Source organism: Methylobacterium sp. J-090 (assembly GCF_022829345.1).
In the GTDB taxonomy this organism is placed as follows: Bacteria; Pseudomonadota; Alphaproteobacteria; order Rhizobiales; family Beijerinckiaceae; genus Methylobacterium.
Window position 1 is genome coordinate 112,132 of the sequence record NZ_JAKSXV010000082.1, and the last position, 106,055, is coordinate 218,186.

The 106,055-nt window shown below is 68.3% G+C and carries 94 protein-coding genes and 3 tRNA genes (1 of these 97 running past the window's edge); 55 read left to right on the forward strand and 42 right to left on the reverse strand.

Annotated elements, in window-relative coordinates:
- The 4 genes from MKK49_RS13745 to MKK49_RS13760 all read right to left on the reverse strand — a co-directional run.
- On the reverse strand, positions 1–1,020 hold the 5' portion of the coding sequence (locus MKK49_RS13745; protein ID WP_244029282.1) for a heterodisulfide reductase-related iron-sulfur binding cluster. Its footprint begins 336 nt before the window's first position; only the first 1,020 of its 1,356 coding nucleotides appear in the window; the start codon lies at positions 1,018–1,020; its stop codon lies beyond the left edge, outside the window.
- Between the two features lie 193 nt (positions 1,021–1,213).
- Complete coding sequence (locus MKK49_RS13750; protein ID WP_244029284.1) at positions 1,214–2,410, reverse strand: FAD-binding protein; 1,197 nt, start codon at positions 2,408–2,410, stop codon at positions 1,214–1,216.
- A gap of 112 nt (positions 2,411–2,522) precedes the next feature.
- Positions 2,523–3,974: a lipopolysaccharide biosynthesis protein gene (locus tag MKK49_RS13755; protein WP_244029286.1), complete on the reverse strand. Its 1,452-nt coding sequence runs from the start codon at positions 3,972–3,974 to the stop codon at positions 2,523–2,525.
- 102 nt (positions 3,975–4,076) lie between these two features.
- Positions 4,077–5,087, reverse strand: a complete 1,011-nt coding sequence (locus MKK49_RS13760; protein WP_244029288.1) for a magnesium transporter CorA family protein — start codon at positions 5,085–5,087, stop codon at positions 4,077–4,079.
- Between the two features lie 228 nt (positions 5,088–5,315).
- Between MKK49_RS13760 and groES the strand changes: the two genes are divergently transcribed.
- Together groES and groL are read left to right on the forward strand one after the other, a co-directional pair.
- Positions 5,316–5,603 carry a co-chaperone GroES gene (gene groES, locus MKK49_RS13765; RefSeq protein WP_056094907.1) on the forward strand — a complete coding sequence of 96 codons (288 nt, stop codon included), beginning with the start codon at positions 5,316–5,318 and terminating at the stop codon, positions 5,601–5,603.
- Between the two features lie 95 nt (positions 5,604–5,698).
- Positions 5,699–7,342 carry a chaperonin GroEL gene (groL, locus tag MKK49_RS13770; protein WP_244029290.1) on the forward strand — a complete coding sequence of 548 codons (1,644 nt, stop codon included), beginning with the start codon at positions 5,699–5,701 and terminating at the stop codon, positions 7,340–7,342.
- Positions 7,343–7,604: 262 nt separating this feature from the next.
- On the opposite strand, the gene MKK49_RS13775 is transcribed toward groL, so the two are convergent.
- The 3 genes from MKK49_RS13775 to MKK49_RS13785 form a co-directional block, all read right to left on the reverse strand.
- The gene (locus MKK49_RS13775) at positions 7,605–8,087 is read right to left on the reverse strand and encodes a hypothetical protein (protein ID WP_244029292.1); all 483 of its coding nucleotides are present in this window, start codon (positions 8,085–8,087) and stop codon (positions 7,605–7,607) included.
- Positions 8,077–8,970 carry a ParA family protein gene (locus tag MKK49_RS13780; protein WP_244029294.1) on the reverse strand — a complete coding sequence of 298 codons (894 nt, stop codon included), beginning with the start codon at positions 8,968–8,970 and terminating at the stop codon, positions 8,077–8,079. Before MKK49_RS13780 ends, MKK49_RS13775 begins: the two co-directional genes overlap by 11 nt.
- 211 nt (positions 8,971–9,181) lie before the next feature.
- Positions 9,182–9,814, reverse strand: coding sequence for a 2OG-Fe(II) oxygenase (locus tag MKK49_RS13785; protein ID WP_244029296.1), 633 nt, complete (start codon positions 9,812–9,814; stop codon positions 9,182–9,184).
- Between the two features lie 173 nt (positions 9,815–9,987).
- Here MKK49_RS13785 and MKK49_RS13790 point away from each other — a divergent pair, with 173 nt between their 5' ends.
- Positions 9,988–10,275, forward strand: a complete 288-nt coding sequence (locus tag MKK49_RS13790; RefSeq protein WP_313899165.1) for a hypothetical protein — start codon at positions 9,988–9,990, stop codon at positions 10,273–10,275.
- A 135-nt stretch (positions 10,276–10,410) separates the two neighbouring features.
- Positions 10,411–12,513 (forward strand): ABC transporter ATP-binding protein/permease, encoded by a 2,103-nt coding sequence (locus tag MKK49_RS13795; protein WP_244029298.1) that lies wholly within the window; start codon positions 10,411–10,413, stop codon positions 12,511–12,513.
- Positions 12,514–12,520: 7 nt separating this feature from the next.
- Here the strand turns inward: MKK49_RS13795 and MKK49_RS13800 are convergent, their stop codons facing one another.
- From MKK49_RS13800 to MKK49_RS13810, 3 genes are read right to left on the reverse strand one after another with little or no spacing between them, the layout of a single operon-like run.
- Positions 12,521–13,237, reverse strand: coding sequence for an LrgB family protein (locus tag MKK49_RS13800; protein ID WP_244029300.1), 717 nt, complete (start codon positions 13,235–13,237; stop codon positions 12,521–12,523).
- Positions 13,234–13,629, reverse strand: a complete 396-nt coding sequence (locus MKK49_RS13805; protein ID WP_244029302.1) for a CidA/LrgA family protein — start codon at positions 13,627–13,629, stop codon at positions 13,234–13,236. Before MKK49_RS13805 ends, MKK49_RS13800 begins: the two co-directional genes overlap by 4 nt.
- Complete coding sequence (locus MKK49_RS13810; protein ID WP_244029304.1) at positions 13,626–14,108, reverse strand: TerB family tellurite resistance protein; 483 nt, start codon at positions 14,106–14,108, stop codon at positions 13,626–13,628. Before MKK49_RS13810 ends, MKK49_RS13805 begins: the two co-directional genes overlap by 4 nt.
- 217 nt (positions 14,109–14,325) lie before the next feature.
- Here MKK49_RS13810 and MKK49_RS13815 point away from each other — a divergent pair.
- Positions 14,326–14,401 (forward strand) — tRNA-Thr (locus MKK49_RS13815).
- Between the two features lie 484 nt (positions 14,402–14,885).
- A complete protein-coding gene (locus tag MKK49_RS13820) occupies positions 14,886–15,587 on the forward strand; it encodes a class I SAM-dependent methyltransferase (protein ID WP_244029306.1) in 702 nt (233 codons plus the stop codon).
- 170 nt (positions 15,588–15,757) lie between these two features.
- On the opposite strand, the gene MKK49_RS13825 is transcribed toward MKK49_RS13820, so the two are convergent.
- The 4 genes from MKK49_RS13825 to MKK49_RS13840 form a co-directional block, all read right to left on the reverse strand.
- On the reverse strand, positions 15,758–16,840 hold the full coding sequence (locus MKK49_RS13825; RefSeq protein ID WP_244029308.1) for a class I SAM-dependent methyltransferase: 1,083 nt from the start codon (positions 16,838–16,840) through the stop codon (positions 15,758–15,760).
- A 521-nt stretch (positions 16,841–17,361) separates the two neighbouring features.
- Complete coding sequence (locus tag MKK49_RS13830) at positions 17,362–19,548, reverse strand: glycosyltransferase family 61 protein (protein WP_244029310.1); 2,187 nt, start codon at positions 19,546–19,548, stop codon at positions 17,362–17,364.
- A 390-nt stretch (positions 19,549–19,938) separates the two neighbouring features.
- Entirely contained in the window at positions 19,939–21,948 is a 2,010-nt protein-coding gene (locus MKK49_RS13835) for a matrixin family metalloprotease (RefSeq protein WP_244029313.1), read from the reverse strand.
- A gap of 17 nt (positions 21,949–21,965) precedes the next feature.
- Complete coding sequence (locus MKK49_RS13840; RefSeq protein ID WP_244029315.1) at positions 21,966–24,833, reverse strand: EAL domain-containing protein; 2,868 nt, start codon at positions 24,831–24,833, stop codon at positions 21,966–21,968.
- Between the two features lie 312 nt (positions 24,834–25,145).
- Here MKK49_RS13840 and MKK49_RS13845 point away from each other — a divergent pair, with 312 nt between their 5' ends.
- Positions 25,146–25,493 carry a hypothetical protein gene (locus MKK49_RS13845; protein ID WP_244029317.1) on the forward strand — a complete coding sequence of 116 codons (348 nt, stop codon included), beginning with the start codon at positions 25,146–25,148 and terminating at the stop codon, positions 25,491–25,493.
- A 71-nt stretch (positions 25,494–25,564) separates the two neighbouring features.
- Here MKK49_RS13845 and MKK49_RS13850 read toward each other — a convergent pair whose 3' ends face one another.
- The gene (locus MKK49_RS13850; protein ID WP_244029319.1) at positions 25,565–26,602 is read right to left on the reverse strand and encodes a hypothetical protein; all 1,038 of its coding nucleotides are present in this window, start codon (positions 26,600–26,602) and stop codon (positions 25,565–25,567) included.
- 302 nt (positions 26,603–26,904) lie between these two features.
- Here MKK49_RS13850 and MKK49_RS13855 point away from each other — a divergent pair, with 302 nt between their 5' ends.
- Positions 26,905–27,066 (forward strand): hypothetical protein, encoded by a 162-nt coding sequence (locus tag MKK49_RS13855; RefSeq protein ID WP_244029321.1) that lies wholly within the window; start codon positions 26,905–26,907, stop codon positions 27,064–27,066.
- A 90-nt stretch (positions 27,067–27,156) separates the two neighbouring features.
- Here the strand turns inward: MKK49_RS13855 and MKK49_RS13860 are convergent, their stop codons facing one another.
- Both MKK49_RS13860 and argC read right to left on the reverse strand, forming a co-directional pair.
- Complete coding sequence (locus tag MKK49_RS13860; RefSeq protein ID WP_244029323.1) at positions 27,157–28,200, reverse strand: cytochrome-c peroxidase; 1,044 nt, start codon at positions 28,198–28,200, stop codon at positions 27,157–27,159.
- 131 nt (positions 28,201–28,331) lie between these two features.
- Complete coding sequence (gene argC, locus MKK49_RS13865) at positions 28,332–29,270, reverse strand: N-acetyl-gamma-glutamyl-phosphate reductase (protein ID WP_244029325.1); 939 nt, start codon at positions 29,268–29,270, stop codon at positions 28,332–28,334.
- Positions 29,271–29,459: 189 nt separating this feature from the next.
- Here argC and MKK49_RS13870 point away from each other — a divergent pair, with 189 nt between their 5' ends.
- From MKK49_RS13870 to MKK49_RS13910, 9 genes are all read left to right on the forward strand, one after another.
- Positions 29,460–29,960 carry a hypothetical protein gene (locus tag MKK49_RS13870; protein WP_244029327.1) on the forward strand — a complete coding sequence of 167 codons (501 nt, stop codon included), beginning with the start codon at positions 29,460–29,462 and terminating at the stop codon, positions 29,958–29,960.
- A gap of 74 nt (positions 29,961–30,034) precedes the next feature.
- A complete protein-coding gene (locus MKK49_RS13875; protein WP_244029329.1) occupies positions 30,035–32,260 on the forward strand; it encodes a glycosyltransferase family 2 protein in 2,226 nt (741 codons plus the stop codon).
- 125 nt (positions 32,261–32,385) lie between these two features.
- Positions 32,386–33,705, forward strand: a complete 1,320-nt coding sequence (locus MKK49_RS13880) for an SLC13 family permease (protein WP_244029331.1) — start codon at positions 32,386–32,388, stop codon at positions 33,703–33,705.
- Between the two features lie 167 nt (positions 33,706–33,872).
- Complete coding sequence (gene sdhC, locus MKK49_RS13885) at positions 33,873–34,274, forward strand: succinate dehydrogenase, cytochrome b556 subunit (RefSeq protein WP_244029333.1); 402 nt, start codon at positions 33,873–33,875, stop codon at positions 34,272–34,274.
- A gap of 11 nt (positions 34,275–34,285) precedes the next feature.
- Positions 34,286–34,690 carry a succinate dehydrogenase, hydrophobic membrane anchor protein gene (gene sdhD / locus MKK49_RS13890; protein ID WP_244029335.1) on the forward strand — a complete coding sequence of 135 codons (405 nt, stop codon included), beginning with the start codon at positions 34,286–34,288 and terminating at the stop codon, positions 34,688–34,690.
- Between the two features lie 29 nt (positions 34,691–34,719).
- Entirely contained in the window at positions 34,720–36,534 is a 1,815-nt protein-coding gene (sdhA, locus tag MKK49_RS13895; RefSeq protein ID WP_244029336.1) for a succinate dehydrogenase flavoprotein subunit, read from the forward strand.
- Positions 36,535–36,558: 24 nt separating this feature from the next.
- Positions 36,559–36,804 (forward strand): FitA-like ribbon-helix-helix domain-containing protein, encoded by a 246-nt coding sequence (locus tag MKK49_RS13900; RefSeq protein ID WP_244029339.1) that lies wholly within the window; start codon positions 36,559–36,561, stop codon positions 36,802–36,804.
- Positions 36,801–37,253, forward strand: coding sequence for a type II toxin-antitoxin system VapC family toxin (locus MKK49_RS13905; RefSeq protein WP_244029341.1), 453 nt, complete (start codon positions 36,801–36,803; stop codon positions 37,251–37,253). Before MKK49_RS13900 ends, MKK49_RS13905 begins: the two co-directional genes overlap by 4 nt.
- On the forward strand, positions 37,253–38,056 hold the full coding sequence (locus MKK49_RS13910) for a succinate dehydrogenase iron-sulfur subunit (RefSeq protein WP_244029343.1): 804 nt from the start codon (positions 37,253–37,255) through the stop codon (positions 38,054–38,056). The genes MKK49_RS13905 and MKK49_RS13910 overlap by 1 nt, the downstream gene beginning before the upstream one ends.
- Before the next feature lie 177 nt (positions 38,057–38,233).
- Here MKK49_RS13910 and MKK49_RS13915 read toward each other — a convergent pair whose 3' ends face one another.
- From MKK49_RS13915 to MKK49_RS13925, 3 genes are all read right to left on the reverse strand, one after another.
- Complete coding sequence (locus tag MKK49_RS13915; protein WP_244029345.1) at positions 38,234–41,395, reverse strand: multidrug efflux RND transporter permease subunit; 3,162 nt, start codon at positions 41,393–41,395, stop codon at positions 38,234–38,236.
- Between the two features lie 3 nt (positions 41,396–41,398).
- Positions 41,399–42,640, reverse strand: coding sequence for an efflux RND transporter periplasmic adaptor subunit (locus MKK49_RS13920; RefSeq protein WP_409565075.1), 1,242 nt, complete (start codon positions 42,638–42,640; stop codon positions 41,399–41,401).
- A gap of 339 nt (positions 42,641–42,979) precedes the next feature.
- Positions 42,980–43,294, reverse strand: a complete 315-nt coding sequence (locus tag MKK49_RS13925) for a hypothetical protein (protein ID WP_244029349.1) — start codon at positions 43,292–43,294, stop codon at positions 42,980–42,982.
- Positions 43,295–43,647: 353 nt separating this feature from the next.
- Here MKK49_RS13925 and MKK49_RS13930 point away from each other — a divergent pair, with 353 nt between their 5' ends.
- Complete coding sequence (locus tag MKK49_RS13930) at positions 43,648–44,223, forward strand: L,D-transpeptidase (protein ID WP_244029473.1); 576 nt, start codon at positions 43,648–43,650, stop codon at positions 44,221–44,223.
- Between the two features lie 87 nt (positions 44,224–44,310).
- Positions 44,311–45,114, forward strand: a complete 804-nt coding sequence (locus tag MKK49_RS13935) for a TSUP family transporter (protein WP_244029351.1) — start codon at positions 44,311–44,313, stop codon at positions 45,112–45,114.
- Positions 45,115–45,129: 15 nt separating this feature from the next.
- On the opposite strand, the gene MKK49_RS13940 is transcribed toward MKK49_RS13935, so the two are convergent.
- Together MKK49_RS13940 and MKK49_RS13945 are read right to left on the reverse strand one after the other, a co-directional pair.
- Positions 45,130–46,176 (reverse strand): MaoC family dehydratase, encoded by a 1,047-nt coding sequence (locus tag MKK49_RS13940; protein ID WP_244029353.1) that lies wholly within the window; start codon positions 46,174–46,176, stop codon positions 45,130–45,132.
- A gap of 36 nt (positions 46,177–46,212) precedes the next feature.
- Positions 46,213–46,515, reverse strand: coding sequence for a YggT family protein (locus tag MKK49_RS13945; RefSeq protein ID WP_244029354.1), 303 nt, complete (start codon positions 46,513–46,515; stop codon positions 46,213–46,215).
- A gap of 122 nt (positions 46,516–46,637) precedes the next feature.
- On the opposite strand from MKK49_RS13945, the gene MKK49_RS13950 reads away from it, so the two are divergent.
- The 3 genes from MKK49_RS13950 (at position 46,638) to garD (ending at position 49,996) form a co-directional block, all read left to right on the forward strand.
- A tRNA-Ala gene (locus tag MKK49_RS13950) sits at positions 46,638–46,713 on the forward strand.
- A gap of 361 nt (positions 46,714–47,074) precedes the next feature.
- Positions 47,075–48,403 carry an MFS transporter gene (locus MKK49_RS13955; protein WP_244029356.1) on the forward strand — a complete coding sequence of 443 codons (1,329 nt, stop codon included), beginning with the start codon at positions 47,075–47,077 and terminating at the stop codon, positions 48,401–48,403.
- Between the two features lie 48 nt (positions 48,404–48,451).
- Complete coding sequence (gene garD, locus MKK49_RS13960) at positions 48,452–49,996, forward strand: galactarate dehydratase (protein ID WP_244029475.1); 1,545 nt, start codon at positions 48,452–48,454, stop codon at positions 49,994–49,996.
- Between the two features lie 30 nt (positions 49,997–50,026).
- Here the strand turns inward: garD and MKK49_RS13965 are convergent, their stop codons facing one another.
- Positions 50,027–51,397 (reverse strand): RsmB/NOP family class I SAM-dependent RNA methyltransferase, encoded by a 1,371-nt coding sequence (locus tag MKK49_RS13965; protein ID WP_244029358.1) that lies wholly within the window; start codon positions 51,395–51,397, stop codon positions 50,027–50,029.
- 89 nt (positions 51,398–51,486) lie between these two features.
- Here MKK49_RS13965 and MKK49_RS13970 point away from each other — a divergent pair, with 89 nt between their 5' ends.
- Positions 51,487–51,705 (forward strand): DUF1674 domain-containing protein, encoded by a 219-nt coding sequence (locus MKK49_RS13970; RefSeq protein WP_409565074.1) that lies wholly within the window; start codon positions 51,487–51,489, stop codon positions 51,703–51,705.
- Positions 51,706–51,767: 62 nt separating this feature from the next.
- On the forward strand, positions 51,768–52,079 hold the full coding sequence (locus MKK49_RS13975; protein WP_244029360.1) for a cupin domain-containing protein: 312 nt from the start codon (positions 51,768–51,770) through the stop codon (positions 52,077–52,079).
- A gap of 41 nt (positions 52,080–52,120) precedes the next feature.
- Here the strand turns inward: MKK49_RS13975 and MKK49_RS13980 are convergent, their stop codons facing one another.
- Positions 52,121–52,636 carry a L,D-transpeptidase gene (locus MKK49_RS13980; RefSeq protein ID WP_409565076.1) on the reverse strand — a complete coding sequence of 172 codons (516 nt, stop codon included), beginning with the start codon at positions 52,634–52,636 and terminating at the stop codon, positions 52,121–52,123.
- A gap of 185 nt (positions 52,637–52,821) precedes the next feature.
- Positions 52,822–53,448, reverse strand: coding sequence for a 5,6-dimethylbenzimidazole synthase (gene bluB / locus MKK49_RS13985; RefSeq protein WP_244029363.1), 627 nt, complete (start codon positions 53,446–53,448; stop codon positions 52,822–52,824).
- Between the two features lie 393 nt (positions 53,449–53,841).
- On the opposite strand from bluB, the gene MKK49_RS13990 reads away from it, so the two are divergent.
- Positions 53,842–54,216 carry a DUF2794 domain-containing protein gene (locus MKK49_RS13990; RefSeq protein ID WP_244029366.1) on the forward strand — a complete coding sequence of 125 codons (375 nt, stop codon included), beginning with the start codon at positions 53,842–53,844 and terminating at the stop codon, positions 54,214–54,216.
- Positions 54,217–54,296: 80 nt separating this feature from the next.
- On the opposite strand, the gene MKK49_RS13995 is transcribed toward MKK49_RS13990, so the two are convergent.
- The 3 genes from MKK49_RS13995 to MKK49_RS14005 all read right to left on the reverse strand — a co-directional run bounded on the left by MKK49_RS13995 (position 54,297) and on the right by MKK49_RS14005 (position 58,579).
- Positions 54,297–55,064: a Bax inhibitor-1/YccA family protein gene (locus tag MKK49_RS13995; RefSeq protein WP_244029368.1), complete on the reverse strand. Its 768-nt coding sequence runs from the start codon at positions 55,062–55,064 to the stop codon at positions 54,297–54,299.
- Positions 55,065–55,280: 216 nt separating this feature from the next.
- The gene (locus MKK49_RS14000) at positions 55,281–57,869 is read right to left on the reverse strand and encodes an ABC transporter permease (protein ID WP_244029370.1); all 2,589 of its coding nucleotides are present in this window, start codon (positions 57,867–57,869) and stop codon (positions 55,281–55,283) included.
- Between the two features lie 2 nt (positions 57,870–57,871).
- Positions 57,872–58,579, reverse strand: coding sequence for an ABC transporter ATP-binding protein (locus MKK49_RS14005; RefSeq protein ID WP_244029372.1), 708 nt, complete (start codon positions 58,577–58,579; stop codon positions 57,872–57,874).
- A gap of 147 nt (positions 58,580–58,726) precedes the next feature.
- Between MKK49_RS14005 and MKK49_RS14010 the strand changes: the two genes are divergently transcribed.
- Both MKK49_RS14010 and thpR read left to right on the forward strand, forming a co-directional pair.
- Entirely contained in the window at positions 58,727–59,356 is a 630-nt protein-coding gene (locus tag MKK49_RS14010; protein ID WP_244029374.1) for an arylesterase, read from the forward strand.
- A complete protein-coding gene (gene thpR / locus MKK49_RS14015) occupies positions 59,356–59,898 on the forward strand; it encodes an RNA 2',3'-cyclic phosphodiesterase (RefSeq protein ID WP_244029376.1) in 543 nt (180 codons plus the stop codon). The genes MKK49_RS14010 and thpR overlap by 1 nt, the downstream gene beginning before the upstream one ends.
- A 145-nt stretch (positions 59,899–60,043) precedes the next feature.
- Here the strand turns inward: thpR and MKK49_RS14020 are convergent, their stop codons facing one another.
- From MKK49_RS14020 to MKK49_RS14040, 5 genes are all read right to left on the reverse strand, one after another.
- Positions 60,044–60,937 carry an amino acid ABC transporter substrate-binding protein gene (locus tag MKK49_RS14020; protein WP_244029378.1) on the reverse strand — a complete coding sequence of 298 codons (894 nt, stop codon included), beginning with the start codon at positions 60,935–60,937 and terminating at the stop codon, positions 60,044–60,046.
- Positions 60,938–60,971: 34 nt separating this feature from the next.
- Complete coding sequence (locus MKK49_RS14025) at positions 60,972–62,243, reverse strand: dicarboxylate/amino acid:cation symporter (protein WP_244029381.1); 1,272 nt, start codon at positions 62,241–62,243, stop codon at positions 60,972–60,974.
- A gap of 262 nt (positions 62,244–62,505) precedes the next feature.
- On the reverse strand, positions 62,506–63,123 hold the full coding sequence (gene eda / locus MKK49_RS14030; RefSeq protein ID WP_244029383.1) for a bifunctional 4-hydroxy-2-oxoglutarate aldolase/2-dehydro-3-deoxy-phosphogluconate aldolase: 618 nt from the start codon (positions 63,121–63,123) through the stop codon (positions 62,506–62,508).
- 28 nt (positions 63,124–63,151) lie between these two features.
- Positions 63,152–64,975, reverse strand: coding sequence for a phosphogluconate dehydratase (edd, locus tag MKK49_RS14035; protein ID WP_244029385.1), 1,824 nt, complete (start codon positions 64,973–64,975; stop codon positions 63,152–63,154).
- Between the two features lie 115 nt (positions 64,976–65,090).
- Positions 65,091–66,566, reverse strand: a complete 1,476-nt coding sequence (locus MKK49_RS14040; protein WP_244029387.1) for a SulP family inorganic anion transporter — start codon at positions 66,564–66,566, stop codon at positions 65,091–65,093.
- Between the two features lie 319 nt (positions 66,567–66,885).
- On the opposite strand from MKK49_RS14040, the gene MKK49_RS14045 reads away from it, so the two are divergent.
- Complete coding sequence (locus MKK49_RS14045; RefSeq protein WP_244029389.1) at positions 66,886–68,109, forward strand: GGDEF domain-containing protein; 1,224 nt, start codon at positions 66,886–66,888, stop codon at positions 68,107–68,109.
- On the opposite strand, the gene MKK49_RS14050 is transcribed toward MKK49_RS14045, so the two are convergent.
- Positions 68,088–69,959 carry an ABC transporter ATP-binding protein gene (locus tag MKK49_RS14050; RefSeq protein WP_244029391.1) on the reverse strand — a complete coding sequence of 624 codons (1,872 nt, stop codon included), beginning with the start codon at positions 69,957–69,959 and terminating at the stop codon, positions 68,088–68,090. The genes MKK49_RS14045 and MKK49_RS14050 overlap by 22 nt on opposite strands.
- 93 nt (positions 69,960–70,052) lie before the next feature.
- On the opposite strand from MKK49_RS14050, the gene MKK49_RS14055 reads away from it, so the two are divergent.
- The 6 genes from MKK49_RS14055 to MKK49_RS14080 all read left to right on the forward strand — a co-directional run bounded on the left by MKK49_RS14055 (position 70,053) and on the right by MKK49_RS14080 (position 74,324).
- On the forward strand, positions 70,053–70,520 hold the full coding sequence (locus MKK49_RS14055) for a tRNA (cytidine(34)-2'-O)-methyltransferase (RefSeq protein ID WP_244029393.1): 468 nt from the start codon (positions 70,053–70,055) through the stop codon (positions 70,518–70,520).
- Positions 70,521–70,608: 88 nt separating this feature from the next.
- Positions 70,609–71,286: a PspA/IM30 family protein gene (locus MKK49_RS14060; RefSeq protein ID WP_244029394.1), complete on the forward strand. Its 678-nt coding sequence runs from the start codon at positions 70,609–70,611 to the stop codon at positions 71,284–71,286.
- A 27-nt stretch (positions 71,287–71,313) separates the two neighbouring features.
- Positions 71,314–71,586: a YiaA/YiaB family inner membrane protein gene (locus MKK49_RS14065; protein ID WP_244029396.1), complete on the forward strand. Its 273-nt coding sequence runs from the start codon at positions 71,314–71,316 to the stop codon at positions 71,584–71,586.
- Positions 71,587–71,686: 100 nt separating this feature from the next.
- Complete coding sequence (gene hemF / locus MKK49_RS14070) at positions 71,687–72,613, forward strand: oxygen-dependent coproporphyrinogen oxidase (RefSeq protein WP_244029398.1); 927 nt, start codon at positions 71,687–71,689, stop codon at positions 72,611–72,613.
- Positions 72,610–73,194, forward strand: coding sequence for a suppressor of fused domain protein (locus MKK49_RS14075; protein ID WP_244029400.1), 585 nt, complete (start codon positions 72,610–72,612; stop codon positions 73,192–73,194). Before hemF ends, MKK49_RS14075 begins: the two co-directional genes overlap by 4 nt.
- An 8-nt stretch (positions 73,195–73,202) precedes the next feature.
- Positions 73,203–74,324 (forward strand): ATP-dependent RecD-like DNA helicase, encoded by a 1,122-nt coding sequence (locus tag MKK49_RS14080; protein ID WP_244029402.1) that lies wholly within the window; start codon positions 73,203–73,205, stop codon positions 74,322–74,324.
- Between the two features lie 12 nt (positions 74,325–74,336).
- On the opposite strand, the gene MKK49_RS14085 is transcribed toward MKK49_RS14080, so the two are convergent.
- From MKK49_RS14085 to MKK49_RS14095, 3 genes are all read right to left on the reverse strand, one after another.
- Positions 74,337–74,921, reverse strand: a complete 585-nt coding sequence (locus MKK49_RS14085) for a hypothetical protein (RefSeq protein WP_244029404.1) — start codon at positions 74,919–74,921, stop codon at positions 74,337–74,339.
- Between the two features lie 168 nt (positions 74,922–75,089).
- Positions 75,090–77,825: an ATP-binding protein gene (locus MKK49_RS14090; protein WP_244029406.1), complete on the reverse strand. Its 2,736-nt coding sequence runs from the start codon at positions 77,823–77,825 to the stop codon at positions 75,090–75,092.
- A complete protein-coding gene (locus MKK49_RS14095; protein ID WP_244029407.1) occupies positions 77,822–79,183 on the reverse strand; it encodes a pilus assembly protein TadG-related protein in 1,362 nt (453 codons plus the stop codon). The genes MKK49_RS14090 and MKK49_RS14095 overlap by 4 nt, the downstream gene beginning before the upstream one ends.
- A 340-nt stretch (positions 79,184–79,523) precedes the next feature.
- Here MKK49_RS14095 and MKK49_RS14100 point away from each other — a divergent pair, with 340 nt between their 5' ends.
- From MKK49_RS14100 to hslU, 7 genes are all read left to right on the forward strand, one after another.
- A complete protein-coding gene (locus tag MKK49_RS14100; RefSeq protein ID WP_244029410.1) occupies positions 79,524–80,069 on the forward strand; it encodes a TadE/TadG family type IV pilus assembly protein in 546 nt (181 codons plus the stop codon).
- A 47-nt stretch (positions 80,070–80,116) separates the two neighbouring features.
- Positions 80,117–80,674 (forward strand): TadE/TadG family type IV pilus assembly protein, encoded by a 558-nt coding sequence (locus MKK49_RS14105; protein ID WP_244029412.1) that lies wholly within the window; start codon positions 80,117–80,119, stop codon positions 80,672–80,674.
- Between the two features lie 328 nt (positions 80,675–81,002).
- Entirely contained in the window at positions 81,003–82,025 is a 1,023-nt protein-coding gene (locus MKK49_RS14110) for an HD-GYP domain-containing protein (RefSeq protein WP_244029414.1), read from the forward strand.
- 123 nt (positions 82,026–82,148) lie between these two features.
- Positions 82,149–82,688, forward strand: a complete 540-nt coding sequence (gene hslV / locus MKK49_RS14115) for an ATP-dependent protease subunit HslV (RefSeq protein ID WP_244029416.1) — start codon at positions 82,149–82,151, stop codon at positions 82,686–82,688.
- 79 nt (positions 82,689–82,767) lie between these two features.
- Complete coding sequence (locus MKK49_RS14120) at positions 82,768–84,438, forward strand: methyl-accepting chemotaxis protein (protein ID WP_244029418.1); 1,671 nt, start codon at positions 82,768–82,770, stop codon at positions 84,436–84,438.
- Between the two features lie 49 nt (positions 84,439–84,487).
- A complete protein-coding gene (locus MKK49_RS14125; RefSeq protein ID WP_244029420.1) occupies positions 84,488–85,603 on the forward strand; it encodes a hypothetical protein in 1,116 nt (371 codons plus the stop codon).
- Entirely contained in the window at positions 85,603–86,916 is a 1,314-nt protein-coding gene (hslU, locus tag MKK49_RS14130; protein ID WP_244029422.1) for an ATP-dependent protease ATPase subunit HslU, read from the forward strand. The genes MKK49_RS14125 and hslU overlap by 1 nt, the downstream gene beginning before the upstream one ends.
- Before the next feature lie 27 nt (positions 86,917–86,943).
- On the opposite strand, the gene MKK49_RS14135 is transcribed toward hslU, so the two are convergent.
- From MKK49_RS14135 to MKK49_RS14145, 3 genes are all read right to left on the reverse strand, one after another.
- Positions 86,944–88,017, reverse strand: coding sequence for an MBL fold metallo-hydrolase (locus MKK49_RS14135; RefSeq protein WP_244029424.1), 1,074 nt, complete (start codon positions 88,015–88,017; stop codon positions 86,944–86,946).
- 50 nt (positions 88,018–88,067) lie between these two features.
- The gene (locus MKK49_RS14140) at positions 88,068–89,174 is read right to left on the reverse strand and encodes an aromatic ring-hydroxylating oxygenase subunit alpha (RefSeq protein ID WP_244029426.1); all 1,107 of its coding nucleotides are present in this window, start codon (positions 89,172–89,174) and stop codon (positions 88,068–88,070) included.
- Positions 89,175–89,522: 348 nt separating this feature from the next.
- Positions 89,523–90,122: a hypothetical protein gene (locus tag MKK49_RS14145; protein ID WP_244029428.1), complete on the reverse strand. Its 600-nt coding sequence runs from the start codon at positions 90,120–90,122 to the stop codon at positions 89,523–89,525.
- Positions 90,123–90,271: 149 nt separating this feature from the next.
- On the opposite strand from MKK49_RS14145, the gene pgeF reads away from it, so the two are divergent.
- Positions 90,272–91,033 (forward strand): peptidoglycan editing factor PgeF, encoded by a 762-nt coding sequence (gene pgeF / locus MKK49_RS14150; RefSeq protein WP_244029430.1) that lies wholly within the window; start codon positions 90,272–90,274, stop codon positions 91,031–91,033.
- 275 nt (positions 91,034–91,308) lie between these two features.
- Complete coding sequence (locus tag MKK49_RS14155) at positions 91,309–92,181, forward strand: outer membrane protein (protein ID WP_244029432.1); 873 nt, start codon at positions 91,309–91,311, stop codon at positions 92,179–92,181.
- 372 nt (positions 92,182–92,553) lie between these two features.
- On the opposite strand, the gene purD is transcribed toward MKK49_RS14155, so the two are convergent.
- Entirely contained in the window at positions 92,554–93,837 is a 1,284-nt protein-coding gene (purD, locus tag MKK49_RS14160) for a phosphoribosylamine--glycine ligase (protein WP_244029434.1), read from the reverse strand.
- Positions 93,838–94,292: 455 nt separating this feature from the next.
- Here purD and xseA point away from each other — a divergent pair, with 455 nt between their 5' ends.
- The 12 genes from xseA (at position 94,293) to MKK49_RS14220 (ending at position 105,518) form a co-directional block, all read left to right on the forward strand.
- A complete protein-coding gene (gene xseA / locus MKK49_RS14165) occupies positions 94,293–95,939 on the forward strand; it encodes an exodeoxyribonuclease VII large subunit (protein ID WP_244029436.1) in 1,647 nt (548 codons plus the stop codon).
- A gap of 149 nt (positions 95,940–96,088) precedes the next feature.
- On the forward strand, positions 96,089–96,316 hold the full coding sequence (locus tag MKK49_RS14170) for a DUF4170 domain-containing protein (RefSeq protein WP_244029438.1): 228 nt from the start codon (positions 96,089–96,091) through the stop codon (positions 96,314–96,316).
- Between the two features lie 162 nt (positions 96,317–96,478).
- Positions 96,479–97,423: a ribose-phosphate pyrophosphokinase gene (locus tag MKK49_RS14175; protein WP_056097113.1), complete on the forward strand. Its 945-nt coding sequence runs from the start codon at positions 96,479–96,481 to the stop codon at positions 97,421–97,423.
- 189 nt (positions 97,424–97,612) lie between these two features.
- Entirely contained in the window at positions 97,613–98,326 is a 714-nt protein-coding gene (locus MKK49_RS14180; protein ID WP_244029440.1) for a DUF1013 domain-containing protein, read from the forward strand.
- Between the two features lie 265 nt (positions 98,327–98,591).
- Positions 98,592–99,083: a hypothetical protein gene (locus tag MKK49_RS14185; protein WP_244029443.1), complete on the forward strand. Its 492-nt coding sequence runs from the start codon at positions 98,592–98,594 to the stop codon at positions 99,081–99,083.
- Between the two features lie 282 nt (positions 99,084–99,365).
- Complete coding sequence (gene rpsA / locus MKK49_RS14190) at positions 99,366–101,096, forward strand: 30S ribosomal protein S1 (protein ID WP_244029445.1); 1,731 nt, start codon at positions 99,366–99,368, stop codon at positions 101,094–101,096.
- Positions 101,097–101,473: 377 nt separating this feature from the next.
- A complete protein-coding gene (gene sppA, locus MKK49_RS14195; RefSeq protein ID WP_244029447.1) occupies positions 101,474–102,460 on the forward strand; it encodes a signal peptide peptidase SppA in 987 nt (328 codons plus the stop codon).
- A 31-nt stretch (positions 102,461–102,491) separates the two neighbouring features.
- The gene (ihfB, locus tag MKK49_RS14200; protein WP_244029448.1) at positions 102,492–102,812 is read left to right on the forward strand and encodes an integration host factor subunit beta; all 321 of its coding nucleotides are present in this window, start codon (positions 102,492–102,494) and stop codon (positions 102,810–102,812) included.
- Positions 102,813–102,846: 34 nt separating this feature from the next.
- Positions 102,847–103,221, forward strand: a complete 375-nt coding sequence (locus MKK49_RS14205) for a lipopolysaccharide assembly protein LapA domain-containing protein (RefSeq protein ID WP_244029450.1) — start codon at positions 102,847–102,849, stop codon at positions 103,219–103,221.
- Between the two features lie 7 nt (positions 103,222–103,228).
- The gene (locus MKK49_RS14210) at positions 103,229–103,891 is read left to right on the forward strand and encodes a phosphoribosylanthranilate isomerase (protein ID WP_244029452.1); all 663 of its coding nucleotides are present in this window, start codon (positions 103,229–103,231) and stop codon (positions 103,889–103,891) included.
- 198 nt (positions 103,892–104,089) lie between these two features.
- Complete coding sequence (gene trpB / locus MKK49_RS14215; protein ID WP_244029454.1) at positions 104,090–105,331, forward strand: tryptophan synthase subunit beta; 1,242 nt, start codon at positions 104,090–104,092, stop codon at positions 105,329–105,331.
- A gap of 110 nt (positions 105,332–105,441) precedes the next feature.
- Positions 105,442–105,518: transfer RNA gene (locus MKK49_RS14220), tRNA-Met, on the forward strand.
- Positions 105,519–105,824: 306 nt separating this feature from the next.
- Here the strand turns inward: MKK49_RS14220 and MKK49_RS14225 are convergent.
- A partial coding sequence (locus tag MKK49_RS14225; RefSeq protein ID WP_244029456.1) for a transposase occupies positions 105,825–106,055 on the reverse strand: 231 nt, incomplete at its 5' end.

Genomic DNA, 106,055 nt, shown 5'->3' on the forward strand with positions numbered 1-106,055 from the left:
GTAGGCGACCACGAGGTCGCTCGCGATGAGCGTCGGCATCAGTCCAAGACCGGCCATGTACTCGGTCACGTCCTTGGCGATGGCCGAGACCCGTGCGGCCTTCTCCGCGTAGGCCGGGTCGTCGCGGAACATGAAGCCGTAATCCTTGATGGTGGTGCCGCAGCCGGACGCCGTGACCACGATGGCGTCGAGGCCGGCGCCGTCCATCTCGGCGATCCAGGCGTCGATGGTGCGCCTGGCCTGGGTGTGGGAGCTTTCGGCCTTGCCCATGTGGTGGGTGAGCGCGCCGCAGCACCCCTCGCCCTTGGCCTGCACCACCTCGACGCCGTGGCGGGTCAGCAGCCGGATCGCCGCCTCGTTGAAGTCCGGCCGCAGGACGCTCTGGGCGCAGCCGCGCAGCAGCGCGACGCGGCCCGTGCGGGCCGGGGCCGCGGTGCCCTGGAGGGCGGCGCTGGCTTCCAGCGCCCGCGTCTCGGCCGGGAACGTCCCGGGCCGGTCGGTGCGATTGCGGTTGGGCAGTTCGGCCGGGGCGAGGTCGAGCATGGCCGCCAGCCGATTGCCGAGGCCCGGCACCCGCGCCACCAGGGGCCGGAACGGAGCGCCCATCTTCGCGCCCAGCAGCGCCAGCCGGAAGCGGTTCGGGTAGGGCAGCACGAAGGCGAGGATCGCACGCAGGGCCCGGTCGCCGAAGGGGCGCGTATAGGTGTCCTCGATATGCGCGCGCGCGTGATCGACGAGGTGCATGTAGTGCACCCCCGAGGGACACGTCGTCATGCAGGACAGGCACGACAGGCAGCGGTCGACGTGCTTGACCACCTCGGGCACGGCGGGCTTGTTGCCCTCCAGCATGTCCTTGATGAGGTAGATGCGGCCGCGCGGGCTGTCGAGTTCGTCGCCGAGAAGCAGGTAGGTCGGGCAGGTGGCGGTGCAGAAGCCGCAATGGACGCAGGTCCGCAGGATTTTTTCCGACGCCGCCATGGCGGGATCGGCGAGCTGCGTCAGGCTGAAATTGGTCTGCACGGCGTCTTCCTGAATCCACCCTTCGCGGGGCCGCTCCACGCCATCGGCGTGCGGGCACCGTCAGTTCGACCGGACTTTAGAGCGGAACGGTCGCCAAGCCGAGCCTTTGGAATCGCTCCAAACGCAATCCCGCCCGATTTTGATAGCCGGAACCGAATGCCGATGCCTGCGGGTAAGAGTGTCGCGGCCCGGATCAGAGGCCCGCGTACATCCGCCCCGGGTTGAACACGCCGACGGGGTCGTGCGCTGCCTTCAGCCCTGCGGTGATCCGCATCAGCGGCTCGGACAGGGGCTCGAACACCGGAACGGCGGCGCGCACGGCGTCGGGCGCCCGCACCAGGGTGGCGTGGCCGCCCTGCGCCTTCACCGCCGCCCGCACGGTCGCGGCCCCGGCATCGCCCTCGGCGGACGTCGCGACCCAGATCAGGCCGCCGCCCCAATCGTAGAACCACCGGGCCTCGCGTTCGGCCGCGATGGACGCCGTCAGGGCGGGGCCGTGGGTCGGGGCGGTGGAGATGCGCCAGATGGCGGCGTCGGCCGGCTCGGCCAGGGGGACGGCATCGCGGATGGCGGTCCAGAGGTCTGTGCCGTCCTCGACGATCTCGGGCGCGCCGAAGCGCTTGAGCAGTTTCGTCAGTTCGCCGAGCCGATAGGCCACGGAATCCGAAAATCCCTCGACGCGCAGGGCCGTGCGCGCCTCTGAGCCGCCGATCCCGGCCGGCAGGTGGGCGGCGCCGGTGAGTTCGAACGGCGAACCGAGGGCGGCCGCGAGGGCGGCGACGGCGCGGGCATCGTCGAGGCCGGAGAACACCAGGGTCGAGACCCGCTCCTGCACGGGCAGCACCTTGAAGGTCACCTCCGTCAGCAGTCCGAGGGTGCCCCAGGCGCCGGCCATGAGCTTCACGAGGTCGAGGCCGGTGACGTTCTTCATCACCCGTCCGCCGGATTTGATGATCTCGCCCCGGCCGTTGACGAAGCGCACGCCGATGAGGCTGTCGCGGGCCGCCCCGGCATTGATCCGGCGCGGACCGGAGTTGTTGGTGGAGGCCACCGCGCCGAAGGTCGGCGTGCCGCGCGATCCCATCAGGCGGCAATGGTCCATGGGCTCGAACGGCAGCATCTGGCCGCGTCCGGCGAGCAGGGCCTGCACCTCGGCGAGCGGCGTGCCGGCGAGTGCCGAGACCACCATCTCGGCCGGTTCGTAGAGGGTGATGCCCGAGAGCCCGGCGCTGGAGAGCGTCGCTTCGTTCTCGGATGCGGGATTTGGGGCCGGGCGGCCGATCCCGGCCTTGGTGCCGCCGCCGACGAGGCGCAGGCGCTCCGTCCGGGCGGCGGACGCGCGGACGATGTCCGCCGCCGCGTCCGCGTCGTGAGGCTCGTATGACCGCATCGCTTCCCGCCCTGGCCGGGCGGCGCGCGCCCGGTCCGTCTTCGTGTTTTGTGCCCCGATCCTAATGAGAATCGTTCGCGATTGCATCCGGTCCCGTACCACCGAGCGTGGGCTATTCCGCCGCTTTCGGTGCCGTGCCGCGCCACTCGGCGAGCCGCGCCGCGACGAGGCTACGCAGGCCGGCGATGTCGAAGGCCCAGGTGAGGAGGCCGTAGACGAGGACGGCAAGCGGCAGGCTGAGCGCCAGCGCCCGTGCCGGTTCGAGGTGGCGCAGGGGCGCGAGGCACAGGCCCATGGCGGCGCAGGCGATCCCGGCCAGCAGGATATCCCGCCACGGCAGGCGTAGGCGCTTTGGTCCCGTCAGCGCGCGGACCGCCAGGAGCGCGGTCGCGGCGGCGAGGCCCGCCGTCTGTGCCACGGCGATGCCCGCCGGCCCCATGAGCGGCGGCAGGAGCCACAGGCCGAGGGCGTCGACGGCGAGTCCGAGCACGGCGGCGGCGATGACCGGCAGGGTCCTGCGGCGGATCTGGAAGATCGGGTTGAGGGCGAAGTTCATCATCGCGAGGCAGAAGAACCCCGGAATCATCAGTCCGGCATAGGCCGCGAACGGGCCGCGATAGGCTTCCGGCACCACGAGGGCCTGGAGGGCGGGCAGGATCGCCCAGAACCCGACGGCGCAGGGCAGCAGCAGGGCCACCACGGTGCCGACGTTGCGCCCGACCTGGGCCTCGGCGGCCGCGCGGCCCTCCTCCTCCTCGACCCGCACGGCGAGCTGGAACAGCAGGAGGTCGAGGGCGGTGCCGAGCGTCCCGATGCTGCGGGTGGTGACGTCGGCGGCGAGCGCGAAGTAGCCGGCTTCCGCCAATCCCGCCTGCGCTGCGATGGTGCCCCGATTCAGGAACGGCAGCAGCTGGTAGATGGCGTTGGCGGCGATCAGCGGCAGGCCGTAGGCGAGGAACAGGCGCCAGGTCTCGGCGAGACGCACGCGCAGGCGCGGGCTCACCGGATCGCGCATGGGCCGCCACAGGATCGCGGTTGCGAGGAACTGGCTCAGGCCCGCAGCGGCCAGCACCCAGGCGGGTTGGGGCAGCAGCCACGCCGTCCCGGCCATGAGCACGAAGGCCAGGATATTCTTGATCGCCACGAGCTTGAAGTAGAGGCCGCCATCGAAGCGGGCGCGGGCGAGCGCCGCGTGGTAGTCGAACACGCCGATGCCGAGGGCGGCGAGGGCCGCGCCGGCCGCGATCGCCGCGCGGCTCTCGGGGCCCGCCTCCAGCCCGAGACCGGCGCAGACCAGGGCGGCGGCGAGCAGCACGGCGCCGAGCCCCGCGTAGGCCCGGTCGAGGCCCTGGCGGATCCATGGCTCCTGTTCGCGGACCCTGCTGGAGTAGAACCGCGTCGCCGACAGGCGCAGCCACTCGAACAGCACGGTGTTGGCCACGATGGCGCCGGCGGTGGCGAGGGCGAACAGGCCGAAATCCGCCGGGCCCAGCAGCTTCGCGATGAGCAGGCCGAGGACGAAGTTGAGCCCGGCGTTGAGGATGAAGGCGCAGATCACGGCCATGGCGGGAACGGACAGCCTTGCGCCGAGCGGGATCTCGCGCCTCTGGGAGGAGGCTAAGCGGACGTGCGCGAAGAATCCGTCAACCGCATGGCGGTGCGACGCTCAGAACCAGCCGCGCAGACGGAAGAAGACCATCGGCACGAGGGCGCTCAGGACGACGAGGGCGAGGCCGTAGGGATAGCCGTAGGCCCAGTCGAGTTCCGGCATGTGCTTGAAGTTCATGCCGTAGAGGGACGTGACGAGGGTCGGCGGAATGCCGACGACGGAGACCACGGTCAGCACCCGGAAGGTGTTGTTCTGCTCCATGTTGATGAGGCCGAGCGTCGCGTCGAGGAGGAACTGGACGTTCTCCGACTGGCGGATCTCGAACTCGTCCAGGGAGGTGATGTCGCGCCGCAGGGACTCGAAGCGCGGCCCCTGCTCGGCGCCGATGAGATGCTCGCACTCGTTGGCGACGAAGGGGACGATGCGCTCCAGACCCAGCAGGCTCGAGCGGATCTTGCCGAGCGCCTTGCCGCGCCGACCGATGCCGCGGAGAATCCGGCGCAGAGCCAGGTCGCGGCGGCGCGGCGTCTGGGTCTTCAGCTTGTCGTCGCTGGCGGGCGCACCGCCACGCACGTCGAAATCGAAGATCCGGGTCGAGAGGGCGTCGAGGTCGGCGCCCATGTCCTCCAAGGCATCGGCCAGGCTGTCCACCAGCTCTTCCACGAGCAGGAGGAAGATCTCCGTGCTGGTGGTGGCCGGGCCGTCGCCCTCCGCGATCCGCTTCTTCACCTCGCCGAAGGCGCGCAGGTCGTGGAACCGCACGGTGACGAGGTGGTCCTTCGTCAGGACGAAGCCAAGCGGCATGAGCAGCGAATCGACCTTGTCGAAGGTGATCATCGGCGTCGAGAGCGAGAACCCGTTCTTGAGCCGCCGCAGCCGGCTCGAATTCTCCACCTCGCTCAGGGCTTTTCGCGAGGGGACGCGGATGCCCGTGGCGTCCTCGACGCGCTGGGCTTCCTCGGCACTCGGATCGTTCAGATCGATCCAGACCGTGGCGGAGGGCATCGCTGCGGTGCCGTCGGTCGCCGGAGGCCCGACCGCACCCTGTGGTCCATGGAGGCTGATCATCGGGGAAGGATCATTGGTGGAAGGATGGTCCGTGGCGGGGCGGGGAAGGCGAGGAAAGCCGTCGCGCGACCGTCGCGCAGACCTGCGACAGTCTTGACTCACGGAGGGCATGCGCCTACCTCCCCGCCATCGTTGGCACTCACCGATTGAGAGTGCTAACGGCCTGGGTTGAGCGCGCTGCCGCGCCGCATCAACGCCATCCACGAATTTAGAGCAAGAGGGCAGCTCATGAAGTTCCGTCCGCTGCACGACCGTGTCGTCGTTCGCCGTATCGAAGGCGAAGAGAAGACCAAGGGGGGCATCATCATCCCCGACACCGCCAAGGAGAAGCCGCAAGAGGGCGAGATCGTCGCCGTCGGCCCGGGTGCCCGTGACGAGGCCGGCCGCATCAACCCGCTCGACGTCAAGGCCGGCGATCGCGTGCTGTTCGGCAAGTGGTCCGGCACCGAGGTCAAGATCGACGGTCAGGATCTCCTGATCATGAAGGAATCCGACATCATGGGCGTCGTCGCGTAAAGCGAGGCCTGCCCTCTTCCTTCGTCCCCTACCCGAGCCCTTCGAGCGCGCTTCTCTGAGCGCCTCGGGGCTTCCCACCGCATGAGGATTTGAACATGGCAGCGAAAGAAGTCCGTTTCGGCTCCGACGCCCGCGAGAAGATGCTGCGCGGCGTCGACATCCTGGCCGACGCAGTGAAGGTGACGCTCGGCCCCAAGGGTCGTAACGTCGTCATCGAGAAGAGCTTCGGCGCCCCCCGCATCACCAAGGACGGCGTCACCGTCGCCAAGGAGATCGAGCTCGCCGACAAGTTCGAGAACATGGGCGCCCAGATGGTGCGCGAAGTGGCCTCGAAGACCAACGACATCGCGGGCGACGGCACCACCACCGCCACCGTCCTGGCCCAGGCCATCGTCCGTGAAGGCGCCAAGTACGTCGCCGCCGGCATGAACCCGATGGACCTCAAGCGCGGCATCGATCTGGCCACCACCGCCGCCGTGAAGGACATCACGAGCCGCGCCAAGAAGGTCGCCTCGTCCGAGGAAGTCGCCCAGGTCGGCACCATCTCGGCCAACGGCGACAAGGAAATCGGCGAGATGATCGCCCACGCCATGCAGAAGGTCGGCAACGAGGGTGTCATCACCGTCGAGGAGGCCAAGACCGCCGAGACCGAGCTCGACGTCGTCGAGGGCATGCAGTTCGACCGCGGCTACCTCTCCCCGTACTTCATCACGAACGCGGAGAAGATGGTCGCCGAGCTCGAGGACCCCTACATCCTCATCCACGAGAAGAAGCTGTCGTCGCTGCAGGCGATGCTGCCGGTGCTCGAGGCTGTGGTGCAGACGGGCAAGCCCCTCGTCATCATCGCCGAGGACATCGAGGGCGAGGCGCTCGCCACCCTCGTGGTGAACAAGCTGCGCGGCGGCCTCAAGGTCGCGGCCGTCAAGGCGCCCGGCTTCGGCGATCGCCGCAAGGCCATGCTCGAGGACATCGCGATCCTGACCCAGGGTCAGATGATCGCCGAGGACCTCGGCATCAAGCTCGAGAACGTCACCCTGCCGATGCTCGGCCGCGCCAAGCGGATCCGCATCGAGAAGGAGACCACCACGATCATCGACGGTCTCGGCGAGAAGGCCGACATTGAGGCCCGCGTCGCTCAGATCAAGGCGCAGATCGAGGAGACCACCTCGGACTACGACCGTGAGAAGCTCCAGGAGCGTCTGGCCAAGCTCGCCGGCGGCGTCGCGGTCATCCGCGTCGGCGGCGCGACCGAGGTCGAGGTCAAGGAGAAGAAAGACCGCGTCGACGACGCGCTCAATGCCACCCGCGCTGCGGTGGAAGAGGGCATCGTCCCCGGCGGCGGCACCGCCCTCCTCCGCGCTCGTGAGGCCGTCCGCGCCCTCCAGAGCGACAACCCGGACGTCCAGGCCGGCATCAAGATCGTGCTGAAGGCCCTCGAGGCCCCGATCCGTCAGATTGCCGCCAACTCGGGCGTCGAGGGCTCGATCGTCGTCGGCAAGATCACCGACAACACCTCTTCGATCACCTACGGCTTCAACGCCCAGACCGAAGAGTACGTCGACATGATCCAGGCCGGCATCGTCGATCCCGCCAAGGTCGTGCGCACCGCCCTGCAGGACGCGTCCTCCATCGCCGGCCTGCTAGTGACCACGGAAGCCATGATCGCCGATGCTCCGAAGAAGGACAGCGGCGCCCCGCAGATGCCGGGCGGCGGCGGCATGGGCGGCATGGACTTCTAAGAAGTCCAAGCGCTCAGGACCGTCCTCGGAAAGTCCTTTCTGGAAGTCCGGGCTCGCTCAGGCGGGCCCGGACGGCAGCGGGGTTCTCGAGGAATGTCCGTCTCATCACGACGGGGAAGGGGTCGCCGAATGGCGGCCCCTTTTTCGTGGAATGCCGATTCCATCGAGTCCGAAGCATCGGTTCGACGGGGCGCGGCGGAGCCGGGGGTCGGAACGTCGTCCGGATCGACCGGGGCCGCCTCCGGGCGGTCGCGGTAGCCGATCAGTCCCCGATCTTGCGCTTGACCTTGCGGGGGCGCGGATCGTGATTCTTTCCGTCCCAACGCGCGGTGAAGGCGGGACTCCCGATGGCACGGACCGCCGGAGCGGCGGCCGAGGGTGACGGACGGGCTGTCTTGGGGATCTCTCCACCGGTGGACGGTCCGGCACCCCCCGCCAGCGCCACGACCTGGCGCCGCAGCCAATGGGCCGGAGCCGTCCTCCCGTCGGGATGACGCGGATCGAAGCGGGCCACGAGACTCCGCGCCTCGGCCTCGGCGAGGTCATCGACCACGAGGGTGAACACCTCGTGTCCGAGAACCTCATACACCCGCCGCAAACCGGCCAGGGGGAGCGTCTTCGTCTTCAACTGCCGGACCACGAGGGTGCGAGCGGCCCTGGCGGCCTCTCCTCCGATGTCGGGAAACGCGTCCGGCGCCGATAGGATCGCCTTGAGGATCGCGAGGCCATCCAGATCAAGCGGCACGGAAGATGTCCTTCACTTCCTCGATCAGCGGGACGAGGATGGTGGAGACGTGTGCCCCGTACTTGGCCGAGAAGGTCGGCGGTACGGCGCGCGGCATCAGCGCTTCCGCCAGGGAGGCGGCCTGCGGAATCCGTGTGGCGAGGAGGCGGAACCCGGCATCGCCCGATACCGCCTCGGCCTCCAGCCGCGCGAGGACGTGCTGGTGCTGCCGAACCTGCTGCTGAAAGCGCGTCACCAGGACGTGCGGCGGACGCCGGGGTGCGACGCCATCCTCGTCCCGCCCCTGCCCCCAGACGATCTGGACGAAGGCATCCAGGCCATAGGTGGAGAGATAGTCCGGGATCGAGGCGACGAGCACGAGGTCGGCGCCGCGGATGGCGACTTCGGTCATCGGCGAGAGACCGGGCGCGCAATCGAACAGCACAAAATCGTAGTCCTGCGCCAGGGGGCGGAACTCGTTCGTGAAGATCCTGCGCAGCTTGGCGTCGATCCCCTGCATCGACAGGTTCCGGGCGGTCAGCGCGTAGAGGACCTCCCGTTCGACCAGGCGCAGATGTGGCCCCGCGGGCAGCAGGGAAAGGGCGAGGGGCTCACCCCGATGTGTCGTCACGCTCACGCCGGCACGGATGCGGGGCTGGAGCAGGGGTTTCTCGCGGGCGATCAGCTTGAGGGCGAGGTAGGCTTCCAGGGTTCGCCCATGCGCGATCAAACCGGCCAGCAAGGCCTCGCCCGCGAGGCAGACCGATACGCTCGCCTGCGGATCGAGGTCGACGACGAGCACGCGGGCACCGTCGGCGGCCAGGGCCTCGGCCAGCATGATGAACGTCGTGGTCAAGCCCACGCCGCCCTTCATGTTGGCCACCGCGATCAGCTTTCCGGTCATGTCCCGCGACCCATCCCGCGCTCGTCCCCTCGGACCCGGTCTGCTCTTCTGACGTTCGAGCTTTATCCGGTTTCGAAGCGACTACGTAGGCTAACGCGTGGGACGAGTCTTAGCTGATCAGTCCAGGCGGGAGATAATCCTTGTGTACATCAAATCCCGATCGCGTCGCCCGCGGACCCGCGTCCGAACCGACGGGACGGTCTGGCCCCCGTCAGCGCCCGAAGATGCCCTTGAGGAACTGGGCCGTCCGGTTGCGCTTCTTCTTGCGCTCCAGCTCGGCCGCGTCCTTGACCCAGGCGACCTGTACCACCCGGCGTTCGCCCTCGAACGGCTCGTGGCCGTGCCAGGACTTATCGGACCGCAGGAAGGCGAACATCGTGCCCATCGTGGGCGGCACCTCGACGGCGAAGGGCTCGTAGTTCTTGCCGTCGTAGAGCACGCGCAGGCGACCGGCGGCGGGCGCGTCCCAGGCGTCGTTCATGTAGACCAGCAGGGTCATCACCTTCGACGGGCCATCCGTATGGATCGAGCCATATTTCGGCTGGCTCTTCTTCATGATGGTGGTCAGGCGCGGGCACGAGACGAGGTCGAGGCCGAACTTCTCGCCGAGGATGCGCGAAAACTCGTCGCTCTCCAGTTCGTCGATGAGCGCCTTGAACCGACCTTTGAGCGCGACCTCGTCGACGGTGAGGTAGCCGGGCTTGGCGATGGCGGGGAAGTCTCGGGCGATCTCGTCGATGGCCGAACGGTCGAGGACATCGGTGCCGAGGAAGAACGTGTAGGGTTCGCGCGACAGGGGAGCGGCGCGCACGGCCTCGAGGTTGAGGATCGAAAGTCCAGACATGGCTCCCCCTGTACCGTTCCGTACACTCATCGGCGCCGGTTGGCGCAACAGCCGGTGGATAGAGCGCCGGATTGCGGCAAGTGAACGGCAAGGGAGGGTGCGGCCCTTTTCGCGCCCCGTGGAAACTGCCATGCTTGGTCGATCGGAACCATTCTGAACGGCGCCCCGCCATCGTGACGAGATGTTTCGCCCTCGCCCTCTGCGTCGTCCTGGCGACGCCCGCGAGCGCCCAGACCACCAGCCGCATGACCTGCGCCGACGCCATGGCGCTGGTGAAACGCCAGGGGGCGATCCTCCTCGATACCGGCAACCAGACCTTCCAGCGCTTCGTGCGCGACCGCAGCTTCTGCGAACTCACCGAAATCGCGGACCTGCGCTTCGTGCCGACCCGCGACAACCCCGAATGCCCCATCGGTTACCGCTGCCGCGAGCCCGATTACGGCGACTGGAACTGGCAATAGCGCGACCCGGCCAGGATTTTCGTCCCCGGGTGAGCCAGCCCGGCCACGATCTCGCCACGACCCGCCGTCACTCCCGCACCCCTGCATTCCGCCGAAACGCGCGGGCCTGAAGACCATCACGGGGAGAAGACGCACGTGGCCGTATTGAGGACGGGCCTCGGCCTGCAGGCCGCAGTGACGGCGGTGTTCGCCCTCGTCCTGCTGGCGTTTCCCGGGGAGGCGTCACCCCCGCTCTACGTTTCCTTAAGCGGTCTCGCCATGGCGGGCATCCTGCTCGCCTCGGGCAAGATCTCGGCCTACCTGAAGATCTTCATCTCGGTCTACGGCGGCGGATATCTGCTGTTCTCCGGAGCCAAGCTGCTGGCGGCCCTGGGGATGCTGCCCCCGACCCTGGCCGCCCTGCTGCCGCCGGCCTTCGCCGCCACGGGCGCCGTGGTGTTCGCCGCCATCGTGCTCGGCATCTCGCACCTGAAGCCGATCCGGGCGATCACCCTCATCGCCGATCCCTACTTCGCGAACAGCGACGCGCCGACCCGCGAGATCGGCCTGTTCCGCTGGTTTGGCCGAACCGAAGGCCAGATCGGGCAGCGCCTCGTGGCGCTCTCCATCTTCGTCAGCTTCGCCGACGTCGCCCTGACCCTGCGGTTCAACTTCTGGTATCGCGATCTCTTCAATGCGATCCAGGAATACAACCTCGACGCGTTCTGGTACCAGATCCTGTGGATCTTCGTGCCGCTGGCGATCCTCAACGTCTGCATCGGGATGTTCGACCTGTTCGTCGACCAGTCCCTGCACATCCGCTGGCGCACGTGGCTGACGCGCAGTTTCTACCAGCGCTGGCTCGGCGACGGCACGCATTACCGGATCCCCTTCACCGACGAGCACGCCGACAACCCGGATCAGCGCATCCAGGCGGACGTCAACGCCTTCATCTCGCAGACGGCGAGCCTGTCGACCCGACTCCTGTCGCAGGCGGCTCAGCTCGTCTCGTTCATGGTCATTCTGTGGACGCTGTCACGCGACTTCGTTCTGCCGTTCACCGATACCGTCGTGCCGGGTTTCCTCGTCTGGGCGGTGATCGCCTACGCCGTGGTCGGCACCTGGCTCGCCCACATCATCGGGCGCCCCCTTATCGGGCTCGACTTCCGGCAGGAGCGGGTCGAGGCGGATTTCCGCTTCTCCCTCGCCCGCAGCCGCATCTACGGCGAGCAGATCGCCCTCCTGCGCGGCGAGCATGCCGAGACCGTGCGACTCCGGTCGCTGTTCGACGCGATCATCGAAAACTACGTGCAGATCATCTTCCGGCGCATCAAGCTCATCGCCTTCTCGTTCGGATACACCCAGGCGAGCACCATCGTGCCCCTCGTCATTGCCGCGCCGTCGTACTTCGCGAAGAAGATCACCTTCGGCGCCCTGCAGCAGACCATCAACGCCTTCAGCAACGTGCAGTCGTCGCTGTCGTTCTTCATCAACGCCTACACCACCATCGCGGCCTACAAGGCCAACACCAACCGCCTGTCCTCGTTCAAGCGGGCGATGACCAAGGCCGAGGCCATGGCGGGCGCCGGCTACGGTCTGGCCCAATCCAACGCGTCGGGAAGCGACGTCACGGCCGAGAACATCACCCTAGGGTTGCCCGACGGCCGCGAGATCGTGAGCGCCGACCGCTTCACCCTGACGCGCGGCGGCGCCACCCTGGTCACGGGTCCGTCGGGCTCGGGCAAGTCGACCCTGTTCCGGGCCATCGCCGGCATTTGGCCGTTCGGCAAGGGGCGGATCGCGGTGCCGCCGGGCCAGTCGGCCCTGGTGCTGCCGCAGCGGCCCTACATTCCCCTCGGCACCCTGCGCGGAGCCGTGGTCTATCCGGCCACCACCGACCAGTTCTCGGACGACGCGATCCGCGAGGCCCTGGTGGCGGCGCAACTGCCGCAGCTCACTGAGCGTCTCGACGAGGTCGATGCCTGGGATCAGCGCCTGTCGGGCGGTGAGCAGCAACGCCTCGCCATCGCCCGCGCGGTGCTGGCCAAGCCGCAATGGCTGTTCCTCGACGAATCCACCGCGGCCCTCGACGAGCCGAGCGAGGCCGACCTCTACCGGATGCTGCGGGAGCGCCTGCCCGAGACCACCATCGTCTCCATCGGCCACCGTTCGACCCTGCATGCGCTGCACGACCGACGCATCGACATGAAGGCCGGCGCCGACGGCCGGTTCGTGCCGAGTCCGGTGACCACCGGATAGAGCGGACCTATCGCAGAAAACTCACGGCGATGGGGGCGAGCATCGCCGTGAGGAAGGCGTTGAGCCCCAGCGCGATGCCGGCGAAGGCGCCCGCCACCACATCGACCTGGAAGGCGCGGGCCGTGCCGACCCCGTGGGCGGCGAGGCCGGCGGCGAAACCCCGCGCCCGCATGTCGCGGATGCGCAGGGCGTTCATGAGCGGCGTGACCAGGATGCCCCCGGTCATGCCCGTGAGCATGACGAGGACGGCGGCGAGCGTCGGGTCTCCGCCCAGGGTCTGGGCGATGCCCATGGCGACGCCCGTGGTGACGGATTTCGGCGCCAGGGACACGATCACCGCGCGCGGCACCCCGAGGAGGTGGCCGAGGGTGAGGGCCGAGGACAGGGCGACCACGGAGCCGACGAGGAGCGCCGCCAGCATCGGCGCGAGCGCGCGCAGGACCGTGGCGCGGTGCTCGTAGAGCGGGAATGCCAGGGCCACGGTGGCGGGCCCGAGGAGAAAGTGCACGAACTGCGCGCCCTCGAAATAGGTGGCGTAGGGTGTGTGCGTCACCTCCAGCACCGCGGCCGTGAGGGCGATGGCGACCAGCACCGGGTTGGCCAGGGGATGCCGGTTCGTCGCCGTGGCGATCCGGTCGGCGACCACGTAGGCCACCAGGGTCACGGTGAGCCACAGGAGCGGGGTCCGGGACAGGTAGACCCACACGGCGAAATCGCCGGTCACGCCCCCTCCCCAGACCGCATCCAACGCGACACCCAGACGAAGGTGAGGGCCGTGGCGGCGAGCGTCGTCAGGGTGGAGACCACGACGATGACGGCGAGGGCCGCCCCGTGCACGGCGAGCACGTCGAGGCGCCCGACGATGCCGGCCCCCGCCGGGACGAACATCAGGGAGAGGTTGGCGAGAAGTCCGCGCCCGGCACCCTCGAGCTGCCCGTCGACGAGGGGTGGCGGCAGGAGGCGGGCGGCGACGCGGGCGTAGCGGTCGCGGACGACGAGGAACACCAGCAGCAGGGCCATGCCGATGACGGGGCCGGGCACCGGCACTCCGGTGGCGCGGGCCAGCGCCTCGCCGAGGAGCTGGGCGGCGAGGATCAGGGTCAGGCCGACGATCATGCGCCGCGCCCTAACGGCTCAGCCGCGAGGGGATCTCCGGCGCGGGCCCTGGCGATGCCGGCCTCGTCGAAACCGAGCAATCCGCCGAGGCGCCAGACCAGGGCCTCCTCGAACTCGTGGACCTCGCCATCGGCCCCGGCCACGGACCAGGCCATGGCGAGCAGCCGCGCCTTCTGGTCGTGCCCGGCCTCGTGCCCGATCATCTCGACGAGGGCCGCCATGTCCCGGGTCTGCGCGTCGAAGGCGGCGGCGCGCGCGATCAGGGCCTGCGCCTCGCCCCGGGTTTCGGCGAAGCGCCCCTCGACGAGGCGGGCGAGGCGCTCGGTTTCCTCCGGCGCCAGGATGCCGTCGGCGCGGGCGACGTGGACGAGGAGCGCGATGGCCGCGAGCCGCTCGTCGGCTCCCACCGCGGCGTCGGCGGGCTGCCCGAGCCCGAAGGCATCGGCGGCATAGGCGCGCAGGCGGGCGATGAGCGACATGACGATCCTCGAATGACGCTTCACCCTTCGAGGCCGCCCCGGCCCCCGTCAAGCAACGCGGCCCGCCCCGCCCCACGATGCGTCCCCACCGTGGCCCCGCTGCATCGCACCGGCGCCGCGCGCGCCCGGCGCAACGGGGCGTCTTGCCATTCCGGGACCAGCCGGATATGACCCCTCCAACGACGCCGCGCCGACCTCGAGGTCCGCACCGCCTCGTGCCGCAATAGCTCAGCTGGTAGAGCACCTCATTCGTAATGAGGGGGTCGGGGGTTCGAATCCCTCTTGCGGCACCACCGATCCCCCACTGTAGCGCCCGCTCGGAAACGCCGGCTCGCCGATCAGTTCGGAGAGGCGACCGCGTACCTCGACCTCGAAACCCTGGGTGGACAGTCACGGTCTCGATCAAGGCATGGAACGCAACGACGAGCGTTTGTCTCGCTTTGCTCGGTCACCGGTTAGCGCCGGATCGTGCACAGGTGGCTAGGGGCCGCTGTAGACAAAGCTTGCGACGGCAGACGGGTCGCCCACTTGCGGCGGCCGCCGTGCTTCTTTCCGTTCTGGTGATCGGTGCAGGCCTTGACGTTCTTGTGATAAAAGCTCTGTCGTCGTTCGGCTTAAAGAGTGACGTCAACGGTGATCACGTGGTTGGTCATGCGGATTCCCTGTCCGTAACGGTTTAGCCAACCCCACCGCCCCCGGGGAAACCACCCGAGTTTTCGGTTGCGCTGGCGGGTTGGCCGATTTCTAAGGAGTCCTCAGGCATCCTTGGAGGCGGCGTTGGACCAGTACGATCACAAGGGAATCACCCACTACCAGCTGTTGGATAAGTTCCACCGTGAGTTGGGGCCGCGGACCTACTTCGAGGTTGGCACCCTCCAGGGTGGGACCCTTAGCCTCTCGCGATGCCGGACGGTGTGTGTCGATCCTGCTTTCCAGATCAAGGAGAGTCCGACTGGCGAGCGTGAGGCGACGATGCTGTTCCAGAAGACCAGCGATCGGTTCTTCCAGGATCACAACGTGACGGCTTTGCTCGGCGGCCCGGTGGAGCTTGCGTTCCTTGACGGCCTTCATGAAGCCGAAACGCTGCTCCGCGACTTCATCAACATCGAAAAGCACTGCAAGCCTAATTCGGTCGTCTGCCTCCATGACTGCGTGCCGATGGACGTCGGCCAGACCGTTCGGGCGATCAACGGCGGACTATGGACCGGTGATGTCTGGAAAGTGCTGCCGATCCTCAAGGAGTTCCGGCCCGACATCGATATCCACATTTTCGATGCGTATCCGACCGGGCTAGTTTGCTGCACGAACCTCGACCCAGCGAACGACGCGCTCGAAAAGAACTACAGCGCCATCTGGCGCAAATGGGCGAAGACGGAACTCGGTGAATACGGCTTCGGCAGGTTCATCGAGGAGTGCAACATCCTCCCGACATCAACCGTTTCGACCGCGGAAGATTTGCGGCGATACTTCTGGCTGTAATCCTTCAGCCAGCATCATTGACGATCTAAGCCGCCTTCCGTGCGGCTTTTTTCCATGGCCTGAACCAGCCATAGATCGCGATACCTCGCGGTCCAACGGGCCATCGACAGCCTCCGCACCGCGTCGCCGATCTTCATGGCGCGGCTGCTGCCGATACTGGCTTGGCGTGTCTACGCGGCCTGGATTGATATTTGCAGGCCGTAGAGGTTTCCGCCGTTCTTGTCTTCGAACCTTTCTCCATCGTCAACTCTGACGACCTCGCTGCAGCCGTCAAATAGGCACAGCGCCTCGGCCCTGAACTGATGCCGAAGGTCTGCACGAACTCGCACGGCAATCCCTACGAAGGTAATCATCTCGCTACGTGAGCCGATGAACTCGCCTTCAGCAAACCAGTCCGTCCACTGTCCGTCCGAAATTTTAGCACAATACTCAAGATATCTACCCGGAGATATAATCTCAAAGCCTTGAATGGGATAGAAAGCCCCTAAATTGACGTAGCCTTCCGGAGAATATACGTCCCCGCTGTTTCTTGCGTGGGCATATATCGATGCCTGAACTCCGGCGGTCGACGTTACAGGAGCTATTTGGTTATTAATTGTCTCGGTTCGGACTGCTGGTCTGAGCTTTTTCTTGATAAGGCATGCTCTTTTAGCGAACGCAATTAGATCAATGCTTCTGCCGTACGTTCTTAGGAAGGCATCCTCTTCCGTGTCGATGCTGACTTCCTCATCCCCGACCCTGAAATCCACCAGCTTTTTGACGTACTCCACAAAGGATATTGAGGCTACGCCCCTGTAGTGGGAGTATCTGTCGCCGAAATTCGTTTGAAGATCTTCCGCAATGTAATAGCCGCCATCTTTAACGAACGGAAAGAGCGTTCGCAGGCTGGTGATCTGGTGCTCCCACATATGAGAGCCATCCTCAATCACAACATCGAACGGGCCGTATTTCGCGCCAAGGCGAACCAGATCTTCCAAGTTGGATTGATCGACAATCTCAATGCTGGTTCGGCCGCCTTCAAACCTCTTCGATGCTGGAACTATATCGGCGCCAACAATATCCGCGTCCGGAAAGTAGGCCTCCCAGACCTTGAGAGATTTCCCGTTTAAAACTCCAATTTCCAGAAGTTTGATTTTGCGATTTCGCAGAGGAGAAATAAACCCGTCGTAGAAATTCAGAAAGTTGTGGTCGATTGACGATTTGTCAGTTCTGAAATGTACGCCGATTTCATCCAGGTTTTTAATCGAAAACATGACCCAAGACCTTTTCCGATAGCAACTTCTCAAAATTTGCGGCGAGCGCTCGGCCCAATCGTACGGGCACGACGAAGCCAGATCCGCAACCCCCTGAAGCGCGGTTGGAACGTACCGGCCAATAGGTCGCCTGGCTACCGCCAGGACGGCGATCAAACCCCGATCAAGCGGCGACCCGATCCCAACCCATTGATCCTGCTGAATTCGCCTGACCGCTTCCGATCGAAAACTAAAAACCGATCAAGTCCCGGCCTCAACGCTCTGGCAATGACCACGTCCGTCGACGCGAGCGCAGCAATTGGCTGCAACGGATTGGATCGGCGACTCGCTGAGTGGGCGTAGCCGGCTTGCCGCTTTAATGCTGTTAGATCTCACGTTCGTTGTCATCGAAAAGGTTCCGCAGGCGCTCGGTTTTGGGATCTGCGGAGCTAGTATTATTAAGGCATACGATTTTATTCAGAATTCCGAAATTTAATATCTTAGTCTGCTAAAAATATCAGCAGTTGATGTTGCGCTTACTGCTAAGTCGAACGGTACTGGGGATACCGTTGAAAGAAATCGGCGGCATCGTAGAGATTTGTTCCTAGTTGCACTTTATCCCCAACCCAAACAGGCCAACCCTGAAAATCGAAGTTTGAGCGGTTTAAGCGCCACGCTTCGATCATCCCTGCAACCCTCTGTTGGTTTTGTTCGAACTCGTTAGGGTGACCCGGCTCTCGGAGCGCTGGGGCATCGAATGGGATGCGGTACGCCTTATGCAGGAGGTATGGCTCGAAGCCGGCCATGTCGCCTATCCACGAGAACCCTCCTTCGAAGAAATATCTCGATATGCCTGTTCCATCGAGGAGATTTCGTTCGAAAAAGCTGCTGTCCACGCTTGCTAGAAAGTTCCGGAGCGCGATACCGGTGATGCCAAAAAAAGTATTAGTCGATATATACCCAATTGGTGAGTAACGTGTTGGAAACAATCTCTTGAGATAGGCAACTACTTCTGTATTAGGGCCGGCCGCTGGCATAGGCAAAGCGGGAAACGCTCCGTATTGCATTGGATCGCAATTCGTTTCGATCTCGTTCCGCCGAGACCAAAAATCGCGCTCAATGACCCATCGTAGAAGCTCCGCTTCCTCATATTTCTTATGGCTGGCTCCCTTTGTGTGGCCGAACCAATAGTAGTCGTGTTTAGCCCGCGTCGCACGCAATGTTCGTAAAACTGCCTGAAAACCCGCAACATCTGAATTGACAGTGAGCCTCTGGGGAACCTCGCAAACAACAATGTCGAGTTCAGACTGCGCCAGCATTATCCGCCACCGCTCGCATGACCCTGTATTGATCCCAACATAGACCGTGCAGTCGGCGAAATTACGACTAAGCATATCTAAGTAATATTCACCGATCGCCAGGCCAACATCAGTGTCTGGCACATACGACGACAACAAGACGGCATGACGCGTATTAGATGGTGATTGCGAATATTTAGTCCGTATCTGATTTTTCTCGTGGTCGGATTGAATAGCTAAGGAGTATGGCCCCACTTGGGAGGCATCCCCTCGGACAATTTGCTCTTGTGTAACAGGTATGCCGGCCGATTTTTTTGCTGCCTTTAGGGCGATGCATAGACGAGTGAGGTCTATTTCGCGCTCGGTTCGCGGCCCGTCCGCTTCCGGGGAGCAGAGAACCGTGATTTGCTGGCCTCGTAGCGCGGTGATGGACACCTGCACCTGGTTCGCCGGGTTCAGACAGACCACGGCGGTTCCTGCCGGGCTAAATATGGCGTTGTGGAGCCCTGACCCATCTTCGCCGGCAATCACTCGTGCCTGCGAGAAGAGTGCAATCTGATCGCTCCATGGTAGCTCTTCTGGGCTCACGACAGTGAAACCCAAATCTTTAACAAGTTCGAGCACCTGTTCTTCATTTGAAATTGACCGCACGTAGCTAGTGCTTACGCCGCGAAACTTCCTACGAGTCACGTAAATTAATTGAGGTGATTTCGTTCGTGTCTCCATTGCAGAAATCACTTTAGGATGACTGAGTAGCCAATCCACAAACTCATTCATTATCGAATGGAAAAAGTGATCGTTATGGGGAACCGAAGGAATCACCGCAGTTTCGAGGAGCAAGTTTTCTCTATCGAGATCGAAGTTGACTGATGTCGAAATTCCAAAGTATTCACGTATAATCTCGACGGCAAATCGAGGTGTACCGTTCGGTATGATGAAATTGGCCGCTCTATTCACGCCATAGATTTCAATAGCGATCCAAAGCCTCGGGAGTATGTCGAGCAGCCAATGTCCATAAATCTGGTAGGCGTTAGAGACGAAGGCAACCGAGAGGCCTTCCACCTTTCTCACAGGAAGGTCAGCATTGAGCTGTGGCTGCTGCCCACGGTCCACGTCGTGGCGAACGTACGATGGGATTAGGTCAGGTTCATCGACCAGTCTGCCATCCAGGTAAGCGAAGGCGAGCCCTCGCACCTCGCAGTTGCGCAGAAGGTAGACGCCGACGGAACTGATCGTGGGAGTCATCCCCGCGAACCCCCCGAACATTCCCTCTTGATCGGGTCCGCCGGCAAACCGACGCAAATCTGCAGGCCTCGTCGGGGCTGCTGCCCTCAGCCCCACCTTGACGGCGCGACGTTCGTCAGACGGCTGTTCGCTCCAGCGTACCGCCTCGATCGCGGGGATCGCACCGTAACGGTCGGGCTTCGTCATCACTCTGGACCGCTCGTGCTGAGATCGGATGCGGCGCGAACCTAGCGGCCTGGTCTCGATTTGAAAACGGGGCAGCTGCGCGATCGCCGGCCCCCCCCTCCGCTCCGCTCATTCTTGAGCGCGACCCGAAACCTTCAGACCCACCACCACGGAGTCGATCATGACCACGTCCCCCGACGCGGACGCCTTCGCGCGCCTGCGAGCGGCCGTCTCTGCACGCCTGAAGGCCACCGCTGGGCCCGTTTTGGGTCCCCACGCTTGGTTCAACCGCTTCCCCGGTCTGCCTATCCACTAGAAGCGGCAGGCCGATATCAATGAAGCTTTTAGAAATTTTACCTTTAAATTCTTTTCTTCTAATCAAATTTAACGGTTCAATTAGGCGCTCGAAAGTCAACCTGAGACAGATACGCTCGTCGCCCCCCCCAACCCAGCCAGATCCGTCACCCCGATCAGCCGGATCATCTGATCCACCGACATGGTGAAGCGCGTGTCGGCCGCAACGTTGTGCACGACATAGGCGTCGCTGGCATAGACGACAGCCGCAGTACCGTTCGCAGTCACACCGTTCCCCGAGGCCGTGGCGGCGGCGAGGTCGAGGGCTTCCTGGAGGGAGCCCGGGGTTCCCACGGCGATCGTCAGGGGACCTGCCGCGCCGGTGCCCGTGAGGGCGAGGCGATCCTGGCCGAGGGTGAAATCCGTGATCGTCACGGTGGCGGTCGCTGCGGCGCTCACGTCCGTACGCAGGGTGATCGTGTCGGCGCCGGCGCCCGTGGTGATCGTGAAGCTTCCCGCCGCGAGGGCGCCGGGGGTGGCGGCCGTGAGGGTGAGGCTGTCGTTGCCGCCGCCGCCGTACACGGCGAAGGCGTTGGCCGGGCTGGCGCTCTCCACGGTCACGGTCACGGTGTCGTCGCCCCCGGTGGCGTAGATCGTCACCGTGCCGGAGCCCACGAACGCGATGCTGTCGTTGCCGCCGGCCGGATCGGCGGCGGCGGTGTCGCCGTAGATCACCGTGGTGCCGGTGTTGTGCACCCGGATCACGTCGCCGTCCTCACCGCCGAACAGGGACGCCACGGTCCGGGTCTGGCCGGCGTCGTACGCGAGGGTGTCGGTGCCGGCGCCGCCATAGACCGCCGCCACGGTGGTGGCGTCGAGGTCCGTGCCCGTGCCGACGGTGACGGAATCGTTGCCGCCGTTGCCGTAGATCGTGACCCGGCCGCCGCCCGCGAAATGGATCGCGTCGGCCGCGTCCGTGGGGTCGGCCGCGCCCTGACCGCCGAAGATGGCGGTGGCGGCGTCCGCGCCGGTGTTGAACACCCGGATCGTGTCGGAGCCCTCGCCACCGTAGATCGCCATCTTGGCGTCGAGGTTGCGCGTGTCGGTGAGACGCAGGGCATCGTCGTCGCGGCCGCCGAACACCGAGACGTAGCTCTGCGCATCGAAGGCGGCCGTGCCCTGCTGCAGGCTGTCGGCCCCGGCATTGCCGAAGACGCCCCACGAGCCCTTGCCGCCGAAGACGATCGTGTCGGCCCCGTCGTTGGCGTCGGCGAAACCGAGGCCGCCGAAGATGATGTGCGTGCCGGGCGCCTGAGCCGGATCGACCACGTCGGTGATCCGCGCGGCACCCGCGCCCCCGAGGATGAGGGCGTTCGCCTTCGTGCCGCTCAGGGACACGCCGTCGCCGCCGACGAGGAAGTCGCCGTCGGCGAACGTCACGCCGGGCAGACCGCCCGAATTCAGGCTCGCACCGGTGACGGTGACGGCCTGGGTCCCGAAGGCCAGGGTGACGGAACCATTGGCCTCCGTGGCACTGACGAAGGTCCCCGGGCTCACCGTCAGGGCGACGGATTCGGCCTTGGCCACGGTGACGGGAGCCGAGCCGTCGAAGGTCCGCGCGGCCGTGCCGTAGAGGGCACGGATGCCCTCGATGTCCGAGGCCAGGAGGTCCGTCACCGCGCGGTTGACGTACGCGTTCATCACCGAAGGCGTCGCGTCGTAATGGCCGAGCCCGATGGCGTGTCCGATCTCGTGCACGGCCACGACGAAGAAGTTCGCGTTGCCCTGGCTGACGATGCCGCCACTGCCGGCGTGCCAGCCCTCGTCGCTGTCGAAGCGGATCGCGGCCGAGAGCATCTGGCCGCCACGGTAGCTGTAGGTCGCGTCGCCGAGGATCTTCGACAGCCCGTCGATGGCGGCAAAACCGATGTCGATGGTGGCGCTCGCGACGGACGCGACCTGGGTGAACTGGATGTTGGCGTAGCGCGACCAGTCGGCGAAGGCCTGGGTCAGGGTCGACACGAAGGCGGTGGGCACCGTGGCATCCACCGCCCATGTCACCGTCCCGCCCGCCGTTCCCAGGGTGGGGGAGCCGAATTTCGGCCCTTCGAGAACATAGTTCGCCATGCCGTCCCGTTCCCGCCTCAGGCCACTGCCCGCGCGGGGCGTGACCGCGTATCGGACCATCGCGCGATCACTTCCGGCACGGTGGCGGCCGGGCCGGGCTTGGCGATGAGGTAGCCTTGGCCCTCGTCGCACCCTTCAGCCTGGAGGCGATCGAACTGCGTCTGCGTTTCGATGCCCTCGCCGGTCGTGCGCATGCCGAGACTCGCGCCGAGCCCGATCACTGCCCGGACAATGAGGCCGGAATCGGATGCCGGGGTGATGTCGCGCACGAACGACTGGTCGATCTTGATCTTGTCGAAGGGGAAACTCCGCAGGTAGCTCAGGGACGAGTAGCCGGTGCCGAAATCGTCCATGGCGATGCGGACCCCGAGGCGCCGCAGGGCGTGCAGGGTCGCCAGGGTGGCGACGTTGTCCTTGAGCAGGACCGATTCGGTGATCTCCAGTTCGAGGCGCGCGGGGGGAAGCCGGCTCGCCGCCAGGGCCTCGCGCACGGAGGCGACGACGATCTCGTCGCGGAACTGCACCGCCGAGACGTTGACCGCGACCTTGATGCCATCGGGCCAGCGCATGGCCTCCTCGCAGGCGGTCTTCAGGCACCAGGTGCCGAGCGGCACGATGAGGCCGATCTCTTCCGCGATGGTGATGAATTCGCCGGGCGGCACCAGGCCGCGCGTCGGGTGCTGCCAGCGCACCAGCGCCTCGAACCCGCCGATGCGCCGGGCCCGGAAGTCGTAGATCGGCTGGTAGTGCAGCTGGAATTCGCCGTTGGCCAGGGCCTCGCGCAGGTCGAGCTCGAGGGCACGCCGGGCCTGGAGCCGGATGTCCATGTCGATCTCGAAGAAGCGCCACGTGCCCCGGCCATCGGCCTTGGCACGGTAAAGGGCAACGTCGGCGTTCTTGAGGAGCTTGTCGCAACTGGTGCCGTCGCCCGGCGCGAAGCAGATGCCGATGCTCACGCCGACGCTGACGAGATGGCCGTCGAGGTTGTAGGGCGTGCTGATGACCTCGACGATGCGTCGGGCCAGCACCGCCGCATCGTCCGGCCGATGGATGTCCGTGAGGATGATGGCGAATTCGTCGCCGCCGAGGCGCGCCACCGTATCGACCTCGCGCACGCAGGCGCCGAGGCGCTCGGCGACGGCGCGCAGGAGGGCGTCGCCGACGGGATGCCCCAGGGTGTCGTTGACCTCCTTGAACCGGTCGAGATCGAGGCAGAGCACGGAGAACCGGCTGCCGCGTCCGAGATGGGCCAGGGCTTCGTTGATGCGCTCGACGAAGACGGTTCGGTTCGGCAGGCCGGTGAGCACGTCGTGGCGGGCCATGAAGGCGATGCGCGCCTCCGCCTGCCGCCGTTCGGTCACGTCCTCGTAGGTCGCCACCATCCCGCCGCCGGCCACGGCCTTGTGGGAGATGGCGATGATACGGCCGTTCTTGAGGTGCTTCAGGTCCCGTCCCTTGATCGTCCCGTCCGGTCCGGTCAAGGCGACCTCACGGCCCAGCGCCGCAATGCCCCCGAGCCCCACGAGCTTCGCCTGCGTGAGGCCCAGGATCTGGGAGTCCGGCGGCAGATCGAAGATCTCGAAATAGCGGCGGTTGACCACCGTGAGCCGACCCTCGGCGTCGAACAGGCATAGGCCCTGGGACATGTTGTCCAGGGCCGTGTCGAGGCGCAGGTTGGTCGAGACGAGGCGGGCCTCCTGATCCTTCAGCAGGGTGATGTCGCTGCACACGGCCATGAACCCGCCGTCCAGGGTTCGGCTCCGGCCGATCCGCAGCCAGCGGCCGTCGCTCAGGCGGTGCTCGTCGTGCCTGTCGGCGGGGCGCAGGAGGGCGTGGGCGAGATTGGTCGGGTCCGACGCGGCCGCGGCGAGCTGCGCCACGGTGGTGCCGGGCGGGATCGAGCCCGCGTCCACACCGAGATAGGATTCCGCCTGGCCGTTGGTGAGGGCGACGTGTCCGTCCGCATTCACCACCACGATGCCCTCCTGAGAGGTCTCGAGGGCGTCGGCGAGGTGGGCTTCGGCGGTGACGCGCTGGGCGACCTCCTGCTCCATCGCGCTGCGGATGTTGTTGCGCATCACCTCCATGGAGGCGAGGAGGCGGCCGACCTCGTCGGCGCTGCCGGCCGGGATATCGCCGCTGAGATCACCTGCCGCGATGCGCGATGCCACCTGCGAGGCGTCGGCCAGGGGGCGGATGATGCGGCGGCCGAGGGCGTAGGCCACCGTGCCGGACAGCAGGATGGCGATCAGGGTACCGATGAGGTTGAGCATCGTCTCGCGGGCGACGACGGCGCGGGCCTCCTGCCGGTAGGTGAAGCCGTCGCCGGCGGTGTAGTTGATGAGAAGGTCGAAGTTCTCCTCGGCCGCCACGGCGTGCCGGTCGAGGGCGGCCCAGGCCGCTTCCTGTCCCGGTCCGTCCGAGAGCTTGAGGCGCGCTCCGAGCCATTCCTCGACCTCGCCGGCCACGGCCACGGCCGCTCGGCTCGCCCGGACCGACTGTGCCCGGTCGACGGCGATCTCGAGGCTTTCCTTGTAGGATTGCCGGAGGGCGGCGATCCGCTGGTTGAGGGCGCTGCGCATGGCCGCGTCGGCTGTCGTCCAGCGCCGGGCGTCGGCGGCACGCATGCCGGCGAAGTCGGCGGCGGCGGCACGCGCGTAATTGATCGACATCAGGGAATTGTCGAACGTCCGGCTCACGAGTTCGTCGGCGCGCCGGATGCTGGTCGCGGCGGACAGGCCGAGGGTCGCCGTGATGGTGCTGGTGACGAGGAACGCGATGGTGATGCGGCCGCGGATGGTGCCGAGCATCCGCTGGATGCCGTGGAGGGCGGCACGCGGGTATGGGACGCGGTGGTGAGAGGGGAGGCTCTCAGGGGGGATCATCGACAGGTTCCCGTCGCCAAAATCTCAGGTCTTGGCATGGAGACGCAAGCCTTGGCAGCGACAGGTTAAGGTGATCTTGCAGTCCTGCGCGGTCCGGCCGTTGGGATAGCGTTTCGGAATGCCTCGGGAAGCTCTGATCCCCGCCGGTTCCTGCCTCGAACGGCACGGCGTAGCCGGGAACCTCGCGGGAGATGTTTAACCGGGCCTTCACCCCGCGGGCCGCATCGTGTCGTTCGAACTGCGATACCCCGGCTCGAGACCCCGACGCTGCGGTGCGCCGACGGTGGGCCGAGCTGACAGATTGGAGGGTTCATGCACGCTCTGCTTCGTGTGGCAGCGATAACGGCCCTCGCGGCCACGGGCGCCACGGCCATCACGGTCTCGGCCATCGGCGCGCGCGTCTACGACGTGTCCCAGAAGGGGCGTGCGTTCCAGCCGGCCGCCCTGGTGATCAAGCGGGGCGAGACCGTGCAGGTGCTCAACGACGACGCCGACCTCCTGCACCATGCCTATGTCGATGCGCCGGACTTCACGTTCGATTCCGGGGATCAGGAACCCGGCGAGAAGGCCAGGATCGTGTTTCCCGTGGTCGGAACCTTCGCGGTCCTGTGCGGCATCCACCCGAAGATGAAGCTCACCGTGCGTGTCGAGGAGCGCTGAGGCCGCCGTCATGGCCCTGGCGAAGTGTCCCTTCGGCCCCGCGGCGAAGCGTTCGTTGCAGCGGATGGTCTTCAAAGAGCCATCGAGCCGTACAAGGCGGCGTGGGCGCCGTAGTAGAGGCCGATGAAGCAGGCGAGTGCCGTGGCGTAGCCCATCGGCATCATCACGAGGGTGCGCAGGCGCTGGGGGACGGCCACGTCGTCGGCGGCGATGGCCACCATGGCGACGATGATCGGAGCATGCCCGATGGCGTCGATCTTACCGAACTCGAAGATCGCCGAGACGAAGGCCGCGGCCAGCAGGATCGCGGCGATGCGGCGGACGAGGGGCGTGCAGACCAGGGCGAAGGCCAGTACGAACTCCACCGCCCCGGCGGCCTTCATGAAGTACTCGCCGTCGAAGCCCAGGGTCATGGCCGGGTGCTCGACGAAGAGCGGGAAGCTCCACTGGGGATAGGCCCACTTCTCGACGGAGGCCCACATCAGGGTGATGGCGGCGGCATAGCGCACCACGTCAAGGGGGCGCAGGCCGAACAGGTCGCGCTGGAACGCCGTCAGCACGAGGTAGGCGGCGAGGCCGAGGAAGATCGGATAATCGGCGAGGTGGAAGGCGCCGTACTGGCTCGCCGCGATGGCGAACAGGGCGACGATGCCGGCCGCCGAGAACGGCAGGGTGGCGCGCCACAGGAAGCCGACCGCGATGGCGAGCTGCAGCCAGGGCAGAGCCGGGTTCGTCGTGGTGAGTTCGGGCGTCAGGATGATGCCGCCGACCGACCATAGGGCGACGAAGAACCCGCCGCACACGGCGCGGAACATGAGCTCGGTGTTCGTCCGCGCCCACCCCGTCACCCGGTCGAGGGACCGCGTCATGGCCGCCCCGAGCACGGTGCCTTCGAAGAGACCGCCGACCACGAGGGCGAGGATCGAGAGGGCGGCGAGTTTCTCGAAATCGGCGCACAGCACGGTCTCGAGGCCGCGCGGCGCTCCGACCACGTCGTAGGCGCAGAACCACTTCACGTGCGCCTGCGCCGAACCGACCCCTGCGAAGCTCAGGCAAGCCGCAGCCGTCCAGGAGGCCGGGCGCGGCAGCCGTGCACTCGCGATACGCATGGCGATAGCCCCTTGCGAAAGGATTTGGCTGAGGATCTGGGAAGATTTCGGTGGGGTGCTCTGGCCACACCCTCAACACGACCGAATTTACTCAGTTTCGCGTTGACGCGGAAGGATCTTGTTAACAAACATGACTCGTTGGTTAACGCCGCCCACCGTATTCGACGCGAAACCGGCGAAGGTTTCGAGGGTGTGCGGAAACCATTCGTGAAGGGGACCGATGGAACGGGGCCGGGGTTACAGGGTTCGGTAACCGGGTCTGTTCCAGCGTATCGGTGTCGTCACCGCCGGAGACCCCACCGATGATCGCCGTTCTGAGTGCCGCGAGCCTGTTCGCCGGGGGAGCCCTGTCCTACGCCTCCACCCGGGTAACCGAGCGAACGGAGCATTACGAGCTGTGGAGCGGCCGCCTTCTGCTGACCGGCCTCGTCCTGATCGGATCGAGCCTTCCACTCATGCGCTGACGCTCCGGCTGCGCCAGCACGGGGCCTCTGTCCGACGAACGGGGTGACGAGCCGGCGCGACGAGGCAGCACGCGGGACGTGAGCCGACGATCAGTGCAGCGTGGCGGCGTCCACCGTCGGGGACGGTCCCGAGCTGGTCAGGGTCTTGAGGAAGGCGATCAGGTCCGCCTTCTCGGAGGACGTCAGGTTGAGGGGCCGGACATCCGTCGCACGGCTCGGACGGTCGATGCCGCCACGGTCGTAGAGGTCGATGACCGCCTCCAGGGTCGCCAGGGAGCCGTCGTGCATGTAGGGCGCCCGGATGGCGACGTCCCGCAGGGTCGGCGTCTTGAAGGCGTAGCGCAGCATCCGCGAGGTTGGGAAGAACGCCCCGCGGCCGATATCCTCAGCCTGGCCGACGCCGATGTCGTGGAAGGACGCGTCGGTGAAGGCGGCCCCGCCATGGCATTCGGCGCAGCGGGCCTTGCCCGTGAACAGGCGGAACCCGTCCTGGGCGCGTGCCGAGATCGCCCGCACGTCCCCGGCGATCCAGCTGTCGAAGGCCGAAGGGCCGGGCCGGATCGTGCGCTGGTAGGTGGCCAGGGCTTGCTCGATGTTGGCTCGGGTGATCGCTCCGTCCGCGAACGCGGCGGCGAAGGCGGTGACGTAACCGGCATCGCTCCGCAGGCGCTGGATCAGGACACTCTCGGGCAGATTCATCACCGCCGGCGAGGTGATCGGCGTGAACGTCACGTGCTCCAAGGAGCGGAACTTGCCGTCCCAGCCGAGGATCGGTGCCATCGCCACGTGCAGCAGGGTCGGTGTGCGGAACTTCATCGGCATTCCGACCTCGCCGATCCCGCGCGGCCGGTTCTCGCTCCAGCCCTTGGACGGATCATGGCACGAGGCGCAGGACATCGATCGGGTGCCCGACAGCTCCGGATCGAAGAACAGACGCTGGCCGAGGGCGGCCTTTTCGACGCTGTAGGGGTTGGCGGCCGGAAACACCGTCTCGTCCGGTGTCTGAAACGCCGCGCGCATGTCTCCGAGATCCGAGACGGCCTGTGCCGGTCCGGGGATCGTACCCATCGCAAAGCTCGCCGCGTAAGCGACCAACCCGGCGACCGCGCAGGCGCCGCCGATCTTCCACCGCATCGTAGTCTCCCGAGACACGGGAAGGCTACCGCTCAGGAATGAACGATTCGTCACCCGGGTCGATCACAAGTCGCACGCTTCCAACCTTGCAACGACCCGGGAAGACGCACGGCCTCCGCGGCGTCGCCGGTTCAGTCGAGGCCGAGCATCAGACCGATGTTCTGCGCCGCCGCGCCGGATGCGCCTTTTCCGAGGTTGTCCAAGCGCGCGACCAGGACGGCCTGCCCGTAGGCGTCGGAGCCGAACACCCGCAATTCGAGGCCGTCGGTGTCGTTGAGATCTTCCGGCTCGAGGCGCTCGGGGTGCGGGCCGGGGATCACGCGGACGAGCTCGGCGTCCGCATAGTAAGCCTGCAAGGCCGCCTCGAGGGACGCCGGCTTCGGCTTGCCCGGGAGCGTATCGAGGTGGAGCGGGATACTCACCAGCATGCCCTGGCGGAAGTTGCCCACGGACGGAATGAAGATCGGCCGCCGCGTCAGGCCACCATAGACCTGCGTTTCGGGCAGGTGCTTGTGGGCGAAGGCGAGGCCGTAGAGCTGGAACGGCGCGCCCTCCCCCGCCTCGTAGGTCTCGATCATGCCCTTGCCGCCGCCGCTGTAGCCGCTCACCGCGTTGATGCTGATGGGGGAATCGGCCGGGATCAGGCCGGCCTCGACCAGGGGGCGAATCAACGCGATGGCGCCCGTGGGATAGCAGCCGGGGTTCGCCACCCGGCGCGACTCTCGGATCGCCTGCGGCTGGCCGGGTGTCAGCTCGGCAAACCCGTAGGCCCAGGCCGGATCGACCCGGTGGGCGGTGCTGGCGTCGAGGATGTGCGGGCCGCCGCCGGGCATGGCATCGGCCAGCGCCACGGTCTCGCGCGCCGCGTCGTCCGGCAGGCACAGGACCACGAGGTCCACGGACTCCATCAGGGCACGCTTGACGGCGATGTCCTTGCGGCTCTCGTGCGGGATGCTCCTGAGGGCGACGCGGCCGTCGCGCTCCAGGCGCTCGCGGATGCCGAGACCGGTGGTGCCCGCCTCGCCGTCGATGAAGACCGTGGGCCTGTGCCCCGCACCGTGCTCGCTCATTGCCGTGATGTTCCTGCCGCTGGTCCGTCCGGGCCGTCGCCCCGCGTGATGCGACGCGCCGGCCCCCTTGTCGAGGCGATGCTATCGCCGGGCCAAAGGACGGTTTCATGACAGATGGGGATGCGCGACCCGCACGGAACGCGGGGCTGCCCCGTCCGGTTGTCCGGGCGAACAATCCGGGATGCAGCCATGTCCGCCACCGCGAAGAAGACCGATCCGGCCCTGTGGGAGAAGGTCAAGAAGGACGTCACCGAATCCGACAAGGGCGGCAAGCCCGGGCAATGGTCGGCGCGCAAGGCGCAGGCCGCGACGAAGGCGTACAAGGAGGCCGGCGGCGGTTACGCGGGCAAGAAGTCAGCCGGCAATCACCTCACCGAATGGACCGAGGAGAAGTGGGACACGAAGTCGGGTGAGAAGAGCGGCGAAACCGGTGAGCGCTATCTGCCGAAGGCCGCCCGCGAAAAGCTCTCCGACGCGGAGTACGACCGCTCGACGCGGAAGAAACGTGCCGATTCCGCCAAGGGTCGCCAGCATTCGAAGCAGCCCGCCGACGTGGCGAAGAAGACCGCCGCGGCCCGCGAGGGGCAGGGTCGGACCAAGGCCGATCTGTTGAGAGCCGCGCGCGAAAAGAACATTTCCGGCCGTTCGAAGATGTCGAAGGACCAACTCGCGCAAGCCCTGCACGCCTGACCGGCGATTGCCGTTCCGGGGCGCTGCGCCTAGACCACGCGCCGACTCATTGCCCAAGCCCGAAGGACCGAAGCTTGTCGCGACCGGTGCGCTGCCGCCTCGATCCCGTCCATCAGATCGTGGCCGACGCCCCCTCCGGGGGCTGGCGCGCCGTCGGCTCCGATCCCTACTTTCGTATCCTGCCGCCGGAAGGCCGGCGCCGGCATCGCGGCGGCTGGGTCCGCATCCGGACCGACCTGGCGCCGCTGGGGCCGACCAAGCTCGTGCCGCTGCTCTACATCGACGACGGCAAGGGATTTCGCGAGGCCCTGACGATTCCCCTCGAACGCGGCGAGGCCGGGATCGACAATCTCGTGCACCTGCCGCGCCGGGTGCGCGGTTTACGCCTCGACCCCCTGAGCGGCGCCGGAGGGTTTACCCTTGGCGACGTCACCCTTCATCATCTCGGGTTCCCTGCCGCCTGCGTGGAGATCGCCCGGCGCCTCGTGGCGCGTCTGCCTCCGGACGAACGTTCCCTCCCCCGTCTCACAGCCCGCCTCGCGGGACTGATCCGGCGCCGCTCGCCTCTCGCCCTGTGGCGCGACTTCCTCGACGCCGCGAAGCCGCGCCCGGTGCCGGCCTCCTACGCCGCCTGGATCGAGGCCGTGGAGGCGCCCGACCGCCTGTCCGTGCCCGCCATGCGGGCGGACATCGCCGGGTTCGGGTTCACTCCGCGCATCTCCATCGTGATGCCGGTCTACGACACGCCCAAGGTCTGGCTCGAAGCCGCCATCGCCTCCGTGCGGGCGCAGGCCTACGAGAACTGGGAGCTGTGCCTCTGCGACGACAACTCGCCGAGCCCGCATATCTGGCCGATGCTCCGGGCGTTCGCCGCCGCCGAGCCCCGGATCAAACTCCACCGGCGCCAGCTCAACGGGCGCATCTCGGCGGCCTCCAACGATGCCATGGCGTTGGCGACGGGCGAATACATGACGCTCATGGACCACGACGACGCGATCCCCGACAACGCCCTCTACGAGTTCGTCCGGGTCCTCAACGACGATCCGAGCGTCGACTTCCTCTACTCCGACGAGGACAAGGTCTCCGTCGAAGGCGTGCGCTACGATCCGTTCTTCAAGCCGGACTGGTCGCCCGAGGCCCTGGAGGCGTGCATGTACACGGCTCACCTCGCCCTCTACTGCATGGACATCGTCGCGCGCATCGGCGGGTTTCGCGACGAATGCAACGGCGCTCAGGATTACGACTTCGCGCTCCGCTACACCGAGCACGTCCGCAATGTCCGCCACGTGCCGAAGGTGCTCTACCACTGGCGCGCCATCCCGGGCTCCACCGCTCAGACGATGGACAACAAGGACTACGTCATCGCGGCCGCCGTGCGCGGTCTCGAAGACCGGGCGCGCCGCACCGGCGTGCTCGATCACGTCCGCCCCTCCCCCTATGCCGGCTGCTTCTTCCTGCGCCGAAGGATCGCCGGCGCGCCGCGGGTCTCCATCGTGATCCCGAGCGCCGGGCGCGACAGCGTGGTCGGTGGCCGCACCGTCGATCTCCTGGTCGAATGCCTCGCCAGCATCCGGGCGAAGAGCACCTATCGCGACCTCGAGATCGTCGTTGTCGACAACGGCGACCTGCGCCCCGCCACCCTCGACGCCCTGGACCGCTACGACGCGCGGCGGATCACCTACGGGGAGCCCGGCTTCAACGTCGCCGCCAAGATGAACCTCGGGGCCGGCGCCACCACCGGCGAGATATTGGTCTTTCTCAACGACGACATCGCGGTGATCACCCCCGACTGGATCGAGGCGATGCTGGCACTGCTCCAGATCGACGGCGTCGGGGCGGTGGGCCCGAAGCTGCTGTTCGAGACCGGCGAGATCCAGCACGCGGGCGTCTCCATCGTCGATGCCACGCCCGACCATGTCCGGCGCGGCTATCCGGGCGACGATCCGGGACACTTCTTCTCCACGGTGGGCAACCGCAATTACCTCGCTGTGACGGGGGCCTGCCTGATGGTGCGCCGTGCGGATTTCTCGGCGCTCGGGGGGTTCGATGCGGATTACGCCGTCAATTACAACGACGTCGATCTGTGCCTGCGCCTGTGGGAGCGAGGCCAGCGCATCGTCTACTGCGCCCAGGCCGAACTCTATCACTACGAAAGCCGCAACCGCGCCCGTATCGTCGATCCGGCCGAGCACGAGAGGTTCCGGGCGCGGTGGGCTGCGAGGATCCCGTACGATCCGTTCTACAGCCCGTGGTTCGAGGCCCTGCCGCCGACCTTCGAACTCGATCCGGCACGGTTCTGAACGCACCGGGCCTTCGCCGTCCGCGAAGGCTCGGTGCCGGACTCCCGAATTGCGAACCAGTCTAATTCGCGGTTCTGTCCCCGGCCGGCGACGCGTGGAGCGCGTCCCGCCACCGGAATCGCGGCATGCAGGCAGTCCAGACCTTGGGAGGAGACGCGACGGTCTGGGTGACCGGCGCCCTGCTCGTGGTCTGCATGGGCCTGTGGGCGAGCGGCCTCGTGGCCGAGATCGTCACCGCCCTGCTGTTCTTCGCCATGGCGATGCTGTTTCGCCTCGCACCCCCGAACGTGGTGTTCTCGGGCTTCGCGTCCTCAGCGTTCTGGCTCGTGCTCGGCGGCATGGTGGTTGGCCTCGCCATGACACGGACCGGCCTCGGAGATCGCCTGGCGCGAAGCCTCTCGGGGCACTTGTCGGGGTCCTACACTGGTTTCATCGCCGGCCTCGTGGCGCTGGCTTTCGGCATCGCCTTCGTGATGCCGTCGAATCTCGGGCGCGTCGCCCTGCTGGTGCCGGTGGTGCTCGCCCTCTGCGACACCTACGGCCTCGGCCCCGGGCGGCCCGGCCGCCACGGTGCCGTCCTGGCCGTCGGCGTCGCGACCCCGATCCTGTCGGCCGCGATCCTGCCGGCCAACGTGCCCAACCTCGTCATGGCCGGCACGGCCGAGGCCCAGTACGGCCTGCACCTCGCCTACCTGCCCTACCTCCTCCTGCACACCCCGGTCCTCGCCCTGGTGAAGGGAGCGATCCTCGTGGCCTGCGTCGTCCGGCTGTTTCCCGACCGGCTCACGGCCGTGGACGACGGCACCCTCGCCGTCGCGCCGTTGACACCGGAGGCGCGGCGCTTGGCCGTCATCCTCGTCGCCACCCTCGGCTTCTGGATCACCGATAGTCTCCACCACATCGCGCCGGCCTGGATCGGACTCACGGCGGCGGTGATCTGCCTGATGCCGCGGATCGGCGTCCTGCCGGCCGACGCGTTCGGGGCCGTCAACGTGCGCACCTGCTTCTACGTCGCGGCTCTGCTCGGTCTCGTCGCCACGGTGAACGCCACCGGCCTCGGAGCCAGCCTCGGCCATGCGCTCCTGGCCCTCGCGCCCCTGGCGCCGGATGCGCCGGCCTACAATTTCGGCATTCTCACCGGCATCGCGTCAATCCTCGCCCTCGTCGTCACCGCCAACGGCGCGCCGGCCCTCTATACGGCGCTCGCCGGCGAGATGTCCCGGGTCAGCGGCCTCGATCTTGCCAGCGTGGTGATGGTGCAGGTGGTCGGCTACTCGACCCTGTTCCTGCCCTATCAGGCGCCCCCCATCGTCATGGCGATGGATCTCGGGCGGGTGCCGCTGGTGCAGGCGACGAAGCTCACCCTGGTGCTCGGTGTGGCGTCGCTGCTCATCGTCGCACCGCTGGATTACCTCTGGTGGCGCGTCCTCGGGAGGTTGCCGTGACGGCTCCGCGCCCGACTTACGATCCGAGAAAACTGTCGCCACTCCCGTCCCTCCGCGACAGGTTGCGGATTGGCGCCCGGCCACGGGCAGATTAGAGACGATCCAATTTCTTTTTGCACTGCAGCGTCAGCATGGCGTGCAACCACCATCGAGGACTGCGAAACACGATGGCTCCCACCGCCCGACCCACGGTCACAGCGCCGCTCTCGCCCCACCTCCAGATCTACCGCTGGACCTGGACCATGGCGATGTCGGTGTTCCACCGCATCACTGGTACGGCCCTCTACGGCGGCACCGCCCTCGTGGCGATCTGGCTCGTCACCCTGGCCTCCGGCCCGGCGGCCTATGCCTGGGTGGCGTGGTTCTTCGGCTCGATCTTGGGCAAGCTGGTGCTGTTCGCCTACACCTGGATCCTGATGCACCACATGCTCGGGGGCTTACGCCACTTCGTTTGGGATGTCGGCCAGGGCTTCGACCGCGAGCGCCGCATGAACCTCGCGCGCGGCACCCTCATCGCCTCCGTGATCGTCACCGTGGCGATCTGGGCCGTCGCCCTTCTCGTGCGCTGAGGAAGAAGCCCATGGCCGAGACCGCAAAGACTTCCCTTCGCACCGCCCGATCCCGCGTGAAGGGGCTCGGTGCCTCCGGGCATGGGGCCGGACACTGGTGGCAGCAGCGCGTCACTGCCGCCGCCAACGTGCCGCTGATGATCGGCTTCATCGTCATCATCGCGATGATGGCCGGCCGGCCCTACCCCGAGGCCGCCGCCCTAGTGTCGCACCCGCTGGCGGCCCTCATTCTCATCGGCGGCGTGATCTCGGTGACCCTGCACATGCGCATCGGCATGCAGGTCGTCATCGAGGATTACGTCCACGACAAGGGCCTGAAGTTCGCCGCCCTGTTCGCCAACACCACCTACGCCGTCGCCGTCGCGGTGGCCTGCCTCTACGCGATCCTGCGCGTGAGCCTCGCCCGCCTCGTCTGACCGCATCCGAGAACCGAAGGGACTTTCCCATGGCCAGCAACGGATCGAACGGCGCCCCCGCCTACATGATCAACGACCACACCTTCGATGTGGTGATCGTCGGCGCCGGCGGTGCCGGGCTTCGCGCCACGGTGGGCTGCTCTCAGGCCGGCCTGCGCACCGCCTGCATCTCGAAGGTGTTCCCCACCCGCTCGCACACCGTGGCGGCGCAGGGTGGCATCTCGGCCTCCCTCGGCAACATGGGGCCGGACGACTGGCGCTGGCACATGTACGACACCGTGAAGGGCTCGGACTGGCTCGGCGACCAGGACGCCATCGAGTACCTCGTGCGCAACGCCCCCGCGGCGGTCTATGAGCTCGAGCACTGGGGTGTGCCGTTCTCGCGCACGGAAGAGGGCAAGATCTATCAGCGGCCGTTCGGCGGCATGACCACCGATTACGGCAAGGGCACCGCCCAGCGCACCTGTGCGGCGGCCGACCGCACCGGCCACGCCATGCTGCACACGCTCTATGGGCAGGCGGTGAAGAACAACACCAACTTCTTCATCGAGTACTTCGCCCTCGACCTGATCATGGACGAGGACGGCCGCTGCCTCGGCGTGATTGCCATCGACCAGGCCACCGGCGAGATCCACCGCTTCCGCGCCCAGCAGACGATCCTCGCCACCGGCGGTTACGGCCGCTCGTACTTCTCGGCAACCTCCGCCCATACCTGCACGGGCGACGGCAACGCCATGGTCCTGCGCGCCGGCCTGCCGCTGCAGGACATGGAGTTCGTGCAGTTCCACCCCACCGGCATCTACGGTGCGGGCTGCCTCATCACCGAGGGCGCGCGCGGTGAAGGCGGCTACCTGACGAACTCCGAGGGCGAGCGCTTCATGGAGCGCTACGCGCCCTCGGCCAAGGATTTGGCGTCGCGCGACGTGGTCTCGCGCTCGATGACCATGGAGATCCGGGCCGGGCGCGGTGTCGGCAAGACGAGCGACCACATCTACCTGCACCTCGACCACCTCGACCCGGCGATCCTGCACCAGCGTCTTCCCGGTATCTCGGAGTCCGCGAAGATCTTCGCCGGCGTCGACGTCACCAAGGAGCCGATCCCGGTGCTGCCGACGGTGCATTACAACATGGGCGGCATCCCGACGAACTATCACGGCGAGGTGCTGACCCTGAAGAACGGCAATCCCGACACCGTGGTGCCGGGCCTGATGGCGCTCGGCGAAGCGGCCTGCGTCTCGGTGCACGGCGCCAACCGTCTCGGTTCGAACTCGCTCATCGACCTCGTGGTGTTCGGCCGCGCGGCCGGCCTGCGCTGCGCCGAGATCGTCGAGCCGGGCCGCCGCCAGATGGACCTGCCGAAGGACTCGGCCGACAAGGCGCTCGGCCGTCTCGACCGGTTCCGCTACGCCGACGGCGGCACGCCGACGTCTGAGCTGCGCGCCGAGATGCAGAAGACCATGCAGAACAACTGTGCGGTCTTCCGCACCGGCGAGGTGCTGGAGGAGGGCAAGACCCTCATCCACAAGGTCGCCTCGGGGCTCGCCGACATCCACGTCACCGACCGCTCCCTCATCTGGAACACCGATCTCCTTGAGACCCTGGAGTTCGACAACCTCATCGGCCAAGCCGTCGTTACCATGGAATCGGCGGCCAACCGCAAGGAAAGCCGCGGGGCGCATGCCCGCGAGGACTTCCCCGATCGCGACGACAAGGAATGGATGAAGCACACGCTGGCCTGGATGGACGACAAATCCAAGCAGGTCACCATCGATTACCGCCCGGTGCACACCTACACCATGTCGAACGAGATCCAATATATCGAGCCGAAGGCGCGGGTGTATTGAGGATCTGAACCGGGAGGACTCGCCATGGGCGAACTGATGATCAGGAACGTCGATGACGAGACTGTCCAGCAGCTCTCGTCCTTGGCGAAGCGTCACGGCCGGTCCCTTGAGCACGAAGTGTTGACCCTGATTCAGGAAGGGCTCGCCGCACGGGCGCCGGGCGAGCAGGAGGATCGCGTGGCGCGTGTGAAGCGGATCGCCGCCATGGCTCCGAAGTCCGTCGCTCAGACCGACAGCGTCGTTCTGATCCGAGAGGATCGTGACAGGTGAAGTTCGTGATCGACACGTCGGTGGCGGTGAAGTGGTTCCTTCCTGAACCGGGGCACGACACCGCCGTGGCGCTGCTGGCGACGGAGGCCGTCTTCCGGGCGCCCGATCTGATCTTCACTGAGTTCGCGAGCGCGATGCAGAAGAAGCTTCGCCTCGGCGAAGCGGATTGGCAACTCGCGGCGGAGAGTTGCCGGTCGCTACCCGACCTCTTCGAATTGATCGTGCCGTCGCTCGTTCTCTTTCGTAGGGCTTTGCAAATCGCCGTGGCCATGAGCCATCCCGTTCAGGACTGCATGTTCCTGGCCTGTGCCGAACAGGCGGGGTCTTGCCTCGTGACGGCCGACCTGAAGCTCATCCAGAAGGCGGCCGAGCGCGGCTTCGGGCATCTGGTGCTCGAACTGGACGCTGCCGTCGCTCACTCCTCTACAGACACGCACAGGGACGCCTGATGGCTGAATTCGCCCTCCCCAAGAACTCCAAGCTCACCGAGGGCAAGACCTGGCCCCGGCCGGTCGGCGCCAACAACCTTCAGGAATTCCGGATCTACCGCTGGAATCCCGACGACGGGAAGAACCCTCGCGTCGACGTCTATCAGGTCGATCGCGACGATTGTGGACCGATGGTCCTCGACGCGCTCCTGTGGATCAAGAGCAAGGTCGATTCGACCCTGGTGTTCCGCCGCTCCTGCCGTGAGGGCATCTGCGGCTCCTGCGCCATGAACATCGAGGGCCAGAACGCGCTCGCCTGCACCATGGGCATCGACGAGTGTCAGGAGCACGCCAAGGGCAAGAAGACCGGCGCCGTGCGGATCTACCCGCTGCCGCACATGCCGGTGCTGAAGGATCTGGTGCCGGATCTGACGAACTTCTTCGCCCAGCACGCCTCCATCGAGCCTTGGCTCCAGACCGAGACCCCGGCTCCCGAAGGCGAGTGGAAGCAGACCCCCGAGGACCGGGCCCAGCTCGACGGACTCTACGAGTGCATCCTGTGCGCCTGCTGCACCACCTCGTGCCCGAGCTACTGGTGGAACGGCGATCGCTTCCTCGGTCCCGCCGCCCTGCTCCAGGCCTATCGCTGGCTCATCGACAGCCGTGACGAGAACACCGGCGAGCGCCTCGACGCCCTGCACGATCCATTCCGGCTCTACCGCTGCCACACGATCATGAACTGCGCCAACGCCTGCCCGAAGAGCCTGAATCCGGCGAAAGCCATCGCCGAGATCAAGAAGATGATGGTCGCCCGCGAGGTCTGAGGGCTTTCGACGGAGCCGTGAAAAAGGGCGCACGGTGTGAACCGCGCGCCCTTTCTCATTTGGGGTTCGAAGGGCGAGCCCTTCGCGGGTCCAGGGTGGAGCCCTGGGTTCTTTGTCGGGGTCTGCCCGCACCCACTGAGCGGATGATCCCTTCGGGAGCCCGGGACCGGAGTCAGATCACTCGGCCGCTGCCGGGTGATGCGCTGCTGCGGACGGCTTCGTCTCGGGCTGGATGCCCTCCGTGGCGTCCTTGCGCCGGAACAGGCGCATCACCACGACGAAGAACACCGGCACGAACAGCACGGCGAGAAGGGTCGCCGAGATCATGCCGCCCATCACGCCCGTGCCGATGGCCTGCTGGCTCTTCGAGGCCGCGCCCGTGGCGATGGCGAGCGGCACCACGCCGAGGATGAAGGCCAGCGAGGTCATCACGATGGGGCGGAAGCGCAGGGTCGACGCCTCGATGGTGGCGTCGACGAGGCTCTTGCCCGGCTTCCACAGGTCCTTGGCGAATTCCACGATGAGGATCGCGTTCTTGGCCGACAGACCGATGATCGTGATGAGGCCGATCTTGAAGTAGACGTCGTTGGGCAGGCCCCTGAGATAGACCGCCGCCACGGATCCGATGATGCCGAGCGGAATCACGAGGAGCACCGAGAGGGGGATCGTCCAGCTCTCGTAGAGGGCGGCCAGACACAGGAACACGATGAGGACGGACAGGGCGAGGAGTAGGCTCGCCTGGCTGCCCGCCAGCTTCTCCTGGAGCGACTGCCCGGTCCAGGTGTAGCCGAAGCCCTTGGGCAACTGCTGCATCAGCCGCTCCATCTCGGCGATGGCGTCGCCCGAGGTGTAGCCCGGGTTCGGCTCGCCGGTGATGCGCACGGACTGGTAGCCGTTGAAGCCGACGATCTGGCTCGGCCCCATGCCCCATTTCAGGTCGGCGAAGGAGGACATCGGCACCATCGCCCCTTGCGCATTCTTCACGGCGTAGCTCAGCAGGTCGGTGGCCTGCATGCGCTGGAGCTGCTCCGCCTGCACGTAGACGCGCTGCATCTTGCCCTGGTTCGGGAAGTCGTTGGTGTAGACCGAACCGAGGTTGACCTGGATGGTGGCGTTGATGTCCTCGAACTTCACCCCGAGGGCGGCGGCCTTCTCGCGGTCGATGATGAGCTCCGCCTGAGGCGCCGGGGGCAGGCCCTCAATCTTCACCTTCTGGAGGATGGGGCTCTTGCGAGCGAGGGACAGGAGCTGGGCCTCGGCCGCCGTGAGGGCCGAGTATCCCCGCTGTGCGCGGTCCTGGAGGCGGAACGAGAAGCCCGCGGCGTTACCGAGGTTGTCCACCGGCGGCGGCTCCTGGGCGTCGACGATGGCGTCGCGGTACCCGGCGAGGGCCGTGTTGGTCCCCGCCACGAGGGCGGCGGCGGAGCTCGACGCGTCGCGCTCGCTCCAGGGCTTGAGCGTGACGAAGGCCTGGCTGAGGTTCGCCCCCTGCCCGGAGAACGAGAAGCCGTTGAGCATCGTCACCGTGGCGACGCCCGGCTGAGCCATGAGGTGCTCCTCGACCTTGCGTACGGCGGCCTGTGTCCGGTTGAACGAGGCGCCCGGGGGCGTCTGGATGTCGACGGTGAAGAAGCCCTGGTCCTCGATGGGCAGGAAGCCCTCGGGCAAGCGCATGAAGGCGTAGGCCACGCCCAGCACCAGGACGAGGTAGACCACCATCACCCGGCCGGACGCCTTGATGAACCAGGCGACCCCGCGCCCGTAGCGGGCGGTCTCGCGGTCGACGATGCGGTTGAACCAGCCGAAGAACCCACCCTTGGCGTGGCCGTGGCCCTTCTGCACGGGCTTCAGCAGGGTCGCGCACAGGGCTGGGGTCAGGGACAGGGCGAGCAGGGCCGAGAAGCCGATGGACGTCACCATGGCGATGGAGAACTGCCGGTAGATGATGCCGACGGACCCGGGGAAGAACGCCATGGGGATGAACACGGCCACGAGCACCAGAGTGATGCCGATGATGGCGCCGGTAATCTGCTCCATGGCCTTGGCGGTGGCTTCCTTCGGGGGAAGCCCTTCCTCGTTCATGATGCGCTCGACGTTCTCCACCACTACGATGGCGTCGTCGACGAGGATGCCGATGGCCAGCACCATGCCGAACATGGTGAGTACGTTGATGGAGAACCCGGCGAGCAGCATCACCGTCACCGTCCCCATGATGGCGATGGGCACCACGATGGTCGGGATGAGCGTGTAGCGGATGTTCTGCAGGAACAGGAACATCACGATGAACACCAGGATCACCGCCTCGACGAGGGTGTGCAGCACCTTCTCGATGGAGGCCTTCACGGCGGGCGTGATGTCGTAGGGGATGTCCCACTTCAGGCCCGGCGGAAAGAACTGCGACAACTCCTCCATCTTGGCGCGGATCGCCTGGGCGGTCTCGAGGGCGTTGCCGTCGGGGGCCAGGGTCACGGAGATGCCGGCGGCCTCACCGCCGTTCAGGCGCGTCGAGAACTGGTAGGCGTCGCCGCCGAGTTCGATGCGCGACACGTCGCGCAGGCGCACGTTCGAGCCGTCGGAATTCGCCCGCAGGACGATGGCGCCGAAATCCTCGACGGTGTTGAGCTGGCCCTTGACGATGATCGGCGCAAACACGGCGTTCTTGACCGGACTCGGCTGCGCACCGACGGCACCGGAGGCGATCTGGATGTTCTGATTGCGGATGGCGTCCGTGACGTCCTCGGGGCTCAGCGACAGGCCGCGGAGCTTGTCCGGGTCGACCCAGACGCGCAGGGACCGCTCCGTCGAGTAGAGCGTCGCGCGGCCCACCCCCGGCACGCGCCGGATCTCGTTGATGACGTTGCGGATGAGGAAGTCGCCGAGCCCGATCTCGTCCATCTTCCCGTCCGTGGAGACGAGGGTGATGATGTTGAGGGTCGCGGCCGAGGCTTCCTCCACGAGGATGCCCTGCTGGCGCACTTCCGCCGGCAGGCGCGCCTCGACGCGTTTCAGGCGGTTCTGCACCTCGACGGAGGCCAACGCCGGGTCGGTCCCCGGCTGGAACGTCGCCGTGATGTTGATCGAGCCGAACGAATCGGTCGTCGACTCGAAGCTCATGATGTTGGCGGCCCCGTTGAGCTCGTCCTCGATGAGCCGCGTGGTGCCGGTGTAGAGGCTCTCCACCGACGCGCCGGGGAAGGCCGTCGAGAGGGCGATGGAGGGGGGCGCGATCACCGGATACTGCGCGACGGGCAGCATCGGGATCGAGAGTACGCCGCCCAGGATGATGAACAGGGCGACGACCCAGGCGAAGACCGGTCTTTCGATGAAGAAACGCGCCATGGGTCAGCGCACCTGCACGGTGGACTGGGGACCGGACTTGGCGTCCGATTTGGGAGCCGACTCGACCACGTCCGTGTCGCGGGGCTTGGGCGCCGTATCCTCCGTGGCCGGATGGAGCTCGACGGTCTTCACCTGCTGGCCGGCCGAAATCTTCTGCACGCCTTCGACCACGACGCGGTCGCCGACCTTCAGGCCCTCCCGGACGATCCATTGGCGGTCGACCACCGGGCCGACCTCGATGGGCTGGAGCATGACCTTGTTGTCCTCGCGCACCACCCAGACCTCGGGCTTGCCGTCGCTGGTGCGCTGGATCGCCTGTTGCGGGACGGCGAGCGCATCGGAATCGATGCCCTGCTTGATCCGGGCGCGCACGTACATGCCGGGAAACAGCTCGTCGTGCGGGTTGGGGAACTGCACGCGCAGGGTCACCTGGCCGGTGCTCGGATCGGCGGTGACATCGGAGAACAGGAGCCTTCCGGCCGAGCCGTAGAGGGAGCCGTCATCCATGATGAGATGGACGTTGGCGGTATCGCCGGACAGGCGCGAGAGCTCGCCGCTAGCGAGATCCCGCCGCAGCTTGTTCAGCTCGCCCACCGATTGGGTGATGTCGACGTAGATCGGATCGAGCTGCTGGATGGTGGCGAGGTTCGAGGTGGCGCCCTGGTCGACCAGGGTGCCTTCGGTGAGAAGGGCACGGCCGATGCGGCCCGAAATCGGGGCGCGGACATCGGTGTAGTTCAGGTTGAGCTTGGCCCGGTCGCGGGCGGCCTTGGCGCCGGCCACTTCGGCCTGCGCCTGCTTCAGGCCCGCATAGGCGCTGTCGTACTGGGCCTGACTCGCCGTCTGGCGCGTCAGCAGCTGTTCCAGGCGGTCGGCCTGCTGCCCGGCCAGGACCTGCGCCGCCTCCGTGCGGGCGAGCACCGCCTCGGCGCTCTGCAACTCCACCTGGAAGGGCGCCGGGTCGATCTTGTAGAGGACGTCACCCTCCTTGACCAAGCTGCCCTGCTCGAAGGTCCGCTTGATGACGAGGCCCGAGACACGCGAGCGGACTTCCGCGATGCGCATGGGGGCGACGCGGCCCGGCAGATCGCGCACGTAGGGAATCGGCTGCTCGCGCACGGTGACGATGCTCACCTCCGGCGGTGGGGCCGGCACCGGTGCCGCCGCCTGCTGCTTCTGGTTGCAGGCCGACAGGGTGACGAGGACGATGCCGGCGGCGACGGAGGCCGGGCGCGCCCAGAACACGCGTGTGGAGGGAGACGTCACGATCACTTCGCTCCTGCGAAATCGGGTCGATGCGCGGCCCACGCGATCGGGGCCGGCAGCGCTGCGTTGAGGGGCCACGACTGTCCGGGACCGGAGCGGTTCGCGGCAAACGCCGGGCCACGATGGGCGTGGTCCGACGCGGCGATGCGGGGCATCGGGGAGAAGGCTATGGCGCGAGGCCGTCGGACCGTACTGGCTCGATCGCAGGCTCGCACACGATCTTGGCGATCAGACGACCATGGCGGCGCGCGCATGAAGAAATACGCCTCGACGGGGAATGGCCCGGCAAAAAGGCGCCGGATCGTGCTTCCCGGCGGCTCAGGTATGGCGCCGGGGCGGCCGGTCCGGCGGCTGGGTCACGCGGCTCTCGGCCGAATGCGACGGGGCCACGCCGAAAGCGTCCCCCTCCAGCGGCAACGGCATGAACCGCGGTAAGGGGGCCGCGATCGTATCGCGAAAGTCGTCCGCCTCCGCTGCCGCATGCGGCAACCGCACGGTGGCTCCGCACGTCGATCCATCGTCACTCAGGACGACCGCGCTCACGGAGAAGGGAGAGGCCGAAGCGCTGGCGACCGAGCCCGCATCGGACAGGAGGCCGAAGACGACGAGAAGCAGGGCGACCGCATGGACCATGCGCGACAGGATCGACGTCCGCACTCCTCGGGACGGCGCGTGGATCGATCGCGGGCCGGTCTGCGGCTGGTTGTATGTTCCAGAACTTCTCACGGTCTGAAGTCTGGTGCATGACGCCGCCGGCTACAAGTTCCTGCGGCATTGTGTCAGGGTTCGGTCGGACCCCGCTGGTCGACGCCGTTGCGCGGATCACACAGGGCGTCCGCCTTCCACCGCGTCGCGGTTGACCGTTCCCCGTCCGGCGGCCAAGGCTCCGTCCCCGGCCATCGGCCGCCGACCATCTGCCTGCCGGGTCCGGCGCCGCGACGGCGCCGAACCTGCTTCGGCTGGAGGAGACAACCATGCAGACCCGCATGCCGACGCGCCGCGGCCTTGCCGCCTCGGTTCTCGCGGCCGCCCTGACGTTTGCGACGGCGCCCGGCGCCCGGGCCGGCAACCCGTTCGACAGCGGTCCCATCGCCGACTTCATGAACATCTTCCGCGAGCAGGCGATTCCGCGCGAGACCGTCGCCTGGAAGGGTGCGGAGAAGCCCGGCACCGTCGTGGTCTCCACGAGCCAGCGCCGCCTGTTCTACGTGCTCCCCGGCGGGCAGGCCGTGCGCTACGGCGTCGGCGTCGGGCGCCAGGGCTTCTCGTGGTCGGGCCAGAAGGCCGTGACCATGAAGAAGGAATGGCCGGATTGGCGCCCGCCGGCACAGATGCTCGCCCGCCGCCCCGACTTGCCGCGCTTCATGGCCGGCGGCCAGGACAACCCGCTGGGCGCCCGCGCGATGTATCTCGGCTCCACGCTCTACCGCATCCACGGTTCGAACGAGCCCGAGACCATGGGCGCCGCCGTCTCGTCGGGCTGCATCCGCATGACCAACAAGGACGTGGTCGATCTCTACGACCGCGTGAAGGTCGGCACCAAGGTCGTCGTCCGCAACTGATTTTGTCGAGACCAAGGGGAAGCACCCGGGTCTCGACGACTCCCCCGCCCGCCTCTGGTCGGCTCATCCTGAATCGCCAGAGGGCACATGATCTTCGGTGTCGATCCCGGCCTGCTCGCGGGCCTGTTCGCCGTGGCGGTCGCGGCGGGGTGCGTCGATGCCATCGCGGGCGGCGGCGGCCTGATCACGCTCCCGACGTTGCTGCTGGCCGGCCTCGATCCCGTGAGCGCCATCGCGACGAACAAGCTCCAGGGCTCCGCGGGCGCCGTTTCCTCCACCCTCGCCTTCGCCCGGCGTGGCCTGATCCACTGGCCGGCCGCCTGGAAGATCGCGGTCTCGGCCGGTCTTGCCTCGGTCGCCGGAGCCCTGTGCGTCAGCCTCCTGCCGCGCCCCGTCCTCGATGCCGGTGTGCCGATCCTGCTCGTCGGAATCGCCCTCTACTTCGCCACCGCCCGGCGCATGAGCGCCGAGGACGCCACGGCGCGGATGAGTCCGGCCGTGTTCGCCCTGACCTGGGCGCCGGCAGTGGGCTTCTACGATGGGGTGTTCGGGCCGGGCGCCGGCGCGTTCTACATGATCGGGTTCGTCACCCTGCTGGGCCTCGGCGTCGTGCGCGCCACCGCCCACACCAAGCTCGCCAATGCGGCGAGCAACCTCGGGAGTCTCGCGCTGTTCGCGTTCGGGGGACACGTGTTCTGGGCCATCGGCCTGACCATGGCGGTGGGGGCGATCCTCGGCGCGCAGATCGGCGCCCGCCTCGCCATTCGGCTCGGAGCACGGCTGATCCGGCCGCTCCTCGTCACCATCGCGTGCGCCATGGCGATCCGGTTGCTCTCCGACCCGGCGAACCCGCTCCGGCACGCCGTGGTCGGTCTGTTCTCCGCTGGGTGATCGGCGCGGCAAGACTTACCGTGGCATGAACGCCCAGTAGTCGAGGTCGAGGATCACCGACGGGTCGTAGGCATCGCCGACCTTGTCGGGGTGGCTGCCGCAGGGCTGGTTCTTCGTCGCCACCGTGCGCAGGCGCAGCAGCCCGACATCGGACCGGCCGGGCAGTTCGGCCGTCTCCAGCACCTCGCTCCAGGCATAGACCGTGTCGCCGGCGAACAGCGGCGCCACGTGGCGGCCGGCGTTGATGCCGGCCAGCGCGAACGCGTTGGCGAGACCGTTGAAGCTGAGCGCGCGCGCCAGCGAGATCACGTGGCCGCCGTAGATCAGCCGCCGGCCGAAGCGGGTGTCCTTCGTCGCGAAGGCGTCGAAATGGACCTTGGCGGTGTTCTGGAACAGGCGCGTGGCGATCTGGTGCTCGGCCTCCTCCACGGTCATGCCGTCAACGTGGTCGATCTTCTCGCCGACGACGTAGTCCGAGAAACGGTGCGGGCTGCCCGCCAGATCGACATCGTAGGCGCGCGCCTCCAGCGGCGGCAGTGCCCCGGCGAGGTCGGCCGGCGACACCACCTTGGCGAAGGTCGGCACATGCTCCTGCGCGATCGTCGCCTCGGGGTCGCGCTTCTTGACGAGGACCCAGCGGCAATAGCTGAGCACCGTCTCGCCACTGGCGTCCGAACCCGTCGAGCGGACGTAGACCACGCCGGTCTGGCGGTTCGAACTCTCCTTGAGACCGATGACCTCTGAGACCGTGGACAGGGTCTCGCCCGGATAGACCGGCCGGTGGAAGCCGCCCTCGGCGTAGCCGAGGTTGGCCAGGGCGTTGAGCGAGATGTCCGGTACGGTCTTGCCGAACACCACGTGGAAGGTGAGCAGATCGTCGAGCGGGCTCTGCGGGTAGCCGAGCTTACGCGCGAAGGCGTCCGACGACTGGACCGCGAAGCGCGGGCCGTAGAGCGCGGTGTAGAGCGCCACGTCGCCGGTGGTGACCGTGCGGGGCGTGGCATGGCGGATGGTCTCGCCGAGGCGGTAATCCTCGAAGAAGCGGCCGGGATTGGTCTTCATGGGCGCGGATCGTCCTCTCGCGAAGGAATGGGGCGCTCAGCGCGTGTAGACGGTGGCCTGCACCGGCACGAATTCGTGGAGCAGGCGGCTGGCGAAGAGCAGCAGCAGCACCAGCACGATGGGCGACAGGTCGACGCCGCCGAGGTTGGGCAGGATGTTGCGGATCGGCCGCAGCACTGGTTCGGTGAGCCGGTAGAGCACCTCGCCGATCTGCGAGACGATGGGATTTCGGACGTTCACCACGTTGAACGCCACGAGCCAGCTCAGGACGGCGCTGGCGATGAGCACGTAGATGTAGAGCTGGACGACGGTGTCGAAGAGCCAGAGGAAGGCGTTCATGCGTGGGATCGATGTCCTCGTGGTCCCGCGCTCCGGGCACGGTTCACGCGCCCGCACGGCAGCAGGATTTCCGGAATTGACAGGCCGGCGTGCGCAAGCCTAAAAGGCCCGCACCCCGGAACGGGGCTGTAGCTCAGATGGGAGAGCGCCGCAATCGCACTGCGGAGGTCAGCGGTTCGATCCCGCTCAGCTCCACCACCGTTTTCTCGGAGGAGATCGGTGGTGATGCGATTCCCGGTCAGCGCCGCGCCGTCGAAGACATCCAGCATAATTCCTGACGTCCGCGGCGGGATCGACCTGCTCGAAGTCGACGCGCGCGCCGCTTGGCGCGTTGCAACCGGCTGATCCTGGACCGGCGACTGCCCGGACCCCCGTCACCCGCCGTCCGATCCGCGAACCGACGTCGATCGGCGGTCTCGGTCCCGCGATCGATACCCATCCCGTATCGATCAATCCGTTCATCGCATTGGACGAACTATAAGTTGCCCCCTAACCCTGGATGCCAAGGCGCATCGGGTTCGGTTCGGTGCGAACACAACTATAGTTCCGGGTGGAAACGATGGCGCTGGCTATTCCGCTGGAGGCGCAGGCGCGGGGCCGCGTGCGCTGGGGCATTCTGCTGATGCTGTTCACGACCACGGTCGTGAACTACGCCGATCGGGCCATCATCTCGATCGCCGGCACGCCGATGTCCCAGGATCTCGGCCTGACGCCGGTGAGCCTGGGTTACATCCTTTCCGCCTTCAGCTGGTCCTACGTCGCCGCGCAGATGCCCGGCGGTTGGATGCTCGATCGTTACGGCTCCAAATGGGTCTATGCGGGAGGCATCTTCTTCTGGTCCGTGTTCACCTTGGCTCAGGGCTGGGTCGGCTTCTTCGGCGGCGGCGCGGTGGCCATGCTGTTCGCCCTTCGCTTCCTCGTCGGCATCGCCGAGGCCCCGTCCTTCCCCGGCAACGCCCGGATCGTGACGGCCTGGTTCCCGAGCGCGGAGCGGGGCAAGGCGAGCGCGATCTTCAATTCGGCCCAGTACTTCGCCCCCGTCCTGTTCGCCCCCCTGACGGCTTGGGTCACGCACGAATACGGCTGGCGCTACGCCTTCATCGTCATGGGGGTGATTGGCATCGTGCTCGCGCTGATCTGGGTCCGTGTGATCCACGATCCCGCCGACCACCCCACCGTGACCCGCGCCGAACTCGACCACATCGCCTCCGGCGGCGCCCTGCTGGCGCTGGATGGGGAGAAGTCCGCCGACAGGAAGGGCTTCGATTGGGGAACCGTGCGCCAGCTCCTCTCCAACCGCATGCTGGTGGGCATCTACGTGGCGCAGCACTGCATCAACGTGATGACCTACTTCTTCCTCACCTGGTTTCCGATCTACCTCGTCAAGCAGCGCGGCCTCACCGTGCTCCAGGCCGGATTCGTCGCCTCGCTGCCGGCGCTCTGCGGCTTCCTCGGCGGCATCCTGGGCGGCGTCATCTCGGACGCGATCCTGAAGCGCACCGGCTCGCTCACGAAGGCCCGCAAGATCCCGATCGTGGCCGGCATGCTGCTCTCGATGTCGATCATCGCCTGCAACTACGTCGATTCGCCGGCCTTCGTGATCGGCTTCATGGCGCTGGCCTTCTTCGGCAAGGGCATCGGGGCGCTCGGCTGGGCGGTGATCTCGGACACCTCGCCGAAGGAGGCGGCGGGCCTCAGCGGCGCCATCTTCAACATGTTCGGCAACACTGCCGGCATCACAACGCCGATCGTCATCGGCTACCTCGTCCAGGTGTCCGGCTCGTTCAACGGCGCCCTGGTCTTCGTCGGCTGCAACGCGCTGATCGCGATGATCGCCTACCTCGTCATCGTCGGCGAGATCCGGCGCGTCGAACTGCGCAAGTCCTGAATCGGGAAAGGCCTGAGGAGAACGACCATGCTCGGTGAACCGGCCGCCATGACTGAGAACACCGGGGACACGCCCCGCACCCTGCGCCTGCACGAGCACGACAACGTCGCCATCGTGGTCAACGCCTTCGGGTTGCCGGCCGGCACGGTCTTCGCCGACGGACTGACCCTGGTGGAGTTCGTGCCGCAGGGGCACAAGGTGGCGCTCGTGGACATCCCGCAGGGCGGCACGGTGGTGCGCTACGGCGAGGTGGTGGGCATCGCGCTGCGCCCCCTGCCGCGCGGGTCCTGGGTCGAGGAATCGAGCGTCGAGACGCCGGTGGCGCCCGACCTCGACGCCCTGGAGAAGGCGACCCGCGTGCCCGCCCCCCTGCCGCCGCTCGACGGCTACACCTTCGAGGGCTACCGCAACCCGGACGGCTCGGTCGGCACCAAGAACATCCTGGCGATCTCGATCAGCGTGCAATGCGTGGCCGGCACCCTCGACGTCGCCATCCGGCGGATCAAGCAGGAGCTGCTGCCGCGCTACCCCAACGTCGACGACGTGGTGGGTCTCACGCACGCCTATGGCTGCGGCGTCGCCATCAACGCACCCGAGGCGGTGATCCCGATCCGCACCCTGCAGAGCCTCGCCCGCAACCCGAATTTCGGCGGCGAGGTCATGGTGGTCGGCCTCGGCTGCGAGAAGCTCGTCTCCGAGCGCCTTCTGCCGGACGGAGGTGCCGCCGAAGACGGCGGTGTCGTGCGCCTGCAGGACGAGCGTCACGCAGGCTTCGGCATGATGCTCGACAGCATCATGACCATGGCGGAGGCTCGCCTCGAAGTGCTCAACCGGCGCACCCGCGAGACCTGTCCGGCCGCCGACCTCGTGGTCGGCCTGCAATGCGGCGGCAGCGACGCCTTTTCGGGCGTCACCGCCAACCCGGCCCTCGGCCATGCCGCCGACCTGCTCGTGCGCTGTGGCGCCACCGTGCTGTTCTCCGAGGTGACGGAGGTACGCGACGCGATCCATCTGCTCACCCCCCGCGCCGCGACGCCCGAGGTCGCCGACGCGCTGATCCGCGAGATGGCCTGGTACGACGATTACCTCGCCAAAGGCGGGGCCGACCGCCGGGCCAACCCGTCGCCCGGCAACAAGAAGGGCGGCCTCAACAACATCGTCGAGAAGGCCCTGGGCTCGGTCGCCAAATCCGGCACCTCGGCCATCACGGGCGTGCTCGCGCCCGGCGAGCGGGTCCGCGAAAAGGGCCTGATCTTCGCCGCGACGCCGGCCAGCGACTTCGTCTGCGGCACCCTCCAGCTCGCCTCCGGCATGACGCTCCAGGTCTTCTCCACCGGCCGGGGCACGCCCTACGGCCTCGCCCACGCGCCGGTGATCAAGGTGGCGACCCGCACCGAACTGGCGGAGCGCTGGTCCGACCTCATCGACCTCGATGCCGGCCGTATCGCCACGGGCCACTCAACCATCGAGGAAACCGGCTGGGACCTGTTCCACCTCATCCTCGACGTCGCCAGCGGTCGCAAGCAGCCGTGGTCCGATCGCTGGGGCCTGTTCAACGACCTCACGTTGTTCAATCCGGCGCCGATCACCTGAGGGACACCCTCATGCCGCTCGCGCCCGGGCTCAGATCGTCCGGCGCAGACGGCTCGCGAAGAAGCCGTCGAGGCCGCCCTTCCGCTCGGGGGCGGTCCCGTCGAGCTGCGACGGAAGGGTGCGCAGGTCGCCCTGGGCGTCGATGGGCTCGGACAGGCCGCCCAGCTCCTCCGGCCTCACCGGCACGCGCTCGAACCCGTCGTTGCGCTTGAGGAAGTCCCTGATTTGACGCTCGCCCTCCTCCGGCTCCAAGGAGCAGGTGCAGTAGACGATCCGGCCGCCGGGCTTCACCAGGATCGCGGCCCGGTCGAACAGCCGCCGCTGCAGGGCGGCGAGGCGCAGGATGTCGTTGCCCGCCTTGGTCCAGGCCACATCCGGATGGCGGCGGATGGTGCCGGTGGCCGAGCACGGCGCATCGAGCAGCACGGCATCGAACTGACCCGGCTCCTCGACGTCCAGGGCGTTGCCGACACGGATCTCCGCGTCCAGCCCGAGGCGTGCGAGGTTCTCGCGCAGGCGCTCGAGGCGGGGGCCTGAGCGATCGACAGCGACGACGGTCGCTCCCGCCGCGGCGAGCTGGGCGGTCTTGCCGCCCGGCGCCGCGCAGAGATCCGCCACCCGCTGGCCGGGCGTCACACCGAGCAGCCGGGCGGGAATCGCGGCCGCCGCGTCCTGCACCCACCACGCGCCCTCGGCGTAGCCGGGCAGGTCGGAGACGGCGGAGCGGACCTCGTGCAGGCGCACGCTGCCCGTCGGCAGGGCGACGCCCCCGAGGCGTTCGGCCCATTCGTCGGCCGAGCCCTTGACCGTGATGTCGAGGGCGGCGCCGGCAAGGTGGGCCGCCGCGATGGCTTGTGCGGTTTCCAGCCCGTAGGCGTCCCGCCAGCGTCCGGCGAGCCAGTCCGGCGTGTTGTGGGCCAGGGGATCGGTCATCTCGCCGAGGATCTCGGCACGCTCGCGCACGATCCGGCGCAGGACGGCGTTGACGAGGCCGGACAGGTGCTGGAGCTGCGGGTCGCCCTTGGCGAGGCGTACGCCGAGATCGACGGCGGCGTGGTCGGGTACGTTGAGGTCGAGGATTTGGGCGGCGCCCGTGGCGAGCAGGGCGACGAGGCGGGGCTGGCCCTCGGGGAGCCCCTGCGACAGGCGCGCGGCGAGCATTCGCTTCAGGAAGCCGAGGCGCCGGAAGGTGGCGGTGGCGATGGCCCGCGCCAGGGCCGTGTCGGCGCCGTCCAGGGCGGCATCACGCCCGGCCTGTGCCAGGGCATCCTCGAGGGCGAAGGCGTGGGTGCTGGCCAGGAGATCGGCCACGGCGCCGTGGGCGACCTGGCGGGCGGCGAGGCCCGCGACGGTGCGGTCGATGGCCGTGATCGGCCCCTCCGCGTTGCGGCGTGTCGCCATGAGTGCCACTTCTCCTGAGAGATCGCGCCCGACCGAGCCGGGCATCCTTCGGGACAGCCCTTTCACCCCTCACCTCCGAGATGCAAGCCATGCCGATGCAGGACGATACGGAAAACCAGAGGTCCGCCCCCCGCCCGCCCCTCTCGGCCGCCGCGACCCGGGCGCTCGCCGAGGCGGAATCCCGCCGCAAGGACATCGACGCACGGGCGGCCGAGATCGCCGCGGCGCGTGAGCGTCAGGGGCGGGGCGGCCTGGAGCCGGTCCGCTACGACGATTGGGAGATCAAGGGTATCGCCGTCGACTTCTGAAGGGCCGGAACGTCCGGTGCTCCGCCTCGGTTGGCCTCGCACCATCGCGTACGAGGACAACCATGGCCATCACCAAGATTTCGAGCCGCACGGCCACAGCCGGCGCTCACGGAGAGATCGCCCTCGCCGGAGGCCGCTCCGTCGCCCTGCGGATGTGGCGCGAGGAAGAGCCGAACGGCGACAAGGCGAGTGCCAGCCGTCCCTACGAGACCGTGGGTTACGTGGTCGCGGGCCGCGCCGAACTCGTGGTGAACGGCGAGACCACGACCCTGGAGCCGGGCGATTCCTGGCTGGTGCCGGCGGGCGCCGAGCACACCTACACGATCCTCGAGACCTTCACGGCCATTGAGGCGACGGCGCCGCCGGCCGCCTGAACCATCAGCGGTCGCCGGATGATCCGGCGACCGCCCCGAGATCAGCGGACCACGTAGACCGGCGTGCCCACCGAGACGCGGCTGTAGAGGTCGACCACGTCCTGGTTGTACATGCGGATGCAGCCATACGAGGCGTAGGAGCCGATGGAGTTCGGCCGGTTGGTGCCATGGATGGCGTACTCGCCGCCGGACAGGGTGAGCGCCGCCGAACCCATGGGGTTGTGCGGCGAGCCGCCGGCGATCACGTCGGGCAGGCGCGGGTTGTCGCGCTTGACCTCGCGGGGAGGAGACCATGCCGGATGCACGTACTTGCCATCGATCTCCCGTGCCCCGGTCCATTGCTTTCCGGGCTTGCCCACGGCCACGGGATAGCGGATCGCCGTGCCGTCGCCGTTGACGAGGTAGAGCCGGCGCTCGGCCGTGCGCACCACCACGGTGCCGGGGCTCACGCCTTCCTGAAACGCGACCACCTCCCGCGCCGCCGCCGGCATCGCCGTGAGCGCGCCGACCAGCACGGCGATGCCCGACGCGAAAGCGTACTTCCTGAACCCGACCATGAAATCCATTCCCATCAGCGTTGTCCTGACGGTGATCCTTCGGGATCGAGGTTGCTGTTCCGATTACGTCTTCGCCTCGGCGGGGGATAACTGCGCGAAACCTGAGACGACGGTAAAAAGACATCCGGGCCGGTCCGGAGCAAAGCAAGGCTTCGTGTTAAGTCCCGGTTGACCTTCCCCGCGTGTCAGCGCTCGATCAGGGCCGCCGCGACGCGGTCCTGCCAGCCGTGGCGGACGAGTTCCGGGTCGGTGTGCTCCTCCACGGGGAAGCCGACGCAGAGATAGGCGACGAGGTGCCAGGCGCAGGGCACCTCCAGGACCGTACACACCGTCTCCGGCTCGAGGATCGAGACCCAGCCGACCCCGAGCCCATGGGCACGGGCGGCGAGCCAGAAGGTCTGCACGGCGCCCACCACGGAGTAGCGCAGCATTTCCGGCATGGTGGCGCGGCCGAGGCCGTGGCCGGATTCGGTGGCCTCGTCGCAGAACACCGCCAGGTGCACCGGCGCCTCGTGCAGGCCAGCGAGCTTGAGACGGATGTAGACGTCGCGCCGCTCGGCCGCGTAGCCCGTGGCGGCGGCTTCGTTGCAGTGCTCGAAGCTCCGGGTCACCGCCGCGCGGCGCGCTGGGTTCGTCACCCGGACGAAGCGCCAGGGCTGGCTGTTGCCGACGGAGGGACTCAGCGCCGCGAGGTCGAGGCAGCGGCGCAGGAGAGTCTCGTCCACGGGATCGCCGCGAAAGCGACGCACGTCGCGGCGCCACGCGAACAGCTCCGCGAGGGTTTGACGAAAACCGGCATCGAACTGGACCAAGACCTGTCGTCCCACGGAGCACGCGACCCTGTCATAGAACTTGATTCGGGGAAGCGCGCGAAAAAAGGGCCGCGCTCCGAAGAGGCGGCCTGAAGTCCTTGGGTCTCGAAACCTCCGGAGTGTCGGTCCGTGGAGGCCGGTCCAGCCCCCGAGAGCTGGGGAGCCGTAGGGTTCGGGTGCCGAACCGGCCGACGGAACCGACGAGGTTCGGCAACAGGTATGCCGCCTCATCACGGCACGCGCGGGGCCTCTTCGCGGCGGAAAGATGGTCGTGTGCCAGCGCACCCGCGGGCGGGCGCCCCTGCCACCCGGCGACCTGTGCGGCGACCCTTGCGGGCGTCCGGGCCCGGGACCATCATCACGCTCGTATGACATCCGGGATCAGGAGCGACGATGAGCGAGCGGACCAGCGCCGAACCGAGTTTGTCCGAGCCGGCAGCCCGTATCATCCCCTTCCCCTCGGCGCCCGTCACTCCGCAGATCGCCTTCGACCGGGCGGAACTGCGCGTCCTATTCAATCTCTACGGACGGATGGTGTCCATGGGCGAGTGGCGCGACTACGCCCTCGATTTCCGACGGGACAAGGCAGTGTTCTCCATCTACCGGCGCAGCTCCGAGATGCCGCTCTACCGGGTGGAGAAGGACCCCAAGCTCGCCCGGCGCCAGGGCGCCTACGCGGTGGTGGCGGCCTCGGGGCTGGTGATGAAGCGCGGTCAGGATCTGGCCCGGGTGATCGCCGTGCTGGAGCCGCCCCTGCGCGCGGTGTGAGGCGGCCACGGACCAGGACATGAAAAAAGGCCCCGGCGGTCACCCGCCGGGGCCTTTTTCGTTTCGTCCGGCGATCCGCGTTAGCGGCGGTCACCCAGGAGCGAGAGCAGCATCTGGAACATGTTGATGAAGTCCAGATAGAGCGTCAGCGCACCGTTCACGGACAGCTTGGCCGCGCCCTCGGCATCCGCGCCGCTGTAGAGGAACATCTCCTTCAGCTTCTGCGTGTCGTAGGCGGTGAGGCCGGCGAAGATGAGCACGCCGAGCACCGAGATGGCGAACTGCAAGGCCGAGGAAGCCATGAAGATATTCACCACCGAGGCGATGATCAGGCCGATCAGGCCCATGATCAGGAACGAACCCATGCCCGACAGGCTGCGCTTCGTCGTGTAGCCGTAGAGGCTGAGGCCGCCGAAGGTTGCCGCCGTGATGAAGAACACCCGCACCACGCTGGCGCCCGTGAACACGAGGAGCAGCGAGGACATGGACGCACCCATCACCGCCGCGAAGGCGAAGAAGGTCAGCCGGGCGGAGGCCGCCGACATGCGGTCCATCCGCATGGAGAAGATGAAGATGAAGGCCAGCGGCGCCAGCATGATCACCCACTTGAGCGGGCTGGTGTAGAGGAGCTGGCCGAAGGGGGTCAGCGCCACGCGTCCGGTCGCCGTCTGCGCGACGGCGGCCATGTTGAGGCCGAGCGCCACGAGACCGGAGATCCCGAGGCCGATGACCATGTTGTTGTAGACGCCGAGCATGAAGGTGCGCAGGCCCTGGTCGATGTCGACCTGGGTGCCGGCGTACCCCGTCGGCTGGGCGCCGACCCGGAAGGGGCTGTTGTCGAATGCCATGGGAGATTCCTTTGGAAGCTCTCTCAGCGTGTGATTTTACGAAACGAGGCTCACGCACAGGACCTCTGGCACCCTGAGATGCCTCGAACACAAATATGTTCCGTCCTCCCGCTTCGCACAAGAGGCCGGCCGAGCTTCAGCCGCGGGAATCTCGACGCTGCGCGGGCTGATTTTATTGACTTAAATCGGGATTAAAACACGATTCGTCATGATCGATCAGAACTGGCGCAGGTAGGGAGCCGGCTTCTGGCCGAGGATGCGCCAAGTGCCGGCAAGACCGAGAACGATGGCGAACACCACCGCCAACGTCGCCGCGACGAGGGCGCCCGACAGGTCGAGGGTGAACTCGAGCTTCATGACCCGAGTGACGATGACCCATCCGGCGAGCATCCCGGCCAGCAGCCCGAACACGGCGGTGGCGAGACCGAGCGCCCCGTATTCCAGGGTGTAGGCGGCAAGCAGCCGCCCGCGCGTCGCGCCGAGGGTCTTGAGGACGACGGCGTCGTAGAGGCGTGCCCGATGGCCGGCCGCGAGCGCCCCGGCCAGCACGAACAGGCTCGCCACCACGGCGATGCCGCTGGCGCCGCGAATCGCCAGGACGAGCTTGCCGACGACGTCGTTGACCGCCTCCAGGGCTTCCTTGACCCGGATGCTGGTGACCGACGGGTAGGCTTTGGCGACGTCGCGCAGGATGATCGCCTCGGCCTTCGCGTCGGAGCCATTGGGCAGGGTCAGGGTGGCGAGGTCCGAATGCGGCGCGCCCCGGAAGGTGCCGGGCGAGAACACCATGACGAAGTTGATGCCCAGCGACCGCCACTCGACTTTGCGCAGGTTGGCAACCTTGGCGGTCAGTGTCCGCCCGAGCACATTGACCGTCACGGTGCCGCCGACGGACAGGTTCAGGCTGCGGGCGAGTTCGGCATCGAATGATACGAGGGGCGCGCGCGCTTCCTCGGCGTTCCACCACGTGCCGGCGACGAGGCGGGAGCCCTCTGGGATGTCCTCCGCGTAGGTGATGCCCCGGTCGCCGTCGAGCACCCAGGCGGCGTCCTCCGGCGGTTTGATCGACGCGGCGGGCACCCCGTCGATGGCGGTGATCCGCCCGCGCATCATCGGGACCCGCTCGATCTTGGCGCCGGGAGCCTGAGCGCCCAGGAAGGCGTGGAAGCCGTCGGAATCGACCGCCGGGATGTCGAGGAAGAACAGGTTCGGCGCCCGGGCCGGCAGGGAATTGCTCAGGGTGTTGCGGACATTGGCGTCGATGAGGCTGAGCGTCACGAGGAGCGTGACCCCGAGGCCGAGCGACAGGACGATGGCGGGCGTCAGCGCGCCGGGCCGGTGCAGGTTGGCGAGCGCCATCCGGGGGGCGGCCGTGCGCGGGCGCGGCAGGCGCCGGGCGAGCGCCATCAGCCCGAGGGCGACGAGGCGCAGGAGCCCGAAGGCGATGGCGGCGGCGGCGATGAAGATGAGGGCGAGGCGCCGGTCGAAGGCGGTGGCGAGCGCCAGGGCCACGAGGCCCCCGAGGGCCGCGGCGAGGATCAGCTTGTAGCGCAGGCGGGTCTTCGCCGAGCCCGGATCGACCACGTCGCGGAACAGGCCCGAGACGGGGATGTCGTGGGCGCGGCCCAGGGGCAGGATCGCGAAGGCGAGCGCCGTCAGCAGGCCGTAGGCGGCGGCGAGCACCAGTTCACCCGGGGCCACCGTCGGGTTGAGGGGCAGCGGCAGGGACGTGTGGAACAGGGCATCGACGGCGAAGGGCAGGCCTGCGCCGAGGCCGAGGCCGATGGCGGTGCCGAGGCCGGCGATGAGCATGACCTGCGTGAGGTAGAGGGCGACGATCTGGCCGCCCGGCGCGCCGACGCTCTTCAGGGTGGCGATGGAGCCGCGCTTGCGCTCGACGAAGGCCGTGACCGCATTGGCGACGCCGACGCCGCCGACGATGAGGGCGGTGAGGCCGACGAGGGTGAGGAACTGGGTGAAGCGCTCGATGCTTTTCGCGAACCGCGGATCGGCGTTGGAGCGGGCCCGCATCTCCCAGCCGGCCTCCGGGGCGGCGGCCGCGATGGTGGCGGCGCGGGCATCGAGTTCGGCGTCGCTCGCTTCGGGGAGTTGCAGCCGGTAGCTCCAGCGGTTGAGACTGCCCGGCTGGACGAGGCCCGTGGCGTCGAGGGCGTCACGGGAGATCAGCATCCGGGGCCCGAAGCCGATGCCGTTGGCGATGCGGTCCGGCTCGGAGACCAGGGTGGCGCGGATCGCGATGGGCGTACCCGCAACGGTGATGCGATCGCCGACCTTGAGGTCGAGGCGGGTGAGGAGCACGGGATCGACCACGGCGCCGTAGGCCCCCTCGGCCTGTGCCAGGAGATCGGCCAACGGGGCGGCCGGCTCGGTGACGAGCTCGCCGGTAGCCGGATAGCCGTCCTCGACGGCCTTGAGTTCGACGAGCGCCGCGCCCTTGTCGCCGGCGAGCGCCATGGCCCGCAGCGTCGTGACCACGGTGACGCGGCCCTGCGCCGTGAGCACGTCGCGCTCGGCCGGCGTCGCCTCGCGGTTGATGAGGCTGTAGGTCAGGTCGCCGCCCAGAATCCGCGCGCCCTCGCGCCCGAGCCCGTCGGTCAGCGAGCGGGCGACGGAGGCGACGCCCGCGATGGCCGCGACCCCGAGCGCGATGCAGGCGAGGAACACGGCAAAGCCCGAAAGCCCGCCGCGCAGTTCGCGGGTGGCGAGGCGCAGGGTGAGGGGCAAGGCGAGGAGTATGCCGGGCCGGCGCTGTCGCGGGCGCTCGGAGGCCAGAGTTCCGTGCATGGTCAAGCCGCCAGGGCCGCTTCGACCCGGCCCGAGCGCAGGCTCACGGTCCGGTCGCAGAGCCGGGCGAGGCCGGGATCGTGGGTGACGAGGACGAGCGTAGCGCCCCGGTCGCGCTTCAGGGCGAACAGGAGATCGACGATCTGCCGGCCCGTGGCCTCGTCGAGGTTGCCCGTGGGCTCGTCGGCCACGAGAATCGCGGGGTCCGGCGCGATGGCCCGGGCGATGGCGACGCGCTGCTGCTCGCCGCCGGAGAGCTGCGCCGGATAATGGTGCAGGCGGTGGCCGAGGCCGACGGCTTCCAGCTCGGCCTTGGCGCGCGCATGGGCGTCGGGCTTGTCCGCGAGTTCGAGGGGCAGGGCCACGTTCTCCAGGGCCGTCATGGTCGGCACGAGGTGGAAGGCCTGGAACACGATGCCGATGCGCCGGCCGCGAAACCGCGCCAGGGCATCCTCGTCGAGGGCGCCGAGGTCCGTGCCCTCGACCACGATGGAGCCGGCATCCGGCCGCTCCAGGCCGGCCATCACCATGAGCAGGGTCGACTTGCCCGAGCCCGACGGGCCGACGAGGCCCACCGCCTCGCCCTTTGCGACATCGAGGGAGATTCCGCGCAGGACGTGGACGCGGGCCGCCCCCCGCCCGAGACTGAGATCGAGGCCGGCGAGGGAGATGGCGTGGGGCGCGTGTGCGGGTTCGGCCTTGCCGGACATCAATGGGAAACCGATCTGTGCGGAGATGAGGGCGGAAAAAATCAGGGTTGGGGTTTTGCCGGAATGGGTCGGTGCTCAGTGTCACGTTTCAGCGATATGGCCCGCCAAGCCGTGCGGCGCCACGTTCGCCTCTCCGTGGTTGTCGTGATGGCACTCTTTGCCGCACTCGGCCTCACCGCCTCCCCCGGCCGGACGGCCTCCGGTGAGCGGCCCGTGTCCCTCGTGGCGTTCGGCGACAGCCTCACGGCCGGCTACCGCCTGCCGGGCCCGGCCGCCTTCCCGGCGGTGCTGGAGCGGGCGCTCCAGGCCAAGGGCCGGGCCGTCACGGTGGCCAATGCGGGCGTCTCGGGCGATACCACCACGGGCGGCCTCGACCGCCTCGACTGGTCGGTACCCGACGGAACGGACGGCGTGATCCTCGAACTCGGCGCCAACGACATGCTGCGCGGCACCGATCCGGCCGTGACCCGCAAGGCCCTCGACACCATCATCACCCGCCTGAAGGCCCGCAACATTCCGGTGATGCTCGCCGGCATGCGGTCCTCGCCGAATCTCGGCCCGGACTACGTCGCACGTTTCGACGCGATCTATCCCGATCTCGCGAAGGAGTACGGCCTCGTCCTGTACCCGTTCTTCCTCGCGGGCATTGCCGGCGACAAGGCCTACAATCTCGAAGACCGGCTCCACCCCAACGTGAAGGGCGTCGAGACCATCGTCGACGGCATCCTGCCGAGCGTCGAGACCTTCCTCGATCGGGTGCAGGCGATCGGCCGCTGATGCCGCGCCTGTTCACCGGCCTCGAGATCCCACCCGCCATCGCCGAAATCCTCGCCCTGCGGCGCGGAGCCCTGACCGGAGCGCGCTGGATCGACCCGACCGACTACCACGTCACCCTGCGGTTCCTCGGGGACGTGGACGAGACCGTGGCGGAAGCTGTGCACGACGGCCTCGTCGCGGCGCGTGCCCGCCCGCCGCTCGATCTCGTCCTCGACGGGATCGGCGTCTTCGGCGGCGCGAAACCGCGCTCGATCCTGGCCACCGTCACGGGCGATCCCGCCCTCGTCGAGTTGCACGCCGAGCACGAGCGACTGGCGCGGGACGCCGGTGCGGCGCCCGACACCCGTCGATTCACGCCGCACGTGACTCTGGCGCGCCTCAACCGGCAGGCGAGCGCACTCGACGTGGCGCAGTACCTTACGGAATCAGGAGGATTCCCGCCCCTGCGTTTCACCGCGACGCGGGTCGCCCTGTTCTCGGCCCGCGCCTCGACGGGTGGCGGCCCCTACCTCGTCGAGGCCGCCTACCCGCTGGACGGATAGGGCGCGTCCCAGGCAGGCTTCGAGGCGACGCGGGTTTCCGCTCACCGAGACAATGGCTTGCTGGCTGGCATCGATGATCGCCCCGGCGCAAGCGAGCGAGGCAAGGCCGCGCCCCATGCAACCTGCCTTTCGGCGCGGGCGTCCCTCAATCCTGCAGGCCGATGACCTGGAAATTCGTATGCAGTTCGTCCGACATCGGCACGTTGAGGCGCTCTCCGTTGGGGAGGCGCTTGAGGAACCAGCGCTCGTAGAGCCAGCGTAGTTCGCGCGACTCGGCCAGCCGCACGAAGGTCGCCTGCACCAGGGTCGCGAGTTGCGGGTCGTCCTTGCGGAAGACGAGGCCGTAGGGCTCGAAGGAGAGCTTGTCCGGCAGGACCGTGAAGGCGCCGCCCTCGGGGCCGGCCCCCGCGATGAGCCCGTAGAGCAGCACGTCGTCGAGGCCCAGCGCGTCGGCGCGCCCGTCCCGCACCATGGCGAAGGATTCGGCGTGGTCCTTGCCCGTCACGAGGGTCACCGGAAGGGCGAGGCGCGCGAACAGGGATCGCAGGGCCGTCTCGTTGGTGGTGCCGGCCGTGACGGCCACGGTGCGGTTGGCGAGATCGCGATAGGAGGCGATCGCCGCGCCACGCCGCACCAGGAGCTTGGTGGCGCTGAAATAGGTGACGGGGGAGAATGCCACGCGCTTCCGGCGCTCGGCATTGGCGGTGGTCGAACCGCATTCGAGGTCGATCCGTCCCGAGATCAGGGCGTCGAGGCGGGAATCCGAGGTGACGGGCGCGTAGCGGACGGTGAGGTCCTTGCGCCCGGTCTCCCGCGCGATGTCGTCCACCACTTCGAGGCAGAGATCGACGGCGTAGCCCACGGGCTTGCCGGTGGCGTCCTTGAACGAGAACGGCAAGGAGCTTTCGCGGTAGCCGAGGGTGATCACGCCCGTCTCGGCCACGGTCTTCAGGGTGCCGCCGAGAACCTCGACGGCGCGGGCCGGCCCGGATGCCAGGAGCGCGACGAGGATGCCCAGAACGATGCGATGTCCGGTCATGACCGTTCCTTCCTCGCGGGAGAGCCCAGTAGCCCTACTCGGCCGGAAGCGGGCTGACATCCCGGTCGAGGCGCTGGTCGGTGAGTTCGAGCTGGCCCTCCCACTTGGCGACCGCCACGGTGGCGACGCTGTTGCCGAGCACGTTGGTGGCCGAGCGGCCCATGTCGAGGAACTGGTCGATGCCGATGATGAGGAGCAGGCCGGCTTCCGGAATCTGGAAGGTCGAGAGGGTGGCGGAGATCACCACCAGGGAGGCGCGCGGCACGCCGGCCATGCCCTTCGAGGTCACCATCAGGAGGAGCAGCATGGTCAGCTGCTGCCCCGTGGTGAGGGGGATGTTGTAGGCCTGGGCGATGAACATCACCGCGAAGGTGCAGTACATCATCGAGCCGTCGAGGTTGAACGAGTACCCCATCGGCAGGACGAAGGAGGTGATCTTGTTGGGCACGCCGAACCGCTCCAGGTTCGACAAGGTCTTGGGGTAGGCCGCCTCGCTCGACGCCGTGGAGAAGGCGAGGAGGAACGGCTCCTTGATGAGGTCGAGGAGGCGTTTCATGTGGTGGCCCACCAGCAGGAAGCCGGCGAAGGCGAGGAGGCACCACAGCATCGCGAGGCTGAAGTAGAACTCCAGCATGAACTTGCCGTAGGTCACAAGCACGCCGATGCCCTGGGTGGTGATGGTGGCGGCGATCGCCGCGAAGACCGCGATGGGGGCGAACCCCATGACGTAGCCGGTGATCTTGAGCATCACGTCGGCCAGCCCCTCGATCCCCTGCGCCAGAAGCTTGCCCTTCTCGCCGAGCGCCGCGAGGCCGACGCCGAAGAAGATCGAGAACACCACGATCTGGAGGATCTCGTTGTTGGCCATGGCCTCCACCGGGCTCTTCGGCACCAAGTGCGTGACGAACTCCTTCAGGGAGAGGGAGGCGGCCTTGAGGTTGGTGGTGGCGCCGGCATCGGGGAGCGGCAGGTTGAGGTTCTCGCCCGGCCGCAGGATGTTGACCATAATCAGGCCGAGCAGCAGCGAACACAGCGAGGCACCGACGAACCACAGCATGGCCTTGCCGCCGACCCGGCCGACGGAGGCGGTGTCTCCCATGTGGGCGATGCCGACGACCAGGGTGGAGAACACCAGCGGCGCGATGATCATCTTGATCAACCGCAGGAACACGTCGCTGATCAGGGCGATGTAGCCGGAGATTTCCTTCGAGGTCTGCGGATCGGGCCAAGTGACGTTGCACAAGTAGCCCACTGCGATGCCGAGCAGCATGCCGATGAAGATGTACGTCGTGAGCCTGGACTGCATCGGAATTCCTCCCCCGACGCGCCCACGCACGTCCGGCGACTTGCCGCCGCAAGCCAACACACGGAAAGTCCTCGCACGGACCATGCCACCGGCCGAAAACCTTATTCGGCGCCGTCCGAACGGACCGAGTGCCGCGATGTCTTGCCGGGGGTGGGGCCGTCTCCAGTGAAAGGCTAGCGTTTTTCCAGTCCCGTGCAAGCGGCACATCGGGAATTCTTGCGCCGCCTCAGGATTGCCCGGCGTCGCCGGACGTGCGGCCGGTTCAGGCGGCGCGCAGGCGGGCGGCGGCCTCGGCGGAACGGCGGATCACCGCCTCCTCGGGCAGGCCGGCCGGGACGACCCAGCTTCCACCGACGCACAGCACGGGCTTGAGGGCGAGCCAGTCGGGCGCGGTGGCCTCGGTGATGCCGCCGGTGGGGCAGAAGCGGACCTGATGGAACGGGCCGGCCAGCGCCTTCAGGGCCTTGATGCCGCCGGCGGCCTCGGCGGGAAAGAACTTGAACCGGTCGAGCCCGTGGTCGAGGCCGCGCATGATGTCGGCCGAGTTGGCGATACCGGGCAGGTAGGGGATGCCCCGGTCGATGGCCGCGCGGGTCAGCGGCTCGGTGAGGCCGGGGCTGACGATGAACTTCGCCCCCGCGTTGATGGCGGCGTCGAGGTCGCGCGGGTTGAGCACGGTGCCGGCCCCCACCACCGCGCCCTCGACCCGCGACATGATGCGGATCACCTCGAGGGCGGCGGGGGTGCGCAGGGTCACCTCCAGGGCCGTGAGCCCGCCGGCCACCAGGGCCCGGGCGATGGGCTCGGCATGGGCCACGTCCTCGACCACGAGGACGGGGATGACGGGAACGGAGCGCATCAGCGCGTCGATGCTGGTCATGGGGCGGTCCTCGAAGGTACGGGGTGGGTCAAAGGCCGGCAGCGGCCAGCATGGCGGAGGCGCCCTGCTCGGCCCCGTCGGCGCCGTGGCGCAGGAAGGCGAACAGCTCGCGTCCGGTGCCGAAGGCGGGCGCCGGGGCGGTGGCCTCGTCGCGGGCCTCCCACTCGGCGGGATCGACGAGGACTTCGAGGCTGCCGTCCTCGGCGCTCAGGCGCACCACGTCGCCGTCGCGGATCCTGGCGAGCGGGCCCCCGCCCAGCGCCTCCGGGCTGAGGTGGATCGCCGCCGGGACCTTGCCGGAGGCGCCCGACATCCGCCCGTCGGTGACGAGGGCGACACGGAACCCGCGATCCTGCAGCACCCCGAGCTGGGGCGTGAGCTTGTGGAGCTCCGGCATGCCGTTGGCGCGCGGGCCCTGGAAGCGCACCACCACCACGACGTCGGTTTCGAGTTCGCCGGCCTTGAACGCCGCCATGACGTCGTCCTGATCGTCGAAGACGCGGGCTGGCGCTTCGATGGTCCAGCGCGACGGCTCGACGGCGCTGGTCTTGAAGGTCGCCCGGCCGAGATTGCCCTTCACCAGCCGCATGCCGCCGTCGGCCTGGAACGGACGCGCGGGGCCGCGCAGGATGCTCTCGTCGTGGGACCTCTCCGGGGCGTCCTCGAACACCAGGGCATCGTCCACGAGCTTGGGATCGCGGGCGTGGTCGCGCAGGCGCCCACCCGCGACGGTGAGGATGTCGTCGTGCAGGAGCCCAGCATCGATGAGGCTGGCGATGACGTAGGACATGCCGCCGGCGGCGTGGAAGTGGTTCACGTCGCCCGAGCCGTTGGGATAGACCTTGGCGACCTGCGGGACCACGGCCGAGAGCCGGTCGAAATCCTCCCAGTCGAGGACGATGCCGGCGGCGCGCGCCATCGCCGGCAGGTGGATGGCGTGGTTCGTCGAGCCGCCGGTGGCGAGCAGGCCCACCACGGCGTTGACGATGGCCTTCTCGTCGATGCAGCGGCCGAGCGGCCGGTAATCGTTGCCGTTGGCGCCGATCTCGGAAAGGCGATGGACGGCCGCCCGCGTCACCGCCTGGCGCAGCTTCGTGCCCGGATTGATGAACGAGGCGCCGGGCATGTGCAGGCCCATGACGTCCATCATCATCTGATTGGAGTTGGCGGTGCCGTAGAAGGTGCAGGTGCCGGCGCCGTGATAGGAGGCGGACTCGGATTCGAGCAGCTCGTCGCGCCCGACCTTGCCCTCGGCGTAGAGTTGCCGGACGCGCTGTTTCTCCTTGTTGGCGATGCCCGACGGCATGGGCCCGGCCGGGATCAGGATCATCGGCAGGTGGCCGAACCGGAGCGCCCCGATGATGAGGCCCGGCACGATCTTGTCGCAGATGCCGAGCAGCGCCGCCGAATCGAACATCCCGTGGCTGAGCGCGAGGGCGGTGGAGAGCGCGATGGTGTCGCGCGAGAACAGGGACAGCTCCATGCCGCGCTGGCCTTGCGTGACGCCGTCGCACATAGCCGGCACGCCGCCCGCGACCTGCGCCGTGGCGCCCACCTCGCGGGCGAAAAGCTTCATCTGGTCGGGGTAGCGGCCGTAGGGCTGATGGGCCGAGAGCATGTCGTTGTAGGCCGTGACGATGGCCATGTTCATGCTGCGCCCGGCCCGGATCGCCGGCTTGTCCTCGCCGGAGGCCGCGAAGCCGTGGGCGAGGTTGCCGCAATTGAGCATCGGTCGGTGGACGCCGTGGTCGCGCTCGCGGGCGACGAGGTCGAGATACGCCGTTCGCGTTGGCCGTGAGCGTTCGATCACCCGCGCGGTGACGGCGGCGATCTCGGGGTGAAGCTCGGTCATGACATTTCCTCGCATGGCGCGAAGTCTGGAACTCTTGAAACCATGGCGGCGCCGCCGTGGCTAGCCGGACGTCCCCGTTCGCCTGGACAGACGGGGGCGTCTGTCGGCTTCGGGCTCAATGCCCTGAGGCAAGGGCCGCGCCGGGTTTGTCGTGGGTGGCGAGGCGCTCCACCATCGACGCCGTGGCGGGGTTCATGCCGACGACCGCGACGGGCACGCCGTGGCGGCGGAACTTCAGCACGACGCGGTCGAGGGCGTTGATTCCGGTGATGTCCCAGAAGTGCGCTGCCGAGAGGTCGATGACGAGGCCGTCGAGATCCTCCTCGCGAAAGTCGAAGGCGGCGTGGAAGGCCTCGGCCGTGGCGAAGAAGATCTGCCCCGTCACCCGGTAGGTCCGTGTCGTGCCGGTGCGCTCGGAGCCGGCGGCGAAGAACCGCGTCACCTTGTGGGCGAAGAACAGGCCGCTCAGCACCACGCCGAAGAGCACGCCCCGGGCGAGGTCGTGGGTCGCCACCACCACCGCCACGGTGCCGAGCATGACGAGGCTCGAGCTCTTCGGGTTCGTCGTCAGGGCGACCAGCGAGCGCCACTGGAAGGTGTTGATGGAGACCATGATCATCACGGCGACGAGGGCCGCCATGGGGATCTGCGCCACGTAGGGTCCGAGGACGACGATGAGGAACAGCAGGAACGCGCCCGCCCACAGGGTCGAGAGCCGGCCGCGCCCGCCCGACGAGACGTTGATCACCGACTGGCCGATCATCGCGCAGCCGGCCATGCCGCCGAAGCACCCGGCGGTGATGTTGGCGAGGCCCTGGCCGGCGCATTCGCGGTTCTTGTCCGAGCCGGTATCCGTCATCTCGTCGAGGATGGCGGCCGTCATCAGGCTCTCCAGCAGCCCGACCATGGTGAGGGTGAGGGCGTAGGGCAGGATGATCCGCAAGGTCTCCAGGGTCAGTGGCACCTGCGGCAGGGCGAAGACCGGCAATTCGGTGGGGAGTGCCCCCATGTCGCCGACCCGGTGGATCGGAAGACCGAGCACCATGGCGACGGCGGTCAGCAGCACGATCGTCACCAGCGGCGACGGCACCGCCTTGGTGAGGTACGGCAGGCCGTAGATCAGCGCGAGGCCGATGGCCGTCATGGCGTAGACGGTGGGGCCCTGCCCCAGCAGTTCGGGCATCTGCGCCAGGAAGATCAGGATCGCCAGGGCGTTGACGAAGCCGGTCACCACGGAGCGCGAGACGAAGCGCATCAGGTTGCCGAGCTTCAACGCTCCGGCACCGATCTGAAGGAAACCCGTCAGGATCGTGGCGGCGAAGAGGTGGCCGAGGCCGTGCTCCTTCACCAGGGTCACCATCACCAGGGCCATGGCGCCGGTGGCCGCCGAGATCATCGCCGGGCGCCCGCCCGCGAACGCGGACACCACGGCGATGCAGAACGACGCGTAGAGGCCGACCTTTGGGTCGACTCCGGCGATGAGGGAGAACGCGATGGCCTCGGGGATGAGGGCGAGCGCCACCACCGTCCCGGCCAGGAGTTCGCGCGTGATATCGGGAGCCCACTCGCTCCGCAGGTGTCGTCGGGTCATGAAGAAGGTCCGTCCACCCCGCGCGCCGGGTCCCATGGGACGGCGTCGTCGGGGGATGCGTGAAGAGACACGCCGAAAGAGGGCGTGCCGATGCGAAGCAGGATTTCGCGTGGTGAGCGGCCTACGGCGGCCCGAGACGGCAATACAGGCGTGCGCGATCCTTCAGCATGACCGGCTCATAGCATGGCGGCCTCATCATGCAACTCGGCGCCGCCCCGCCCGATCTTTCCAGGAGACCTTGGACCTAAGTTTACGCAAAATGCAGGTGCTTTGTACGATAACAGGCGCGAATACCCATCGGAGCAGCCGATTCGTCCTGATGCAGACCGAAATCGAGGCCAATCCACGCCGTCCCTGGTACGATCTGCGCTTGGCGGCGGCCCTCGAGGACCGGTTCCAGGTCGAGCAGGCCCAGCGCTCGGGCGCCTATCTCCGGTCGTGGCTGCTGGTCTTCGTCCTGTTCAACATCCTTTCGCTGAAGCTCGACTTCGATGCGTTCGGCCCGGAGGCCTTCGCGGTTCCCGCCGTCCTCACCCTCGGGGTGTTCGTACCCCTGACCGGCATCGGTATCCTGCTCCTGCACGGGCAGCCCTCGCCCCTGCGCCGGACCGTCGTGGTGACGCTCGTGAGCCTCACGGACATGCTCATCGTCCTCAACAGCGCCCGGATCGTGCCGGCCGAGCACGCCAACGTCTACATCGTCCTCGCGGTGATCGTTCCCCTGGTGGTGGGCCTCATCGCCGACCTGTCGTTCCGGCACAGCCTCGTCTTCTGCGGCACGGCCTTCGCGGCCTATGGCGGTTGGGCGATCTGCATCCCGCCGGTCGACGTGGTCGGAACCGGCCTGCCCGTCCTCGTGGCCTGCCTGATCCTCGTGCCGATCAAGGGCAGCTATTCACGCGAGCGCCAGGAGAAGCGGGCCTTCGTGCTGCGGCACGCTTTGGAAGCGGCCAATGCCCGCCTGACGGTCCTGTCGACAACCGACGCCCTGACCGGACTGGCCAACCGGCGCGTCTTCAACGACGCCCTGGCCGAAGCGTGGAACGGGGTCGGCGGCGAGCCGGGCTGGTGCGCCGTGGTGGCCATCGACATCGACCATTTCAAGCGCCTCAACGATCTGGCCGGCCACCCCGAGGGCGACCGCTGCCTCGTGGCCGTCGCAGCCGCCCTCGACGGGCCGACCCGGGCGGCCGGGGGGCTGCTCGCCCGCTACGGCGGCGAGGAGTTCATGGCCTTCTTCCCGGGGGCGACACCCGAGGAGGCCCTCGATTTCGGCGAGCGTCTGCGCGTCGCCGTCGAGCGGTTGGCGTTCCGTTCCGGCCGGGACGGGTCCGCCTGGGTCGCGAGCGTCAGCATCGGCGTCACCGCCGCACACAGCGTGACCGGTGCCTGCGGTGTCGGGCCGGGTCACCTTCTGACCACCGCCGACGCGGCGCTCTACCGCGCCAAGCGCCGAGGCCGGAACTGCGTCGAGGCCCTGCCGATCCGGGTGGAGACGGCCAACGGCGATTCCGGACCCGCCTACTCGGCCGCATCCTCGTAGGGCGCCGTGACTGCGGCGTCGCCGAGGAAGCCGCCCGACTGGCGCTCCCACAGGCGGGCGTAGAGGCCGCCCGAGCGAATCAGGGCAGCGTGGGTCCCCTCCTCGACGATGCGCCCGGCCTCGATGACGATGAGGCGGTCCAGCGCCGCGATGGTCGAGAGGCGATGGGCGATGGCGAGTACGGTCTTGCCCTGCATCAGGGTGTCGAGGCTGTCCTGGATCGCCGCCTCGACCTGGCTGTCGAGGGCCGATGTCGCCTCGTCGAGAATCAGGATCGGGGCGTCCTTCAGGATCACCCGCGCGATGGCGATGCGCTGGCGCTGGCCGCCCGAGAGCTTCACCCCGCGCTCGCCGACCTGGGCGTCGTAGCCGTTACGACCCCTGTGATCGACGAGGTCGCGGATGAACGTATCGGCCTGCGCCAGACGCGCCGCCCGCTCGACCTCCTCCAGGGCGGCGTCGGGACGGCCATAGGCGATGTTGTCGCGGATCGAGCGGTGCAGGAGCGACGTATCCTGGGTCACCATGGCGATGGCGCTGCGCAGCGACGCCTGGCTGACCCCGGCGATGTCCTGGCCGTCCACCAGAATGCGACCGCCCTCCAGGTCGTGCAGGCGCAGGAGCAGGGCCGTGATGGTGGTCTTGCCCGCGCCGCTGACGCCCACGAGGCCGACCTTTTCGCCCGCGCGGATGTGGAGGTTCAGGCCCTCGATGATGCTGGCGTCGCCGCGCCCGTAATGGAAGCTCACGTCCTCGAAGCGGATGTCGCCGCCGGTGACGCTGAGCGTACCGGCATCCGGACGGTCGGTGATGGCGTGGGGCCGGGCGATGGTCTGCATGCTCTCCTGGATCACACCGACATTCTCGAAGATGCCGCGCACGGTCTGCATCACCCAGCCCGACATGGCCATGAGGCGCAGGACCAGGGCGAGGCCGGCCGCCGCCTCGCCCGTGGTCATGCCGCCGCGCTGCCACAGGGCGAGACAGACGCCGGCGGTGGAGACGATGAGCACGCTGTTGAGCAGGCCGAGCAGGGTGGTGGTGGAACTGACCAGCCGGAACTGGTGCAGGTAGGCGCGGGTGTGGATGTTGACGGCGTCACGCACGGCGGCGCGTTCCTCGCGGTCGCGGGCGAAGAGCTTGACCGTCAGGATGTTGGTGTAGCTGTCGACGATCCGGCCGATGAGGGCCGAGCGGGTGTCCGCCGTGACGAGGGAACGCACGCGGGCGCGGGGCACGAACCACCGCGTCAGGCCCGCGTAGGCCAGCACCCACAGCACCACCGGCAGGGCGAGCCACAGGGAGATCGAGCCGAACAGGCCGACCGCCGTCACGGCGTAGATCGCCACGTAGAGCAGGGTGTCGATGAACACGACGGCGAGTTCGCGCACGGCCGGGCCGACCTGCACCACCCGGTTGGCCAGCCGCCCGGCGAAGTCCGCCTGGAAGTACGAGAGCGAGTGGCCGAGGGTGTAGAGGTGCGTGCGCCAGCGGATCTGGTTCGTGACCTGAGGCACGATGAGCTGGTTCGACAGGATCTCGTGCAGCCAGATCGTGATCGGTCGCACCACCACCACCAGCCCGGCGGCGAGCATGATCCGGGTGCCGTGATCGGCCCAGAACGTCGCCCGGTCGGCGGTGTTGAGGAGATCGATGAACCAGCCCATGAGGAGGTAGAGCGACGCCTCGACGGTACCGGCGACGACGGCGACCACGAACAGCACGGCGAGCGCCGCGCGCACGGGCTTCAGGTAGAAGCCGGCGAATCCCGTCACGGTCTTCGGCGGCATGCGCCCGTCGTCGAAGGGCGCGAACGTGTCGATGCGGCGCTCGAGCCAGTCGAGAAACATCTTTTTTCCGATATCCGGTTGCGTCAGCGACTCTTCAGCTAGGCGGTCGCCTGCCCCTGCCAACCGGGGGGCGATGCCGCACGAGGATTTCCCATGCTCCGCCTCGCCCTGTACCAGCCCGATATCCCGCAGAACACCGGCACGCTGCTGCGCCTGGCCGCCTGCCTCGGGGTCGCCGTCGAGATCATCGAGCCGGCGGGGTTCGACGTGTCCGACCGGCACCTGCGCCGCTCGGGCCTCGACTACCTCGACCACGTGGCGGTCACGCGGCACCGTTCGTGGAGCGCGTTCGAGGGGTGGAGGCGGGAGGCGGGCCTCCGCCTCGTGGTGGCGACGACGCAGGGCGCCCTGCCCTATTGCGATCTCGCCTACCGCCCCGGCGACTGCCTGCTCATGGGCCGTGAATCGGCCGGTGTGCCCGACGCGGTCCACGCGGCGGCCGACGCGCGGGTGGTGGTGCCGATCCGGCCGGGGATGCGCTCCCTCAACGTCGCCGTCTGTGCCGCGATGATCCTGGGGGAAGGGCTGCGGCAGACGGGAGGCGTCTCCAAGTCTGTTTGAACGTCGTGCATAAACGCACTTGAACATCGTTCAAACTGTGGCACCTTTCCCTGGCGACGGCCGTGACCGTCCCACGGGAGACAGCCCCATGTTCAACCTGTTCCGAACACTCGCCCGGGGCGCCGCCGCCCAGGCCCGGGAAGACCTCATCGACCGCAACGCGCTGCTCATCCTCGATCAGCAGATCCGCGAGACCCGAGCCTCCTTGGAGCGCAGCCGCCTGGCCCTGGCCTCGGCCGTCGCCGGTGACAAGGCCGAGGCGCGCCGCCTCGCCGAGGTGGAGGCCCGCACCACGGACCTCGAGGAGCGCGCGGTTGCCGCCCTCGACGCCGGCCGCGAGGATCTGGCCCGCGAGGCCGCCGACGCCATCGCCGAACTGGAAGCCGAGGCCGAGGCGGTTCGCACGGCGCGGACGCGGTTCGCCCGGGAACTCACCCGCATCCGCGCCGTGGTGGCCGACGCCACCCGCCGGCAGGCCGAACTGGAACGCGGCCGGCGCATCGCGGCGGCGGCCGAGTCCGCCCGCCGCCTCGGCGTCGCCGCCGCTCCGGAGGACCGTGCCACCCTGCGCGAAGCCGAGGCGACCCTGGCCCGCCTGCGCTCCCTTCAGAGCGAGGCTGCCGACACGGAGGCGGCCCTGGCCGAAGCCGAGCCCGGCGCCGACATCGCCGAGCGCCTGGAGCGTGAGGGATTCGGGAAAGCCACCCGCCCGACGGGCAGCGCGGTGCTCGAACGCCTGCGCCGCCGTTCGACTGCCGAAGTTTGATCCCCCTCCAGACCAAGGACCACCCCCATGTCCAACGAAACCACGCAGCATTCCGGCGCCTGGGTCGCCTTCACCTACGCGTCGTTCCTCGGCGCCGCCCTGATGGTGGCGCTCGGCATTCTGTTCATGCCCATCGACATCTGGATGAAGGGCTACTTCGCCATGGGGGTGATCATGCTGGTCCAGTCCTGCATCACCGCCACCAAGACGGTGCGCGACGTCCACGAGGGCCGGCGCATGGTCAACCGCATCGAGGACGCCAAGACCGAGCGGCTGCTGATGTCGGTGGGCAAGGATTGAGCGGGCAAGGATTGAGCGGGCAAGGGTCGAGGGCCACGGGCGATTTGAAGCCCGCCCGGCGGCGATTGACGCCCGCCCGGCGGGATGGGACATCGGGGCCATGCAGCGCCCCGACACGCCCTTCACGCCCCTGCCCGAGCCCGAACTCGACGCCCTCAAGCGCGAGGCGACGGCGTGGTTCACCACCCTGCGCGACCGCATCGTCGCCGCCCTGGAGGGCCTGGAGGACGAGGCCACCGGCTCGTTCCACCCGGACGCTCCGGCCGAGGCCGGACGCTTCGAGAAGACACCGTGGGAGCGCACCGACCATACGGGAAAACCCGGCGGCGGCGGCACCATGGCGATGCTGAAGGGCCGGGTGTTCGAGAAGGCCGGCGTCCACGTCTCGGCCGTGCACGGCGAGTTCGCGCCGGAGTTCCGCGCGCAGATGCCGGGCGCGGCGGAGGACCCGCGCTTCTTCGCCACCGGCATCTCGCTCATCGCGCATCCGTGGAACCCGAACGCGCCGACCGTCCACATGAACACCCGGTTCGTCGCCACCACCCGGACGTGGTTCGGCGGCGGCGCCGACCTGACGCCGGTCCTCGACCGCCGCCGCACCCAGGACGATCCCGATACCCTCGTCTTCCACGCCGCGATGAAGGCCGCCTGCGACGCCCACGCGCCGGCCGCCGACTACGCCCGCTACAAGGCCTGGTGCGAGGAATATTTCTATCTGCCGCACCGCAAGGAGCCGCGCGGCATCGGCGGCATCTTCTACGACTATCACTGGACCGGAGACCCGGCCGCCGACCTCGCCTACACCCGCGACGTGGGCGGGGCCTTCCTGAACGCCTATCCGGCGATCATGCGGGCCAACATGGGCACGCCGTGGACCGAGGAGGACCGGCTGGAGCAGCAGGTCCGGCGCGGGCGCTACGTCGAGTTCAACCTGCTGCACGACCGCGGCACCATCTTCGGCCTGAAGACCGGCGGCAACGTCGCCTCGATCCTGTCGTCCCTGCCGCCGACCGTGCGCTGGCCGTGAGCGAGGACATCACGGACGACAATCGCGCGGTCGCCAGGACCCTGGCGCGAACCTTCGGCGGTGCGCCCGTGATCCGGCGCCACCGGGACGAGACCGGGCGCAGCCACGTCGATCTCCTCACCTGCCGCGACGCGCCGGCGGCAGGCGTGACCTCCTACGCGACGGTCACCCTCGCCAACCACCCGATCATCCTCGACGGCGCGGAGTTTCCCGCCCGCGCCGAACTCGTGGGCGCCTGCGCGAGCGAGACGGAGAGGTTCGCCCACGTGCTCGCGGCCTGTGCCTTCCACGTCATCGACAGCGGCTGGTTCCTGGCGCCCGGCATCGTGTTTCCGGGCGTGGTGGCCGCCTCCGGCCTGTCCCGGACCCTGGCCCACGTGATGTTCGTGCTGCCGGCCCTGTGGCCGACGCCCATCGACACGATGGAGTTCGGCCCGCGCTCCGTGGCCTTCCTCATGGCGGTGCCGATCTCGGCGGGCGAATACGCCTTCGCGCAGGACAAGGGCGGCGACGCCCTCGAGGAACTGTTGGCGGCCCACCGGAGCGACCCGTTCGACATCCACCGGCCGTCGGTGGTCTGAGGCGCGCGATGACCGACACCCCCCTGCCCACCCGGTTCGCGCCCCAGCAGGACGCGGCCCTCAAGGCCATCGCGGCGTGGCGCCAGGGCGGGGGCGCCCAGGTGTTCCGCCTGTTCGGCTATGCCGGTACCGGCAAGACGACGCTGGCGCGCCGCATCGCCGACGACGTCGACGGCACGGTGGTGTTCGGCGCCTTCACCGGCAAGGCGGCCTCGGTGATGCGGTCCAAGGGCTGCCACGACGCGGCGACGATCCACAGCCTGATCTACCGCACCAAGGAGACGGAGGAAGGCGGCCCGGCCTTCACCCTCAACCGCACCGGGCCGATCTCGAAGGCCGAGCTCGTCATCATCGACGAATGCTCCATGGTGGATTCGGACCTCGGCAACGACCTCCTGTCCTTCGACAAGCCGGTGCTGGTGCTGGGCGATCCGGCGCAGCTGCCGCCCGTCCGCGGCGGCGGCTTCTTCACCGAGGCCGAGCCCGACGTGATGCTCACGGACGTCCACCGCCAGGCCGCCGACGATCCCATCGTCCGCATGGCGATGACGATCCGCGAGGGCGGCAAGCTCACCATCGGGGAGTACGGGCGCAGCCGCGTGGTCGCGCGCCGCAGCCTCGACCCGAACGAGGTCATCGCCGCTGATCAGGTGCTCGTCGGCATGAACAAGACGCGGCGGCTCTACAACAACCGCCTGCGCGAGATCGCCGGCCACACCGATCCGATGCCGGCGGTGGGCGAGAAGCTCGTGTGTCTCAGGAACGACCGCACCAAGGGCCTCCTCAACGGCTCGACCTGGACGGTCCAGGCCCAGCGCGCGGCGCAACGCCCCGACACGATCCGCCTCGACGTGGTGCCCGACGACGACCCGGCGCTCCGCCGCCGCCCCGTGGACATCAAGGTGCTGCGCGCGGTGATGTCCGGCTCGGAGGAAGAAATCCCGGCCTTCCTCCGCCGCGAGACCGACGAGTTCACCTACGGCTACGCCCTCACCGTCCACAAGGCGCAAGGGTCGCAATGGGACAGCGTGGTGCTGTTCGACGAATCCTTCGCCTTCCGCGAGCACCGGGCGCGGTGGTTGTACACGGGCCTGACGCGGGCGGCGGAGGCGATCACGGTGGTGGTGTAACCGGGTCGCGCGTCAGGCGGCGGTTGTCCGCTTCAGGAACCTCAATGCGCCCAGCGTGACGATTGAAGGGATCAGTGACAGCGCCAGCGGACCCGAGGCGAGGAGGGACGTGAAATCCGGGCGCATGGCTTGTGACAGACCAGAAGACGACTGCATCGTCGTCGCGATCTTCAGGAGACCGATCGAATTCATCGTCACGTTCTTCGCGCTGTTCTTCGACAGTCGATCGCGGTCATCCCGGGTCTTCTTGATCGCTTCTCCCTCATTGCTGTGATTGAACGATCCGATTCCAGGAATGAGATCCTGCGCCAACGGGACGATAAATTGCCCATTGCTGGAAATCCTGAACTTTACCAAGGGAGAAGCTTGGTCGATTCGGAATGCGATTTCCCGCTCATTGAACTTCGGACTCCGGAGCCGCTGTTCGCAGATCTTGGAAAATTCGTGATTCGCGTCGTCAGGCCCATTGCCGATCTTGGTCGCTATCGCTTCGGTCGGGTCGCAGCCCTTGGAAATGACACCCGCTGCGGCCTGTATTTCGGAGGACGCCTTGTCAGAAGCCTTCTGCAAACTGGAAGTGACCGAGTCCGACGACATCAACCCCTCCACGCTCGACAACCGGCTCCTTCTCGAAAGACGCGATCCGTTGTGGGTCCTTCATACCTTTGGACTCGGAGGCCAGCAACGCCACTGTGACTCTCGGACTCTCGGAGGTCGGTCACCACTCGTCAGGGCAGGGTACCGAGACGGGACGCGCCCGGACACCTACGCCGCCTCCGGAACACGTATCCGCGCGGTGATCGCCGCGAGGGTCTCGGTGGTCAGACGCTCGACCTCCGCAAGCGTTTCGAGCTCGGGCAGATCGGCCCGCGTGCGGGCCCCCTCCTCCACGGCGGCGAGGCACGACGCCAGCGCCCGGCCGCCGATGTTCAGGCTCATGGATTTGAGGCTGTGCGCGGCGCTGGCGAGTGCGGTCGCGTCCCCTGCCGCGCGGGCCGCCGCGATCTCGGCGAGCGCCGTTGGGGCGTGCTCGGCATAGAGGGAGACGATGCGCTCGGCGAACCCGCTGCCGGCGCTGAGCGCCATCTCGACGAGGCCGCCGACGACCTCCTCGTCCAGTAGGGTATCGGAGGCGGGCGCCGCGAGCATGGGCTCAGGCGCGTCCTCCGACAGGCCCGTCCCCTCGGGCGAGAGGAAGTTCGACAGCATGGCGGCGAGCGCCGCCAGGGTGAAGGGCTTGGTCAGGGTGCCGTCCATGCCGGCGTCGCGCCACGCCTCGGCCGCCGTGCCGACGACGTGGGCGGTGAGCGCCACGATGGGGACCCGCCGGCCGGACGCCGCCTCCTCGGCCCGGATGGCGCGGGCGGCGTCGTAGCCGTCGAGCACCGGCATGCTGCCGTCCATGAGCACGAGGTCGAATTTTTCCGCGCGGGCTGCCTCTACGGCCTGCTTCCCGTCCACGACGGTGACGATGCCGGTGATGCCGCAGCGCGCCAGCGCCTCGCAGGCGACCTCGCGGTTGACGGCGCTGTCGTCGGCCACCAGCACCCGCGCACCGGGGAACTGCGCCAGGGCCGCGCGCACGGGCCCGGTCCGCCCGGCGGCGGTGAAGGGCGCACCGCTGGCGAGGGCGCCGAGCGCCCGATCCCACTCGTCCTGGACCACCGGCCAGCGCAGGAGATCGTCGGCGAAGGCCGCCTCCAGCACCGCGCCGGCGGCCGGATCGCCCATGCGGGCGATGGCGAGCACGCGGCCCGTGGCGGTGGGACGGCGCCCGAGGGCGACGAGGTCGGCCGCATCGCAGATCCAGTGGGCTGCGGCAGCGTCCGCCGTGTCGGCCGGAACAGGCACGAACCCGGCGCCGATGAGACGCGCACGCAGGCTCTCGGCGGTGGCGGCGCCCGCCGTCGCCACCACGACGCATTCGGACACGTCGTTCGCGCGATGCGCCCCGACGGTCACCTCGTCCACGGCCTCCAGGGGCAGTTCGGCCCAGAAGGTCGAGCCGTCCCCCACGACGCTGTCCACCCCCATGGTGCCGCCCATGGCCAGCGCCAGGCGGTGCGCGATGGAGAGGCCGAGGCCGGTGCCGCCGAAGCGCCGGGTGGTGGATTGGTCGGCCTGGGAGAACGCCGAGAAGAGGGTGCCGACTTTTTCCGCGGGAATGCCGACTCCGGTGTCGCGCACGCTGAGGCGCAGGTGCGTTGGTCCGGCCCGCTCCAGGCTCACGAGCACGTGGCCTTCGAGCGTGAATTTGAGGGCGTTGTTAACGAAGTTGGAAAGGATCTGCCCGAGGCGCACGGGGTCGCCGACGATGCGGCGCGGCACGTCGGGGGCGATGAAGGCGGCGAGATCGAGGTTCGACTCGCGCGCCTTCTCGGCGAACAGCGACACCACCGTATCGACGATCTCGGCGGGCTCGACGGAGATGCGCTCGAGGTCGATCTTGCCGGCCTCGACCTTCGCGAAATCGAGGATGTCGTTGATGATGGCGAGGAGATTCTGCCCCGAGCGGGCGATGACCTCGGCGTAGCGCTTCTGCCGGTCGGGCAGGTCGGCGGCCGCCAGCAGCTCGGCCATCACCAGCATGCCGTTGAGCGGCGTGCGGATCTCGTGGCTCATGGTGGCGAGGAAGGACGATTTCGCGCCGTTGGCGGCTTCCGCCGCTTCCTTGGCCTCGTGCAGATCGGCCGTGCGGTCGGCGACGTCGCTCTCCAGGCGTTCGAGGTGGCGGGTCAGCCGGTCGCCGCGCTCGCGCACGGTGGCCAGCAGCGCGTTGAAGGTACGGGCCAGCACGCCGACCTCGTCGTCGCGCACGATGCGGGCCACCCGGCCGTAATCCTCGGCCTCGCGGACCCGATCCATGGTGGCGGCGAGCTCCGCGATGGGCTGGGTGATGGAGCGGTGCAGGCCGTAGGAGACGGCGAGCCCGAGGGCCAGCGCCAGGATCGAGGCGAGGGCCGACGCCTCGAGGATGGCGAGGAGACGGTCGACGAGGTCGGTGGTGTCGGCCACCAGCACCAGGGTGCCGACGGTGAGCCCGGCCTGCAGGATCGCGACGCGCACCTGGGCGGTCCGGCTGCCGAGGAGCCAGAAGGGCGAGCCCCCGGCATCGAGATCGATGTCGCTGTCGAGGCGGATGCCGAGCCCCTGGTCGGCCAGGGTCGAGCCGTCGGGGCGCTCGATGCCGACATAGACGAGGTCGGGTCGGCGGGCGATGGCGCTGAGCGTCCGGGTCGCCTCCGCCGCGTCGCCCTCGGCCACGGCCCGCGCGCTCGACGCCGCGAAGACCTGGGCGATGGTGGACAGGGTTTCGCGCTTGGCCTCGGCGTAGCGGTGGACCTCCTGCCAGAGGTTGAAGGCCGCGGCCGCCAGGAGGGCGAGGGTCACGGAAGCGAACACCGCCAGCGCCAGCCGTCCCGCCAGGGAGCGGAAGACGGGCAGGCGCCGCGCGCGCGCGGACGGGCGTAGCGCGGGTGTGAGATCGGCCTGCGCGGTCACTGCGACAGCTCCGTGTTGGCCGAGCTCGGGCCCACGCCCCTGGGCACCGGCACGTCGGTGGCGCCGTAGCGGGCGTTGAGAACGAGGTTGGGACCGTCGTAGAGGTTGACGAGACGGGCGATGATGACCGTGTAGGCCGATTGGTCGGCCACGGGTTTCTTCGAATCGATGATGAGCCGACCGGACGGCAGGTAGATCGTGCCGAGCAGGGTGCGCGCCTCGTCGCTGATGATGCGGTACTCGCGGAGCGGCAGCGGGCCGCCGGGCGGCGGCTTCGACTGTCCCTTGCCGCCGAGCGGCAGCGGCAGGGGAACCGGGATGGTCAGGGTGCGCTCCTCGAAGAACAGCAGCCCGCTCATGACGCCGTCCTTCGGGGCGGTGAGGCTGATGACGCTCTTCTCGTCGAACAGCAATCCGGTCCGCAGGCCCATGAAGTAGAAGCCGACATTGACCCCGTCCAACGAACTGCCCTTGTCCACCACGAGGGGGCCGTCCTTCATGATGTAGACGCCCGGCCGTAGGGTCACCTTCGCGCCCTTGGTGATGTGAAGGCCGCCGCAATAGGTGCCGGGGCTGAGCGTCGCCGTGGTGGTGATGACGTTCTTGCCGTAGGCCGGATCGTCGAGGGAGCCGATGAGCATCATCGGGTTGAGCAGGTTCGCGATGTTGAGGCACGAGGCCGAGGCCGGCGCCGCACGGTCGGCCAGGGGGTCGCGGATCATCGGGCAGCCCGTGGCCGGCGTCGGCAGGAAGTTGGCCTTGCCGTAGTAACCGCCGGCCGAGCAGGTCGAGAGGGCCTGGGCGACGGCGGCATTCTCACCCTGGATGCCGGCCGGGTGCAGGGAGTTCGAGTAGAGCGAGCAGTCCGTGGCGGTGATCCGGGCGGCACTCTCGAGGTGGAACGCACCCATGGAGAGGGGGTCGAGGGCGAGCAGGCACAGGCGCGTGGTGCCGGCGAGCTTGGCCGTCGATTCGACCCTGACCTCCAGGGTCTGCAGGGCGAGGAGCCGCCCCAGGGTCAGGGTGATCTGCTGCGAGAGGACGACGCGCACGGCCGAGTGGTTGCCCATGACTTCGGCCGACGCGGTGACGGCCTGCTGGCTCCCGGCTTGCGCGCGCGCCATGGCCACGGCGGTGCGGATCGCGCTCGCGTCGTCGGAGTTGGCGAGCTTGAACTGGTTGACGCCGGCGATGCTGCCGCTGTCGGCCGCGCGCTGAAGCTCGGCCCGGCGCTTGATCAGGGACGCGTACTCCACGGCCGCGGCGCTCATCCCGGTGATGACGGGAAGGAGCAGAGCGAAGATCAGGACGATGCCGCCGCGCGTGTCCCTGGCCAGTGCGGCGAACCACCCATACATTTCCCAACTCCTGCGTCAGGGATGGCGCGGATGAGTTGAGATTGACTGAATGTCGAACGGTTGCAGAAATTTCGGAATTACAACCTGAAAGCTGTCGGTCTAGTACGAGTTGAAACTATGACATCACGTTTTCGTGACAAGATCGGGCTTGGTGGTGGACCGCACGGCGAATTAACCGCCCACGCGCCATGAACAGACGAGCGCGTCGCCGTTGCGCCGCGTGCAGGTCCCGCAAACGCCCGTGCTTCCACTGGACGCCCTTCATCGATCACGAATCCGTGGCCCTTGCGGTTCGGTGATCTCCCAGCCGCCGACCCAGCCAGGGCGGCGAACGGTCTGGATGATTTGGCGGAACGCCATCGCCCGGATGCGCCGGGATGCGGGGGGCGCCGCGGCCGTCGAGTTCGCCCTGGTGATGGTTCCGCTCTTCGTGGTCATTCTGTTCGTTCTCGAGAACGCCCTCGTCCACTGGATCACGGCCTCCCTCGACAACGGCCTCGACGCCTCCATGCGCCAGTTCTATGTCCGCGCCGCCGGGCCGGGGACCGAGCAGATCGACGGGGTCCGCACGGAATTGTGCCGGCAGGTCGCCCCGTTCGTGAAATGCGAGGCCCTGAAGGTCGATGTCGCCGCCTATGCCAGCTTCGGCAGCGTCGATCGCGCCAGCCCCATCGATCCGGCGACGGGGGATTGGCGGCCGGGCTTCGGCGGCCAGCACGGCTGCCTCGCCAAGGGCAGCGTCGTCGTGGTCCAGGCGGCGCTGGCCCAGCACACGTTCCAGGCATTCGGGATCGCCCCGGGCCAGTTCAGGGATGGCAGCCGCCTTATCAACGCGGCGGCGGTGATCCAGCTCGAGGGAAATTCGCCGGTCGCGGCCGGATGCTGAGCGCGGTCCTGCGGAGGGGGTGGCGTCTCGCCGGGAAACGCGACGGCATGGCCCTGGTCGAGTTCGCGCTCCTGGTCCCGGTCCTGATGCTCCTCTATTTCGGCACCGTCGAACTGACCAACGTCCTGCGCCACGCGCGCAAGCTCGACATCCTGTCCCGCACCATCGGTGACAGTCTCTCCCAGCGCACCCAGCCGACCTCGACGGAGATCGAGGACATCTTCAAGGCCGCCGCCATCGTCATGGCGCCCTACGACGGCGCCGGGGTGCAGATGAGCGTCAGCGCGGTCGGGGTCGGCGGCATCCTTGAGCCCGGTCCGTTGCGGGTCTGTTCGAGCGTGGCGACCTCCGGCGCGCCGGTCCGGGTCCCCGGCACGCCGGCGCCGGTGGCCGAGGCCGAGGCGCTGCAGCCCGCCGGCAGCCGGCTCCTCCTCGTCGAGATCACCGCCGCCTACCGTCCCGTCTCGGGGCCGGGCATGTTCCGGGATGCCGTGCAGGGCATCGTGCTGGCGCGACGGACCAAGTGGCCCGTGCGCTACGGCCGGCGCTACGCGAGCCAGAGCCCCGAGATCATCCTGCCCAACGGCCTTCCCTGCCCTTCCTGACCCGGCTCTGACGGAACGATCGGCCGGGCATCGCAGACATCTACCCAGGAAGAGAGTTCGCACACAGGACGGCAGAGTTCGCACACAGCGGGGCAGTGCTGGTGGCCGGCGAACGAATTCATTCACCCTGTGGCGCGGGATGGGGTGTCAGGACGCCGCGGATAGTCCAGACATTCAGGGTGTCCCGCGAAACGTTCCCGACACCACCGGTTCTCGCTCCCGACACCACGGGACGGCGGAGATCATGAGGGACGCTCGGGGGTACCTGGTCCGGTGCAGCACCCGCCGGTGAGCGCAAGATGTGGATCAGGGATCGCAAGGCCACTCGATGTTCGTTCTCGTTCTCGATGACGCCCCGCTGAACAACATGCTGATGGCCGAGGCCATCCGTACCATCCCGGACTGCACCGTGCGCGACTTCACGCGTCCGGCGGACGCGCTCGCCTTCGTCGAGGCCAATTCCGACGCCATCGGGGTGGCGATCTCGGATTACGACATGCCGGGCATGAACGGCGTCGCCTTCATCCGCGCGGCTCGCGCCGTCCCGGGCTTCGAGCACGTGCCGGTGGTGATGGTGACGAGCCTCGATCAGCGCAGCCTGCGCCGCGAGGCCCTGGAGGCCGGGGCCACCGACTTCCTGGCCAAGCCCTTCGACCCCATCGAGATCCGGGCTCGGGTGTCGAACCTGCTCGCCCTCAACCGCGCCCGCATCGACCAGCGCGAGCGCGCCGCCTGGCTCGACCGCGAGGTGAAGGCCGCCACCGCCCTCATCGCCGCCCGCGAGCGCGAGATCGTCCTCATGCTGATGAAGGCCGCCGAGCATCGCGACAACGAGACCGGCAACCACGTGGCGCGGGTGGCCGGCCTCGTCACCCTCATCGCCCGGGGCCTCGACCTGCCCGACGCGGAGGTGGAGCAGCTCAGCCTCGCCTCGACCATGCACGATGTCGGCAAGATCAGCGTGCCGGACACGATCCTGCTGAAGCCCGGCCCCCTGACGCAGGACGAGCGCCGCGAGATGGAACGCCACGCCGAGCGCGGCCGGCGCATCCTCGAGGGCTCGTCGTCCCATCTCATGCAGCGCGCCGCCGAGATCGCCGCCACCCACCACGAGCGCTGGGACGGGAGCGGCTACCCGTCGGGACTCGCCGGCGAGGCGATCCCCCTGTCCGGCCGCATCGTCGCCGTGGCCGACGTGTTCGATGCGCTCACCTCGGACCGGCCCTACAAGAAGGCCTGGAGCGAGGCCGAGGCCCTCAACCATATCCTGGCCAATGCCGGCTCGCATTTCGACCCCGCCTGCGTGGCGGCCTTCGTGCGGATGCTGTCGAAGGACGGGACGCCCGCCTGACCCCCGCCGGTTGGCGCCGGGCCGCCCCATGGCCTATCTCCCGGCCGGATACGACCGACGGGACGGGAGACAGCCTTGGCATACGGGACGAGCTCGGCACACGAGACCGGCGGACCGCCGCAGATGCACGCCACGACGATCCTGATGGTGCGCAAGGGCGGGCGCGTCGTCATCGGCGGGGATGGGCAGGTCAGCCTCGGCCAGACCATCGTCAAGGGCAACGCCCGCAAGGTGCGACGCCTCGCCAAGGGCGCGGTGATCGGCGGCTTCGCCGGGGCCACGGCGGACGCCTTCACCCTGTTCGAGCGACTGGAGGCCAAGCTCGAACAGTATCCGGGCCAGCTCACCCGCGCCTGCGTCGAGCTCACCAAGGACTGGCGGACCGACCGCTACCTGCGCCGCCTCGAGGCGATGATGCTCGTGGCCGACCGGGAGGTCAGCCTGCTGCTTTCGGGGGCCGGCGATGTGCTGGAGCCGGAACACGGCGTCATGGCGATTGGTTCGGGTGGCAACTACGCCCTCGCCGCCGCTCGTGCCCTCGAAGATGGTCCCCACGACGCGGAAGCCATCGTCCGGCGAGCCATGGAAATCGCGGCCGAGATCTGTGTCTACACCAACGGCAGCCTCGTCATCGAAGCCCTCGACACTGCACAGCCTGGATGATCGTCGGCAGTTGATTAACGATCCTTTGCAGGATTGCCTCTAAGACAGCGGGAAAAGGTGTCTGGGAGAGTCGATCATCATGCGGATCAGGGCGAAAATTCTGGCCTTCGTCATCGCCTGCAGCGCGATGACGCTCCTCGTTGCGGGCATCGGCCTCAGCACCCTGCATTCGTTGGACGTGGCCATCGAGCAGGGGCGGCTCGCGAGCCAGCGCGCCCTCGATGCCGCCAGGCTCAACCGCCACGTCACCACCGTGGTCCTGGAGGCGCGCGGCATCTACGCCGCCAAGGACACGGCCGACGCGGGCAAGTACGCCGGACGCCTTCGGCAGAACGTCGCGGACATGAACACCCTGCTCAAGGCCTGGCCGCCCCGGGCCACCGCCGAGGAGCAGGTCCTGTTCGCCAAGGTCGTCGAGGGAGCGGCCGCTTTCACGCCCCTTCGATTGGAGACGGCGCGTCTCGGCACCGAGGTCTCGCCGAAGGCCGCCGCCGACCAGGGCTTCAACGAGCTGAACCGGGCCAACCGGCAGGCCTTCCAGGACAGCATCGACGCCCTGGTGGCCGACAGCCTGTCCCGTCTGACGGCCATCGAGCGCGCGACCGACGATCTCTACGCCTTGCGCATGACCCTCCTCGTCGTCCTGGCCATCGGCGCCCCCCTCGCCTGCCTCCTCATCGGTGCCGTCATCGGCAACAGCCAGATCGCCCGTCCCCTCGTGGGCGTCGCGACCGCCATCCGGCGTCTGTCGGAGGGCGACCACCATCTTCCCACCATGGCGGCGCGCCGCGACGAGATCGGCGACATCCAGCGGAGCATGCAGGTGTTCGCGGCCGCCATGCAGGAAGCCGAGGCCCTGCGGGCCGATCAGGACAGGGCCGCCTCCGACGCCAGCACCCGGCGCCGGACCGAGCGGGTCGATCTCGCCGACCGGTTCCAGGGCAGCGTCGGCGGCCTCGTCGGCACCCTGTCGGGGGCGGCCTCCGCCATGGAGGACACCGCCCGCACCATGGCGCGCAGCGCCGAGCGCGCCGACGCCCAGTCGAACGCCGTGATGGCGGCGGCCAACACCACCGCCCTCAACGTCCAGGCGGTGGCGGCGGCCACCGAGGAACTCGCCGCCACCGCCGACGCCATCGGCCAGCAGGTGGCGCAGACCTCCTCGGCCGCCGCCGGCGCCGTCGAGAGCGCCCGGCGCACCCATGCCCGCGTCGAGGTGCTGGCGATCAGCGCCGCCCGCATCGGCGACGTCGTCGCCCTCATCTCCAACATCGCCGGCCAGACCAACCTTCTGGCGCTCAACGCCACCATCGAGGCGGCGCGGGCCGGCGAGGCGGGCCGGGGCTTCGCCGTGGTGGCGGCGGAAGTGAAGGAACTGGCGTCCCAGACCGCCCAGGCGACGCAGGAGATCACGGGCCAGATCGCCACGATCCAGGCGGCGACGCGGGAGACCGTCGAGGGCATCGCCGAGATCGGCACCACCATCGGCGGGGTGCACAGCATCGCCGAGGGTGTCGCCGCCGCCGTGCAGGAGCAGCGGATCGCCACCCAGGCCATCGCGCGCAGCATCTCGGATGCCGCCCTCGGCACCCAGGACGTGACCCAGACCATGGCGCAGGTGCGCGAATCGGCGGCGGAGGTCGGCGCGGGTGCCGCGCGGGTCCTCGACGCGGCGGCCGAGCTGTCGCGCCGGACCACCACCCTCGACGGGGAAGTCACCGGCTTCGTCGGCACTATCCGGGCGGCCTGAGCGCATCCGCGCCCTGGAAAGGCGGGCCGCACGCGCTTAAGTCGGCAGCGTGCAACAGACCCCGACCGCCCCAACCGTCGCCTCCACGGGCGACGGTCCATCCGCCGGCCACGCGGCGCTCCTGCGGAGTGCCGTGGCGCGCGGCATCATCACGGACGATCAGGCCCTGGCCCTCGACCGCTTGGCGCGGGAGGACGGCGCCGCCCCGGACGAGCCGCCCGACGACGAGCGCCTGCGCTTCATCACCGGTTTCGCCGACATCTTCGTCACCATCGGCCTCGTGCTGTTCCTCGGGGCAGCGACGTATTTCGGCCTCGACCGCCTCGGCAACGCGGCCGGCCACGCCGTCGTGGCGATCCTCGCCTGGGGGCTCGCCGAGTTCTTCACGCGGGTGCGGCGCATGGCGCTGCCGAGTATCGTCCTGCTGCTGGCCTTCGCCCATGCGGGCTTCTCCGCCCTGGCGGCGATCCTGCTCGGTCCCATGCGGCACGGCAGCGCGACCCTGTTCGACCTCCTCGACGTTTCGCCCGCCGCCGCGCTCCCGATGGCCGGGGCGGCACTCGGCACCGTCCTCCTCGTCGCCGCGCACTACCGGCGCTTCGCCGTGCCCATCACCGTCGCGGCGGGAGCGGCCTCCACCGCCGGCCTCGCCCTCGCGCTGATCCTGGCCGCGGCCCCCGGCGTCGCCGAGCGGTTCCTCGCCGGCCTCCTGTTCCTCGCCGGCCTCGCGGTCTTCGCCTTGGCCATGCGCTTCGACCTTGCCGACCCGAAGCGGCTGACGCGGCGCACGGACATCGCCTTCTGGCTCCATCTCCTCGCCGCGCCCCTGATGGTGCATCCGATCCTCAGCACCCTGGCGGGCAGCGGCGACGGCCAGCGCGGGGCGATGCTCGCCGTTCTGGCCATCGTCCTGGTGCTGGCCTTCGTCGCCCTCGCGATCGACCGGCGGGCGCTCCTCGTGTCCGGCCTCGTCTATGCGGGCATCGCCTTCGGTGCCCTGATCCGCGACGCGGGCTTCACCGGCGCCACGGTGCCGGCGAGCCTGCTCGCGCTCGGCACGTTCATCCTCGCGCTCAGCGCCGGCTGGCATCCCCTGCGGGCCCGCGTGCTGCGCGCCCTCCCCCGCCCCTGGGCAGCTCGGCTGCCGCACCCGATCGGAGCGTGATGACCACCTTCTCCCCCCGCGAGATCGTCTCGGAACTCGACCGCTTCATCGTCGGCCAGGCCGACGCCAAGCGCGCCGTCGCCATCGCGCTGCGCAACCGCTGGCGTCGGCAGCAACTGACCGGCCCGTTCCGCGAAGAGGTCGCGCCGAAGAACATCCTGATGATCGGCCCCACGGGTTGCGGCAAGACCGAGATCGCCCGGCGCCTGGCGCGCCTCGCCGGGGCGCCGTTCCTGAAGATCGAGGCGACGAAGTTCACGGAGGTCGGCTATGTCGGCCGCGACGTCGAGCAGATCGTGCGCGACCTCGTGGAGGTCGGCATCGGCCTCAAGCGCGAGGAGAAGCGCCGGTCCGTGCAGGCCAAGGCCGAAGCGGCGGCGGAAGGCCGCATCCTCGACGCCCTGGTCGGCCCCACCTCCGGTCAGGCCACCCGCGACAGCTTTCGCAAGAAGCTTCGGGCGAGCGAACTCGACGACAAGGAGGTCGAGATCGAACTCAGCGGGGCCGCGCCCGGCGGCCTGCCGATGTTCGAGATCCCCGGCATGCCCGGCGCCTCCATGGGCGCGGTGAACCTCGGCGACATGCTCGGCAAGGCGCTCGGCGGCCAGAAGGGCAAGCCGCGCCGGATGACGGTGAAGGAGGCCTACGCGCCGCTCCTCGCGGAGGAATCCGACAAGCTCGTCGACACCGAGTCCCTGACCCAGGAAGCCATCCGCGAGGTCGAGGACAACGGCATCGTCTTCCTCGACGAGATCGACAAGATCTGTGCGCGTGAAGGCCGCTCCTCGGCCGACGTGTCCCGCGAGGGCGTGCAGCGCGATCTGTTGCCGTTGATCGAGGGCACGACGGTGGCGACGAAGCACGGGCCGGTGAAGACCGACCACATCCTGTTCATCGCGTCGGGCGCCTTCCACGTCTCGAAGCCCTCGGACCTCCTGCCCGAGCTGCAGGGCCGCCTTCCGATCCGGGTCGAGCTGCAGCCGCTGACCGTGGAGGACTTCAAGCAGATCCTCACCACCACGGAGGCGAGCCTGCTGAAGCAGACCGTGGCTCTCATGGCGACGGAGGGCGTGACCCTCGAGTTCAGCGACGACGCCGTCGACGCCCTCGCCAAGGTCGCCGTCGACGTGAACAATTCCGTCGAGAACATCGGCGCCCGCCGGCTCCAGACGGTGCTGGAACGGGTCATCGACGAGATCTCGTTCACCGCCACAGACCGGTCCGGTGAGACCGTGCCGATCGACGCCGCCTACGTGCGTGCGCGGGTGGAGAGTCTGGCGGCGAACGCGGATCTGAGCCGGTTCATTCTGTGAGGTGCCAGGCTGTGAGGCGGTAGGGCCTCAGCCCTGCCAGACCTCCCCGGGGCGCAGGGCTCGAAACCGCTCCGGCGCGATGCCGTTCTCGGCGCAGGCGACCGCCAGGGCCTCGACCGGCTGCTCGATCCCCTCGTCGGTGAGCTGGAAGGTGCCCCAATGGTGGCCGAGCATCTGGTCCGCCCCGAGGAGCAGCCCGGCCGCCACCGCCTCGGCCGGGTCCATGTGCTGGTCCGTCATGAACCAGCGCGGCTCGTAGGCTCCGATGGGCAGGGTGGCGAGACGCGGTGGCCCGAACCGCGCCCGGGCCGCGTGAAAGATCGCGCCGCCGCGAAATCCGGTGTCGCCGGAGTGGTAGTGCACCCCCACGGGCGTGGTCAGCACGAACGAGCACCACAGGGCCATGCGCTTGTCGTTCACGCCCCGCGCCGACCAGTGGTTGGCCGGGGTGAGGTGCACGGTGAGGCCGCCGCCGAGATCGACGGACTCGCCCCAGTCGCGGGTCTCGACATGCATGGTGTCGTCGTAGGCGCGCAGGATCGCGTCGTTGCCCAGCGGCGCCAGGATCAGCGGCTGGTGCGCCTGCCACAGCTGCGCGACGGTGGGGCCGTCGAGGTGGTCGTAGTGGTTGTGGGTGATGAGCACCACGTCGATGGGGGGAAGATCGGCATAGGCGATGCCCGGCGGGTTCACACGCTTGGGACCGGCGAAACGCAGCGGGCTCGCGCGGCGGGCATAGACCGGATCGACCAGGATATTGCGCCCTGCGACCTGGAACAGGTAGCTCGCGTGGCCGATGAGGGTGACGCGCATCCCCGGGAATCGCTCGGGCGGCCGGTCCTGGAACGGGCTCGGATGGTGCTTCGGCCAGAGCGCGCGCACGGGTGCGTCGATCCCACGCCGCTTGCGCCAGCGGGCGATGTCCGCGAGCGTTTTGTCGGCGGGTTGATCCGGTCCGTGAAAGCGCAGACCGTCGAAATGGTCGCTTTTCGGCCCCCGGTAATAGGGATTGCGCCCGCGCCTGTGCGCGGCATAGCCGACGCCGCCGAGGGTCATCACCGTGGCGGCGCTGAGGGCCGTGATCAGATTGTTGCGCTTCATGCACCCGAGATGGCCGCGGCCGCCGCGCGTTCAAGCGGCCACGCTGCCGTTCACGAGCGCCAGCGCAGTTCCTGGGTGGCGAGGGGATTGTGGAACGGCCGCCCCTCGCGCGCGGCGGCGAGCGCCTCGCGCTTCAGGCGAAAGTACCATTGCGACGGCAGATCGCCCTGGCCGAACAGCACCATGGTGGGCTTGCGGTCGAGGCCCGCTTGCGCGTGCTGGAGCACCTGCTGGTCCTGGGTCAGGAACTGGCGCATGAGCGGCCGGGCCACGGGCTTCAGCAGGTTCAGCGCCGGCATGTTCCAGTAGAGCGCGTTGGTGAGCATCGTGCGGTTGTGGGTCAGCGGGGTCGCGAAGGTGTAGTTCGCCACGCGCTTGGCCCCTGCCACGATCCGCTCCAGGCGCACGCCGGGCAGGCGGAACTCGATCTCCACCGCCGGCGCCCCGCCGAGCAACCGGTAGACCGGCGAACTCGTGGTGGTGGCGTGGCTCGTCATGGTGAAGCCGTGCGGCGTCGGCGTGAAGGTCTTCACCTTCTCGCGCAGCTCCTTCGAGGGGCGGAACCACCAGGAATCGTGGACGAAGGCGACGTGGCCGGGATCGACGAGGCTCAGGGTCGTGAGGTCGAACGAGGCCTCGACCACGAGTTCGATGACGACACGGCCGGCGGCCTCGAACCCGAGTTCGGGCAGGGCTGGAGCGTCCGAACCCGTGGGCGGGCCGAGATAGGGATTGACCCAGGCGAAGCCGGCGCTCTCCCGGATGGGAAAGCGCTGAATGGCGATCTTGGAGAAGTCGGCGGAATCCGAGGCCGACAGGGTCGGGACGTCGCGGCAGCGTCCGTCGGTGCCGAAGCGCCAGCCGTGGAACGGACAGGTCAGGGCGGCGCCGTCGAAGCGCCCCTTCGACAGGGCCATGCCGCGATGGGGACAGCGGTCACGGAGCGCGAACGGAGCGCCGGACGCCTCGCGCCCGAGCACGATCTGCTCGCCGTTGAGCTCGACCGCCCGAAGCGTGCCGGCCTTTAGGGTGTCCGAGCGGCCGACGCAGTACCACGCGTCGGCGAGCGGTTGGCGCATGGCGTCGGGGTCGAGGGCGGCCTCGTCGGGCGCCGGAGCGCGCGGGCTTGGCCTGGCGGACCTTGGGCTGGCGGACATGGACGGTTCCGGTCACGCCCTCGCGGGCGGGTGCCAGCCTCTTAGACCCGGGGTTCCACCCTGGCCAGGGCGACCCCGGAGGGGAGCGGCGGAAGGGCGCAAGCGGGGGCCTTTTCAAACGCCGATCCGCCCCCTACCTTCCTGCCAGTCGCAACGAACGAAAGGAGGTGATCCAGTGTCTCATTCTCATCAGCCGCTCTCCCCGGCCACCCTGACCTGGACCGTCGCCTCCGGCGCTACCCTCTAGCGCTCGGCGGGAAGAACAAGGGATCGGCCGGACCTCAGCGGTTCGGCAATGGAAGGCCCGCCCCTCACCGGGGCGGGCCTTCGGTCTTTCCGGGGGTCGACTCAACGGCGCTGGAACAGGGGTTGCGCCAGGGTCTCGGCCCGGGCCATCCACAGATCGCGCTCGGAGCGCATCTGGGCGAGCTGCTCGGCCTCGGCATCCATTCTGGCGCGCAGGTCGCGCATCTCGCGGGCGACGGTGGTGGTCAGAGCCCTGAGCTGGTCGCGCTCGGCGCAGACGTCGTCGAGAACCCGCAGCTCCGATTCGAGGTGCCCTCGCAGGCCGCGCAGCTCGTCGGCGAGGACGGCCTGAAGACTGTCGTAGCGGTCGGTCTCGACCCGTAGCTTGGCCTTCAGCATCAGGTTCTCGGCCATGAGGTCCGACAGGTCGCTCTCGGCGTCGATTATGGGTGACGGCGTGGGAGCACTCGCGGGTGCGACCACGCGCGGCGTCCAAGCCGGTATCTCCGCCTGGGGCTCGGCGGCCGGCATCTCCCCACGGGACTCCGGCAGGTCGTAGGATGCGTCCGGACGGGCGGCGGAGGCCTGCGTCGCATGGGCGGCGGTCGCCGCCTTCATCGCGGCGAGCCAGTCCCGCAGCGGACCCGGCTGGGGGCGGCCGGGCTGATCGTTCGGCGGGTACTGGCGGGCGGGTTCCGACATCGGACAGGTCCTCGGCTTTCGCGAGTATCCGACCAAAATATGCTTAAGGAAGTATGAAACTTCCCCGGGAGACCGTTACCCGCCGGACGGGGTGACGGTCGTCGGGCCGATGCATTATCGATGCAGTCCCGCCGCCGGAACCCCCGACCATGTTTCTCGAAGCGCCCGAACTCTCGGCCCTGCCCGGCCTGCGCCACGCCTTCTTCACCCGGGAGGGCGGGGTGTCCGAGGGCCTCTACGCATCCCTCAACGGCGGACTCGGTTCGGCCGACGTGCCGGCGCGGGTCGCGGAGAACCGTGACCGGATGTGCGCCGAACTCGGCGTCGCGAGCCTCGTCAGTCTGTATCAGGTCCACTCCGCGACGGCCGTGGTGGTCGAGGCGCCCTTTCTGCCCGACGCACGCCCGCAGGCCGACGCCATGGTCACGCGGGTGCGGGGCCTCGCCCTGGGCATCGCGACGGCCGATTGCGGACCGATCCTGTTCGCCGATGCGGAGCGCGGCGTCGTCGGGGCGGCCCATGCCGGCTGGAAGGGCGCGTTGACGGGTGTGATCGACGCGACGGTCCAGGCCATGGAGGGGCTCGGGGCACGGCGCTCCGAGATCGTGGCGGTGCTCGGGCCGACGATCTCGCAAGGTGCCTACGAGGTCGGTCCCGATTTCATCACGCGCTTCCGGATGGAAGCGCCCGGCTGCGAAGGGTTTCTCGGGGCGGGCGCACGGCCCGGCCATGCCCAGTTCGATCTGCCGGGTTTCATCGCCGCCCGCCTCGCGCGAGCCGGCGTCACCCGAGCCCATGACCTGGGGGTCTGCACCTATGCCGACCCGGATCGGTTCTACAGCTATCGCCGCGCGACCCACCGGCACGAGGCCGATTACGGTCGTCTGATCTCGGCCATCGCGCTGGCGTGACGGCGCCCGTCGCAGACCTGTTCGAACCCCGCGACATTCTGCCCAGTAAAAAATCGGAACAAAATGCCTCGGCGATTGAACCTTGGCCGTGGATGCGCGTTGCCGGTTCGAGTTGCTTAAGAAGTGCGGCAGGAACCGCCACAAAGGGGCCGCCTTCCCGGCCAACGGCGTGTTCGTAAAGCCACAGCTTCTTCGGGGCGACTGGCCTAAAGACGGGGAACTGCACCGGATGCCTCCAAAAGGAGCGGCGGGGCGCAATGGTAGAGGACCAGACTATGAAATCCATTTTTCGGAGCGCAACTGCGCTGGCCGGCATCGTGATCGCCGGTTCTGCTTTCGCCGCCGACCTTCCGCGTCGCGCCGCGCCGCCGGTCTTCGTGCCGGTCCCCGTGTTCACCTGGACGGGCTTCTACGCCGGTTTCAACGCCGGTTACGGCTTCGACGCCTCCAGCAACAGCGCGCCCACCATCATCGGCGTGAACGGCGCCAGCACCCTGGTCCGTCCGGGCACCACCCAGGCGATCGCCTTCAGCAACGGCCGTAGCAACGACGGCTTCGTCGGCGGCGGTCAGATCGGCTACAACTACCAGTTCACCCCGGGCTCCGGCTTCGTGGTCGGCGTCGAGGCCGATGCCCAGTACGTCGATTTCGGTCGTGAGCGGAACCGCTTCTCCGCCACCGGTCCGCTCGCCGCCCAGCAGGTGTTCAACCCGGCCGGCGTGTCGAGCCTCGACTACTTCGGCACCGTGCGCGGCCGCCTCGGCTACGCCTTCGACCGCACCCTCGTGTACGGCACCGGCGGCTTCGCCTACGGCTCGGGCGGTGGTCGCGAGTTCGGCCTGAACAGCGGCAGCCGCGACAGCTTCCAGACCGGCTGGGCCGCCGGCGGCGGTATCGAGTACGCGCTCCCCACGGACTCGTTCTTCAACTTCTTCAAGTCCTCGGCCGTGACGTTCAAGGTCGAAGGCCTGTACGTGAAGCTCGACCAGAACAACCGCAACGCCGGCGCCTTCGCCGTCAACAACGCCGGCGCGACCATCTTCACCAACAGCCCGGGCGTCGTCCTGGCCAGCGGTGGCCGTCAGGTCCGCGACACCGAGTTCGCCGTCGTCCGCGCCGGCCTGAACTACAAGTTCGGCTCGTACTAGGACTTGCGGGGCTTTTAGGTTCGGCCTGAGCGTCCCCAGCCCCGATCATCTGGCCGCTTTCGTCGAAGCGCACCCCGAGGAGAAATCCTCGGGGTGTTGCTACGTCGGGAGGGTGCCAAGCCCCGCGTTCGGAAGCGGCGTACCCGTTCGCCATCCGAAAGGCAGGGGCGACGGTGCTCGGCCCATCCGCCGATCGACGGCAGAGATCGTGCCGTCCCGAAACCAATGGGATCGGGGTCGGCCCTAGATCCGGGCTTTGCCGCGATCTCCTACGGCGAACCGGTATCCAGCTCGTCCGGTCCCGCGCGGTGCCTGAGCGAGGCCGGAAATCCGCATCGCGAAGCGATCGAGCGGATTTCCCTTGGGAGCCCGCTAGATTCCCCCGCCGGCGACCTCGCGGGCCACGGCGCGGCGGCCGATGTCCCGGCGGCAGAACCCCTCCGGCCAGTCGATCCGGGCGATGGCGGCGTAGGCGCGGGCCTGGGCCTCCATCATGCTTGCACCGAGCGCCGTCACCGTGAGCACCCGGCCGCCATCGGCGAGGAGCTGCCCGTCCTCGGTCCGTGTGCCGGCCTGGAACACGATGACGTCGTCGCCTGCCTCCGCCTCGGCGACGCCCCGGATCACCGAGCCACGCATCACCGCGCCGGGGTAGCCCGCCGCCGCCATCACCACGGTGAGGGCCGCGCGGCCCTCGTCGAACGGAATCACGATCCCCGACACGTCGCCGTCGCAGGCCGCGAGGAGGGCCGGGACGAGATCGCCGGCCAGACGCGGCATCAGCACCTGTGCCTCGGGATCGCCGAAGCGGGTGTTGTACTCGATCAGCTTCGGGCCGTCCGCCGTCAGCATGAGGCCGGCATAGAGGATGCCGGTGAACGGCATGCCGCGCGCGCGCATGCCGGCGAGCGTCGGGGCGATGATGGTCTCCATCACCGTCCGCTCCAAAGCGGGGGTGAGGATGGTAGCTGGCGAGTAGGCCCCCATGCCGCCGGTATTGGGACCGCGATCCCCATCGAACACGCGCTTGTGGTCCTGGGCCGTGCCCACGGGCACCGCGCGGCTGCCGTCGCACAGGGCGAAGAAGCTCGCCTCCTCGCCGAACAGGCACTCCTCGATGACGATCTCGGCGCCGGGATCGCCCAGCATGGCCCGCACGGCGGCCCGCGCCTGATCAAGGGTCTCGGCCACCACCACGCCCTTACCGGCGGCCAAGCCATCGGCCTTCACCACGATGGGCGCACCGCGCTCGGCGAGGTACGCCAAGGCCGGCGCGAGCTCGGTGAAGCGCGCGAAGGCGGCGGTGGGGATGCCGTACTCGGCGCACAGGTCCTTGGTGAAGCCCTTCGAGCCTTCGAGCTGGGCAGCGGCCCTCGTCGGCCCGAAGGCGCGGATGCCGGCCACCGTGAGATCGTCGACGAGTCCGGCCACCAGGGGCACCTCCGGTCCGATCACCACGAGGCCGATGGCGTGCGCGGCGCAGAACGCACAGACCGCCGCAGGGTCGGCCACGTCGAGGTCCGGCCGATTCTCGCCGAACGCCGCCGTTCCGGGATTGCCCGGCGCGGAAAACAGGTGGTCGCAGAGCGGGCTCTTGGTCAGCGCGTAGGCGAGGGCATGCTCGCGCCCCCCGGAGCCGATGAGGAGGATGTTCATGGGCCAAAGCTCTTCCCCAAAACACCGTTCTTGAAAAGGCTTAATCCAGCGCGCAGACCGGCTTTGCACGGGACGGCGCCCGCGCACGGAGCCGATGCGCGTTTCCCGTCGGGGCAGCGGGAACCAAGTGATCCCAGTCGGGTTACGTTGGGATCATGCCAGGCTGTCGCAAATCCGTTTCGTATTCGATGGCCTCGCCCAGGCTTCGGGGCGTTAGTATTGCGAAGTACGTGGTTCACGGGCGGATGCCCATGCGAGCCGGAAACGACAATCCCCGACCGCACCATGCACCGGCCTGGTATTGGGCGATCGCCGTCGGTGCCCTTCCGACCTTCTGTGTGGCCCTGTTCCTTTCGGTCTTCCTGTAGGACGGCCGGCTGTCTGCAGGACGGGTTGCGGACTGGCTCGCGGCGCGCCCTTTACCTGTTTGGCGCGCGGCACTAGCGTCCGGCACCATGGCCGTACCCCCTCCGCCTTCCGCTGCCCCGAAGACCGGCACCACGCCGGTGTCGAACGTGCCCGAATGGTCCGTCGGTGATCTGGCGTCTGCCCTGAAACGGACGTTGGAGGACGCTTTCGGGCATGTCCGCCTGCGTGGTGAGATTTCGGGTTTTCGCGGGCAGCACGGATCCGGCCACGCCTACTTCTCCCTCAAGGACGGCACCGCCCGTATCGATGCCGTAGTGTGGAAGGGCACCTTCGCCCGCTTGCGCCAGAAGCCCCAGGAGGGCCTGGAGGTTGTCGCCACCGGCCGGATCACGACCTTCCCCGGAAAATCCTCGTACCAGATCGTCATCGAGACCCTGGAGCCCGCCGGCATCGGTGCCTGGATGGCACTGCTGGAGGAGCGCAAGCGCGCGCTCGGCGCCGAGGGTCTGTTCGCGCCCGAGCGCAAGCGACCGATCCCCTACCTGCCGCGCGTGATCGGCATCGTGACCTCGCCCACGGGCGCCGTCATCCGCGACATCCTCCACCGTCTCGCCGACCGGTTTCCACGGCCCGTCCTGGTCTGGCCCGTCCGGGTCCAGGGGGAGGGGGCGGCCGAGGAAATCGCCGCTGCCATCCGGGGTTTCAACGCGCTGCCCCCCGGTGGCGCGATCCCGCGCCCCGACCTGCTCATCGTGGCGCGCGGCGGAGGCTCCATCGAGGACCTGTGGGCCTTCAACGAGGAGGCGGTGGTGCGCGCCGCCGCCGATTCCACGATTCCCCTGATCTCAGCGGTGGGCCACGAGACCGACACCACCCTCATCGATTTCGTCTCCGACCGGCGGGCGCCCACCCCCACGGGGGCCGCCGAGATGGCGGTGCCGGTCCGCGCCGAGCTCCTCTCCGAGGTCGCCGATCTCGGCCGGCGCCAGCGCGAGGCCGTGGAACGCAAGCTCGACCGGGAGGGCAGCGACCTGCGCGCCCTCGTCAGGGCGATGCCCGGCGTCGATGCCTTCCTGGCGGGCAAGCGCCAGCGCCTCGATCTCGCCGAGGCCCGCCTCGGGCCGGCGCTCGCCGGCAACGCCCGGGTCCACCGCCTCCGGGTCTCGCGCCTCGTGGAGCGCTTCGTGCGCCACCCGCCGACCCTGGCCCTGGCGACGGCGCGCGGGCGCCTCGCCCGCCTCGGCGACCGGCCGGGCGCGGCGTTGCGCCACGGCACCACCCGGAAGGCCGAGTCCCTAGCCTATCTCGGCCGCCGCCTCGTCGTCGCCCGGGATGCGACCCTGGCACGGGCGGGTGCGGAGCAGGCGAGGGGGCGTGACCGGCTCGGCGACCTCCACGATCGCCTCGACCGCGCCGGCGCCCGCCTGACCGAGCGCCGCCGCGACCGCCTCGCGACCCTGACGAGCCTTCTCGGGTCCCTGAGCTACCGCGCCGTGCTGGCCCGCGGCTTCGCCCTGGTCCGCGACGGGTCCGGCGCGGCCGTCCGCTCGGCCGCCGCCGCATCGGAGGCCGAGCGCCTCACCCTCGAATTCGCCGACGGTACCCTGACGGCACGGGTCGAGACCGCCGCCGTGCCGGGCGGAGACGGCGCTCCGGCACCGGCGCGCCCCAAGCGCACGCCGCGAAAGCCGGCGGCCAAGCCCGTCGTCCAGGGCTCCCTTTTCGAGGGATGACGCGGCTTGCCCGTCAGCGCCGCCTCGCCATGGTCTCCTCGCAATGGCCGCCCCGCCATGTCCGGCCACGGGTTGACGAACGGAGCGGCGTTTGCGAACCGCGGCACGGCCCATGCCTGAGGCAGGCTGCCAGACGCGAAGGAGCCGTGATGACCACCACGATCGACAGCGCCCAGAAGCTCCACCTCGTCTTCGGCGGCGAACTGGAAAGCCTCGACGGCGTGAATTTTCGCGACGTGAAGGGCCTCGATATCGTCGGCATCTTTCCCGACTACGCCTCGGCCCAGACCGCCTGGAAATCCAAGGCGCAATCCACGGTCGACAGCGCGCAGACCCGCTACTTCATCGTGCACCTGCACCGCCTGCTCGAACCCTGATCTGTGCAGGGCGTGGGGGAGACTGCGTGAAGGCATTGTGACGCCCCCCCGTCGACTGATATGGACCGCGGCAGCAAACCGCTCCCGGTTTCAACGACTTGGTTTAGTGACCCTGGTTCAACGGGCTCGGTGGGCGAAGGATCGCGAGATGAAGACCCCGGCATGAAATCCTCGATCAAGATCATCGCCGGCAACGCGAGCCGCCCCCTGGCCGAGGCCATCGCGGCCTACCTCGAACTGCCGCTGGCCAAGTGCATGGTCCGGCGGTTCGCCGACATGGAGATCTTCGTCGAGCTGCAGGAGAACGTCCGCGGCGAGGACGTCTTCATCGTCCAGTCGACGTCGTTTCCCGCCAACGATCACCTGATGGAACTGCTCATCATGATCGACGCGGCCCGGCGCTCGTCGGCCCGGCGCATCACCGCCGTGATCCCGTATTTCGGCTATGCCCGACAGGACCGGCGCACCTCCGGCCGCACCCCGATCTCGGCCAAGCTCGTCGCCAACCTCATCACCGAGGCCGGCGCCGACCGGGTGATGACGCTGGATCTCCATGCCGGCCAGATCCAGGGCTTCTTCGACATTCCCACCGACAACCTGTTCGCCGCCCCCGTGAAGGTGCGCGACATCAAGGAGCGCCTCGACCCCAAGGACTGGATGGTGGTCTCGCCCGACGTCGGCGGCGTGGTGCGGGCCCGCGCCATCGCCAAGCGCATCGACGCGACGCTCGCCATCGTCGACAAGCGCCGCGAACGCCCCGGCGAATCGGAGGTGATGAACATCATCGGCGAGGTCGAGGGCCGCTCGTGCATCCTCGTCGACGACATCGTCGACTCCGGCGGCACACTGGTGAACGCGGCCGAGGCCCTGCTCAATGCCGGCGCCAAGGATGTCTCGGCCTACATCACCCACGGGGTGCTGTCGGGCGGCGCGGTCTCGCGCATCGCCGCCTCGCGGATGAAGGAGCTGGTGATCACCGACTCGATCCAGCCGACGCAGGCCGTCAAGCTCGCCCGCAACATCCGCGTCGCCACCATCGCGCCGCTCCTCGGCGAGGCCATCGGCCGGACCGCGACGGAATCGAGCGTGTCGAGCCTGTTCACTTGAAAGACGGGACGGGGAGGGGCGTCGGGCGAGTGATCGCAATTGCGCATTCCCCTCCGCAGCCTGTATAGACGCAACTCCCCTATTGCAGCGTTGAGACGGGATGCTGCCGGCCAGTCCCAGGCCGGAGCGAGCGGCGCCACGTCGGCGGCGCCCCGACGCCCGTCCCGCCCCAACCGTTGGAGTTGCCCGATGACCCAAGGCCCGTTGATGCCGAAGGCGACCGCCGTCTGGCTGGTGGAGAACACCTCCCTGGCCTTCGAGCAGATCGCCGAGTTCTGCAAGCTGCATCCCCTGGAGGTGAAGGGCATCGCCGACGGCGAGGTCGCGGCCGGGATCAAGGGCCTCGACCCGATCACCACGGGCCAGCTCACCCGCGACGAGATCGAGCGCGCCCAGAAGGTGCCGAACTACAAGCTCAAGGTCGCCGTCTCGAAGGTGAAGCTGCCCGAGGTCAAGCGCACCACCAAGGGCCCACGCTACACCCCGCTGTCGCGTCGCCAGGATCGCCCCAACGCGATCCTCTGGCTCCTGCGCAACCATCCCGAACTCAAGGACGCGCAGGTCATCCGGCTCGTCGGCACCACCAAGTCGACGATCCAGCAGATCCGCGAGCGCACCCACTGGAACTCGGCCTCGCTCCAGCCCATGGACCCGGTGACGCTCGGCCTGTGCACGCAGATCGACCTCGACTTCGAGGTCCAGCGCTCGGCCAAGGACCGGCCCGCCGCACTTCCCGCCGACGGCGGTGCGACCCTCCTGCCGACGGAAGTCTCCACGGCCACGGATTACACCGAGACCGACGAGCATCACCGCTCCGTGCGCGACGAGAAGCTCAACGCCGATTCCGTGTTCGCCAAGCTCAAGGGCATGCGCAACACCGACGCGGATGACGACGAGGACTGATTTCCGTCCGCAGGACTTGAGACGACCCGATCCGCGCCGGAGCCCCGGCGCGGATTTTTCATACGTCGCTCGGCTTCTGCTTTCTCGACGCCGCCGACGGCACGATAATGAGAACCGAACCCCGATCTCAGGTCGCCAACCCTGAGAAAATGCGCAATATTGCCTCCCCTCGGTGGACGAGGGCGCATTTCCAGGGACCACCATGACCGCGCAGGGCACTGGACAGGAGACGGGAACGGCATCCGATCCGCCGGATTTGGCGGCCTTGGCCCTGTCTCCGGCCGAAGTCGGGCCGGCCCCCGAACATTCGGCGTCCGAGCCCGTGACCCTCGCCGAATCGCTGATGGCGGATGCGGGGTGGAGCCCGGCGAATTTCGGCGGCGACGGCCCCAACCCGCCCTACCTGCGTATCGGCGGCAAGCTCTGGGTGACGCTGACCGAATTCGAGCCGTGCTTCTCGTCGTTCCACCGGGACCGGGTGCTGTTTCGTTCCAAGGTCTCCATGGCCGACCACCTGTCGCGCTACGACCAGATCATGGTCGATCCCCTCGCGTTCGAGGAATGCTTCGGCCCCCTGGAGGGAACCGACGCCACCTTTCCGTTCGGGGCCTGGCTCACCATCCGTGAGGTGCGTTTCACCGGTATCGAACTGCTGGGCAAGCGGCACGGTCCGGTGGTGCTGCCCCTCGAACCCCTGGCCGTGGCCTCGGCCGTCTGGCTGCGCAACACGCGCCAGCCGGGTCGAGCCCCGGTGTGATCGCCGCGATGCGCCTTCGGACGGACGCCCAGTCTTGCCGTGAGCGGCACGATCCGGTATGCAACCGCCGTTCTCCGATTGGAATCGACGAGGCGCGGGCGGTTTTCGCACCGCTTCGGCCCATTGGGGAATGGCCCTCGACCATTGTTCCAGAATGCGTCGGCCCTCCTCAGGGGGGTGAGCCCGTCCGGTCCTCCAAGGATCGCGGGCGGCGATCGCCGAGGGTGCCCCGTCACACGAACCGCCGACGCCGGCCTCCGATGAGGCCTGTCAGGAGACAGAATGACCGCTGGTAACGCCCTGCAGCGTAACCCGAGCCGCGACGATTTCGCGGCTCTCCTCGAGGAGAGCTTCCTCGAGCACGAGATCACCGAAGGCTCCGTCGTCAAGGGTCGCGTCGTCGCGATCGAGAAGGACGTGGCCGTCATCGACATCGGCGCCAAGACGGAAGGCCGTGTCGCCCTCAAGGAATTCAACGGCCCCGGCCGCGAAGGCGAGCTCGCCGTCGGCGACGAGGTCGAGGTCTATGTCGACCGCATCGAGAATGCGCTGGGCGAGGCCGTCATCTCGCGCGACAAGGCACGCCGCGAAGAGAGCTGGGTCAAGCTCGAGAAGGCCTTCGAGGCCAACGAGCGCGTCACCGGCGCGATCTTCAACCAGGTCAAGGGCGGCTACACCGTCGACCTCGACGGCGCCGTGGCGTTCCTGCCGCGCTCCCAGGTCGACATCCGCCCCGTGCGCGACGTCACGCCCCTGCTCGGCACCCCGCAGCCGTTCCAGATCCTCAAGATGGATCGCCGCCGCGGCAACATCGTCGTGTCGCGCCGCACCGTCCTCGAGGAGAGCCGCGCCGAGCAGCGCTCCGAGCTCGTGGCCAACCTCGAAGAGGGTCAGGTCATCGACGGCGTCGTCAAGAACATCACCGAGTACGGCGCCTTCGTCGATCTCGGCGGCATCGACGGCCTGCTCCACGTCACCGACATGGCGTGGCGCCGCGTGAACCATCCGTCCGAGGTCGTGACCATCGGCCAGACGGTCAAGGTCAAGATCATCAAGATCAACCACGAGACCCACCGCATCTCGCTCGGCATCAAGCAGCTGCTCGCCGATCCGTGGGAGGGCATCGCCCAGCGCTACCCCGTCGACGCCAAGCTCAAGGGCCGTGTCACCAACATCACCGATTACGGCGCCTTCGTGGAGCTGGAGCCGGGGATCGAGGGTCTGATCCACGTCTCCGAGATGTCCTGGACGAAGAAGAACGTCCATCCGGGCAAGATCGTCTCCACCTCCCAGGAAGTGGAAGTGCAGATCCTCGAGGTCGATCCGGTCAAGCGCCGCATCTCGCTCGGCCTCAAGCAGACCCTCCAGAACCCCTGGGAGGCCTTCGCCGAGCAGCATCCGGTCGGCTCCGAGGTCGAGGGCGAGGTCAAGAACAAGACCGAGTTCGGCCTGTTCATCGGTCTCGACGGCGATGTCGACGGCATGGTCCACCTGTCGGATCTCGACTGGAACCGTCCCGGCGAGCAGGTCATCGAGGAGTTCAAGAAGGGCGACATGCTGCGCGCCCAGGTTCTCGACGTCGATGTCGAGAAGGAGCGCATCTCGCTCGGCGTGAAGCAGCTCGGCGGCGACCCCTTCACGGAGGCCGGTGAGCTCAAGAAGGGTCAGATCGTGACCTGCGAAGTGACGGAAGTGAAGGATTCGGGCGTCGACGTGAAGATCGTCGACACCGACCTCACCACCTTCATCCGCCGGGCCGAGCTCGCCCGCGACCGTGGCGACCAGCGCCCCGAGCGCTTCGCCGCCGGCGAGAAGTTCGATGCCCGCGTGATCCAGTTCGACCGCAAGGCGCGCCGGGTCCAGCTCTCCATCAAGGCCCTCGAAATGGCCGAGGAGAAGGAGGCGATGGCCCAGTTCGGCTCCGCCGATTCCGGTGCCTCGCTCGGCGAGATCCTGGGCGCAGCCTTCAAGAAGGCCCGCACCAGCGACGACAAGGACGACGCCCAGGATTGATCGTCCCGGCGCGACCCTCCCGGGATTCTCTACGGGTCCCGGGGGCCTGACTTGAAAACGCCCGCGCGGGGATCAAACCTCGCGCGGGCGTTTTCACGTTCGGCCATGCAATATCCAACCAAGGACTTTCGCACTGCAGCGCGAAGACTTGCGAATTCTATCCGCTTGGAAACCCGCTCCCCTCTTGCCGGTCCCCGGCGGGCGAGGCTAGAACACCCACGCCGAGGATGCGAGGCGGGGCAAGGGCTTGGGGCCATCCGGCGACGGGTGACGCAGGGTTCGGGAACCGTCACGAACCGCGGCGAAGCCGGGTGTTTCAAGCCCGGGCAACCCATCACGGCCGGGAACGGTCGGTGCGCGAGGGAGCGAACCATCGCATGGCCGCTGACGCCGAACTCCTCATCGATCGCCGGCGCCTGCGCCGCAAACTCTCCCTGTGGCGGGTGGTGGGCATCGGCGGCCTCGTTCTTGCCGTCGGTGCCGTGGGCCTGCGTGTCCGCAGCGGCACCGAGCCCCTCGGCTTCGGGGCGGTCAAGCCGCAGATCGCGCGCATCTCCATCGGCGGCTTCATCGCCGGCGCCGAGGCCACCACCAAGCTCATCGAGCGCGTGCGCGACGCGGGTGCCGTTCAGGGTGTCGTGGTCTCGATCTCCTCGCCCGGCGGTACCACCACGGGCTCGGAGGAGCTCTACCGCAACCTGCGGGCGCTTGCCGAGAAGAAGCCCATGGTCGCCTTCGTCGACGGCACCGCCGCATCCGGCGCCTACATCGCCGCCATCGCGGCCGACCACATCGTCGCGCGCGAGACGGCGCTGGTCGGCTCCATCGGCGTCCTGTTCCAGTACCCGGACCTGTCGGGCCTCCTCGACAAGGTCGGGGTGAAGGTCGAATCGGTCAAATCCGCCCCCCTCAAGGCCGAGCCGTCTGGCTTCACACCGACCTCGCCGGAGGCGCGCGCGGCCCTCGCCGCCGTCGTCGGCGACACCTATGCCTGGTTCAAGGGCCTCGTCTCCGAACGGCGCAAGATGACCGACAAGGAACTCGCCACCGTCTCCGACGGACGGGTGTTCAGTGGCCGCCAGAGTGTGCCCCTCAAGCTCATCGACGGCGTCGGCGGCGAGCGCCAGGCCATCGCCTGGCTCGAATCCGAACGCGGCGTCGCCAAGAACCTGCCGGTTCTCGACTGGAAGCCGAAGGCCAGGAGCGATTTCCAGCTCTGGTCGGCGCTCGGCCTCGGCGCCGATCTCGTGGGTCTGGACGGCCTCGCCGCCCGCCTGCGCCAGGTTGGCGACGAGACCGCGAGCGCGGCCCAGGGCGGTCTCCTGGCCGTGTGGCGGCCCGGCCCCGCCGATGCCGTCCGCTGAAACCTGCTCATGACGTCGTGAAGGCCGCAGCATGATCAAATCGGAGCTCGTGCTCAGGATCGCCGAGCAGAACCCCCATCTCTACCAGCGCGACGTCGAGACCCTGGTCAACGCGATCCTCGACACCATCGCGGACGCCCTGGCCCGGGGCGACCGGGTCGAGTTGCGCGGCTTCGGGGCCTTCTCGGTGAAGCGTCGGGATGCGCGGCGCGGGCGCAACCCGCGCACGGGTGCAGCCGTTGCCGTCTCCGAGAAGGCCATCCCGGTGTTCAAGACCGGCAAGGAGATGCGCCTGCGCCTCAACGAAGCCGGCATCGGTTCGGAGGAGACGGCCACCGCCGCCGCCTCATGAGCCGCCGGACCACAGATTCGATCGGAGTGCTTCGATGATCCGCTTCTTCAAGGGTTTGGTCCTTCTCCCCGTGGCGGTCGTCGTCGTCGCCCTGGCGGTGGCGAACCGGGACGCGGTGCGCCTGTCGTTCGATCCGTTCTCGCCCGACATGCCGGTCTTCAGCGTGACCCTGCCGCTCTACGCGATCCTGTTCATCGCCGTCGGCCTCGGCGTGCTGCTCGGCGGCTGCGGCGCCTGGCTCGGCCAGTCCGGCACCCGCCGCACCAGCGCTGAGCGCCGCCGCGAGATCCGCCGCCTCGAAGGCGAGACCGCCCGCCTGAAAACCTACGCGCCGCCGCCGGCCAACGAGGGGCCGAACGGCATCTACCGCAACGCCTCCGACCGCGTCGCCCTGCCGGCCCCGCGCTGAAGTTCCGATGTCCGCCATCGCCATCAAGATCTGCGGACTGAGCACCGGGCCGACCCTCGCGGCGGCCCTCGACGCCGGGGCCGACCTCGTCGGCTTCGTGCATTTCCCGAAGAGCCCGCGCCACGTCGATCTTCCCTTGGCCGGACTCCTGTCGGAGCAGGCCCGGGGCAGGGCCCGGCGCGTCGTCCTCCTCGTCGATCCCGACGACGCCCTCCTCGCATCGGCGATCGCAGCCACCGACCCCGATTGGGTCCAGCTCCACGGGTGCGAGACGCCAGAGCGGGTCGCCGCCATCCGCCGCCTGACCGGGCGCCCGGTGATGAAGGCACTCGGTATCGCGACGCGGGCCGACCTCGGGGCGGTCCAGGCCTACGCGCGCGTGGCCGACCGCATCCTCCTCGACGCCAAGGCGCCCCCCGGCGCGGCCCTGCCCGGCGGCAACGGCCACGCCTTCGACTGGGCGCTTCTCGTCGGCGCAGATCTGCCGGAGGGCACCATGCTGTCGGGTGGCCTTACCCCGGAGACCGTCGGCGATGCACTCGCCCGCACGGGCCTACGGGCCGTCGATGTGTCGTCCGGCGTCGAGAGCCGCCCCGGAGAGAAGGATTCCAATCGGATCGCCGCCTTTATCGCCGCCGCGCGGGCCGGTCGCAGGGTGGCGGCGGCCTGACATCCGGCTCCCGAATTGGGGAAATGGCGGGTTGGCCGCATTGTCGCCCCCCGCATGCGGGTCTAGATCAGGCGCTTGTCTCACAGCAGGCGAACGGCATGGCCGAGACCGCCCCGCAGGGCGGACCGTCCCGTCGCCGCATCTGCCCAAGGCCGCCCACCCCCAGGCCGCATGCCAGATCATCCAAGGACGCCGCCCGTGACCCTCGCTCCCCCTCCGAACTCGTTCCGCAACGGCCCGGACGCGCGCGGTCGCTTCGGCATCTTCGGCGGACGCTTCGTGGCCGAGACCCTGATGCCGCTGATCCTCGACCTCGAGGCGGCCTACGAGGCGGCCAAGGCCGACCCGGCTTTCCAGGCCGAGATGGACAGCCACCTGACCCACTACGTCGGCCGCCCGAGCCCGCTCTACGAGGCCGAACGCCTCACCGAGCACCTGCGCGCCAAGGCCGCCCCCGGCCACGGCGCCCGGGTGTTCTTCAAGCGCGAGGAACTGAACCACACCGGTTCGCACAAGGTGAACAACGTGCTGGGCCAGATCATGCTGGCCCGCCGCATGGGCAAACCGCGCATCATCGCCGAGACGGGCGCGGGCCAGCACGGCGTCGCCACCGCCACTCTGTGCGCCCGGTTCGGCCTCAAGTGCGTGGTCTACATGGGCGCCGTCGACGTGGCCCGTCAGGCCCCCAACGTCTTCCGCATGAAGATGCTCGGCGCCGAGGTGATCCCGGTCCAGTCCGGCACCAAGACCCTCAAGGACGCCATGAACGAGGCCCTGCGCGACTGGGTCACCAACGTCGCCGACACCTTCTACTGCATCGGTACCGTGGCCGGCCCGCACCCCTACCCGGCCATGGTGCGCGACTTCCAGTCGATCATCGGCCGCGAGACGAAGCAACAGATGCTGGAGATGGAAGGGCGCCTGCCCGATTCGCTCATCGCCTGCATCGGCGGCGGCTCCAACGCCATGGGCCTGTTCCACCCGTTCCTCGACGATTCCGCCGTCGAGATCTACGGCGTCGAGGCCGCCGGCCACGGCATCGCCTCGGGTCTGCATGCGGCCTCCCTGTCGGGTGGCAAGCCCGGCGTGCTGCACGGAAACCGGACCTACCTCCTGCAGGACGGCGACGGCCAGATCGCCGACGCGCACTCGATCTCAGCCGGCCTCGACTATCCGGGCATCGGCCCCGAGCATGCCTGGCTGCACGAAGCCAAGCGCGTCACCTACCTCTCGGCGACGGATGCGGAGACCCTGGAGGCGTTCAAGTTGTGCTCGCTGCTGGAGGGCATCATCCCGGCCCTTGAGCCCGCCCACGCCCTCGCCAAGGTGTTCGAGATCGCGCCTCGGAAGCCGGCCGACCATCTCATGGTGCTCAACCTCTCGGGCCGCGGCGACAAGGACATCCCGCAGGTGGCCGAAATCCTCGGCACGCAACTCTGAGCGACAGGCTCGGGCGCCGGGGCCGCCAAAACCCCGTTGACACCGCAAGGCGGATTTCCTATTCCGCCGATCTCGCCGCCGCTCCGGTCCATCCGCAGCGGCGACGATATGGCGGGGTAGCTCAGTTGGTTAGAGCAGAGGAATCATAATCCTTGTGTCGGGGGTTCAAATCCCTCTCTCGCTACCATTCAATTCAGTGACTTAAAGGAAAAGCCCCGGCCAGGACGCCGGGGCTTTTTCGTTCTGGGGCGGATCTGGGGCGGCACCTCGGACCTGCCGCCTCGGGGCGGGATCGGCCGCCGCCCCCGTTCGATAGCTGTGGACAGGATCGTCCGATCCGGTCAGGCCACCTTGATCGGCCGACCGAGCTCGCTGTCGCAGACGACGCCCTGGGGCGAGAGGAACCGCGAGCCCTGAATGATAAGGCCCTCGTGCACGATGGGGTCCACCTCCGTGACGTGGCCTGCCCCCGTTCGGTGGCCCATGTTCGAAGTTAGTGCATCGTCGGGCGCGTGACGATGGCAGGGCGAGCGGACGGCACTGATCCGCTCGTTTCGGTTGGCCAGATGAGGACCTCTGGCGCAGGCGGCTGGTAGCCGAGCGACGAGGGCGGCCGGATGCCGTTGTAGGGCTTCCGCCATTGCGCGATCAGGACGCTGGCTTCCTTGCGGGGGTAGAACACCTCGCCGTTGCTGAGTTCGTCGCTCAGCTTAGCGTTGAATCG

Bases quoted from the DNA above. Each gene is read 5' to 3' on its own strand.
- MKK49_RS13995 (WP_244029368.1), bottom strand. From the start codon at position 55,064: ATGGCATTCGACAACAGCCCCTTCCGGGTCGGCGCCCAGCCGACGGGG.
- MKK49_RS14210 (WP_244029452.1), top strand. From the start codon at position 103,229: ATGTCCGCCATCGCCATCAAGATCTGCGGACTGAGCACCGGGCCGACC.
- MKK49_RS13805 (WP_244029302.1), bottom strand. From the start codon at position 13,629: ATGATCGTCGGCCTGACCCTGATCCTCGCCGCCCAGCTCCTCGGCGAG.
- garD (WP_244029475.1), top strand. From the start codon at position 48,452: ATGACTGAGAACACCGGGGACACGCCCCGCACCCTGCGCCTGCACGAG.
- sppA (WP_244029447.1), top strand. From the start codon at position 101,474: ATGGCCGCTGACGCCGAACTCCTCATCGATCGCCGGCGCCTGCGCCGC.
- MKK49_RS13785 (WP_244029296.1), bottom strand. From the start codon at position 9,814: ATGTCTGGACTTTCGATCCTCAACCTCGAGGCCGTGCGCGCCGCTCCC.
- MKK49_RS13915 (WP_244029345.1), bottom strand. From the start codon at position 41,395: ATGGCGCGTTTCTTCATCGAAAGACCGGTCTTCGCCTGGGTCGTCGCC.
- MKK49_RS14095 (WP_244029407.1), bottom strand. From the start codon at position 79,183: ATGTATGGGTGGTTCGCCGCACTGGCCAGGGACACGCGCGGCGGCATC.
- MKK49_RS13910 (WP_244029343.1), top strand. From the start codon at position 37,253: ATGGCTGAATTCGCCCTCCCCAAGAACTCCAAGCTCACCGAGGGCAAG.
- MKK49_RS14040 (WP_244029387.1), bottom strand. From the start codon at position 66,566: ATGACCCGACGACACCTGCGGAGCGAGTGGGCTCCCGATATCACGCGC.
- MKK49_RS14000 (WP_244029370.1), bottom strand. From the start codon at position 57,869: ATGCACGGAACTCTGGCCTCCGAGCGCCCGCGACAGCGCCGGCCCGGC.
- ihfB (WP_244029448.1), top strand. From the start codon at position 102,492: ATGATCAAATCGGAGCTCGTGCTCAGGATCGCCGAGCAGAACCCCCAT.
- MKK49_RS13870 (WP_244029327.1), top strand. From the start codon at position 29,460: ATGTCCGCCACCGCGAAGAAGACCGATCCGGCCCTGTGGGAGAAGGTC.
- MKK49_RS13965 (WP_244029358.1), bottom strand. From the start codon at position 51,397: ATGGCGACACGCCGCAACGCGGAGGGGCCGATCACGGCCATCGACCGC.
- MKK49_RS13850 (WP_244029319.1), bottom strand. From the start codon at position 26,602: ATGCGTATCGCGAGTGCACGGCTGCCGCGCCCGGCCTCCTGGACGGCT.
- MKK49_RS13955 (WP_244029356.1), top strand. From the start codon at position 47,075: ATGGCGCTGGCTATTCCGCTGGAGGCGCAGGCGCGGGGCCGCGTGCGC.
- MKK49_RS14045 (WP_244029389.1), top strand. From the start codon at position 66,886: ATGCAGACCGAAATCGAGGCCAATCCACGCCGTCCCTGGTACGATCTG.
- MKK49_RS14020 (WP_244029378.1), bottom strand. From the start codon at position 60,937: ATGACCGGACATCGCATCGTTCTGGGCATCCTCGTCGCGCTCCTGGCA.
- MKK49_RS14010 (WP_244029374.1), top strand. From the start codon at position 58,727: ATGGCACTCTTTGCCGCACTCGGCCTCACCGCCTCCCCCGGCCGGACG.
- MKK49_RS13930 (WP_244029473.1), top strand. From the start codon at position 43,648: ATGCCGACGCGCCGCGGCCTTGCCGCCTCGGTTCTCGCGGCCGCCCTG.
- MKK49_RS14205 (WP_244029450.1), top strand. From the start codon at position 102,847: ATGATCCGCTTCTTCAAGGGTTTGGTCCTTCTCCCCGTGGCGGTCGTC.
- MKK49_RS13900 (WP_244029339.1), top strand. From the start codon at position 36,559: ATGGGCGAACTGATGATCAGGAACGTCGATGACGAGACTGTCCAGCAG.
- MKK49_RS14060 (WP_244029394.1), top strand. From the start codon at position 70,609: ATGTTCAACCTGTTCCGAACACTCGCCCGGGGCGCCGCCGCCCAGGCC.
- MKK49_RS14180 (WP_244029440.1), top strand. From the start codon at position 97,613: ATGACCCAAGGCCCGTTGATGCCGAAGGCGACCGCCGTCTGGCTGGTG.
- argC (WP_244029325.1), bottom strand. From the start codon at position 29,270: ATGAGCGAGCACGGTGCGGGGCACAGGCCCACGGTCTTCATCGACGGC.
- MKK49_RS13970 (WP_409565074.1), top strand. From the start codon at position 51,487: ATGCCGATGCAGGACGATACGGAAAACCAGAGGTCCGCCCCCCGCCCG.
- eda (WP_244029383.1), bottom strand. From the start codon at position 63,123: ATGACCAGCATCGACGCGCTGATGCGCTCCGTTCCCGTCATCCCCGTC.
- MKK49_RS13855 (WP_244029321.1), top strand. From the start codon at position 26,905: ATGATCGCCGTTCTGAGTGCCGCGAGCCTGTTCGCCGGGGGAGCCCTG.
- MKK49_RS14005 (WP_244029372.1), bottom strand. From the start codon at position 58,579: ATGTCCGGCAAGGCCGAACCCGCACACGCGCCCCACGCCATCTCCCTC.
- MKK49_RS14065 (WP_244029396.1), top strand. From the start codon at position 71,314: ATGTCCAACGAAACCACGCAGCATTCCGGCGCCTGGGTCGCCTTCACC.
- MKK49_RS14105 (WP_244029412.1), top strand. From the start codon at position 80,117: ATGGCCCTGGTCGAGTTCGCGCTCCTGGTCCCGGTCCTGATGCTCCTC.
- MKK49_RS14110 (WP_244029414.1), top strand. From the start codon at position 81,003: ATGTTCGTTCTCGTTCTCGATGACGCCCCGCTGAACAACATGCTGATG.
- hemF (WP_244029398.1), top strand. From the start codon at position 71,687: ATGCAGCGCCCCGACACGCCCTTCACGCCCCTGCCCGAGCCCGAACTC.
- MKK49_RS13830 (WP_244029310.1), bottom strand. From the start codon at position 19,548: ATGACGAAGCCCGACCGTTACGGTGCGATCCCCGCGATCGAGGCGGTA.
- MKK49_RS14175 (WP_056097113.1), top strand. From the start codon at position 96,479: ATGAAATCCTCGATCAAGATCATCGCCGGCAACGCGAGCCGCCCCCTG.
- sdhA (WP_244029336.1), top strand. From the start codon at position 34,720: ATGGCCAGCAACGGATCGAACGGCGCCCCCGCCTACATGATCAACGAC.
- MKK49_RS13990 (WP_244029366.1), top strand. From the start codon at position 53,842: ATGAGCGAGCGGACCAGCGCCGAACCGAGTTTGTCCGAGCCGGCAGCC.
- MKK49_RS13935 (WP_244029351.1), top strand. From the start codon at position 44,311: ATGATCTTCGGTGTCGATCCCGGCCTGCTCGCGGGCCTGTTCGCCGTG.
- pgeF (WP_244029430.1), top strand. From the start codon at position 90,272: ATGTTTCTCGAAGCGCCCGAACTCTCGGCCCTGCCCGGCCTGCGCCAC.
- MKK49_RS13840 (WP_244029315.1), bottom strand. From the start codon at position 24,833: ATGATCCCCCCTGAGAGCCTCCCCTCTCACCACCGCGTCCCATACCCG.
- MKK49_RS14050 (WP_244029391.1), bottom strand. From the start codon at position 69,959: ATGTTTCTCGACTGGCTCGAGCGCCGCATCGACACGTTCGCGCCCTTC.
- MKK49_RS14025 (WP_244029381.1), bottom strand. From the start codon at position 62,243: ATGCAGTCCAGGCTCACGACGTACATCTTCATCGGCATGCTGCTCGGC.
- MKK49_RS13825 (WP_244029308.1), bottom strand. From the start codon at position 16,840: ATGTTTTCGATTAAAAACCTGGATGAAATCGGCGTACATTTCAGAACT.
- thpR (WP_244029376.1), top strand. From the start codon at position 59,356: ATGCCGCGCCTGTTCACCGGCCTCGAGATCCCACCCGCCATCGCCGAA.
- MKK49_RS13835 (WP_244029313.1), bottom strand. From the start codon at position 21,948: ATGGCGAACTATGTTCTCGAAGGGCCGAAATTCGGCTCCCCCACCCTG.
- MKK49_RS14055 (WP_244029393.1), top strand. From the start codon at position 70,053: ATGCTCCGCCTCGCCCTGTACCAGCCCGATATCCCGCAGAACACCGGC.
- MKK49_RS13980 (WP_409565076.1), bottom strand. From the start codon at position 52,636: ATGGTCGGGTTCAGGAAGTACGCTTTCGCGTCGGGCATCGCCGTGCTG.
- groL (WP_244029290.1), top strand. From the start codon at position 5,699: ATGGCAGCGAAAGAAGTCCGTTTCGGCTCCGACGCCCGCGAGAAGATG.
- MKK49_RS14135 (WP_244029424.1), bottom strand. From the start codon at position 88,017: ATGAAGCGCAACAATCTGATCACGGCCCTCAGCGCCGCCACGGTGATG.
- edd (WP_244029385.1), bottom strand. From the start codon at position 64,975: ATGACCGAGCTTCACCCCGAGATCGCCGCCGTCACCGCGCGGGTGATC.
- MKK49_RS13845 (WP_244029317.1), top strand. From the start codon at position 25,146: ATGCACGCTCTGCTTCGTGTGGCAGCGATAACGGCCCTCGCGGCCACG.
- MKK49_RS14080 (WP_244029402.1), top strand. From the start codon at position 73,203: ATGACCGACACCCCCCTGCCCACCCGGTTCGCGCCCCAGCAGGACGCG.
- MKK49_RS13780 (WP_244029294.1), bottom strand. From the start codon at position 8,970: ATGACCGGAAAGCTGATCGCGGTGGCCAACATGAAGGGCGGCGTGGGC.
- MKK49_RS13880 (WP_244029331.1), top strand. From the start codon at position 32,386: ATGCAGGCAGTCCAGACCTTGGGAGGAGACGCGACGGTCTGGGTGACC.
- MKK49_RS13975 (WP_244029360.1), top strand. From the start codon at position 51,768: ATGGCCATCACCAAGATTTCGAGCCGCACGGCCACAGCCGGCGCTCAC.
- MKK49_RS14100 (WP_244029410.1), top strand. From the start codon at position 79,524: ATGATTTGGCGGAACGCCATCGCCCGGATGCGCCGGGATGCGGGGGGC.
- hslU (WP_244029422.1), top strand. From the start codon at position 85,603: ATGACCACCTTCTCCCCCCGCGAGATCGTCTCGGAACTCGACCGCTTC.
- rpsA (WP_244029445.1), top strand. From the start codon at position 99,366: ATGACCGCTGGTAACGCCCTGCAGCGTAACCCGAGCCGCGACGATTTC.
- MKK49_RS13940 (WP_244029353.1), bottom strand. From the start codon at position 46,176: ATGAAGACCAATCCCGGCCGCTTCTTCGAGGATTACCGCCTCGGCGAG.
- groES (WP_056094907.1), top strand. From the start codon at position 5,316: ATGAAGTTCCGTCCGCTGCACGACCGTGTCGTCGTTCGCCGTATCGAA.
- xseA (WP_244029436.1), top strand. From the start codon at position 94,293: ATGGCCGTACCCCCTCCGCCTTCCGCTGCCCCGAAGACCGGCACCACG.
- MKK49_RS14140 (WP_244029426.1), bottom strand. From the start codon at position 89,174: ATGTCCGCCAGCCCAAGGTCCGCCAGGCCAAGCCCGCGCGCTCCGGCG.
- sdhC (WP_244029333.1), top strand. From the start codon at position 33,873: ATGGCTCCCACCGCCCGACCCACGGTCACAGCGCCGCTCTCGCCCCAC.
- MKK49_RS13810 (WP_244029304.1), bottom strand. From the start codon at position 14,108: ATGTCGCTCATCGCCCGCCTGCGCGCCTATGCCGCCGATGCCTTCGGG.
- hslV (WP_244029416.1), top strand. From the start codon at position 82,149: ATGCACGCCACGACGATCCTGATGGTGCGCAAGGGCGGGCGCGTCGTC.
- MKK49_RS14085 (WP_244029404.1), bottom strand. From the start codon at position 74,921: ATGTCGTCGGACTCGGTCACTTCCAGTTTGCAGAAGGCTTCTGACAAG.
- MKK49_RS14170 (WP_244029438.1), top strand. From the start codon at position 96,089: ATGACCACCACGATCGACAGCGCCCAGAAGCTCCACCTCGTCTTCGGC.
- MKK49_RS13945 (WP_244029354.1), bottom strand. From the start codon at position 46,515: ATGAACGCCTTCCTCTGGCTCTTCGACACCGTCGTCCAGCTCTACATC.
- MKK49_RS14120 (WP_244029418.1), top strand. From the start codon at position 82,768: ATGCGGATCAGGGCGAAAATTCTGGCCTTCGTCATCGCCTGCAGCGCG.
- MKK49_RS13755 (WP_244029286.1), bottom strand. From the start codon at position 3,974: ATGGCCGTGATCTGCGCCTTCATCCTCAACGCCGGGCTCAACTTCGTC.
- MKK49_RS13925 (WP_244029349.1), bottom strand. From the start codon at position 43,294: ATGGTCCATGCGGTCGCCCTGCTTCTCGTCGTCTTCGGCCTCCTGTCC.
- MKK49_RS13760 (WP_244029288.1), bottom strand. From the start codon at position 5,087: ATGATCAGCCTCCATGGACCACAGGGTGCGGTCGGGCCTCCGGCGACC.
- sdhD (WP_244029335.1), top strand. From the start codon at position 34,286: ATGGCCGAGACCGCAAAGACTTCCCTTCGCACCGCCCGATCCCGCGTG.
- MKK49_RS13750 (WP_244029284.1), bottom strand. From the start codon at position 2,410: ATGCGGTCATACGAGCCTCACGACGCGGACGCGGCGGCGGACATCGTC.
- MKK49_RS14155 (WP_244029432.1), top strand. From the start codon at position 91,309: ATGAAATCCATTTTTCGGAGCGCAACTGCGCTGGCCGGCATCGTGATC.
- MKK49_RS13860 (WP_244029323.1), bottom strand. From the start codon at position 28,200: ATGCGGTGGAAGATCGGCGGCGCCTGCGCGGTCGCCGGGTTGGTCGCT.
- purD (WP_244029434.1), bottom strand. From the start codon at position 93,837: ATGAACATCCTCCTCATCGGCTCCGGGGGGCGCGAGCATGCCCTCGCC.
- MKK49_RS14145 (WP_244029428.1), bottom strand. From the start codon at position 90,122: ATGTCGGAACCCGCCCGCCAGTACCCGCCGAACGATCAGCCCGGCCGC.